The 113928-nt window shown below is 60.1% G+C and carries 110 protein-coding genes and 1 pseudogene; 40 read left to right on the top strand and 71 right to left on the bottom strand.

Annotation, left to right across the window (positions count from 1 at the left end; all coding sequences use genetic code 11):
• Positions 1-17 precede the first annotated feature (17 nt).
• The 3 genes from DSCA_RS20945 (at position 18) to DSCA_RS20955 (ending at position 3106) form a co-directional block, all read left to right on the top strand.
• Entirely contained in the window at positions 18-479 is a 462-nt protein-coding gene (locus DSCA_RS20945; RefSeq protein ID WP_155318284.1) for a PaaI family thioesterase, read from the top strand.
• A gap of 221 nt (positions 480-700) precedes the next feature.
• A complete protein-coding gene (locus DSCA_RS20950) occupies positions 701-1201 on the top strand; it encodes an FHA domain-containing protein (protein WP_155318285.1) in 501 nt (166 codons plus the stop codon).
• 180 nt (positions 1202-1381) lie between these two features.
• Entirely contained in the window at positions 1382-3106 is a 1725-nt protein-coding gene (locus tag DSCA_RS20955; protein ID WP_155318286.1) for a cation:proton antiporter, read from the top strand.
• Between the two features lie 21 nt (positions 3107-3127).
• On the opposite strand, the gene DSCA_RS20960 is transcribed toward DSCA_RS20955, so the two are convergent.
• From DSCA_RS20960 to DSCA_RS20970, 3 genes are all read right to left on the bottom strand, one after another.
• Entirely contained in the window at positions 3128-3643 is a 516-nt protein-coding gene (locus tag DSCA_RS20960; protein ID WP_155318287.1) for a methylated-DNA--[protein]-cysteine S-methyltransferase, read from the bottom strand.
• Positions 3640-5109, bottom strand: a complete 1470-nt coding sequence (locus tag DSCA_RS20965; protein WP_155320505.1) for a DNA-3-methyladenine glycosylase 2 family protein — start codon at positions 5107-5109, stop codon at positions 3640-3642. Before DSCA_RS20965 ends, DSCA_RS20960 begins: the two co-directional genes overlap by 4 nt.
• 114 nt (positions 5110-5223) lie before the next feature.
• Positions 5224-5481, bottom strand: a complete 258-nt coding sequence (locus tag DSCA_RS20970) for a YgaP family membrane protein (RefSeq protein WP_155318288.1) — start codon at positions 5479-5481, stop codon at positions 5224-5226.
• A 274-nt stretch (positions 5482-5755) separates the two neighbouring features.
• Here DSCA_RS20970 and corA point away from each other — a divergent pair, with 274 nt between their 5' ends.
• A complete protein-coding gene (gene corA / locus DSCA_RS20975; protein ID WP_155318289.1) occupies positions 5756-6820 on the top strand; it encodes a magnesium/cobalt transporter CorA in 1065 nt (354 codons plus the stop codon).
• Here corA and DSCA_RS20980 read toward each other — a convergent pair.
• From DSCA_RS20980 to DSCA_RS21000, 5 genes are all read right to left on the bottom strand, one after another.
• Positions 6798-8126: an MFS transporter gene (locus tag DSCA_RS20980; RefSeq protein WP_155318290.1), complete on the bottom strand. Its 1329-nt coding sequence runs from the start codon at positions 8124-8126 to the stop codon at positions 6798-6800. The genes corA and DSCA_RS20980 overlap by 23 nt on opposite strands.
• 103 nt (positions 8127-8229) lie before the next feature.
• Complete coding sequence (locus DSCA_RS20985; protein WP_155318291.1) at positions 8230-9297, bottom strand: mandelate racemase/muconate lactonizing enzyme family protein; 1068 nt, start codon at positions 9295-9297, stop codon at positions 8230-8232.
• Between the two features lie 6 nt (positions 9298-9303).
• Entirely contained in the window at positions 9304-11661 is a 2358-nt protein-coding gene (locus DSCA_RS20990) for a creatininase family protein (RefSeq protein ID WP_155318292.1), read from the bottom strand.
• A gap of 17 nt (positions 11662-11678) precedes the next feature.
• Positions 11679-12797 carry a DUF1611 domain-containing protein gene (locus DSCA_RS20995; RefSeq protein ID WP_155318293.1) on the bottom strand — a complete coding sequence of 373 codons (1119 nt, stop codon included), beginning with the start codon at positions 12795-12797 and terminating at the stop codon, positions 11679-11681.
• Positions 12794-13891 (bottom strand): pyridoxal-phosphate dependent enzyme, encoded by a 1098-nt coding sequence (locus tag DSCA_RS21000; protein WP_155318294.1) that lies wholly within the window; start codon positions 13889-13891, stop codon positions 12794-12796. The genes DSCA_RS20995 and DSCA_RS21000 overlap by 4 nt, the downstream gene beginning before the upstream one ends.
• A 605-nt stretch (positions 13892-14496) precedes the next feature.
• Between DSCA_RS21000 and DSCA_RS21005 the strand changes: the two genes are divergently transcribed.
• The 11 genes from DSCA_RS21005 (at position 14497) to DSCA_RS21055 (ending at position 23596) form a co-directional block, all read left to right on the top strand.
• Entirely contained in the window at positions 14497-14787 is a 291-nt protein-coding gene (locus DSCA_RS21005) for a hypothetical protein (RefSeq protein ID WP_155318295.1), read from the top strand.
• A 56-nt stretch (positions 14788-14843) separates the two neighbouring features.
• Complete coding sequence (locus tag DSCA_RS21010) at positions 14844-15107, top strand: hypothetical protein (protein ID WP_155318296.1); 264 nt, start codon at positions 14844-14846, stop codon at positions 15105-15107.
• 221 nt (positions 15108-15328) lie between these two features.
• Complete coding sequence (locus tag DSCA_RS21015) at positions 15329-15694, top strand: TraR/DksA family transcriptional regulator (protein WP_155318297.1); 366 nt, start codon at positions 15329-15331, stop codon at positions 15692-15694.
• Between the two features lie 330 nt (positions 15695-16024).
• Positions 16025-17434, top strand: a complete 1410-nt coding sequence (locus DSCA_RS21020) for a sigma-54-dependent transcriptional regulator (protein ID WP_167527888.1) — start codon at positions 16025-16027, stop codon at positions 17432-17434.
• A 502-nt stretch (positions 17435-17936) separates the two neighbouring features.
• Positions 17937-18269: a hypothetical protein gene (locus tag DSCA_RS21025; RefSeq protein WP_155318299.1), complete on the top strand. Its 333-nt coding sequence runs from the start codon at positions 17937-17939 to the stop codon at positions 18267-18269.
• Between the two features lie 396 nt (positions 18270-18665).
• Positions 18666-18953, top strand: a complete 288-nt coding sequence (groES, locus tag DSCA_RS21030) for a co-chaperone GroES (RefSeq protein ID WP_155318300.1) — start codon at positions 18666-18668, stop codon at positions 18951-18953.
• A 16-nt stretch (positions 18954-18969) separates the two neighbouring features.
• Positions 18970-20589, top strand: coding sequence for a chaperonin GroEL (gene groL / locus DSCA_RS21035; protein WP_155318301.1), 1620 nt, complete (start codon positions 18970-18972; stop codon positions 20587-20589).
• An 81-nt stretch (positions 20590-20670) separates the two neighbouring features.
• Positions 20671-21534, top strand: a complete 864-nt coding sequence (locus tag DSCA_RS21040; protein ID WP_155318302.1) for a mechanosensitive ion channel family protein — start codon at positions 20671-20673, stop codon at positions 21532-21534.
• Between the two features lie 345 nt (positions 21535-21879).
• Positions 21880-22248 (top strand): hypothetical protein, encoded by a 369-nt coding sequence (locus DSCA_RS21045; protein WP_155318303.1) that lies wholly within the window; start codon positions 21880-21882, stop codon positions 22246-22248.
• Between the two features lie 33 nt (positions 22249-22281).
• On the top strand, positions 22282-22770 hold the full coding sequence (locus DSCA_RS21050; protein WP_155318304.1) for a universal stress protein: 489 nt from the start codon (positions 22282-22284) through the stop codon (positions 22768-22770).
• A 268-nt stretch (positions 22771-23038) separates the two neighbouring features.
• On the top strand, positions 23039-23596 hold the full coding sequence (locus DSCA_RS21055) for a protein-tyrosine phosphatase family protein (protein ID WP_167527889.1): 558 nt from the start codon (positions 23039-23041) through the stop codon (positions 23594-23596).
• Positions 23597-23802: 206 nt separating this feature from the next.
• Here the strand turns inward: DSCA_RS21055 and DSCA_RS21060 are convergent, their stop codons facing one another.
• From DSCA_RS21060 to DSCA_RS21080, 5 genes are all read right to left on the bottom strand, one after another.
• The gene (locus DSCA_RS21060) at positions 23803-24003 is read right to left on the bottom strand and encodes a cold-shock protein (RefSeq protein ID WP_155318306.1); all 201 of its coding nucleotides are present in this window, start codon (positions 24001-24003) and stop codon (positions 23803-23805) included.
• A 163-nt stretch (positions 24004-24166) separates the two neighbouring features.
• Positions 24167-25600 carry a dihydrolipoyl dehydrogenase gene (gene lpdA, locus DSCA_RS21065; RefSeq protein ID WP_155318307.1) on the bottom strand — a complete coding sequence of 478 codons (1434 nt, stop codon included), beginning with the start codon at positions 25598-25600 and terminating at the stop codon, positions 24167-24169.
• A 47-nt stretch (positions 25601-25647) separates the two neighbouring features.
• The gene (locus tag DSCA_RS21070; RefSeq protein WP_155318308.1) at positions 25648-26937 is read right to left on the bottom strand and encodes a 2-oxo acid dehydrogenase subunit E2; all 1290 of its coding nucleotides are present in this window, start codon (positions 26935-26937) and stop codon (positions 25648-25650) included.
• 15 nt (positions 26938-26952) lie between these two features.
• Entirely contained in the window at positions 26953-29631 is a 2679-nt protein-coding gene (gene aceE / locus DSCA_RS21075) for a pyruvate dehydrogenase (acetyl-transferring), homodimeric type (protein WP_155318309.1), read from the bottom strand.
• A gap of 547 nt (positions 29632-30178) precedes the next feature.
• Entirely contained in the window at positions 30179-30478 is a 300-nt protein-coding gene (locus tag DSCA_RS21080) for an AF1514 family protein (protein ID WP_155318310.1), read from the bottom strand.
• 166 nt (positions 30479-30644) lie between these two features.
• On the opposite strand from DSCA_RS21080, the gene DSCA_RS21085 reads away from it, so the two are divergent.
• Positions 30645-31472, top strand: coding sequence for an NYN domain-containing protein (locus DSCA_RS21085; protein ID WP_155318311.1), 828 nt, complete (start codon positions 30645-30647; stop codon positions 31470-31472).
• Positions 31473-31500: 28 nt separating this feature from the next.
• Here DSCA_RS21085 and DSCA_RS32025 read toward each other — a convergent pair whose 3' ends face one another.
• Together DSCA_RS32025 and DSCA_RS21095 are read right to left on the bottom strand one after the other, a co-directional pair.
• On the bottom strand, positions 31501-31914 hold the full coding sequence (locus tag DSCA_RS32025) for a GIY-YIG nuclease family protein (protein ID WP_167527890.1): 414 nt from the start codon (positions 31912-31914) through the stop codon (positions 31501-31503).
• Positions 31824-33158 (bottom strand): MATE family efflux transporter, encoded by a 1335-nt coding sequence (locus tag DSCA_RS21095; protein ID WP_155318313.1) that lies wholly within the window; start codon positions 33156-33158, stop codon positions 31824-31826. Before DSCA_RS21095 ends, DSCA_RS32025 begins: the two co-directional genes overlap by 91 nt.
• Positions 33159-33443: 285 nt before the next feature.
• Here DSCA_RS21095 and DSCA_RS21100 point away from each other — a divergent pair, with 285 nt between their 5' ends.
• Complete coding sequence (locus DSCA_RS21100; protein ID WP_155318314.1) at positions 33444-34787, top strand: sulfite oxidase; 1344 nt, start codon at positions 33444-33446, stop codon at positions 34785-34787.
• A gap of 37 nt (positions 34788-34824) precedes the next feature.
• Here the strand turns inward: DSCA_RS21100 and DSCA_RS21105 are convergent, their stop codons facing one another.
• Both DSCA_RS21105 and DSCA_RS21110 read right to left on the bottom strand, forming a co-directional pair.
• Positions 34825-35280, bottom strand: a complete 456-nt coding sequence (locus tag DSCA_RS21105; protein WP_167527891.1) for a MaoC family dehydratase — start codon at positions 35278-35280, stop codon at positions 34825-34827.
• Between the two features lie 26 nt (positions 35281-35306).
• On the bottom strand, positions 35307-35894 hold the full coding sequence (locus DSCA_RS21110) for a peptide-methionine (S)-S-oxide reductase (RefSeq protein WP_269434684.1): 588 nt from the start codon (positions 35892-35894) through the stop codon (positions 35307-35309).
• A gap of 526 nt (positions 35895-36420) precedes the next feature.
• On the opposite strand from DSCA_RS21110, the gene DSCA_RS21115 reads away from it, so the two are divergent.
• A complete protein-coding gene (locus DSCA_RS21115; protein WP_155318317.1) occupies positions 36421-36861 on the top strand; it encodes an alanyl-tRNA editing protein in 441 nt (146 codons plus the stop codon).
• Positions 36862-37008: 147 nt separating this feature from the next.
• On the opposite strand, the gene cfa is transcribed toward DSCA_RS21115, so the two are convergent.
• Positions 37009-38130, bottom strand: a complete 1122-nt coding sequence (gene cfa, locus DSCA_RS21120) for a cyclopropane fatty acyl phospholipid synthase (protein ID WP_155318318.1) — start codon at positions 38128-38130, stop codon at positions 37009-37011.
• 241 nt (positions 38131-38371) lie between these two features.
• Positions 38372-39289, bottom strand: coding sequence for a ketopantoate reductase family protein (locus DSCA_RS21125; protein WP_155318319.1), 918 nt, complete (start codon positions 39287-39289; stop codon positions 38372-38374).
• Positions 39290-39651: 362 nt separating this feature from the next.
• Here DSCA_RS21125 and DSCA_RS21130 point away from each other — a divergent pair, with 362 nt between their 5' ends.
• Positions 39652-39813 carry a hypothetical protein gene (locus DSCA_RS21130; RefSeq protein WP_155318320.1) on the top strand — a complete coding sequence of 54 codons (162 nt, stop codon included), beginning with the start codon at positions 39652-39654 and terminating at the stop codon, positions 39811-39813.
• A 39-nt stretch (positions 39814-39852) separates the two neighbouring features.
• On the opposite strand, the gene DSCA_RS21135 is transcribed toward DSCA_RS21130, so the two are convergent.
• Positions 39853-41259, bottom strand: coding sequence for an amidase (locus DSCA_RS21135; protein ID WP_155318321.1), 1407 nt, complete (start codon positions 41257-41259; stop codon positions 39853-39855).
• Between the two features lie 503 nt (positions 41260-41762).
• Here DSCA_RS21135 and DSCA_RS21140 point away from each other — a divergent pair.
• The 4 genes from DSCA_RS21140 to DSCA_RS21155 all read left to right on the top strand — a co-directional run bounded on the left by DSCA_RS21140 (position 41763) and on the right by DSCA_RS21155 (position 46965).
• Positions 41763-42320, top strand: a complete 558-nt coding sequence (locus DSCA_RS21140) for a helix-turn-helix domain-containing protein (protein ID WP_155318322.1) — start codon at positions 41763-41765, stop codon at positions 42318-42320.
• A gap of 157 nt (positions 42321-42477) precedes the next feature.
• Positions 42478-43416 carry a BKACE family enzyme gene (locus tag DSCA_RS21145; RefSeq protein ID WP_155318323.1) on the top strand — a complete coding sequence of 313 codons (939 nt, stop codon included), beginning with the start codon at positions 42478-42480 and terminating at the stop codon, positions 43414-43416.
• 68 nt (positions 43417-43484) lie between these two features.
• A complete protein-coding gene (locus DSCA_RS21150; protein WP_155318324.1) occupies positions 43485-45446 on the top strand; it encodes an acetoacetate--CoA ligase in 1962 nt (653 codons plus the stop codon).
• Positions 45447-45561: 115 nt separating this feature from the next.
• The gene (locus DSCA_RS21155; protein ID WP_167527892.1) at positions 45562-46965 is read left to right on the top strand and encodes a short-chain fatty acid transporter; all 1404 of its coding nucleotides are present in this window, start codon (positions 45562-45564) and stop codon (positions 46963-46965) included.
• Between the two features lie 240 nt (positions 46966-47205).
• On the opposite strand, the gene DSCA_RS21160 is transcribed toward DSCA_RS21155, so the two are convergent.
• Positions 47206-47643, bottom strand: coding sequence for a DMT family transporter (locus tag DSCA_RS21160; RefSeq protein ID WP_155318326.1), 438 nt, complete (start codon positions 47641-47643; stop codon positions 47206-47208).
• Between the two features lie 77 nt (positions 47644-47720).
• On the bottom strand, positions 47721-47957 hold the full coding sequence (locus DSCA_RS21165; protein WP_155318327.1) for a DUF3820 family protein: 237 nt from the start codon (positions 47955-47957) through the stop codon (positions 47721-47723).
• A gap of 291 nt (positions 47958-48248) precedes the next feature.
• Here DSCA_RS21165 and DSCA_RS21170 point away from each other — a divergent pair, with 291 nt between their 5' ends.
• The 4 genes from DSCA_RS21170 (at position 48249) to DSCA_RS21185 (ending at position 53103) form a co-directional block, all read left to right on the top strand.
• A complete protein-coding gene (locus DSCA_RS21170) occupies positions 48249-48914 on the top strand; it encodes an ABC transporter ATP-binding protein (protein ID WP_155318328.1) in 666 nt (221 codons plus the stop codon).
• A 6-nt stretch (positions 48915-48920) separates the two neighbouring features.
• On the top strand, positions 48921-51416 hold the full coding sequence (locus DSCA_RS21175; RefSeq protein ID WP_155318329.1) for an ABC transporter permease: 2496 nt from the start codon (positions 48921-48923) through the stop codon (positions 51414-51416).
• Between the two features lie 213 nt (positions 51417-51629).
• On the top strand, positions 51630-52304 hold the full coding sequence (locus DSCA_RS21180) for an arylesterase (protein ID WP_231716235.1): 675 nt from the start codon (positions 51630-51632) through the stop codon (positions 52302-52304).
• A 127-nt stretch (positions 52305-52431) separates the two neighbouring features.
• On the top strand, positions 52432-53103 hold the full coding sequence (locus DSCA_RS21185; protein WP_155318330.1) for a hypothetical protein: 672 nt from the start codon (positions 52432-52434) through the stop codon (positions 53101-53103).
• Between the two features lie 19 nt (positions 53104-53122).
• Here the strand turns inward: DSCA_RS21185 and eutC are convergent, their stop codons facing one another.
• From eutC to DSCA_RS21225, 8 genes are all read right to left on the bottom strand, one after another.
• On the bottom strand, positions 53123-53920 hold the full coding sequence (eutC, locus tag DSCA_RS21190; RefSeq protein WP_155318331.1) for an ethanolamine ammonia-lyase subunit EutC: 798 nt from the start codon (positions 53918-53920) through the stop codon (positions 53123-53125).
• A 4-nt stretch (positions 53921-53924) separates the two neighbouring features.
• Entirely contained in the window at positions 53925-55319 is a 1395-nt protein-coding gene (locus tag DSCA_RS21195) for an ethanolamine ammonia-lyase subunit EutB (protein ID WP_155318332.1), read from the bottom strand.
• The gene (gene solA / locus DSCA_RS21200) at positions 55316-56515 is read right to left on the bottom strand and encodes an N-methyl-L-tryptophan oxidase (RefSeq protein WP_155318333.1); all 1200 of its coding nucleotides are present in this window, start codon (positions 56513-56515) and stop codon (positions 55316-55318) included. The genes DSCA_RS21195 and solA overlap by 4 nt, the downstream gene beginning before the upstream one ends.
• Before the next feature lie 30 nt (positions 56516-56545).
• On the bottom strand, positions 56546-58081 hold the full coding sequence (locus DSCA_RS21205; protein ID WP_197904643.1) for an SDR family oxidoreductase: 1536 nt from the start codon (positions 58079-58081) through the stop codon (positions 56546-56548).
• Between the two features lie 102 nt (positions 58082-58183).
• The gene (locus tag DSCA_RS21210; protein WP_155318334.1) at positions 58184-59209 is read right to left on the bottom strand and encodes a dihydroorotate dehydrogenase-like protein; all 1026 of its coding nucleotides are present in this window, start codon (positions 59207-59209) and stop codon (positions 58184-58186) included.
• Positions 59210-59651: 442 nt separating this feature from the next.
• The gene (locus DSCA_RS21215) at positions 59652-62243 is read right to left on the bottom strand and encodes a 7TM diverse intracellular signaling domain-containing protein (protein WP_155318335.1); all 2592 of its coding nucleotides are present in this window, start codon (positions 62241-62243) and stop codon (positions 59652-59654) included.
• 116 nt (positions 62244-62359) lie between these two features.
• Positions 62360-62590: an FAD-dependent oxidoreductase gene (locus DSCA_RS21220; protein WP_155318336.1), complete on the bottom strand. Its 231-nt coding sequence runs from the start codon at positions 62588-62590 to the stop codon at positions 62360-62362.
• A 64-nt stretch (positions 62591-62654) separates the two neighbouring features.
• Positions 62655-63968 (bottom strand): saccharopine dehydrogenase C-terminal domain-containing protein, encoded by a 1314-nt coding sequence (locus DSCA_RS21225; protein WP_155318337.1) that lies wholly within the window; start codon positions 63966-63968, stop codon positions 62655-62657.
• A 411-nt stretch (positions 63969-64379) separates the two neighbouring features.
• Here DSCA_RS21225 and DSCA_RS21230 point away from each other — a divergent pair, with 411 nt between their 5' ends.
• Complete coding sequence (locus DSCA_RS21230) at positions 64380-66872, top strand: ATP-binding response regulator (protein WP_155318338.1); 2493 nt, start codon at positions 64380-64382, stop codon at positions 66870-66872.
• Positions 66873-66893: 21 nt separating this feature from the next.
• Here DSCA_RS21230 and DSCA_RS21235 read toward each other — a convergent pair whose 3' ends face one another.
• Positions 66894-67343 carry a universal stress protein gene (locus DSCA_RS21235; protein WP_155318339.1) on the bottom strand — a complete coding sequence of 150 codons (450 nt, stop codon included), beginning with the start codon at positions 67341-67343 and terminating at the stop codon, positions 66894-66896.
• A 31-nt stretch (positions 67344-67374) separates the two neighbouring features.
• On the opposite strand from DSCA_RS21235, the gene DSCA_RS21240 reads away from it, so the two are divergent.
• From DSCA_RS21240 to DSCA_RS21250, 3 genes are all read left to right on the top strand, one after another.
• Entirely contained in the window at positions 67375-67554 is a 180-nt protein-coding gene (locus DSCA_RS21240; protein WP_155318340.1) for a hypothetical protein, read from the top strand.
• Positions 67555-67692: 138 nt separating this feature from the next.
• A complete protein-coding gene (locus DSCA_RS21245; RefSeq protein ID WP_155318341.1) occupies positions 67693-67953 on the top strand; it encodes a histidine phosphatase family protein in 261 nt (86 codons plus the stop codon).
• Positions 67954-68009: 56 nt separating this feature from the next.
• Positions 68010-68270: a histidine phosphatase family protein gene (locus DSCA_RS21250; RefSeq protein ID WP_155318342.1), complete on the top strand. Its 261-nt coding sequence runs from the start codon at positions 68010-68012 to the stop codon at positions 68268-68270.
• 54 nt (positions 68271-68324) lie between these two features.
• On the opposite strand, the pseudogene DSCA_RS21255 reads toward DSCA_RS21250, so the two are convergent.
• The 7 genes and pseudogenes from DSCA_RS21255 to DSCA_RS21280 all read right to left on the bottom strand — a co-directional run.
• A pseudogene (locus DSCA_RS21255) lies at positions 68325-68726 on the bottom strand (AhpC/TSA family protein); the annotation flags it as partial.
• Between the two features lie 12 nt (positions 68727-68738).
• Complete coding sequence (locus DSCA_RS32990) at positions 68739-68864, bottom strand: hypothetical protein (protein ID WP_269434610.1); 126 nt, start codon at positions 68862-68864, stop codon at positions 68739-68741.
• A 195-nt stretch (positions 68865-69059) separates the two neighbouring features.
• Positions 69060-69722 (bottom strand): PAQR family membrane homeostasis protein TrhA, encoded by a 663-nt coding sequence (gene trhA / locus DSCA_RS21260; protein ID WP_155318344.1) that lies wholly within the window; start codon positions 69720-69722, stop codon positions 69060-69062.
• 365 nt (positions 69723-70087) lie between these two features.
• Positions 70088-70912, bottom strand: coding sequence for a mechanosensitive ion channel family protein (locus DSCA_RS21265; RefSeq protein WP_155318345.1), 825 nt, complete (start codon positions 70910-70912; stop codon positions 70088-70090).
• Between the two features lie 86 nt (positions 70913-70998).
• A complete protein-coding gene (locus tag DSCA_RS21270; protein ID WP_155318346.1) occupies positions 70999-71397 on the bottom strand; it encodes a DUF2780 domain-containing protein in 399 nt (132 codons plus the stop codon).
• A 61-nt stretch (positions 71398-71458) separates the two neighbouring features.
• Complete coding sequence (locus DSCA_RS21275; protein WP_155318347.1) at positions 71459-71638, bottom strand: YegP family protein; 180 nt, start codon at positions 71636-71638, stop codon at positions 71459-71461.
• 56 nt (positions 71639-71694) lie between these two features.
• Positions 71695-72966: an OmpA family protein gene (locus DSCA_RS21280; protein WP_167527894.1), complete on the bottom strand. Its 1272-nt coding sequence runs from the start codon at positions 72964-72966 to the stop codon at positions 71695-71697.
• Positions 72967-73417: 451 nt separating this feature from the next.
• On the opposite strand from DSCA_RS21280, the gene DSCA_RS32030 reads away from it, so the two are divergent.
• Complete coding sequence (locus DSCA_RS32030) at positions 73418-74047, top strand: mechanosensitive ion channel family protein (protein ID WP_167527895.1); 630 nt, start codon at positions 73418-73420, stop codon at positions 74045-74047.
• 46 nt (positions 74048-74093) lie between these two features.
• Here the strand turns inward: DSCA_RS32030 and DSCA_RS21290 are convergent, their stop codons facing one another.
• Complete coding sequence (locus DSCA_RS21290) at positions 74094-76007, bottom strand: OmpA family protein (RefSeq protein ID WP_155318350.1); 1914 nt, start codon at positions 76005-76007, stop codon at positions 74094-74096.
• Positions 76008-76035: 28 nt separating this feature from the next.
• Complete coding sequence (locus DSCA_RS21295) at positions 76036-76647, bottom strand: hypothetical protein (RefSeq protein WP_155318351.1); 612 nt, start codon at positions 76645-76647, stop codon at positions 76036-76038.
• 312 nt (positions 76648-76959) lie between these two features.
• Here DSCA_RS21295 and DSCA_RS21300 point away from each other — a divergent pair, with 312 nt between their 5' ends.
• Both DSCA_RS21300 and DSCA_RS21305 read left to right on the top strand, forming a co-directional pair.
• Positions 76960-78330 (top strand): sigma-54 interaction domain-containing protein, encoded by a 1371-nt coding sequence (locus DSCA_RS21300; protein ID WP_167527896.1) that lies wholly within the window; start codon positions 76960-76962, stop codon positions 78328-78330.
• A 183-nt stretch (positions 78331-78513) separates the two neighbouring features.
• Positions 78514-79026 carry an OmpP1/FadL family transporter gene (locus DSCA_RS21305; RefSeq protein ID WP_269434685.1) on the top strand — a complete coding sequence of 171 codons (513 nt, stop codon included), beginning with the start codon at positions 78514-78516 and terminating at the stop codon, positions 79024-79026.
• A gap of 122 nt (positions 79027-79148) precedes the next feature.
• On the opposite strand, the gene DSCA_RS21310 is transcribed toward DSCA_RS21305, so the two are convergent.
• The 3 genes from DSCA_RS21310 to DSCA_RS21320 all read right to left on the bottom strand — a co-directional run bounded on the left by DSCA_RS21310 (position 79149) and on the right by DSCA_RS21320 (position 81853).
• Positions 79149-79997: an HD domain-containing phosphohydrolase gene (locus DSCA_RS21310; protein ID WP_167527897.1), complete on the bottom strand. Its 849-nt coding sequence runs from the start codon at positions 79995-79997 to the stop codon at positions 79149-79151.
• 255 nt (positions 79998-80252) lie between these two features.
• On the bottom strand, positions 80253-80909 hold the full coding sequence (locus tag DSCA_RS21315; protein WP_155318355.1) for a helix-turn-helix domain-containing protein: 657 nt from the start codon (positions 80907-80909) through the stop codon (positions 80253-80255).
• On the bottom strand, positions 80906-81853 hold the full coding sequence (locus DSCA_RS21320; protein ID WP_155318356.1) for a nucleotide-binding protein: 948 nt from the start codon (positions 81851-81853) through the stop codon (positions 80906-80908). Before DSCA_RS21320 ends, DSCA_RS21315 begins: the two co-directional genes overlap by 4 nt.
• A gap of 242 nt (positions 81854-82095) precedes the next feature.
• Between DSCA_RS21320 and DSCA_RS21325 the strand changes: the two genes are divergently transcribed.
• From DSCA_RS21325 to DSCA_RS21335, 3 genes are all read left to right on the top strand, one after another.
• A complete protein-coding gene (locus DSCA_RS21325) occupies positions 82096-82575 on the top strand; it encodes a Fur family transcriptional regulator (RefSeq protein WP_155318357.1) in 480 nt (159 codons plus the stop codon).
• Entirely contained in the window at positions 82572-83093 is a 522-nt protein-coding gene (locus DSCA_RS21330) for a rubrerythrin family protein (protein ID WP_155318358.1), read from the top strand. Before DSCA_RS21325 ends, DSCA_RS21330 begins: the two co-directional genes overlap by 4 nt.
• 275 nt (positions 83094-83368) lie before the next feature.
• A complete protein-coding gene (locus DSCA_RS21335; protein WP_155318359.1) occupies positions 83369-83563 on the top strand; it encodes a hypothetical protein in 195 nt (64 codons plus the stop codon).
• A 36-nt stretch (positions 83564-83599) separates the two neighbouring features.
• Here the strand turns inward: DSCA_RS21335 and DSCA_RS21340 are convergent, their stop codons facing one another.
• On the bottom strand, positions 83600-84028 hold the full coding sequence (locus DSCA_RS21340; RefSeq protein WP_155318360.1) for a hypothetical protein: 429 nt from the start codon (positions 84026-84028) through the stop codon (positions 83600-83602).
• Positions 84029-85396: 1368 nt separating this feature from the next.
• Between DSCA_RS21340 and DSCA_RS21345 the strand changes: the two genes are divergently transcribed.
• Complete coding sequence (locus DSCA_RS21345; RefSeq protein ID WP_167527898.1) at positions 85397-86095, top strand: DUF4412 domain-containing protein; 699 nt, start codon at positions 85397-85399, stop codon at positions 86093-86095.
• Positions 86096-86205: 110 nt separating this feature from the next.
• Here the strand turns inward: DSCA_RS21345 and DSCA_RS21350 are convergent, their stop codons facing one another.
• From DSCA_RS21350 to DSCA_RS21360, 3 genes are all read right to left on the bottom strand, one after another.
• Positions 86206-87657, bottom strand: coding sequence for an MltF family protein (locus DSCA_RS21350; protein ID WP_167527899.1), 1452 nt, complete (start codon positions 87655-87657; stop codon positions 86206-86208).
• Positions 87658-87727: 70 nt separating this feature from the next.
• Positions 87728-88516 carry a CheR family methyltransferase gene (locus DSCA_RS21355; RefSeq protein ID WP_155318363.1) on the bottom strand — a complete coding sequence of 263 codons (789 nt, stop codon included), beginning with the start codon at positions 88514-88516 and terminating at the stop codon, positions 87728-87730.
• Between the two features lie 65 nt (positions 88517-88581).
• The gene (locus tag DSCA_RS21360) at positions 88582-90237 is read right to left on the bottom strand and encodes an acyl-CoA synthetase (RefSeq protein ID WP_155318364.1); all 1656 of its coding nucleotides are present in this window, start codon (positions 90235-90237) and stop codon (positions 88582-88584) included.
• A gap of 321 nt (positions 90238-90558) precedes the next feature.
• Between DSCA_RS21360 and DSCA_RS21365 the strand changes: the two genes are divergently transcribed.
• On the top strand, positions 90559-90960 hold the full coding sequence (locus DSCA_RS21365) for a hypothetical protein (protein WP_155318365.1): 402 nt from the start codon (positions 90559-90561) through the stop codon (positions 90958-90960).
• Between the two features lie 132 nt (positions 90961-91092).
• Here the strand turns inward: DSCA_RS21365 and DSCA_RS21370 are convergent, their stop codons facing one another.
• From DSCA_RS21370 to DSCA_RS21470, 21 genes are all read right to left on the bottom strand, one after another.
• A complete protein-coding gene (locus DSCA_RS21370; RefSeq protein WP_155318366.1) occupies positions 91093-91590 on the bottom strand; it encodes an aminoacyl-tRNA deacylase in 498 nt (165 codons plus the stop codon).
• A 74-nt stretch (positions 91591-91664) separates the two neighbouring features.
• Positions 91665-92138: a phenylpyruvate tautomerase MIF-related protein gene (locus tag DSCA_RS21375; protein WP_155318367.1), complete on the bottom strand. Its 474-nt coding sequence runs from the start codon at positions 92136-92138 to the stop codon at positions 91665-91667.
• Positions 92129-92323, bottom strand: coding sequence for a YebG family protein (locus DSCA_RS21380; RefSeq protein ID WP_155318368.1), 195 nt, complete (start codon positions 92321-92323; stop codon positions 92129-92131). Before DSCA_RS21380 ends, DSCA_RS21375 begins: the two co-directional genes overlap by 10 nt.
• 8 nt (positions 92324-92331) lie before the next feature.
• On the bottom strand, positions 92332-92676 hold the full coding sequence (locus DSCA_RS21385) for a YebG family protein (RefSeq protein WP_155318369.1): 345 nt from the start codon (positions 92674-92676) through the stop codon (positions 92332-92334).
• A gap of 118 nt (positions 92677-92794) precedes the next feature.
• A complete protein-coding gene (locus tag DSCA_RS21390; RefSeq protein WP_155318370.1) occupies positions 92795-93151 on the bottom strand; it encodes a hypothetical protein in 357 nt (118 codons plus the stop codon).
• Between the two features lie 77 nt (positions 93152-93228).
• Positions 93229-93951 carry a flagellar brake protein gene (locus DSCA_RS21395; RefSeq protein ID WP_155318371.1) on the bottom strand — a complete coding sequence of 241 codons (723 nt, stop codon included), beginning with the start codon at positions 93949-93951 and terminating at the stop codon, positions 93229-93231.
• A gap of 152 nt (positions 93952-94103) precedes the next feature.
• The gene (locus tag DSCA_RS21400) at positions 94104-94340 is read right to left on the bottom strand and encodes a hypothetical protein (RefSeq protein ID WP_155318372.1); all 237 of its coding nucleotides are present in this window, start codon (positions 94338-94340) and stop codon (positions 94104-94106) included.
• Between the two features lie 9 nt (positions 94341-94349).
• Entirely contained in the window at positions 94350-94991 is a 642-nt protein-coding gene (locus DSCA_RS21405) for a YceH family protein (RefSeq protein ID WP_155318373.1), read from the bottom strand.
• 158 nt (positions 94992-95149) lie between these two features.
• Positions 95150-95311 (bottom strand): hypothetical protein, encoded by a 162-nt coding sequence (locus DSCA_RS21410; protein WP_155318374.1) that lies wholly within the window; start codon positions 95309-95311, stop codon positions 95150-95152.
• 24 nt (positions 95312-95335) lie between these two features.
• A complete protein-coding gene (gene panB / locus DSCA_RS21415) occupies positions 95336-96190 on the bottom strand; it encodes a 3-methyl-2-oxobutanoate hydroxymethyltransferase (protein ID WP_155318375.1) in 855 nt (284 codons plus the stop codon).
• A gap of 98 nt (positions 96191-96288) precedes the next feature.
• A complete protein-coding gene (locus tag DSCA_RS21420) occupies positions 96289-97200 on the bottom strand; it encodes a ketopantoate reductase family protein (protein WP_155318376.1) in 912 nt (303 codons plus the stop codon).
• Positions 97197-98195, bottom strand: a complete 999-nt coding sequence (locus DSCA_RS21425; protein WP_155318377.1) for an ABC transporter ATP-binding protein — start codon at positions 98193-98195, stop codon at positions 97197-97199. The genes DSCA_RS21420 and DSCA_RS21425 overlap by 4 nt, the downstream gene beginning before the upstream one ends.
• 189 nt (positions 98196-98384) lie before the next feature.
• A complete protein-coding gene (locus DSCA_RS21430) occupies positions 98385-99356 on the bottom strand; it encodes an ABC transporter ATP-binding protein (RefSeq protein ID WP_155318378.1) in 972 nt (323 codons plus the stop codon).
• Positions 99353-100636: a M20 family metallopeptidase gene (locus tag DSCA_RS21435; protein WP_155318379.1), complete on the bottom strand. Its 1284-nt coding sequence runs from the start codon at positions 100634-100636 to the stop codon at positions 99353-99355. The genes DSCA_RS21430 and DSCA_RS21435 overlap by 4 nt, the downstream gene beginning before the upstream one ends.
• A gap of 58 nt (positions 100637-100694) precedes the next feature.
• The gene (locus DSCA_RS21440; RefSeq protein WP_155318380.1) at positions 100695-101510 is read right to left on the bottom strand and encodes an ABC transporter permease; all 816 of its coding nucleotides are present in this window, start codon (positions 101508-101510) and stop codon (positions 100695-100697) included.
• 5 nt (positions 101511-101515) lie between these two features.
• Entirely contained in the window at positions 101516-102463 is a 948-nt protein-coding gene (locus DSCA_RS21445) for an ABC transporter permease (protein ID WP_155318381.1), read from the bottom strand.
• A 19-nt stretch (positions 102464-102482) separates the two neighbouring features.
• Complete coding sequence (locus DSCA_RS21450) at positions 102483-103982, bottom strand: ABC transporter substrate-binding protein (protein WP_155318382.1); 1500 nt, start codon at positions 103980-103982, stop codon at positions 102483-102485.
• Between the two features lie 62 nt (positions 103983-104044).
• Positions 104045-104407: a winged helix-turn-helix domain-containing protein gene (locus DSCA_RS21455; protein ID WP_155318383.1), complete on the bottom strand. Its 363-nt coding sequence runs from the start codon at positions 104405-104407 to the stop codon at positions 104045-104047.
• Between the two features lie 207 nt (positions 104408-104614).
• Positions 104615-106153, bottom strand: coding sequence for an L-piperidine-6-carboxylate dehydrogenase (gene amaB, locus DSCA_RS21460; protein ID WP_155318384.1), 1539 nt, complete (start codon positions 106151-106153; stop codon positions 104615-104617).
• A 31-nt stretch (positions 106154-106184) separates the two neighbouring features.
• Positions 106185-107816, bottom strand: a complete 1632-nt coding sequence (gene pruA / locus DSCA_RS21465; RefSeq protein WP_155318385.1) for an L-glutamate gamma-semialdehyde dehydrogenase — start codon at positions 107814-107816, stop codon at positions 106185-106187.
• 432 nt (positions 107817-108248) lie between these two features.
• A complete protein-coding gene (locus tag DSCA_RS21470; protein ID WP_155318386.1) occupies positions 108249-108533 on the bottom strand; it encodes a DUF5818 domain-containing protein in 285 nt (94 codons plus the stop codon).
• Between the two features lie 341 nt (positions 108534-108874).
• Here DSCA_RS21470 and DSCA_RS21475 point away from each other — a divergent pair, with 341 nt between their 5' ends.
• Complete coding sequence (locus DSCA_RS21475; RefSeq protein WP_155318387.1) at positions 108875-109984, top strand: hypothetical protein; 1110 nt, start codon at positions 108875-108877, stop codon at positions 109982-109984.
• Positions 109985-110183: 199 nt separating this feature from the next.
• Here the strand turns inward: DSCA_RS21475 and DSCA_RS21480 are convergent, their stop codons facing one another.
• From DSCA_RS21480 to DSCA_RS21490, 3 genes are all read right to left on the bottom strand, one after another.
• Positions 110184-110411 carry a histidine kinase gene (locus DSCA_RS21480; RefSeq protein WP_155318388.1) on the bottom strand — a complete coding sequence of 76 codons (228 nt, stop codon included), beginning with the start codon at positions 110409-110411 and terminating at the stop codon, positions 110184-110186.
• 313 nt (positions 110412-110724) lie between these two features.
• On the bottom strand, positions 110725-112143 hold the full coding sequence (locus DSCA_RS21485; protein ID WP_155318389.1) for a sigma-54-dependent transcriptional regulator: 1419 nt from the start codon (positions 112141-112143) through the stop codon (positions 110725-110727).
• Positions 112140-113660, bottom strand: a complete 1521-nt coding sequence (locus DSCA_RS21490; RefSeq protein WP_167527900.1) for a cache domain-containing protein — start codon at positions 113658-113660, stop codon at positions 112140-112142. Before DSCA_RS21490 ends, DSCA_RS21485 begins: the two co-directional genes overlap by 4 nt.
• Between the last annotated feature and the right edge of the window lie 268 nt (positions 113661-113928).

Raw genomic sequence — 113928 nt, forward strand, 5'->3', positions numbered from 1 at the left:
TTAGAGTGGAGATTACCATGCCCAGTCCCAATCCGGCCTATATCGATGCCCTGATCCGCGTGATCAACGCCAGTCCTTTTCCTTCGCATATGTCGATGCGACTCGAATCCATCGCATTCGACCAGGCGATGGTTTCCCTGGAAACCGGACCCTGCCATCTTCAGGCCTACGGAATCGCTCACGGCGGCGTACTGGCGACGCTCATCGACACAGCCACCTTCTGGGCCGTCTTCCTGAGGCTCCCGCAAGGAGACGGGTTGGTCAATGTGGATCTGAAACTCAACTACCTGAAGCCGGTGACCGAGGGGGTGCTGACCGCAGCCGGGAGATGCATCCGTGCCGGCCGATCCCTGAGTTATGCCGAGGCCGGGGTGACGGATGCCGACGGGACGTTGGTGGCCCATGGCACGTCGACCCTGATGACCCTGCCGGGAAAAGGGCTGAGTCTCAATGAGCCCAAATTCCTGACGGCCGGCTGAAACATCCGCCACCAGTATGAAGCCCAGCCCGGGTGATCCGCCGCCGCCGTGTCCGGTTCGTTAAAAAGTCTTGATTGTTGACCGGATTTGCGATGAAATATGGCGGTTCAGCGATCACCCGGGAAATCGTCTGGCCCTGATTGACGCCCTGTGTCCATAAGGAATCGTGTTGTTCACACCCTGACGGGCAGGCATGCTCCTGAATCTACGGATAGCCGGTCATGATCATTTATTGTGAGGAGTGCGGTTTTAAAAATACGATTGACGAGACACGCATCAAAGGTCCCGACCCTCAGATTCCATGCGAGAAATGCGGGGACTTTCTGCGTTTTTACGGGCTGAAGGCCAAAGCCATCCAATCGTCTCCGCGCAGCCACAAGGCGATGGTGCGATCCTGCCTGGTATTGAAATATGGCAAGGTGGTGGTCCTGGTAAACGAAACCAACGCCCGCGTGGAAATCGGCCGCCAGAAGAGCAACGACATCCAGGTGGTTAAAAACCGGGTATCACGGACCCACGCCTTGATCGAGTATAAAAACGGAAAATATTATCTCACCGACCAGAGCTCCAACGGCACCTATCTTATCATGGAGGGCCGCAAAGGCGTCACCGTTAAAAAAGAAGAAGTCCTGCTGACCGCTAAAGGTGTTATCGGCCCGGGTTATAAAGTCGATTTAAAATCCCCCGAGGGCATCCATTTTTTTTTCGAGCAGACCCCCTGATCCCGGCGTTCCGTTGCTGCTTCGGGGGTGAACCGATAAGGGGGGGGCTCAGCCGGCGAATACTTTGCCTGTTGCCGTGCGCAGACGCAAGGTGCATGGACCCCCCAACCCTGACTGCTGCGCCGCCTCGCCATTGCCCCAGCCACCATTCATCCCCCTGGATGTAAGGAGATTCCGATCATGTGGCCCGTTTTGATGAAACTGTTTTTCCTGATTTTCGCGGCCTATGCCGCCGGTATCCTGGCCCAGCATTTTCGCCAGAGCGCCATCATCGGATACCTGCTGGCCGGCAGCATCGTCGGCGCCCTGTTGTTCAACTACGCCACAATCGCTGCGGTGGCGGAACTGGGTGTGGCGTTGCTGCTCTTTTCCATCGGATTGGAATTCTCCTTCCGGCAGCTCAAAGCCCTGGGAAAGGTGGTGCTTGCCGGCGGCATCCTTCAGGTCCTACTGACGCTGGTTGCCTTTGCCTCACTGCTGACGCTCCTCATCCCCGCCTCCCAGGCCGTGATCATCGGTTCCGCGTTTACCCTGAGTTCCACGGCGATTGTGCTGAGGGTGCTTCTGGACACGGCGCAGATGGATTCCAACCGGGGGCGAATGGCACTGGGTATTCTCCTTGTCCAGGATCTGGCCGTGGTGCCGCTGGTGATCCTGGTTTCCATGATGGGCGAGGCCGGTTCGGCCATGTCGGTGGTGATGAAAATCGGCAAAACCATCGCCGCAGCCGGAGGCATGGTGCTGGTCTTTTACCTGATGTTCTATCGGATCATACCCTGGCTTTTGAAAAAAGAAGGCCTTTTTGCGAACCGGGAATTGACCATCCTGCTGGCCATCCTTTCGGCCATGGGCGCCATTGCCGGGGCCCATGCGGTCGGTCTTTCACCGGCCCTGGGCGCTTTTCTGGCAGGCATGCTGCTCGCCGAATCCCCGTTCGCCACGCAGATCCGTTCGGACATCGATGCCATCCGCACCCTATTTGTGGTGCTTTTTTTCACCTCGATCGGCATGTTGCTGGACCTGCGCTGGCTGGCGGTCCACATCCATCTCGTCCTGCCGGCGATGGTGCTCGTCTTCATCATCAAGACGGCTGTCACGGCGTCAATTCTCAAAATGATGCGAGTGGACATCCAGGTGGCCCTGGGGACGGGCTTCTCCCTGGGGCAGGTCGGGGAGTTTGCCTTCGTTCTGGTGGTGGCCGGCCGGGACAGCGGCATGGTGGGGCCCGATCTGTTTGCCGGTGTGGTGTCGGTCACCCTGCTTTCCATGTTTCTGGCCCCATACATGGTCGGATACGCCGAACCCATGGCCGAAAAGCTGTGCTCCCGGCTGTTCAACCGGCCGGCGTCCCCTATGCCGGCCGGTGACGCCGTCGGATGCCCAAAGACGCTGATCATCGGCTTTGGACCGGCCGGAGTCAAGGTCGCCAAGAGATTGCAGGAGGAGGGGGTGCCTGTCGAATTCATCGAACTGAACCCGGCCGCACTCGATAACGCTGACCGACAGGGCCTGGTCATGCATCTGGGAGACGCGACCAAGGCCGACGTGCTCGACCATGCCGGTCTCCATGACGCGGCCGTGGTGGTGGTCACCGTTCCGGACAGCCGAACCGCCGCGCGAATGATTCGTGCCATTCGCGGACTCTCGCCGGCGGTGAAGATCATCGCCCGGGGCCGTTATCATCGCCACCTGTCGATGCTGGCGGCGGCCGGTGCATCCCGGGTTGTGGATGAGGAGCAGATGATCGGCGATCATCTGGCGGAGGCCACGATGGCTCAGCTGGCTGAAACGGATTTTTACACCATGGCCTGCCGTATCATTGGAAAAACGCCGCAATCGGAATCCACCGCCGCTGCCGCATCCATGCCCGAAGACAAGCCGGAAAAAAGCGGGTCGGTCCATTGAGAAAAGGAGTCAGGAGGCGGATTACCGGCCGGAAAACGGCAGGGGCGCCTGAGCGGTCAACGGCGTCTCCGGATTTTCCAGCCGGATCAGCCGCCGCTTGGCATCGAGCCCGCCGCCGTAGCCGGTCAGGCTGCCGTTTTTTCCGATGACCCGATGGCAGGGGATGATGATGGAGATGGGATTGCGGCCGTTGGCGGCGCCCACGGCCCGTTCGGCCCCGGGACTGCCGATGCGCCGTGCGATCCACTGGTAGGAGACGACACGGCCATACGGGATGTCCCGCAGCGCCGCCCACACCTTCATCTGAAACGGCGTTCCTTCCGGTGCGAGATCCACATCGAACGATCTGCGCTCGCCCGAAAAATATTCGGCCAGTTGGGTTTTCACCGCCGCCAACCCCTCCGGGGCCCGTCGCCACCCGGCCGCAATGGCAATGGGGTGCCGCCCGTTGATAAAGTTCAGGTGGCGCAGTCCCCGTTCGTCCGCGGCCAGAATCAGGGCGCCGGCCACTTCGGTTTCAAGGGTGTCATAAATCATTTTTCCTCCTGCCCCATCCACAGGTAGATCGCTGCGTATGCGCGCCAGGGACGCCATGCCTCGGCACGCTCCCCGGCTTCCTTCTCCGTCGGCCGGCGTTGCCCTTCCTGCAGCGCTTTCAGGAGCCCCAGGTCCGCCGCCGGAAAGGCGTCGGGCTCTCCCAGGGCACGCATGGCCACATAGTGGGCTGTCCAGTCGCCGATTCCGGGTATGGCGGTCAGCGCAACCACAAAGCGGGGTAAATCCATGACGCTCTCCAGCCGCAGCGCCCCCGAAGCAACGCGCTGCGCCAATTGCCGCAGGGTCTCTTTTCTTTTCCGGGGCATGCCGATGGCTGCCATATCCGCTGCCGCCAGGTCTTCAGCCCGCGGAAACAGCCGTGTTAAATGGGGCTCGCCTTCCTCTTGATACGGCGTTCCCGCCAGGCGGGCGATGCGGCCCAGCTGGGTGACGGCCCCTTTTACCGACACCTGCTGGCCCACCACCGCCCGTACCGCCGTTTCAAAGGGATCCCATGACCCGGGAAGCCTCAGCCCCGGCAGCCTGCCCACCCGTTCGGCCAGCAGAGGGTCCCGGTTCAGGGTCCGGTGGATGGCCTGGGGATTGGCGTCCAGGTCGAACATGCGGCGAACCCGCGCCACAACGGTCATCAACTGGCGGTTGTCCGGCAGGTCAACCGCCAGTTCCAGGGCATGGCCCTTCGGGGCATGTCTTACGGCGATGGCTCCCCGGGCGGCAGACGGGCGGATCGTCCGCCGATAGACCTTGCCATCCGCCCATTCAACCCCGGGGATGGCCCGTGCGCGGAAAAAGGCCAGCATCCGCTCCCAATCATAGGGCGGCCGGTAAGTCAGGGTCAGGATGCAGCTGGATGCGGACCCGGTGACACGGCGTGCCTGGGGGCGACGGCCGCGAAGCTGCGACGGCGACCGGCCGAGCCGTTGGCGAAAGGCGGCATTGAAGCGCCGGATGCTGCCGTATCCGGCGGCAAGGGCCGCCTGGGTGATGGGCATATCCGTCTCCACGACCAGCCGTTTGGCGAACAGAAGGCGCTGGTTGTCGGCGATGGCCTTGGGGGTGGCCCCGATGTGCCGGCGGAAAAGCCGATCCAGGTGCCGTGTGCCGATGCCCAACCGAACGGCCAGATCCTTCACCGACCCGCCGTCCAGAGCTCCCTGGCGAATCAGATGCATGGCCCGGGCGACGGTGGCCGATGTGCCGTTCCAGGCGGGGGTGCCCGGGGCAGTCTCGGGACGGCACCTCAGGCACGGGCGCAGACCGGCGGCGGCAGCGGCGGCGGCCGTGGGATAATAGACGATGTTTTCCGGACGGGGTGAAGGGGCCGGGCAGATGGGGCGGCAGTAGATGCCCGTGCTTTTGACGCCGGTGAAAAAGAGGCCGTCAAAGCGCGGGTCCCGGGCCCGTCTGGCGCGGTCGCAGGCGGCGCGATCCATGAGTTTGTCCATGTTCAATCAATGGTCCTTTTTCGGTCGGTACGGTACGGCCCTTGAGTGCGTTTACCGGCATGCTCACCGCCATAGTGTGCTATTTCCCATCGGCTGACAAGTCGTTTTCGGACATCATTTGAAGCGGCGCTCCCGGATTCGCCGGTCCTTGTCCGTGCTCACCGTGTTCGCCGGAATGGCTTCCTGCTCGGTTTCCCTGCAGGTAGAGATTCCCAGTGCGGCGGACACGGGACACCAGGCAATGATTGCCGTCAAGAAGATAACGACGCCCACCACGTAGAACCCGTTCCAGATGCCGGCGCCCAGAGCCAGGCATACCAGGCCGGCAACGATGCGGAGTATGCGTTCGGTTTTGCCTAAATTGCATTTCATAGCCAGCTCCTTTCAGGATTGGTTGCACTTATCCACAGAGATACAGCAAGAGAAATACCAACGCGGTGCCGGAAACTTTATAATTGGTTCAATTGGTTATGGAAACGATATGACCGGTATGCCGCTCCGGGTGTCAGCTTTTTTTACCCGCTGACAAGCCCGGATGCACCTGTATCCAATCACGGCGGCCGGCAAATTTACAAAGCATGTCATTTGCGTTACACTTAGAGCATCTATCCTGAGTCCGGTATTCCGCTTTTTCAAAGGATCACCCATGCTCCGATTCACAAGGACGTCATCGAAGACGGCCGGCAGTTCTCCCGGCACACTGGTTCATGTGGGAGAGAAGAAAACCGAAACCATCCGCCTGGGCATGCTGCACTATGACCCGGACACGCTGCTGGAGAGGTCCCTGGAACGGGTTGAAGACGCATTGCCCCTGCTGAAACCCGCCACCACGACCTGGATCAATGTCGATGGTGTCCATGACACCGCTTTCATTGCGCATATCGGCCGGCAGTACGGCCTTCATCCGCTGACCCTGGAGGACGTGCTCAATACTCACCAGCGGCCCAAGGCCGAGGCGTTCGATGATTATCTTTATGTCGTGATGAAAATGCTTCGCTACGATGCAGACCAGGATCGCATCCGCCCGGAGCAGATCAGCCTGATACTGGGAAAAGAGGTCCTGATTTCTTTCCAGGAGGCGGCCGGCGACGTCTTCGAACCGGTCCGGGAGCGGATTCGGAAAGGAAAGGGGCGGATTCGCAAGGGAGGGTGCGATTACCTGGCCTACGCGCTCGTCGACGCCATCGTGGACAATTATTTTGTGATTCTGGACCGGCTGGGTGAACGGCTGGAGGTCCTGGAAGAGACCCTCGATGACCATCCCGATGCCGGCATCTTAGAGGAAATCCATACCATTCGGCGGGAGTTGATTTACTTGAGAAAACAGGTCTGGCCGTTGCGGGAAATGATCACCCATTTCCTTAAGGCCGACACCCCCTTCATCGGTGAGGACACCGGCCTGTTCATGCGCGATGTCTACGATCACACCATCCAGACCATCGATACCATCGAATCCTTCCGGGATATCCTCTCCGGCATGCAGGACCTCTACCTGTCCATGATCAGCAACCGCATGAACGAGGTGATGAAGGTGCTCACGATCATCGCCACCATCTTCATTCCCATCACATTTGTCGCCGGCATCTACGGCATGAACTTTACCCACATGCCCGAACTGACCTGGCGCTGGGGCTACCTGTGCGTGTGGCTGGTCATACTTGCCATCGTCATCGGCATGGTGGCTTTCTTCAGGAACAAGAAGTGGTTGTGAGGCGGGTCGATGGGTCGTGCTGCAATGCCGACTCCCGACTGCCTGACGACGCATAAGCCGTTTGCGTGTCCTGAATCTCCCTGCGCGGGTCCATGGCCATGACCACCGGGGAGGTGCTTTTCATGGGGACGAAGGCCACCTGGTCGGCTACAGGCACAGTTTCCATTTTTTCATACTTTCTCAAATAGACGGCGATTGCGGCGAAGGCGCCGTTGACCAGGCACCAGAACGCGAAAAGCCCAAAGGGGGTGTGCAGCAGGGTCATCATCCCTGATGCCAACACAGGGCTGACGCTGGCACCGATGCTGTAGGCGAAAAGCAGGCCGGCACTGACCGCGATCGTATCCTGTCCGCCGAATATATCGTGGGCCCGGGCCACGGATAGCGGGTAGACGGCAAACACCAGGGCCCCAATAACGCCCATTGCTGCAGCCAGAGGCCAGAACGACGCTGCCGCGCTGATGAAGATGACGCCGCTGACTGCGGCAATGGTGGTTGCGATCACGGTGAGGACGACGGTGCGGTCCAATCGATCCGACAGCTGGCCGACCACCATCTGGGCGGCCAGGCCGGAGAAAACCGTGATGGACATGATCCAGGAGAGCTGGCGAAGCGTCAGGCCGATGCCGTTGCAGACCACCGGGGTCATGGCATAAAAGGCGCTGTTGGTCAGGCCTGCGGCCATGCTGCCCAACATGCCCAACGGTGATTTACGGAAGATGGCGATGAAACTGAAGGCCTTTCGCTCGGGCATTCGCGGATGAACCCCTTCGGTTGCCGATACCGGCACCAGGCCCAGCGCAAAGATGATGCCCACGATGATAAAGAGCTCGTGTCCCGTGACGTCTCCGACGTTCAATAATTGCTGGCCAATGCCGATGCCCAGGTAGCTGAGGGTCATGTAGATCGAAAAAACCGTCCCCCGGTTGCGAGATTCGGTGCATTCGTTGAGCCAGCTTTCGATGACCATGAACATGCCGAACGTCGCAATACCGCACAAAAACCGCAGGGCGCCCCAGAACAGGGGTGACAAGTACAGCCCGTGAAGGAGGGCGGCGGCGGTCGTAACGGCCACAAAGATGGTGAAGGCCCGGATATGGCCGACGCGCTGGATCAGGTGATGGCACAGAAAGGAGCCCGACAGCAGGCCCGTGAAATAGCAGGACAGGACGATACCGGTGGCGGCGGTTGAAAACCCTTCCACGGCCATCCGCGTACTGAGCAGGGTGTTGAGCAGACCGTTGCCGGTCAGACAGATAAAGACGGCGACAAACAACGCCCCGAAGGCACCCACGGCGTTAACCATTTTTGATTTTTCCTTAATTCATTGGCCGGAGGGCGCAGGCCGACCGGTCAGCTTGAAATTTGAATCGTCCCTCAACGGGCATCCAAGAGGGATACACCTGCCTTCAATGCGACGGATCCCATCCGATACCGGGCTGGCCGGTGGGTCGCAGAATGCCCTTATCCAAAAGAACCGCCCCGGATGCGGGGTCACCATTCAGGTCCAGATGGCCGTCCAGGTCAGCATATTTCACGTTGGGGCGTGCCAGTGCAAAGTGAAGGCCGGCAGCGATGCCCAGGGCCGACTCGTCCATGCACCCGACCATTACCTCCAGGTCGGCGGCGCGGGACACGGCATTGATCTTCAAGGCTTCATCGATGCCCCCGACCTTCATGAGCTTGATGTTGATCATGTCCACCAGGTCATTCCTGGCCAGCCGGAAGGCGTCCTTCAGGTTCATCAGGCTTTCATCGGCCATGATGGGCAGGGCAACCTGCCGGGTGACCCGTCCCAGCAGGCGGTCCTGTGTCCGTGGGGTGGGCTGCTCGATGAGTTCCAGTCGCGCCGGCCGCACCCCCGCTACCAGCCGCATGACGTCCGCCTCGGCATAGCCCTGATTGGCATCGAAGCGCAGGTCGATTTTCCTGCCCACCGCCTCCCGGACCCTGAGCAGGCGTTCGATATCGGCGTCCACATCCGTACCCCCCTTTATTTTCAGGGCGCGAAATCCCTGGGCGGTCCGTTCAACGGCGCGTTCGACGGTTTCTCCGACAGGAAGAATGCCGATGGTGATGCTGGTGCGCATGCGATCCCGGAATCCGCCGAGAAGTTTGTACAGCGGTAAACCGGCCGCCTTGCCCAGAATATCGAACAGGGCCATGTCGGCCATGGCCATGGCCGATGGTTGCGCCTTCAGGTCCGGGCGGATGCGTTCCATGAGCATGACCGGCCGCAGGGGATCCGACCCCTTGAAGGCGGGAACGATGATAGTGGTCAGGGCGTCCATAACACCCGCTGCGGTTTCGCCGGTCACTTCCCGGTCCGGTGCCGCGCAGCCATAGCCGATGATGCCCGTCGAGGTTTCCATGCGCAGGAAGACATTGGTGACCCTGCTGACGGATTCGTAGGCAATGGTATACGGCTCGGTCAGCCGCATGGTGACCGGCCAGGCGTCCATGTGTGTAATTTTCATCGGCTGCTAATACTTTCTCTGATAGATTTCCTTGAGGGTCATGGTTTTCAGCTGGTCCACGAAGCCCACCAGATTGGCGATCATGACCGCCCACATCTTCTCACCTTTTTGGGCGCTGGCCTTGGTCGGATCTCCCATGACTCCGCTGGCCGATATCTTGTGGGTGTGGGCATACCAGGAAACCCCCCGTTTGGACGTAAAATCAAGATAGCGGCTGGTGAATGCCGGCACCTCCATCTGCAGGCGGTCCAGGCGCACCAGATGGGGCCGAATGGCCAGGCTGGTGCTCGTCTCGATCTCGCCGGCATGGACATCGTTGGGGGTTTCGATGAGGCGGTCCACGTCCACGTCGCTGGTCTCCCCGGTATCCACGCAGACGAAAATGCGGGCATCCTGGTTGATGCGCTGGGCGGCAAAATTCAATGACGGCGCATTGCCGCCGTGCCCGTTGATGATCACCAGTTTTTTGATGCCGTTTTTGGCCACGCTGATACCCACGTCGTAGACCAGGTTGGCCAGGGTGTCATTGTTGATGCTGATGGTGCCCTTGAAGGCTTCATGGTGGTAGGAGACCCCGTAGGCGATCAGCGGCAGCACCAGCGGCTTGGGGGCGCTGCAGCCGTCGGCGACGCGCCGGGCCAGGTAATCGGCATCGAAGGCATCCGTGTCCAGGGGCAGGTGGGGGCCGTGCTGCTCGATGGCGCCCACCGGCAGCAGGGCAGTATCCACGATGCCGAGCCGGTCCATGGCATCCGGCCAGCAGAGGTCTCCCCAGAAGAAGGTCGCCGGCGGCGTATCGGCGGCCATCGTTTCCACGGCTGCCGATTGTCCCGGTTCGAAGGCCCGGGGCCTGTTCAAGTCCGGGTGGGAAAACGGATCCACCGGCTGCCATCCCGATCGATCAGGCGCAACCGCGCCGGCCGCGTATTCCATGCAGATGCGGTAAAGGTCCACCCGCAAGTCTTCCGGGATGCCATCGATGGGCGATACCATGGGGTCGAACCGCAGCCGCATAACCTCCGGATAAGGACGGACCGCCCGGGCCTCTGCAGGGGGCACCGTGATGGCACCCCGTTGGGAAAGCATATGGAGCAGGTGCGCCGCTTCGGCTGTTGGCTGGGAGTAAAGCCCCTTGTCCAGCAGGGCTGTCAGACAGGTTTTGATCTGAGCCCTCGTGTAGCCGCAGCGGGTGGGGTCTGCTTCCAGGGCGGTGAGCATGGCCACGATGCGGCGGCACTTCTCGCACTTGCCGCAGGGCTTGACCCGGTCGCCTGCCTTGTGGGTGGCGTGGCAGGACATCTGATGCTCCTGGAGATGGGGATAGCGCTCGACCAGTATTTTTTCGATCAACAGTTCGGACAGGGGGCGCAGCATCGAAAACTGGTTCACCGCCCACCCCTTGCCGTTGAAATAGGCTGACAGGGCGCGGTCGAACCAGATGCTCTGGTCGTAAAGGCCGTCGTAGTGGCGGATCCCCCGGGTGGTGACGCGCCGGGAGGTATCGAACTCGTCCCCGATGATCAGCCGGCCCATGCCCCGTTTCTGCATCAGCGGCAGGGCGCCGAAGAGAAATACCGCCACCGTCCACAGGCGGATGGGGTACTGGTCCGAGCGCACGCCGGCAAAATCTTTTCGGATGAAGGGCATCCGGCGAAGCATCCAGGAGAAAAAGCGGTCCGCGTTGACCCATACCCGTGCCGTGTTGGGGATGCTGTCCCTGAAGTGGCGATAGGCGTTCAAGGCCGTAAACCAGTGCCGGCCCGACTCGTTGACGAAAATGGGGTGCACCTCCCTGCCCATATCTTCGAGCAGACCGAAACCCAGCAGGCTGTCCTTGCCGCCGCTGGAGAGAATGCAGTGGCGGTTCGGGTCGGTCTTCCAGGGACGCAGGCCCTCAACCCGAACCCCGCGGGGGAAGATCAGCCGCGCCTGCAGGTAGGTTTCGGCTTTCACTGCCGGCAGGCTGGCCGCATCACCCACCAGGAAGGGATTGGGAACCAGGAACTTGTTGACGAAAATTTCCCGGGCGGTGTTTTTCGCCATCTCCCTGAGAAAACGGCGGTCGGTTTTGTCGAACAGGCCGTTGAAGACGATATCACGGCAGAACAGGCCGTAATTCAGGGCCACCTGGGCGGCGATCATGTCGGCCAGATTCCGGGATTCGGGTGAACGGGGATCGAAAACATCCTCCTCGTATGTGTAAATCAGTTCGGTCTGCTCAGCCTCTCCGGCAACCGTCAGGCGATAGGGCGCCACCAGCCGTTTGGGTTCCAGCCTTACCGGTCCCACTTCCAGCCGATCGAAAACCACGAGAGGGGCCAGGGCATCTTCATGGTTCAATACAGGCGTATTTGCTTCTGGCATGGATTCTGACTCCCTGATTAACGAGGGGCGCCGTCAGCGCCTGGTTTTATGCTGTCCGGTGGCTGTTTGCGCTTCACGTGCGGCAGCAGTGTCGCAACCAGCCGGTCTCCCTGATCCCGGAGCACATCGAATGCCGGCAGGCCGACCACCATTTCGATGGCCTCGCAGGTTGCCGGGACCCGATCCGCGACGATGCCTTCGTGGTTGATCGTAATGGCAACAACCGGTTTGCCCGACAGGGATTCAACGGCCTGGATCTGCCGGGACAGGGGCTGGATCGGGTAGCCGGGAAAACCGTCATAATCCTTTCTGGCGGGGGCGTGCTGCAGGACCACCAGATCCGGCCGGCCCGCCGCCAGAATTTCGAAGCCGCCCGGGTAGGCCGGGTTCATCAGGCTGCCCTGGCCTTCGATGATGATCACATCCGGGTGCTGTTCGTTCCAGGCCTGCCACACGGCGTGTTCGATTTCACCGGACACGAAATCGTTGACCAGCGAATCCATGATCATGCTGTAGCGTGCGCCCTGCATCCAGGCGGTCTGGCCGGTCCCGATCATTTCGGTCCGGTATCCCAGCCGCTCAAATGCCTGCACCATCAGCCAGGCGGTGGTCCGTTTACCCACGGCCGAGTCGGTGCCCAGCACAGCGATTTTCAATGCTTCCACCGCTTCGATTTTCCCTGAGAAAAAATGCAGTTGGCTTCGATCTGGCGGTTTGCGGATGTCGCGGAGGACCACGCCATGTGAAGCGGCCAGCCGTCTGAGTTCCTCATCTTCTGACAGGAAATCGTGAAGGCCGCAGTCAATGTTGAGCTTACGCGCAATGGCTGCGATAACATCCTGGCGGGCCTTTTCTCCCAGGCGCCCCCCGTCAGGGGCAATACCGATCACCAGGTGTGTGGCCGGCAGGCCTGTTTTTTCGGCAACCTGCATGGCGGCATCAATGGAACCCAACACCGGTGTGCCGCTGGTTTGGCCATCAATCACCTCACCGGCATCCCGGCCGGCATAACGGGAATCCACAACGGCGACAACATGATACCGGCGGCAGAACCGCACCAGGCCATGGGCCGTTTTGCCGTTGAGCGTGTTAAACGCACCTTCACAATAGACGATTGCTTTTCCTTCGGGCTTCATGATTTTCTTCCTGTCAGGACGACCACATATCGATCGTTGGGCAGTGGGTTTAGCCGGTGGCGGTCGATCAGGGCAATCAGCCCGGCGGTGGACGCCGGCAGCACGTCCAGGCCTTCTCGCTCACGGATCAGACGTGAGTACAGGCGCATATTCCTGTCCGAGGCATCGCCGGCCCAGCCGCCGGTTTCACGGATGGCCCTGAGGGCGGCGTTGCCGTCGATGGCATGCCAGTTGATCAGCGGTTCATTGATTCGGGTCTCCCTGATTTTTTCCGGAACCAGGTCTTCACAGATGGGCCTGTTTTTCAGAGCGGCCTGGACGATGGGGTTCTTCCGAAAGGAGGAGCCGGCCACCATCCGAGGCATGCGCGAGGTCTTGCCCCGTCGGTGCAGGCTGGCAAATCCTTTGAACACGCCGGCGAATGTCGTTCCGTTGGAAACCGGCAAGGCTACTGCCGCCGGTGCATCCCCCAGTTCATCGTAAATTTCGTAGGAGATCCCACCATAGGCGGTCAGTTGCATCATCGTGTTACTGCCGCCCGGGTTGGCGTCGTACCATTCCGATTTCTCGGCCTGCTCGCTGGAGGTGGCCACCGCCCCTTCATAGTCGCCCGGCACGCGAACGATTTCCGCTCCCAGCGCCTCCATCTCCCGAATCCGGGGGGTATGGTAGTTCCCCGGGAGGTAGATCACGCAGTGAATGCCGGCCAGGGAGGCCGCCAGCGCCTGGGCCACACCGAAGTTGCCGCAGGTGGCCACTGTAACGGTGTCGAAGCCTCGCCGCATGGCATCCATGGCCTGGGCAAAGGCGACACGGTCCTTCTGGGTGCCGGTGGGGTTGCCTCCTTCGAACTTCAGGAAAATCTGGCGCAGCCCGGTTTCCCGTTCGATGTTGCGGGCGCGGATGAAAGCGGTGTCGCCCACCTCGGAGTCGATGATGTCCTCATAGGCTTCGAGACGCTCTTCAAGCGTCCGTGACAGATCGGCGGTAATTTCCCGCTGGCGGTTCACATCTTGCTGTATCTGTCGGAATTCTCCGGATGCACCGTCCATCAGCTCGAAAGGTTGGTTGAGGCGGCTGTTTTCACGCGTCATTTTCTGTTCCCTCACTCAGGCGCAATACCTGTTTCCCATCGACGGAAAACGACGTTGGCCAAAGCAAATTTCATGACAATTTTTTTAAACGGCCAATTATTTTTTCGTGGAATTCTTTCTCAGACGCATCGGGTCCTGGCGTCTCTATGAAATTAGAAACATTCCGGTAGGTTAAAAAACCCTTGTGCACAACGTTCCTATTCGTGCCGGCGTCACTTGTGCCGACGGCCCCCACATGCACCCCTGGCTTTCGTGGTGGTGACAGCTTTTTTCTCCGTGAATTTCCAGCCAACCCGCCAGGGGCGGAACGGATGATTCCGGTTTTTCGAAAATCGGAATCCTGTTTTCTTTTTATTTTTTAGTAAATATGCCGGGGTGTTAAACAGGTTTCTGCAACGTTTGAATGTTCCCCGGTGCCGAACGGTGTGTGGATGATCGGACCTGTCAGTTCTGATTTTAGACATGGCCTGCAAATTTTATAATAAAAACAAATATATAAAATTTTGGCCCGATCATTGCTGAAGGTGATGCGTCAGGATTTTATAGCCCTCTGGCGAAGGTTATTGGGGACACGTGGTCCTTTATGAAACAAAAGGAGAGAAACGATGAAAAAGGGAAAAATGAACATGTGGCTGGTGTTGACGATGCTGGCGGTGATCACCCTTCTTCCGCTGCTCGCAATGGCATCGGAGCCGGTGACCATCGAAGGCGAGGTGAATGACAATTTTCAGATTGTCGATGCCGACGGTCAGGTTTTTGAGATCGCGGACACCGTTCAGGGCACCGATCTGGTCGAGAACCACATCGGTGAAAAAGCCAAGGTGGTGGGGACACTCGAGCAGGATCAGGACGTAAACATAATTACTGTCACCACTTTCGAAATTCTGGCCGAATAAGCCTTCAAGGGCCCGCCCGCCGGTGGGGGCGGGCCCTTTCCAAAACAGGAGTGGCCATGAAAAAAAAGCCTAACGCATCCATGCAGACCCTGGTCGGGATCGTCACTCCGTTCGCCTGGGATGAGTGCGATCGGGTTTCTGAAGTCTCGCTGTCAGCTACCGACGATGAAGAATACATCATTGAAAACAGTGCACGATTTATCGACCTGCTCCAAAAACCGATCCGTGCCGTAGGACTTGTCAGGAGCGGCAAGAAGATTCACCGGGCGATCAACATCAAAAAATTCGAGCTGTTGGAAAGCGTTTCGTTTGCTGAATAGGTCTTTGCCGACCACCCAAAGAGCCCGCCGGCCCGGGAGCAATCCGGTTTGTGGGGCCGTCATGTGGAAGTCTGGACGCATGCCGATCCGGTCTCCCCCGGCCTTCATCGGTGCCGGGAGGACGCCGACAACCGGCGTCCATCTTCTCGGCCGCCGCCGGGACCGTTTCCACACCTCGGTGCCGGCCGACTCAACCCCATCAACGACTGCAGGGGGAACCCATGAAGGAAAAAGATCTGGACTATTTTCGTCAACTGCTGGAAAGAGAACTGGATCGGCTGATCGATAAAGCCGAAGATACGGTTTGGGAACTCACCGGTTCCACTTCGGACAATGAAGCAGACCCGCTGGACCGTGCGACCCTGGAGCTTTCCCGGAGCAATGTTTTTCGCATTCGAAGCCGGGAGAGCCGACTGATCAGAAAAATAAAAGAGCGTCTTCAGGCCATTGAAGAGGGCACCTACGGCATCTGTGAGGACTGCGAGGAACCCATTGCCATGAAGCGGCTGTTGGCCAGGCCGGTCACCAGTTACTGCATTACCTGCAAAAACCACCGTGAGACGCTTGAAAAAGTCATCGGGTACTGAACCCTTGCCCTGATGGAACGCCGGCGCTTGTCTGGCTGTTTCCCCCGCCTGCTGTCCCTGTTTTTTCTCTCAATTTATGACCCTTCCGCTACCGGATAGCCTCAACCGGGGCTTTTCGGTGGTCAAGGATGTTCGCGGCGGCCTGACGGCTTTCCGGGATGATTGCCTGCCTCCCCCTCCCGAATGCATCCGGTGTGGCAGTTTGAACTTGTTTTTAGCTGCTTTTTATGGGAAATCCGAGCTCATAAGATAGGTGTTTTGGCAACACATATCCTTAAAGCCCTGTCCCCATACACCCGTGGGGCATGGGGACGCCCCGCGCGCAGGCCTATGGATACCATTCTCATCGCCACACAAGAACCGCGAACCAATGCGGCCATCCGCAGTATTTTATCCGGTGGCGGCCGGTGTGCCATTGCCGATCAACCGGACCGGATCCGGCAGCAGGTCAAGACCATCGCCTGTGATTGCCTTTTTATCGACCTGCCGCTGATGGAAGCCTTGTCTGGCGGGCCGGACCGGGCCGTGGATCCGAAGGCGGGGATTCAGCATCTGAAGGATATGCGACCCACGATGGCCATTGTTATGGTTGTCGGAAAAGGCGACGTTCGAAACGCCGTGCGGTATGTGAAAAACGGTGCCAGCAACTATATTACCGCACCTGTCGATGCCGATGAGCTGCACCTGGTGATTGATGAAATTTCAAGGGAACGCCACCGGCAGTCAGAGCTTGCCTATTTGCGGGAGCGGATATGGAAGGATGATTCCCTCGATATTGTCCAGACGCTGAGCCCCAAAATGAAAAAAGTCTACCACAATGTCCTTTCCGTCAGCCCCACCAAGACCACGGTGCTGTTATTGGGTGAGACCGGAACGGGAAAAACGTTTACGGCCAAACTCATTCACCGGCACAGCAATCGAAAAGACGGTCCCTTTATCAGCGTTCATTGCGGGGCCATACCGGACACCCTGATCGAAAGCGAGCTTTTCGGTCACGAAAAAGGGGCCTTTACCGGTGCTCACCGGCGTAAGCTGGGCAAGTTCGAAGTGGCCTCGGGAGGCACCATTTTCCTGGATGAAATCGGCACCATCGCCAAATCAGCGCAGGTTAAACTGCTGACGGTTCTCCAGGAAGGAAACTATCAGCGTGTGGGCGGCGAACAGACCCTCAAGGCCAACGTTCGCGTAATTGCCGCCTCCAATGCCGATCTCAAACAGATGTGCGATGAGGGCCTGTTCAGAAAAGACCTATACTACCGCCTCAACGTTTTTCCCATCACGATCCCTCAGGTCAACGAGCGTAGAGAAGATATTCCCCTGTTCGTCAATGCCTTTCGCGAAAAATTCAACCAGTTCAATGCCAAGGACATCCAGGGTGTTCATCCCGATGTCATGCATGCCCTGATGCATTACGACTGGCCGGGCAACATCCGGGAAATAGAGAATCTGGTGGAACGGGCGCACATCCTCGAGACGACATCCGAACTGACGCCCGAAAGTTTCCCGGCCGAACTCTTCGATACCGTCGAGCCAACCACCGAAGTGGCCATCGACACCACCCAAACGCTGGCAGCGGTGAGGAAAAAGGGGCTGACGGAAATTGAACGCCGCTACCTGAAAGACGTTCTTTCCCGGAACAAGGGCAGGATCAACACCTCGGCATCAGAGGCCGGCGTAAGTACCCGGCAGTTGAACAAGCTGATGCACAAGTATGGCCTGGACAAAGGCCTCTTTAAATAGGGTTTTTTCACACGGGCCCCCTTCAGTATTTCCCGGAGGGGCAACACCTCCGGATCGGGATACTGCACCCGCGGGCCATGCCTTCACTCCTGCGGGGCGGCAGACCCAATCCTGCCGCTCTGATAGGAAGCATGCCGCGCCATTCCCCGATGGACGTCCACGTGCGTTGCCAGACGCTTGCAGAACCCTCATTTCCGATTCTACGGAAAATCGGAACTTCTGGTTCTGAACCCAGCTGTTCCTCCCTTGACCCCTCAACGGCGCGGCATCGTTATCTGTTCGCGGGTTGCGGTCGCTGATTGCCTCTAACCGGTGCCTGAACGACCGGAACGGGCCTTTCCTCGCCGGACCGGTATTCGTTTTACGCCTCACCCTGTCGAGTCGATATAAGTTGGTATGCTTTTTGGTAGCACGATTCTGCACCGCTGAAAGTGCCTTCCAGCCGGGAGGGCATGGTCGATGCGGAGAACCAAAATCGACAAGCATGAAAGGATACTCTTCGATGAACTGGAAATTCTGGAAAAAAGAGGCCCGGGACACCGCTGTTGCCGTAAAGAGACCCAAACTTCCCAGGCCCAGAGACCTCCCGGAAGAGGTCGGTCGCAAGATGGTCGTGGCAATGAAGCTGGATCCGGATCTGGTATGGTCCCTCAAATATGTGAGCCGGCCCATGGAATTGCATCGAAGTGCCAGTGAATTCAGAATATATGATCCTGCAACGGCCCATCACAAAGGGCTTGTGGTAAAAAACTGGATCTCCCTTGACGATTTTCCGGACATGGTTCTTTACACGGGCAATTACGACAAAAGCACCAGCACCGTCGACATTCATTAATTTCAATGGCGGTGGGCTGGAGGATACCCGTCACCCCTCTGTCGGGTCGACATCGGACACGCGAAAAATGCCTGCCCGGATGCGGGTCAGGCATTTGGCTTCGGTGGCAGGCTTGTTTGCAGCCCCTTTTACGAGTCACATCACCGATGCATGCCGGCCGAAGATGAAATTTTTGCAACATATTGTTTGTATTGAGTAAAAAATTGTTTTTTCCGGTCTTGACAACAAGTCTTTTCGCTTTAATGTTGAGAACATCCATAACAGGCATTGTCCTGATTTCGACAATTACAAACTGATGTACGGACATGGCCGCGGATACCGGCGGCAACGCCACCGGTGCGAGTGGCGCAGGTTCCCGTCAGGCAAGTTTCTGGAATCCCAAAAAAGGAGAAAAAAATGAAGGTCAGGCCATTGAATGACAGGGTGCTGGTGGTTCGCGTCGAAGAAGAACAAAAAACCAAAGGCGGGATCATTATTCCGGATACCGCCAAGGAAAAACCCATGGAAGGCAGAGTTGTTGCCGCCGGACCCGGAAAACTGGATGAACGGGGAGCGCGGGTGCCCATGGAATTGAAAACGGACGATCGGGTGCTCTTCTCCAAATACGCGGGCACCGAGATTAAGATCGACGGCGTCGAACACCTGTTCATGCGGGAAGACGATATTCTTGGGGTGATCCAATAATCGGGAGGAAAGACAGATGGCTGCAAAAAAGATTGTTTATGGCTCGCGGGCCCGAGAGTCCATGCTCAAAGGGGTCAATGCACTGGCCGATGCGGTGAAGGTGACGCTTGGCCCCAAGGGCAACAACGTGGTGTTGAACAAAGCCTTTGGGTCGCCCCTGGTCACCAAGGACGGTGTGACGGTAGCCAAAGAGATCGAACTGACGGACAAGTTTGAAAACATGGGGGCTCAGATGGTCAGGGAGGTGGCCAGCAAGACCAGCGATATGGCCGGCGACGGCACCACCACCGCAACGGTGCTGGCCCGGGCCATCTACACGGAGGGCCAGCGGCTGGTGGCGGCCGGAGCCAATCCCATGGCCATCAAACGGGGTATCGATCTGGGCGTTACCGTCGTGGTCGACGCCTTGAAAAAGATGTCCAAGCCCACCAAGGACCGCAAGGAAATCGAGCAGGTGGGTGCCATCTCCGCCAACAATGACCAGGCCGTGGGCATGATGATCTCCGAGGCCATGGAAAAAGTGGGTAAAGAGGGCGTCATCACCGTCGAAGAGGCCAAGGGCATGGAAACGACCCTGGACGTCGTCGAAGGGATGCAGTTCGATCGGGGGTATCTCTCCCCGTATTTCGTTACCGACTCCGAGAAGATGGTCGTCGAACTGGAGGATCCGTATATTCTGCTCCATGAAAAGAAAATTTCGAACATGAAGGACCTGGTGCCCCTGCTGGAATCGGTTTCTCAGGCCGGCAGGCCCCTGCTGATGGTTGCCGAAGATGTGGACGGAGAAGCCCTGGCGACCCTGATCGTCAACAAGCTTCGCGGCACCCTGAAGGTGGCCGCGGTCAAGGCGCCCGGATTCGGTGACCGCCGAAAGGCCATGCTGGAGGATATCGCCGTTCTCACCGGCGGCCAGGTGGTCTCCGAAGACCTGGGCATCAAACTGGAAAACCTCACCGTGGCGGATCTGGGAAAGTGCCGCACGGCGAAGATTGACAAGGACAACACCACCCTCGTTGACGGGGCCGGCAACAAATCTGCCATCGAAGGGAGGGTGAGCCAGATACGTGCCCAGACCGAAGCGACCACCTCCGATTACGATCGCGAGAAGCTTCAGGAACGGCTGGCCAAACTGATCGGCGGCGTGGCGGTGATCAACATCGGTGCGGCCACGGAAACCGAAATGAAAGAGAAAAAAGCACGCCTGGAAGACGCCCTGAACGCCACCCGGGCGGCGGTCGAAGAGGGCGTCGTTCCCGGTGGCGGTGTGGCCCTGATCCGATGCATGGCGGCCCTGGAGGGTGTTGACGCAAAGGGCGATGAAAAAAATGGCCTGGCCATATTGAAGCGCGCCCTTCAGGAGCCGTTGCGCCAGATTGTCTGCAACGCCGGTCTGGAAGGCTCCGTGGTCGTCAACAAGGTCCTGGAAGGAAAAGACGATTATGGCTTCAATGCCGCTGCCGACGAATACGAAAACCTGCTGGTATCCGGGGTCATCGACCCCACCAAGGTGGTACGCTTCGCCCTGCAGAACGCCGCATCCGTTGCCGGTCTCATGCTGACCACCGAAGCCATGATTGCCGACAAGCCGGAGAAGAAGAAAACACCGGCCGCGCCGATGGGCGATGACGTGTACTGATCGGATAAACGCTCCAGCATAAACACCATACCTGTCCCTTGTCTGGACAGGTATGGCTTTTTTTGAAGGAAAGAAAACCGGATGAACCTGCAATCGTTTTGGGTCGGTTCTTTCGCGACGAAGCTGGTAAGTACGACGGTTCTTATCATTATCGTCTTGATCATCAGAAAATACATTGTTCATTGGATCAAAAACAAGGAGACGTTTCCTCCGACATTCAAACGACAATGGGTCGTTCGGGTCCGCAACATTACCATCTTTCTGATATTCGGTATTCTGGTTGTGGTCTGGCTCGAGCAGCTGCGCACCATTGCGGCATCCATTGTGGTGATAGCAGCGGCTATCGTAATCGCCACCAAGGAGTTTCTGTTGAATGTGGTCGGTTTCTTTTATCGAACCACGACAAAGTTCGTGACCGTAGGCGATCGCATCGAAGTAAACGATATCCGTGGAGATGTGATCGATCAGAATCTGATGGGCATGACGTTGCTGGAGATCGGTCCGGGAGACAAGACCCATCAGTATACCGGGCTCACCATCTACCTGCCCAACAGTCTGTTTCTGTCGGCAACCGTAAAAAATGAGACGTTTTTGTGGAGCGACTACGTCTTTCACCTGATGACCATCCCGATTAACGCCGACGGTCAATGGGAAAACGCCGAAAAGGCGTTGCTGCAGGCCGCCAGGGATGTGAGCATTCCATATATTGACAAAGCGGGTAAGGTCATGAAGGCCCAGGCGCTTCACCAGAACCTCGAGGAGCCGAGCATCGAACCACGCGTTCAGATACAGATTGCCGAGCCCGAAAGATATAATATGGTATTGCGGGTCACGGTTCCGGCGCGCAAACGTGCACGCCTGGAGCAGGATATTACCCGGCGCTATCTGCAGATCATGCAAAACGCCAGCGAAACGTTTCACCAAGTCAAGGCAACCGAAAAATAGACCCCTTCCAGTTGTATTTCAGTCCGCGGGAACAGCCGGCACCCATTTATCCCAAACCGCTCCACGGTTGTCATTCCTCACGGTTTTCATCCGGATTGGGCGGGCTTTTGGAACCGGTCCCCGAGCGGCCCGGCTTCCGCCGGCCCGCTGGCCCGAGAAAGGCCCCTCCAATGACCGGTAGCAAGCAGCGGTTCGGTTCGCCCTGTTGTGTCGAGCGCAAAACCGGTCGGGGGGTTTCCGTTTCCCCATAAAACCGGATATGAGGTTTCCCAGAAGATGAACGTTCCGCGACAGGCCAAGCCGATCGGGTCCTTGTCATCTATCTTTTAAAAGGGAGGATGAGATATGTTTGATCTGATGCATAACCGCAAACGGCCGGGTAGGAATCTCGTGGGCTTCAAAAGCGAAATCGACAATTTGTTCAACCGTTTTGTCAATCTTGATTTTCCGCTTTCCCGTGAAATCCTGAAAGAGGGGCACTGGTCGCCCCGCGTGGATGTCAGTGAGCGTGAGAGAGATATTACCATTGGGGCAAGTTATTTTTCTTCGGTTGGTTTGCGCAAAGGGGAAATTATAACCTTGAGGAGAAATGATGCCGCCTGGGCTGACGCGCCCTTTCAGATGGTGACATCTGAAGTCATCAGATGCGAAGATGTATTGAATGGCATTTTCAATTACAAGGTGGGCGTCAGGCATCTATTGACCTATTTTTAGCTGGACGATTGTCGTTCAACCGAGGAGAAATGTATGCAACGCAATGTTAAGATAATGATCGCCTGCGACCTGTCTGCCCATGCCCTTGAAGCCCTGCGCTGTGGCGTTTCGCTGGCATTGGATCTGAACGCTGAACTGCTGATTGTCAACGTGATCAACCAGCGCGACATTTCGGCCATGGAAATCGCCCTGAAAAGAATAAAAGCCGAAATAGACAATTTTCCAGCTACCATCGGTGGATACACGAAGGGGATCAAGGAGGAACGCACCGACGCGATATCGGCCATGGTAAAGCAGGCCGCCGGCAGCCAAATCCCTTATCGGAGCGTCATCGCCACGGGCGTACCCTTCAAGCGCCTGATCGAAATTGCCAGGGAAGAACGCCCCCGTCTGATTGTCATCGGCACCAAAGGGCGAAGCAATCTGGCCGATGTCATGCTCGGCTCAACTGCCGAAAAAATGTTCCGGCACAGCCCGTTTCCGCTGCTCAGCGTTCGCCCGGAAAAGGGTGAGGGCCGGTAAACGCACGGGGGGACTTAAAAGATAGGCGGGATTTTCATGGATTTGGGGTATGTTTGGACCTTGGCGGGCTGATGCGGGGCATTATCGATAGCACCCGGGAAAACGATACGGCCGGAATTATGGGTGATCACCGGTCATAGGCCCTTATTTGACCGACGACAGCTGCGGTGCCTGGCGCCGGCAGGCCCATGCAGGTATCCATGCCCAGGAGGGCACGGATCGCAAGAGGCGACTGGCGAAGACCCATGCGATGGACAGGAGGCAGACCATGACCCCGAAAGCAACCACCACTTACCCGCTTAAATGGATTACACCAGACATGGCCGTCGGTTATGCCCCCCACTCCCGGGCGGATATCGAGGCCCTTAAGGCCTGTGGCATTGAGGCGGTCCTGAATTTATGCGCCGAATGCTATGACCTGAATGAAATAGAGGCCGCAGAGGGTTTGGAGGTCCACTGGCTGCCCGTTGCCGACGAAGATGCCCCTGATTCTGATCTGGCGCAACAGGCAATCCAATGGCTAAATGGGATCCTGGCGCAACACAAAAAAGTGTTGGTGCATTGCCGATTTGGAATTGGGCGCACCGGCACGATGGTCACCGCATGGCTGCTCGACCAGGGGTATACTCTGGAAGATGCACAGGACATGCTGGGCCATACGCCGGCCAAACCCAACAGCAGGCGGCAATGGGATTTTCTGGATGCTTACAGCAGGTCGATCGGCAAACCGGCGGTCAAAAGGCCGCCTGATCTGGAACAACGGCGTTCCCGCCTGGGAAGGTTTTTTCGAAAATATGCTCGGATGAATGATTGGTGGACCCGATAGCTTCAATCGGTCCCGATTTTCCCATCAGACGGCGGCAGGGATGAAGCGCCCTTCATCCGTTGGCCTCAAGGGGGCCGGGGGGCGTCAGTTTTTTGGGAAAGAATGACCGTTGTCTGATGAACGCCGCGACCGGTTTACTGCGAGGAAAAAAGAAAAGGGCCTTCCGAAAAAACGGAGTGCCCTTAAAAAAACCGAAAAACGAAGTGTTAGACCACGGTCACGTTTGCTGCGGCGGGACCTTTGGGACCCTGCTCGATTTCAAAGGTAACCCGATCACCTTCGTTGAGAGATCTGAACCCGCTGGAATTGATTGCCGAATGATGAACAAATACATCCGGTCCGTCTTCCTGCTCGATAAAACCAAACCCCTTGCTGTCGTTAAACCACTTCACGATACCATTTGCCATTCTAACTTCCTCCTACGAATAAAAAAAAATAAAATCATTGCTTCAAACTTCAGGGGCCACTTTGACAAATGGATCGTTCCCTCAGAAAGAAACCGGCCTGTCAACAACGGCAGGCCTTTTATGATTTCCAACCATATCACCCGGTAAAAGAAAAGCAAGAAAATTATTCATTTTTTTTCTTTCGTTTGGGGCGGTAATAATGCGTGGCCGTGCCGTGGAAGATGTCGGCGGCTTCCTTGAGGGTTTCGGCAAGCGTCGGGTGCGGATGGATGGTCAACCCCAAATCGGTGGCGTTGGCGCCCATCTCAATGGCCAGGGTTGCCTCGGCAATCAATTCTCCGGCGCCGGGCCCCACGATGCCTGCGCCCAACAGTCTTTCGGACGCTGGATCGATGACCAGTTTGGTGAGCCCGTCGCTGCGGCCCAGGCTGACGGCGCGGCCGGATGCCGCCCAGGGGAAGCGGGTCACTTCGACCGCCGTCCCCCCGGTTTTGGCCGCGCTCTCGGTAAGGCCCGTCCAGGCCACCTCCGGATCGGTGAAGACCACCGCCGGGATGGCGGCAGGATCGGCGATGACATTTTTTCCGGCAATCGTCTCCACGGCGATGCGTGCTTCGTAGGCAGCCTTATGGGCCAGCATGGGCTGTCCGGCCACGTCGCCGATGGCGAAAATATGCTGGGCCGCGGTTCGGCAGTGAGCATCGATTTTGACAAAGCCGCCCTCATCCAGCGTCACTCCGGCCGTTTCCAGGCCGAGGCCGGCCGACCGGGGCCGGCGGCCCACGGCCACGAGCACCCGCTGGAAAAGCCGGGTAAGGGGCTTGTCATCCTGGCCCCCGAAGGTCACCTTGACGCCGTTTTTCTGGACCTTGGCCGCCGCCACCGTGGTGCCGAGGAGGATGGCTTTAAACCGGTCCGTCAGCCGTCTGGCGAGGAAGCGAACCAGATCCCGGTCCGCACCGGCCAACAGGTGGGGCAGCATTTCCACCACGGTTACGTCCGACCCCAGGGCCGCATAGACGCTGCCCAGTTCCAGGCCGATATAACCGCCGCCCACCACCAGCAGGGTTGTGGGCACCGTTTCCAGATCCAGGGCTTTTTTCGAGTTCCAGATCCGATCCGAATCGGCCGGGAACAGCGGTATGTCCACGGCAGCCGAGCCAGTGGCCAGGACGGCATGGGCAAAGCCCAGGGTGCTTGTTTTTCCTTCCATGTCTGCCAGCGACAGGGTGTGGTCGTCCATAAACCGGGCGGTGGCCCGGACGTGATTGATCTTTCGCTGGGCCACCAGACGTCCCAGCCCGCCGGTGAGGCCGTCGATGATTTCCGATTTCCAGGCCCGCATCCGCTGGATGTCGATTTTCGGTTTGCCGAAGGAGACACCCCAGTCCGCAGCATGAGACGCTTCGTCGATCAGCCGGGACACGTGTAAAAGGGCCTTGGAGGGAATGCACCCGCGGTAAAGGCATACTCCCCCGGGATTTTCCGCCGGGTCGATGAGGGTGACGGCCATGCCCATGTCAGCCGCCAGAAATGCCGCCGCATAACCGCCGGGACCGGCGCCGATGACCGCCACTTGTGTGTTGTTGTCCTCCATGAATCCAGCTCGCTTTCTTCGCTAGGTTGTCGGGTGATGCCCGTCGGTTATTCAAGAAACAGGCTTAAGGGCTGTTCCAGTCCCGCGCCGATCCAGCGCAGGAAGCGCGCTGCATCGGCCCCGTCAATGATGCGGTGATCGTAGGACAGGGACAGGGGCAGGATGGTCCGCGGCTCAAAGCGGTCCTTCACAAACACCGGCTTGATGGTGGACCGGCTTACCCCGAGGATGGCCACCTGGGGCCACAGGACAATGGGGGTGAACCCCACTCCGCCGATGCCACCCTGGTTGGAGATGGTAAAGGTGCCGCCTTCCATTTCATCGGATTTGATTTTTTTACTGCGGGCCCGTGACGACAGATCCCCGATGACCAGGGCCAGGTCGACCAGGCTGCTTTTGTCGGCATCGCGAATCACCGGCACCAGCAGGCCCCGGGAGGTGTCGGCGGCGATGCCGATATGAACGTATCGTTTGAGGATGACCCGCTGGTTGGCCATGTCGATACTGGCGTTGAATCGTGGGAACCGTTTCAGCGCTTCTGCGCACACCCGGGTGATGACAGCCGTTATGGTGAGTTTGGCTCCGGCCTTTTCCACTTTGGCCGCATTTTTCTGGATGAATGCGTTCACCGTGCTGATGTCGGCTTCATCGAACTGGGTGACGTGGGGTATGGCCGTCCAGGAGCCTGCCGTACTCTGAGCCGTCAACCGCCGGACCGTGTCCATCGCTTCGACGTCGATCGGGCCCCATCGGCTGAAATCGGGCAGCGCCGGCGCTTCGCCGGTGCTTCCCGGAGCGGCAGTCTGCCGGTGCCGCACATGGGTTTTGATGTCCGCTTCGGTTATCCGGCCGCCGGGGCCACTTCCTCTGACCGCGGCAATGTCGACCCCCAACTCCCGGGCCAGGCGCCGGATCGAGGGCGATGCCGGCACCAGCGGACGGCCGCGCCCCGCCTGGCGCTGCTCCGGGGGCGGTTCAGCCTCCTCCGCCGCTGGCGCCGGCGGCAAGGGGATCGCAACGGCTTCTTCGACCCTGCCTGCGGTTTCGGTTGCCGGGACGGCCGTCTCCGTGGGCTTTTCCGCCTCTTTGGCCGGCGATGCATCGGTTTCCACCCGGGCGATCACATCGCCAACGTTCATCTGGGCCCCCTCCCTGGCCAGCACTTCGGTCACCCGGCCGCTGAAGGGGGACGGAATTTCCACCAGGGCCTTGTCCGTTTCCAGTTCGATCACGGTGTCGTCCACCGCCAGCGTATCCCCGGCCTTGACGTGGACGGCCACGACAACGCCCGATTCGACATTCTCACCAATTTCCGGTACCTTGACTTCCTGTAGCATGGGGGGCTCCTTCTTCTATGCGAATAAAGGATTGACACGTTCGGGGTCTATTTGGAACGATTTGCGGGCCTTTTTCACCGCGGTCATGGGAACGGCCTTTTCCCGGGCCAGGGCGGCCAGGGCCGAAAAGGCGATGTGACGGGCATCCACTTCGAAAAAGTCCCTCAGGGCGTCGCGGGTTTCGCTGCGGCCGTACCCGTCGGTCCCCAGGACCACCACCGGCCCGGGCAACTGGCGGGCAATGCTTTCCGGCAGGGCCTTGAGGTAGTCGCAGGCAGCCACGAAAACCCCGGATTCACCGTCGGTCTGCTGTTGCAGAAAGGAACGGCGGGGCTTTTTCTCCGGGTTGAGCCGGTTGGTGCGTTCGGTATCCTGGGCATCCCAGTAGAGATTTTTGTAGCTGGTGACGCTCCAGACATCGGTTGCAACGCCGAAGTCCGCCTCCAGCAGGTCCCGGGCCTTGAGGCACTCGTTGAGAATGGCACCGCTGCCCAGCAGGTGTGCCCTGGCTTTGGATTTTTTAAGAGACGACTGCGAGAATTTGTAGATGCCCTTGAGGATTCCCGTTTCCGCACCGGCGGGCATGGCGGGCATGGGGTAGAATTCGTTGGTGATGGTCAGGTAGTAAACCAGGTTCTCGCCTTCTTCGAGCATCCGTCGAAGCCCCTCGCGCACGATGACGGCGATTTCGAAGGCGAAGGCCGGGTCGTAGGCCAGCAGCGACGGGTTGGGAAGCGCCAGGATATGGCTGTTGCCGTCCTGGTGCTGAAGGCCCTCGCCGGCCAGGGTGGTGCGCCCGGCCGTGGCCCCCAGTAAAAATCCCCGGGCCTGGACGTCGCCGGCGGCCCAGATCATGTCGCCGATGCGCTGGAAGCCGAACATGGAGTAAAAGAAAAAGAAGGGCACCATGTTGATGTCGAAGGTGGAATAAGCCGTTCCGGCGGCGATGAACGAGGCCATGGACCCGGCCTCGGTGATGCCTTCCTCCAGAATCTGGCCGTCGGTGGCCTCTTTGTAGTAAAGCAGGCTGCTGCGATCCACCGGCTCATAGTTCTGTCCCACGTGGGAGTAAATGCCGATCTTGCGAAACAGGCTCTCCATGCCGAATGTTCGGGCTTCGTCGGGCACGATGGGCACGATATAGCGCCCGATTTTTTCATCCGCCAGCAGTTTGGCCAGCAGGGTCACCATGGCCATGGTGGTGGCCACCTCGCGGCCGCCTGATCCTTTCAGAAAATCGGTGTACAGGGTTTTTGCCGGCGGCCGGAAGATGGGTACCGAGACGCTGCGTGCCGGCAGGTAGCCGCCCAGCGCACGCCGCCTTTCCTTCAGGTAGCGGATTTCCTCGCTGTTTTCCCCGGGCCGGTAAAAGGGAGCCTCCTGGATCTGGTCGTCGGGGATGGGGATGCCGAAACGGCTTCTGAAATGGCGCAATTCCTGTTCGTTGAGTTTTTTCTGCTGGTGGGTGACGTTGCGTCCCTCGCCCGCCTCTCCCAGGCCATAGCCCTTGATGGTCTTGGCCAGGATGACCGTCGGCCCCTCACTGTGCTCGACGGCCGACTGGTACGCCGCATAGATTTTCTGGGGGTCGTGGCCGCCCCGGCGCAGTTTCTGCAATTGTTCGTCGGTATAGCCGTCTACCATGCGGGCCAATTGGGGGTAGCGCCCGAAAAAATCCTTGCGGATATAGTCGCCGCCGGCCACCGAGTACATCTGGTACTGGCCGTCGGGCACCTCCTCCATGCGCCTGGCCAGCAGTCCCTGGTCATCCTGGGCCAGCAGCGGATCCCAGTCGTCCCCCCAGATCACCTTGATGGCGTTCCAGCCGGCCCCGCGAAAGGCCGCTTCCAGTTCCTGGATGATCTTGCCGTTGCCGCGAACGGGGCCGTCCAGGCGCTGGAGGTTGCAGTTGATCACGAAAACCAGGTTGTCCAGCCGCTCCCGGGCCGCCAGGGTGATGGCCCCCAGCGTTTCCGGTTCGTCGGTCTCGCCGTCACCCAAAAAAGCCCACACCCGCCGGTCGTCGGGGGGTTTGATGCCCCGGTCTTCCATATAGCGGTTGAAGCGGGCCTGGTAGATGGCCATGATCGGCGACAGCCCCATGGATACGGTGGGAAATTGCCAGAAGTCGGGCATGAGGTAGGGATGGGGGTAGGAACTCAGGCCCCCGCCCTCGGCGAGTTCCCGGCGGAAATTCTCCATCTGCGTTTCGGTGATGCGCCCCTCCAGAAAGGCCCGTGCATAGATCCCCGGCGCCGCGTGGCCCTGAAAAAAAACCATGTCGCCGGGGTGGCCGGCGCTTTTGGCCCGGAAGAAATGGTTGAAGCCCACCTCATAGAGGGTGGCGCTGGAGGCAAAGGTGGAGATGTGTCCGCCGATGCCTGCGTGCTGGCGGTTGGCCCGCACCACCATGGCCATGGCATTCCAGCGGATGATGCTCTTGATGCGCCGCTCGATTTCCCGGCTGCCCGGAAAGGCCGGCTGGCGGGTCACCCCAATGGTGTTGATATAAGGCGTATTGGCGGAAAAGTGGACCTGAACGCCGCGCTGCTGGGCCCTTACCTGAAGGTGTCGCAGCAGTTCTAAAACCCGTGCGGGCCCCTGGCTTTCGTATACATAGTCCAGGCTTTCGATCCACTCCCGGTTTTCGGCCACGACCTCACCGGCAATGGCGTCGGCATCTTCATGGCGCATGGGCACATTCCTTTCATAGACTACACGTGGCTGGAGGCGGTCGCCGGGTGTCCGGGAAACGCCCGCCGGAAGCATTGCAGGACACATGGCAACACAGGGTTGCCGGACATCTGGAATGTTACCTCGTGTCCGTCCAGAAATAAGGGATTTCGGTCGAGATCAAGGCGTGCGAAAAATTTATCCGGAGGCATATCGTTGATATTCCGGGGATAAAACTTTTCGTACAACGCAGCGATCGGGCAAAATAACCATTTATGGATGGGCATCACCCATTATCGGGCCGAACCCGAACGCGTGTCAATAGGCGTGACGTGAACGGGCGTTTTTGGAACGTCCGACGTGGATGGTGGTGGCACGGACGCCTGCGGTACGGCGGCGCCCACGATTATAACGGGGCTGGCCGACAGGCTCCTGCGCCGGGCGGTTGCCTGTCGGCTGTGAAAATGGATTGCGTTGGTACCGAAAGGACGTTTTTCCAGCCACCGGGGAAAGGCCGCCCCGCCAGGACGGTTCAAGGCGAATGGTCCGGCAGGCTGGCCCGTAGCCCCTAAAAGCGCAGATAGAAAAACTCATAATCCCCGTTGTTGATATCGATTTTCAGGTTGTAGCCCCTGGATTCGGCAAACACGAGCCATGGCGGCCGCCCACTGCCGCCGCATTCGTAATTGGGCCAGAATTCGCCGGTTTTGCCGCTGTGGTAGGACAGCATCATGGCATTGCTGTCCATGTCCCGAGCCTTGGCTTTGGCCATGGCCCTGGCTTCATTCAGGTCCAGCGTCGCGTCTTCAACGGTCATCTTTACGGTATCGCGGGTATACTCGGTGGATGTGGTTTGAAGTTCAGCCATTGGTGTTTTCCTTTCTTGGAAACGTGGTTGCATTCCGAAAAATAAGTCGCTTTCGGCCTTTGTAAATCAAGGCCGGGTGAGGGCGCATCATCAGCGTTTCTTTTTTTGACCAATCGGGGTATGCTTGATTCCTGATCAATTGAAATGAAAATCCGGAAAGGAAACTATGAGCAAGACCCTGGAAGCGACCAATCTGGCCGTGTTCTGCGATTTTGAAAATGTGGCCCTTGGTGTGCGCGATGCTCGCTTCGCCCAGTTTGATATCAGCAAAGTGCTCGAGCGGCTGCTGCTCAAGGGCAGCATCGTGGTCAAGAAAGCCTACTGCGACTGGGAGCGGTACAAGGAATTCAAAGCGGCCATGCACGAAGCGGCCTTCGAACTGATCGAGATCCCCCACGTGCGCCAGTCGGGAAAGAATTCCGCAGACATCCGCATGGTGGTCGATGCCCTGGACCTGTGCTACACCAAATCCCATGTGGATACCTTCGTGATTGTCAGCGGAGATTCGGATTTTTCGCCATTGGTCAGCAAATTGCGGGAGAACAACAAAAACGTCATCGGTGTGGGCGTGAAGAACTCCAGTTCCGATCTGCTGATCGCCAACTGTGACGAATTCATCTATTACGACGACCTGGTCCGAAAGAAGAAAAAGGCCAGAAAACCGGCCCGCAAACCGGCGGCCAAAGGCCCGAAAGCACCGGCTGCCGGGGCCGCGACCAAAGAAGATGCCGAAACGCTGACCCAGGAGGCCCTGGACCTGGTGATGGAGACCCTGGAGGCCCTGGCCGAAGAGCGCGGGTCGGAAGATAAAATCTGGGGCTCCATGGTCAAGCAGACCCTCAAGCGCCGCCGCCCGGGGTTCAACGAATCCTACTACGGATTCCGCTCCTTCAAACGCCTGCTCGACGAGGCTGCCAGCCGGGGCCTCATGGAACTGGAGCCGGACGAAAAATCCGGGGGGTACATCATCCGCAGCTTCCATGCGGAGGAGTGATTCGCCGCCGGCGCCATCGAAGGCCCGATCACGCCTCTATCCGGAGATACGCCAACAGTTTCGCAAGGGAGACGTTTTCCGAAACCACCATGATTTTCTTTTCCCGGGGCAGCTTTTTGATGCCGTATTCAACCCGGTAGGCCAGGCGTTTGGCGCCTACCCGGCAGCTGTATACCAGCTCCACGGGGGAGAAGGCCCGGGTGAAGCGGGCACAACGCCGGCCCTGGTCCGCATGTTCGCGAACCCGCCGCGGCACGTCCGTGGTGACGCCGGTATACAGCGCGCCGTTGCCGCAGCGCAGGATGTACACGAACCAGTCGTTGTTGGCGTCGTCGCTGATGGGGGTCTCCGTCAGCCCTTCAAGGGACTTTTTCCAATTGCCGGCCAGATACGAAGCAGGCCGAAGCAGGTCCGGATCGAGATCCAGGCGCCGGTGACCCACCAGATGCCCGTCAACAGGTCGGGCGATCCCCCGCCCAGCATCCAGATGCCCAGTGCGCCGCAGGCGGTGGCCAGGACCACCACATTTCTCAGGTAGCGAAAGTCTCCCGTTCCCCAGTGGATGCCATCGGTAACAAAGGCCAGTGCGCCGATGGGCTGGGTCAGGGCAGCGGCCATCCAGGCAGGGAAGAACAGGGCCCGGGCCGAGGGCGGCACGAGGGTGTCGGCGATGAGGTGGCGCCCCCCAAGCATGGCCGCCGCCAGCATCGTCCCCACCATGGTGCTCCATAAACAGACGAACCCGGCCACCTTGCGTGCTTCGGCAACCTGTCCGGAGCCGACAAACCAACCGATCAGGCTCTGGGCGGTAATGGCCGACGCATCCAGGAAAAGCGCCGTAAACACCCACACCTGGCGGATGGCCTGGTGCGCCGCGCCCGCCTCGGGCCCCAGCCGTGTGGCCGCGCGGGTCGCCAGCAGCAGGAAGACCGTCAGCATGCCCGTGCGAACGAACATGTCCGCTCCCACCCGCAGCAGCCGCCTGACATCGATGATCTGTATCCGCCGCGTAAACCCGAGTCGCCGGTAAACCCGGTATGCGGCCCAGCCGGCACCGATCCACTGGCTGAGGGCGCTGGCCGCCGCGGCACCGGCGATGCCCATGGCCGGCACGGGACCCCAACCGAATATCAGGATCCCGTCGAGGAGGATGTTCATGGCGTTGACCCCCACGGCAATCCACAGGGGCAGGCGCATCTCCTGAAGGCCGTACAGGATCCCGAAGGCGGTGAGGGTCAGCAGGACCGCAGGGGCGCCGACGGCCCGCCACTGAATATACACCACGGCCTGCCGATGAACCGCCCCGGCCGCCCCCATGGCCGTGGCCACCGGTGCGGCGAAAACCCATGCCAGCAGCGTCAGGGCCAGTCCGGCGCACAGGGCCAGGAACATGGCCAGGGAACCCATGCGCACTCCGCGCGCCATATCCCGGCGCCCCAGGGCCTGGGACACTTCCGTCTGGCTGCCCACACTCAGGAAATTGAAGATCCAGAACACGCTGGACAATACCATGGTGCCCACGCCCAGCGACGCCAGTGAATCGGCTCCCAGGCGGGCCACGAAGGCCGTGTCAACCAGGCCGGTCACCGGCTCGGCAACCAGGGAGAATAACACCGGCACCCAGAGTGAGAAAAAGGTTCGCAGGGGCGATTTGAGGAATCGGGCGGTATGGGCGTCTGCGGGCATTGCCGGCCTTTCGTGCACAGGTGTCGGATCGGTCACCGTGGACCGACGATTCTTATGACGTCATTGCCGGCCGTTTTCAATGAAAAAAGCGGACCTTCGCCTGTCAACGCAACGGGCGCTTCAGGATTAATTGTTTTTCGATGGATGCGGGCCGAATTTCTGGATACCCGAACTCCGGGCCCGGACCGCCAAAAAAGGCATCGCCTGCAAGGACCGGCCGGCGTATGAGACGGCATTCCATCGGGCGGCGATGGTGAAAGCGCCACGGTGGCTTTCTGCCGGCCCATGGGTGACCCTCGAATTCCAATCGACCCGGTGGTTGGGCAGGAGGTGCACCGGCCATTGACGCCGGGCGGATACTGCCGCTATACTGATTTGAGGACCATTCCCGTCTGCTCCGGTGAGCATGCCGCCACCCGGTCGCGTCCGTGCTTCAACCGCTTGCTCCACCTGTCGCTGCTTTGCCCCGGCCCATGGGTAAAAGAACCTGCGGACCAACCGAATTCGTGCCCTGAACGGACACCTGATGGCGGATACGGCAACTGCCCGGAGCACGATAACCCATCAGAAAAGGGGACCGGAGCGATGACCACGTCCATGCGTATCATGACCGACAATCCGTTGAACGCCGAAACCCCGGCAGCGCGGCTGCGATCCTGGATTACCCCCAATGCGGTTTTTTTCGACCGCAACCAGGGCCAGATCCCCGATGCGCCGGCTGATTTGGACACCTGGCGGCTGACCATCGATGGTGACGTCAACCAATCATTGAAACTGGACCTGGACCGGATCCAGAGCCTCCCCAAAGCCATCGTTGCCAATACCCTGGAGTGTTCGGGCAACAGCCGGTCGCTGCTTGAAAAAAGGGCCCCCGGGAACCCATGGACCATCGGCGGTGTCGGCAATGCGGTGTGGGGCGGTATCTGGCTTCGCGATTTGCTGAACAAATCCGGCCTGGCGGACCGGGCCGCCCATGTCGCTTTCGAAGGCATGGACACCCCGCTTGGCAAGTCCCGGATCAAATTCGTCCGCAGCATACCTATCGAAAAGGCGATGTCATCCACCCTGCTGGCCTATGAAATGAACGGGGACCCACTGCCCCTGAAGCATGGCTATCCCCTGCGGGCCCTGGCCTTGGGATGGACGGGCGCCAACTGCGTGAAATGGCTCAATCGAATTACGGTCCTGGAAAGGCCGTTCAAGGGGTTTTTCATGGACCAGGTCTACCGGGTGTTTCAAAAAGGCCAGATGCCCGCGTCCGGGGAGGTGGTCACCGCCATCCGTCTCAACTCCATCATCACCCGCCCGCTGGCCGGTGAGCGGTTGAAGAAAGGCGATGTGGTGGTTCTCGGCGCCGCCTATGCCGGTGAAGGTCGCGTGGCGCAGGTCGACGTGTCCACCGACCACGGCGCCTCGTGGCAACCGGCCGAATTCATTGGCCCTGATGAACCTTATGCCTGGCGGCAATGGCAGTATGTCTGGCGTCCTGACCGGGGGGGGGACCACACACTTTGGTCACGGGCCGTCGACGACCAGGGCGGGCAGCAGCCCATGTCTGCAACCTGGAATTTCCTCGGCTACGGCAACAACGGCGTCGATGAACACGCCGTGAGGGTCGTCGTCACGTAAATGCGAGTTCCCGCAATACCCGGCGCCGGCGGAAAGCCTATCGGGGTTTGCGCCTGATCATGCGCCTGATGGTATAGGCCATGACGGTTTCATCGTCCTGATTGCTCACCTGATGAGAAAACCACACGATGCCCCGATCGGTTTTTTGGGTTTCCCGTCGATCCACCACCTCGATGGCCACCCTGATCGTGTCGCCGACAAAGACCGGTCGGACCACCGTCAGATCGACTCCCAGAAACGCGATGCCCGTTTCGTGCAGGATGCCCGAAAGGATCGTCAGGCCCTCGGCCATGGAGAACGTCAGCGCCCCGGGAACGACGGGCTTTTCGTAGGGCGTTTCGCGTTTGACATAGTCCCGGTCCATGAACAGGGGCTCGAAAAAGCCGAAGGCGGTGGTAAAGTTGAGATGGTCCGCTTCGGTGACCGTGCGGCGGTCGGTGCTGTACCGCCGGCCCGCCGAGAACTCCTCATAATAAATTCCGCGCCGGCCCATGGCTTCCATTTCCTTTCACGGCGGACTTACTGACGATCATAATTCCACTGGCGGTCGGTCATCGCCACCACGGCTTTCCGGCCCGCCTCCGTCAGGCCCAGGCGGTCGATCTCGCGGGCCAGTTGATCCCTGCTGCCGTGCCCGGCCGCGTAGCCGTTGAGGCGGGCAGCAGCGGTCGAGTCGATCAAATCACGATGAACCGGATAAATCCGGGACATCTCGGCCCTCAGGTTATCGTGCTGTTTGAGAATATACTTCTGGTGGTAGTCTTCTGCAAGGGTAAACGTGCGCAGGGGCGCCACCTCGGTCTTGACCTGCCGGCCGAGTTTTTTCTCAACGGCCGACCGGGATACCGTCGCCAGCGTCCGTTGCCGGTCGTCGTGGTAAAATATCGCGTTCATGTACTGCCGGGACCACGCACGCCCGGTGGGTTTGTGGCTGCGCCAGAAGATGTCCAGCAGTCCGTCGTAGGAGATGCGCTGCGGATCATAATCCACCTGCACCGTTTCCGTATGGTCACCGATATGGCCGTAGTCCGGATTATCCTGCCGGCCGCCGGCGTACCCTACGCGGGTTCGAATGACGCCCTCGATCATCCCGAACCGGGATTCGATGCCCCAGAATCAACCCAGGCCGAAGGAGGCGGTTTCGAAAACCGCCGGTGCCGACATATCGATGGGTGGGATTGAAGGGGATGGGGCCTCGATTTCATGTGCCAGGTTCATGGCCGCCTCCGTTGGTTCCGATTCATGGTTTGCCTGCGAGTCCATCGCCGGGGAGCAGCTCCACAGCAAGAACAGCACGCCCAAATAAACTAAACACGACAGGTGGCTGATGCAGCATCTTTTTTTCATTGCAAGGGTCCTCTTTTGGGCAGCCCGTTTTCATCCTCGGGCGATACATGTCAATTGATCCTGTCCAACACGCCCCGTTCCTTATCAGTGTTCTGTAAAGATTCGATAAAGAGGGGCCGACAGGAGGGCAACGACAGACGGTGGACCCCCGCGACTGAATACCGCTTTGGCGCAAAACACGTTGCCGGACGGTTTTTTGGGGTTGACGATGAGGTCTGGTCTGCATGACATATTCAACACATTGATTTTTATGCGGGCGTTGCCGACGCATCGTCGAAGGAGGAAAATGAAAAAGCAGGTCGATCCACGCATGCACAGCGCCGAGCATCTCCTTAACCAGGCCATGGTACGCCGGTTTGATTGCGGCCGATGCTTCAGCGCCCATATCGAGCGTAAAAAATCCAAATGCGACTATCGATTCGACAGACCGCTGACCGACGAGGAGGTGGCGTCACTGGAAGAGGACGTCAATGGGGTGATCGAGGCGAACCAGGCGGTTACGGAACGGTTCGTTCCCATCGATGACGCCCGCAGCGCCTATAACCTGTCGCGGTTGCCCGACCATGCGGGGGACCGAATCCGTATCGTGAGCATCGGCGATTACGACCACTGCCCGTGCATCGGCCCCCATGTGTCCGCGACCGGAGACATCGGGCGATTTCGGATCACGTCGTCCGGGCATGAAAACGGGGTCCTGCGCATTCGCTTCAAGCTGACGCGTCCTTGAGAAGGCCCAGATGTCGGTGGTCCATCCGCCCATGGTCGTTCGGTTAGCGATTTCGCCGTCGGCGACGGCCAGGCTTTCCTGAGCGAGGCCGGGGAGCCCTATGGGCGGGAGATAAAACCGCTGGCGCACCCAGCGAGTCAGGGGCGGTTATCTCACGCTTCGATACCCCGGGCGCAGTCCCTCTTTCGAAAAGACGATCTGCCACAGCTGGTTTCTGCGGGCGCGGAAGGATCCGGCGCAGGCCAGCAGGTAGTAGGTCCACATGCGAAAAAAGCGGCCGTCATAGGCCTGCTTGATGCGGTTCCAGTTTGCAATGAAGTTGTGATGCCAGGCCAGCAGCGTCGGATCATAATCCGGCCCGAAGCTGTGCCAGTCCTCCATCACCAGCAGTTTTTCCGCCGCCGAGGCAATCTGCCGGCCGGAGGGCAGCATGGAGTTGGGGAAGATATACTTGGATATCCAGGGATCGCAGAAGCGGACCGACCGGTTGCCGGCGATGGTGTGCAGTAAAAACAGTCCCTCGGGCGCCAGGCAGCCTCGAATCCTTCGCATGAAGGTGCGGTAGCGGCCCGCCCCCACGTGCTCGAACATGCCCACCGAAACGATTCGATCGAAGGTGCCGTTCAACCGGCGGTAATCCTTTTTTTCGATGGTTACCGGCAGCCCCCGGCAGCGTTTCCGGGCCAGTTTGGCCTGCTCCCTGGAAACCGTGATGCCCGTCACCTCGACGCCGTATCGTTTGGCCGCATAGGCGGCCAGGCCGCCCCATCCGCACCCCACATCCAGGAGCCGCATGCCGGGTTGAAGTTGCAGTTTGCGGCAGATCAGGTCCATTTTAGACCGCTGGGCCTCGTCGAGATTCCCGGCATCCCGCCAGTAGGCGCAGGAGTAGTTCATCCATTTGTCCAGCATCAGTGTAAACAGATCGTTGCCGATGTCATAGTGGCGCCTGCCGATGGCAAAAGCACGGAAACGGCCCGGCGAGCATGTCGCTGCGGATCGGATGCCGGACCACAACAACTTGATGGATCGGGCTGCCTGTTGATCCAGGCGGAATCGCAGGATCCGGTAGAAGAGCTGGTCCAGGGCCTCGCAGTCCCACCAGCTGTCCATATAGCTCTCCCCCAGGGCAAGGGAGCCGCCAGCCACCAGCCGATTGTAAAAAGCAGGGTTGTGCACCTGGATATCCCAGGGTCGGGTGCCGTTGATAACGATATCGGCAGATCCGAACAACTCCGGAACCAGGCGTTGGGGTGATGTTTTTTTCATGATCCGCTCCCCTGTTTTCGTTCACGGTCGTTGCCGATTTTCCGGTCAACGCCTTCCAGGAAAAGGACGGTTCGGAAACGGGAGATCGAAAGCGCTTCCGGGGGCGCCTCAGGGAGGGGATGGGGTGTCCTAAAACCGGGAACTCAGATGGTGCGGAAACGCAGTCGGATCGCCGGGTCCTTTCCCGACGAATACTCATAAATACCATAGCGCGCTGCGGCGCCGGGGGGCAAGTGGAATTTCAATTTCTGTGTTCGATCACCTTTATGATCTGCTGCATGGTTTCGTTTACCGGCGTGGGGATCCGATAGGCTTGTCCCATGGCGACCACCTTGCCGGCAAAAATTTCCACTTCGGTTTTTCTGCCGGCCTCCACATCCTGAAGCATGGATGTTTTTCCTGCCGGAGACAGCTTCATCAATATTTGTTCCCACGCATCGATATCTTTTTCGGTCAGGTCGATGCCGGCTTCTCCGGCCAGTTCCACCACTTCCCTCATCAGCGACCGCATCAGCGACCGGGCTTCGGCAGAGGATTGAAAGACGCCGTAGGGGGCGCGCAGAACGGCTGACGCCTGGTTGATGCCCACATTGATCATGAATTTCCACCACATGGCCCGCATGATGTCCGCCGGCACCTCGCAGGCAATTCCCGCCCGGTTTAATGCTTCCCCGATGCGCGCCAACCGTGGCCCGCTGTCGTCATTCGCCATGGGACCGAAAATGATTTTGCCGGGATTGGCATAGGAGAAACGTTGGTCTGCACGCAGGGCGTCGATGCCAACGGCAATGGCGTAGACCAGCTTGTCCCTGCCGCAGGCCGCCCCGATGGTTGCCTCGCTTTCCAGGCCGTTCATCACCGAAAGGACGGTCGTCTCCTCGCCAGTCAGGGCGGCGATGTCGCCGACAGCGCCGTCCAGATGATGGTGTTTCAAGGCCACCAGAACGAGATCCGCTGGTTCGGGACGCAGGTCCGGGTGAACCACGGGGACATGATACAGCCGGTCGTTTACGGTCAGGGTTTGGTTTTTGAGACGCTCGTAACGCTCACCCCGAGCCACGAAGGAGACGGAAAAACCGACTGCATCGGTAAACATGGCTGCATAGGCTGCGCCCATGGCGCCGGCGCCCACGATGGCTACCGTTCGAATCTCCTTCATGCTCAATGCTCCTTCTTTCCCATTGTCCGCCCGGACCGCTTAAGGCCCCGGCAGCATCCAGGGTAACGAATCCGGCCGAAATCGGCGCAATGACATCCGCCGCCCGCCATGATCGGCAGTCAAGGCCCTGGACCTCGGGATTTACAACCTGTCAAAAAAATTTCCAATACAAGATTTACCCTTATCCTAAAAACGATGTGTTTTCAACGGGTTGTTTCTGGCACCCATTTTGTATTCTTCCAGATGGTAGCCGGTGCCGATGTTGCCGTTAATCGATGGGCACTTAAAATGATAAAGGAGGTCCCATGATTCAGTCACCGTGTCTCAATTGTCCGAATCGGTACAAGGATAAACGCCTTTGCATGGATACCTGCGTTCTGTTGCATCGCGTGCAGACATTACAGGCCGGGCGCCTGGAGCGGTCATTGTTTACTGCCGTGGACGCTGCGGATGAAGATCGCTATCAGTTGATGACCGCCCGTGACAGCCGCCAATCCGTTATGGACGGCCTGCGCCTCTATTGAGCGGCCAACCCGTGGCCGACCGTTGCCGGGCCCCGGTCCCTATCGGCCGGGCCAGCGGTCATTCCAGGGTCTTATCCTTTCATAGGCCCGGGCCGCCTGAAGGACGCGATCATCCCGATGCCGGGGCGCGACGATCTGAAGTCCTGCCGGCAGTCCGTTTGCCGTCAGTCCTGCCGGCACAGAGGCGGCCGGGTGTCCGGAAAGATTAAAGGGATAGGTAAAGGCCACGGCCCCCAGCAGGGGGATGGGCTGCCCGTCAATTTCAGCTGGCGGCGGTCCGCCGGCGGCGAACGCCTCGGTGGGCATGGTGGGGGTGAGCAGAATGTCGAATTTTTCGAAGAGCGCCTGCAACTCCCGGTTCAACCGGGCCCGCAGCTGTTGAAAGGCGGTGAGTTCCGCCACCGTAAGACGCCGGGTCCGGTCTACCACGGCGGCCAGGGTTCTTCCGATGTCCCCCCGGTCGGTTTCCAGCACACCGGCGAGCTGGGCGTAAATATCCGTGCCGATCAGGGGCGTCCAGACCTCGGCCGTATCCGGCAGGCGCCCGGTCCACCGTTCCACCCGATGGCCCATCTCCCCGAAGGCGTGCACCGCCTGTTCCACACACGATAACACATCATTTTGAACCCTGGCGTATCCCAGATCCGGGCTGAAGGCGATTTTCAGCCGGTCCGGAAGGTCGTCGATACCGGCCAGATAGGGCCTTGGCGGCTTGGGCAGGGAATAGGGGTCTGCCGGGTGATACCCTGCCACGCAGTCCATGTAGAGGGCGGCATCCCTTACCGTCCGGGTCAGTGGCCCCATCACGGTCATGGCGCTGTAGCTCAAGACCGGCGACGGCCCCACCGGAATCCGGCCGAAGGAGGGTTTGAGCCCGAAACAACCCGAATAGGAGGCGGGGATGCGAATGGACCCCCCGGCATCGGATCCCGTGCACAGCGGCACCAGGCCTCCGGCAATGGCTGCCGCCGCCCCTCCGCTGGAGCCGCCCGGAGTCCGCTCCCGATTCCACGGATTGCGGGTCATGCCGTGGAGCCTGTTTTTGGTGAAACCGGTAAATCCGAACTCCGGCACATTGGTTTTCCCCACCACAATGGCGCCCGCCGCCCTGAGCCGCGCCACCTGAACCGAATCGCCCTGCACCCGATTGTCCTTAAAGGGGATGGAGCCATAGCTGGTCACCATGCCGGCGGCATCCTCCAGGTCCTTGACGCCCAGGGGCAGGCCGGCCAGGGGCCCGACGGGTTTTCCTGCCGCTATTTTCTCGGTCATGGCCCGCGCCTCGGCCATGGCCGCTTCCGGCCGCAGCGAGACGAAGGCATTCAGGCCGGGATTGACCCGGTCCATCCGGTCGAGGGTGTCGCGCATGACTTCCAGCGGGGTAATTTCTCTTCTGGCGATGCGGGCGGCCAGCCGCCAGGCGGATTCGTGGCTGATTGGCTTCATCAAAGCTCCTTACAGGAGGTGAAAGACGAAGGCGCGGTCTGCGCCATGGTGCATTGGATTACATGATCCGCTGATGCCCGTCAATTCGGTTGTGTTTAATTCAACGCCGGCCTATCCGCAGGGCGTGCTTCGCTTCAGCCCGGCCGGCGGCTGGATTATTTACGGAATCCGATTCAGCAACTGTTGCGCATAAGGAAACAGAACCGCAATAAAAAATTGCTTGACATATGCTCGCCAGCGCAATAAGTTTCCAATCCGGAAACACTTCTTTAGTTCTATTTATATAAATATTACTTATAGTTGAAATTGATTGGCGTTGCATGAAATTTCAATCATGAAACTTGACGGCCCGGAACGGAGCCCTTTCGGTCGTCAGGTTCGAGCCATGGCCCCATACGGTCCGCATCGCCTTACCGCATCTCCGGCCGGGATCGACGTTGAAAAGGGAACCGCTGTCCCGGCAGTTGCCGGCCACAAGTTTACTGAACCAGTGGGAGGTGTGAATGATTCCGGAATCCCAGATCGGAAAAAACATCAAGGCCCTTCGCCTTTCCCGAAAATTCACCCTGGAGACCCTGGCCGGAAAAGCCGGTCTCACCAAAGGCTATCTGTCCAAAGTCGAGAATTCCAAAAAATCACCGCCCGTATCCACCCTGATCGTCATTGCCAAGGCGCTTGGCGTGACCCTCTCCCAGATCTTCGGAGAAGAGAAGAAGGCTGTCCGCTGTTCCGTTGTCAAGAAGGGCGAGCGTCAATTCATGGCCAAGACCGGTGCCGGCTTCGGTTACTCATACGAAACCCTGGCGCATAAATATCCCGATAAAAAGATGGAACCGTCCATTTTGACGATTCCGGCCGACTCCAAAAAAAGCCTGGTTTTCCAGCATGACGGTGAGGAGATGGTGCTGGTGCTCGAAGGCGCCATGCGGTTTTTCCATGGCGGGGACGAGTACCTTCTGGAAGCCGGTGACTGTGTTTATTACGACTCCAGCGTCCCCCATTATGCCCTTCCGGCCGATCATCGGGATGTGAAATGCGTGGACGTCATTTACGTTCCTTGAGCACATTCGGGAGAAACGGCAGGTCCGAGGGAAAAATGAAAGATGTCGGCATCCGGATTCCTGCCCGGCTGAACCTGTTTTCGCATCAAGCGGTCAATCCGGCTGTTTTTTTGAACTGAATCGATTCAGAACCGAAAAGGGAAAGGGGAAGCAACGAATGGGAAGCCCAACGCCACCGAAAGCGATCATCACCGCCGCCGTAACCGGCGCCATCCACACCCCGACCATGTCTCCGTATTTACCACTCACGCCGGAGCAATTGATCGATGACATCATGAGCGTTTACGACGCCGGGGGCGCCGTGGCACACCTGCACGTTCGCGACCCGGAAACCGGTCAGCCTAAAGCGGATCAGGAAATATTCCGGGAAGTGGCCGCCGAAGTCAAACGCCGCTGCGACATCGTCCTGTGCACCACCACCGGCGGCAGCCTCGGCGACACGGTGGAAAACCGGGCCAAGGTGGTTTCCAGCCTGGAGCCGGAACTGGCCTCCCTGAATGCCGGCTCCCTGAATTTTGCCCTGTTTCACGTGGTTCCCAAATATGAAGGCCTTTGGAAACACGAATGGGAAAAACAATATCTGGCCGGCACCGATGATTTCATTTTCCCCAACACGTTCTACACCATAGGCGAATTCACCGAACTGATGAGCCGGTACGGGACCAAGCCGGAATTCGAGATATACGACGTGGGCATGATCAACAACCTTGCCTACCTGATCAACTCCGGACAGATTCAGACGCCCGTTTATCTGCAATTCGTGCTGGGCATCCTGGGCGGCATTCCGGCCACCGTGGAAAATCTGGTCTACCTGGTCCAGACCGCCCGTCAGCAGATCGGCGATTTTGAATGGTCGGTGTGTGCAGCCGGCCGGGCCCAGTTTGCCATGACCACCCATGCCCTGCTCATGGGCGGCCATGCCCGTGTGGGGCTGGAGGACAACCTCTATCTTGAAAAGGGGGTCCTGGCCAAGAGCAGCGGCGAGCAGGTGGCCAAACTCAAACGCATTGCCGGCGAACTGGGTGTGGAGACCGCCACGCCAGCAGAGGCCCGCCGGATATTGGGGCTGAAAGGACTGGACAAGGTCAATTTCTAGTCCCCGGCCAGAAACGGCATCTGCAATCCAACCTTTCTGGACGACCACTTTATCGAAAAGGAGGCAGCATGAACGATCCCAAAATGCTCTGGCAGCCCTCGGCCGCCTTTGTCGAGAATTCCAACATGGTGCGCTTCATGAACGAGGTCAACCGGCGCCATGATCTCTCCCTGTCCAGCTACCGGGAACTCTGGCAGTGGTCCGTCGACCACATCGCCGATTTCTGGGGGCTGTTCTGGGAATTTGCCGGCATCATCGCCAGCCGGCCCTATGACCAGGTGGTGGACGACCCCGGAAAAATGCCCGGGGCCCGCTGGTTTGCCGGTGCCGAGCTGAACTTTGCCGAGAATCTGCTGCGCCACAGGGACGACCGGACCGCCCTGATTTTCCAGGGAGAAGGTCAGCCGCAGCAGTCCTGTACCTACAAGCAGCTTTACGAGGACGTCAGCCGCATGGCCCAGGCCCTCAAGGCCGCCGGGGTGACCCGGGGCGACCGGGTGGCCGGGTTCATGCCCAACATGCCCCAGGCCATCATCGCCATGCTGGCTGCGGTGAGCCTGGGGGCCATATGGTCCTCCTCCTCACCCGATTTCGGCATCAAGGGGGTGCTGGACCGCTTCGGCCAGATCGAACCCAAAGTGCTCTTCACCGCAGACGGCTATTTCTACAACGGAAAAACGTTTGACAGCCTCGAAAAGGTGGGGGGCATCCTGCAGCAGCTGCCCATGGTGGAAAAAGTGGTCGTGGTGGGCTATACCGCCGCCGAACCGGATCTGGCCAAGGTGCCCAACGCGGTCTCCTGGGACTCCTTCGTGGCCCCCTATTCTCCGGCCGAAATCGACTTTGTTCAGGTGCCGGCCGAGCACCCGCTTTATGTCATGTACAGTTCCGGGACCACGGGCAAGCCCAAGTGCATGGTCCAGAGCCATGCCGGCATTCTCACCAACCAGCTCAAGGAGCATCTGCTGCACTGCGACCTGCGCCGCGAGGACGTGCTGTTCTACTTCACCACCTGCGGCTGGATGATGTGGAACTGGCTGGTCTGCGGGCTGGGCGTGGGCGCCACACTGGTGCTCTACGACGGTTCCCCCTTCCACCCCGGTCCGGACGTCCTGTGGAAGCTGGCCGAAAGGGTGGGCATGACCATATTCGGCACCAGCGCCAAGTACATTTCGGCCCTGGACGAGGCGGGCTACCACCCCGGCAGCGACTGCAACCTGCAGCGGCTGCGCATGGTCTGCTCCACCGGATCCCCCCTGGCCGTTTCGAGCTTCGCGTATGCCTACCGGGAGATCAAGGCCGACATGCAGCTGGCCTCCATCAGCGGCGGCACCGACCTCAACGGCTGCTTTGCCCTGGGCAACCCCATGCTGCCCGTCCACGCCGGCGAACTGCAGGGCCCCGGGCTGGGGCTCAAGGTGCACGCCTTCAACGACGCCGGCCAGCCGGTCACCGACGAGACCGGGGAACTGGTATGCGCGGCGGCTTTTCCCAGCATGCCCGTCTATTTCTGGAACGATCCGGACGGCCAGCGCTACCACAAGGCGTATTTTACCAAATATCCGGGGGTGTGGACCCACGGCGACTTCATCAGTATCAGCGGCAAGACCGGCGGCATCACCATTTACGGGCGCAGCGACGCCACCCTCAACCCGGGCGGGGTGCGCATCGGCACCGCCGATATCTATACCGCCCTGGAATCGCTGGAAGCGGTGACGGACAGCGTGGTGGTCGGCCAGAAGTGGAACGACGACGTGCGGGTGGTGCTGTTCGTCACCCTGGCCAAGGGCATCGATCTGGACGACGCCCTGGTCAAACAGATCAAGACCACCATCCGCACCGCCTGCAGCCCGCGCCATGTGCCGGCCAAGGTGATCCAGGTGCAGGAGATTCCCTACACCATCAACATGAAAAAAGTCGAACTGGCCGTGCGCAACGTCATTCACGGCCAGCCGGTGACCAATCGCGACGCCCTGGCCAATCCCCATTGCCTGGAGGAGTACGACGGCCTGGACGAATTGAACCGATAGCCCTGCCCGCAGGGCCTGGATGGATCATCGGCCCGGGCGACCCCCCGGGCCCCGGTTTCCATTCGGTGCCGGAACTCGTGCGGCGCCGTCCAATGTCAATCTAAAGGAGGAGCACATGTTAAGTGGTATCGGAACGTTTTTTGCTGAGCGGTTTAGACGATGGTTGCCGGATTCCTTCATTTTTGCCCTGATCCTCACGCTCATCGCGGCGGTCTGGGCCTTGTTCGCCGTGGATGCAGGGCCGGTGAAAATCGCCGAGGCCTGGTACAAAGGCTTCTGGATCCTGTTGAAATTCGCCATGCAGATGGTGCTGATCCTGGTCACCGGCTACGCGATTGCCATCAGCCCCGTTGCCAGCCGGTTCATCGACTGGCTGGCCGGCCGGATCAACCGGCCGCTGTGGGTATACGCCAGCGTGGTTTTTGTCGGCCAAATTTTTACACTGATCTCGTGGGGGTGGATCGTACTCGTGGCCGTACTGGCACGGGAATTGTCCATGCGGGTCAAAGGCGTCGATTATCGGCTGGCTGCAGCCGCGGTGTATGCCTCCTTTCTGCCCTGGCACGGCGGCCTGTCCGGCTCCATCCCGCTGGTGCTCAATACCCCAGAGAATTTTCTGATCAAGGCCGGGGTGCTTTCCGGAATCATCCCCACGACGCTGACCCTGGGCAGCCCGATGAACATTGTGATCAGCCTGGGGCTGCTCTTCACGCTGCCCCTGCTGTTCATGCTGATGCGCCCGCAAAAGGAAAACGTGCAGACCTTCGATGATCTGCGAGCGGGTGATGCGCCCGTCAAACCGCTGAGTGTCGAAGAGGAGGCCAACAGCCTGTGCCTGTCGCAGAAATGCATCAGCGATACACTCAATTCCTCATGGATTATCAGCGTGTTGATCATTCTCATGGGCCTGTACATTATCGTCTCCCACTTCTGGGCCAAGGGATTTGACATCAACCTCAACATCATGAACTTTCTGTTCATCATCCTGGGCATGATGGCCCACAAGACGCCTATCCGCTACGTCGTGGCCATGAAGCGGGCCTGCTCCAATGTGTCCGGCATTATCATGCAGTTTCCCTTTTACGCCGGCATCATGGGCATCATGATCTACACGGGCCTGGGCAAACAGGTGGCCACCTCCCTGGCGGCCTCCACCTCACCGGGAAGCTTTCCCCTGGTGGCTTTTCTCACCGGCGGCCTGCTCAACATCTTCGTGCCCTCTGGCGGGGGTGAATGGGCCGTCGTGGGCCAGCCCATCGTCGAAGCGGCCAAGACCGTTGCCGCCAGCGCCGGCATGACCGTCGAGGCCACCCAGGCCTTCATCGCCAAATCTTCCATGGCCGTGGGCTACGGCGACAGCTGGACGAACATGATCCAGCCGTTCTGGACCCTGGCCTTCTTCCCCATCGTGGCCGCCGGCAGCAGCCTGCAGGCCCGTGACATCATGGGGTACACCTTCGTGGCCTTGCTGTGGTCCTTTGTTATCTTCGCGCTGGGGGTCACCTTCCTGCCCATGTAGCGTCGATCGATCTGACCGGGGGGGGCGTCTATGCCCCCTCGTTCTTCTCGAGCGTCCAACCGACGGCCCCCCGCTGGCATCCATGCAATTCAACAACGGGCAGGATCCTGCAGGCGGACGCATGCGTATCGGTTTCATTACCTTCCGCTTCCCCATTCCATAACGGCGCAGTCATCCTCAATGGCACAGCGCGCTCGGATGCCGATCCGCTTGCCTTACGGGCCGGTCATGCGTCGACGATCATCGAACCACCAGCCAGGTTCCCAGCAGCATCAGTCCCATGCCGGACAGGCGCGTCAGGTCGATGGGCCGCAGGTCGGCGCCCAGTATGCCGAAATGATCGAGGATGGCGCCGGTGATAAACTGGGCGGCGACGATGACGGTCATGGCGGTCACCAATCCCAGTCGTGCCGTGCCGTATCCGATGGCGCCGACGATCACCAGCCCCAGTACCCCGGCGGACAGTGCATACCAGGGCACCATCGGCCAGGCCGCCAGGTTCCCGCCCCGGTTGATCAGCATGGCCAGTCCGACCAGCAGTCCCCCGCTGCCATAGGTGATGAACATGCTTTCCAGCGTGCCGATCTGTTTGTCCATCAGGCCCATGAACTGGGCCTGGATCGCCACGGCGATGCCGCCGATGGCAGCGACGATGATCAGTGGATTGGATGCGCCCAATTCGGGATTCCTTTCTTCTGGGGGTCAGTGATGGCATTATGTGGGGGGCCGGCTGCAGGGGAATGAAAAACTGTCGCCTACAACCGCCGAAGCGGCGTGAAGAGATATTCCAGCCCGTTGACTTTGATTTCATAGACCATGCGAAGCATGTCGCCCAACTGCCCGGACGGAAAGCCCTTGTTGGACAGCCATATGACGTAGGCCTCCGGCAGGTCGATCAGCCGGCGGTCCCTGTACCTGCCGAAAGGCATGCGCATGCCGGCCAGCTTGAGCAGCACATCCGGATCCGGTTGACATTCCGTGTCATTCCCCATGGGGCTCCTTTCCTCAACGGGTAAACGAATTGAAGTGATTATCCGCACCACTGAAAAATGGCAAGCCCCATGTTCCCTTTTCCCATGCACGATTCGAGTGCATGCCGGCCTGGTCCTCCGATTGACCGGTTTCAGGCCAGTGTTTTCCCGATGGCCTGTCATGCTGAGTTTGAAAACCCGGATCGAGGCCTTATGTTTTCCCAACGTGCGTTCAACCTTATCCTGTCATCCGGTGTCCGGTTCTGATTGAATGCCAAATGTTCGATTTGCCTGCTGAGAGGAACGACAACCATGGCCCTGCTTGAAGCGCGCCACATCACCAAAACCTACACCGTGGACCACCGCACCATCACCGTACTGGAGGATGTGTCCCTGGCGGTGGACCCGGGGGAGTTCATTGTCATCGCCGGCAGCAGCGGCAGCGGCAAAACCACCCTGCTGACCCTGCTGTCCGGGCTGGACCATCCCACGTCGGGCCAGGTATGCATCGATGGCCGGGACATCACCGACGCCACCGAAGAGCAGCTGGCGCCGCTGCGCAACCGCACCATCGGCTTCGTGTTCCAGTCTTTCCACCTGGTGCCGTCCATGACCGCCAGGGAGAACATCATGTTTCCGGCCGAGTTGACCGGGGATACCGAAGCCCGTGTGCGTGCCGGGCAGCTGCTGTCCCGGGTGGGTCTGTCGGCGCGGGCGGACAACCTGCCCAGCCAGCTGTCCGGGGGGGAAAAGCAGCGCATCGCTCTGTGCCGAGCCCTGATCAACCGGCCCAAGCTGCTTTTTGCCGACGAGCCCACCGGCAACCTGGATTCGGAGAATGGCGCGACCGTTCTGGCCCAGCTGATCGATCTGAAAAACGAACACGGGGCCACCCTGGTGCTGGTCACCCACAATCCGGAGATCGCCGGTGCCGCCGACCGTGTGCTGACCCTCAAAGACGGACACCTGACAGGATAGCCGCCCATGCGTCACATGCCAACCATCCTCCGCCAGGTGCGGCGCTCCTCCCGACAGGCCGGACTGTTCGTGCTCTGCGTGGCCCTTTCCCTGAGCACCCTGACCGCTTTTTCCGGGTTTTCCAGGAGTGTGGGCCGGGCCCTGTTGAATGACGCGCGCAGCCTGCATGCCGCCGACATCGTTATCCGCTCCTACGATCCCATCTCGGCGGCCCTCTCCCGGGCCATCGACCGCCTGGCGGACCAGGGGCGGGTTGAGCGGGTCGACGTTCACGAATTTTACACGGTGGTGCGGGCGGCCGACGAATCGGCGTCCGTGCTGTCCAGCCTGAAAGTGGTCCAGCCGGGCTACCCCTTCTACGGCCGGGTGACCCTGAAATCGGATCGGCCGTTCGGCCAGGTTCTGGCACCGGGCACGTGCATCGTTGAACAGACCCTTCTGGATCGAACCGTGCTCCGGGTGGGGGGGCGGTTAAAAGTGGGCTACGCCGTGCTGACGATTGCCGACGTGGTGGTTGCCGAACCGGACCGGCCCCTGGACCTGTTCGCCTTCGGCCCGCGGGTATTCCTTCACAGTGCCGACCTGGACGCCCTGGGGCTGATGGCCACCGGCAGCCGCATCCAGCGCGTGGTGCTGCTCAAGGTTCCTGACCCGGTTCAGGTGGAATCCATTGCCGCACGCCTGAAACAGGCCGCACCCGAGGGCGGGGAGCGCATCGACACCTACCTGACGGCCCGGTCGGCCGTGAAGCGTTTTCTGGACAGTCTGCTCTTCTTCCTCAAACTGGTGGGGCTGTTCATCCTGATCGTGTCCGGGCTGGGTATCCAAAGCACCCTCATGGCCCTGTTCAATGAAAAACAGCCCACCATCGCCGTGATGAAAACCGTCGGCGCCGGCAGCCGGTTCATCACCGTCCATTTCATGCTCATGGTGTTTGTGCTGGGCGCCGCGGGTACCGCTGCCGGTATCCTGGCCGGTGCGGCCGTCCAGGCGGGTCTGGCCTGGATGATGGCCCCGCTGCTGCCCGGGCGCCTGGGCCTGTCCATATCCTGGGGCGGGGTGGCGGAGGCCCTCATGCTGGGGTTTGCCGTCGTCGTCCTGTTTTCGTTTCTGCCCCTGTACCGGCTCCGGCAGATGCGCCCCGTGGCCATTTTCAACCGCCGGCCGTCCGCCGGGATCAGGCGCTGGCCCTATTACCTGTCCGGCGTCCTGATCCTGCTCTTTTTTCTGGCCCTGGTGCTGTGGCATATGCGCGACATCCGTTTCGGCTTGTATTTCGCGGGCGCCGTGGCCGCCATGATCCTGGTGGCGGCCCTTCTGGCCCAGGTCCTGCTGGGGGCCGTCAAACGCCTGCCGGTACGCCACCTGGCGCTGCGACAGGCCATCAAGGGACTGTTTCGACAGGGCAACGCCTCCCGGGCCATCATGATCACCCTGACCGTCTCCCTGACCGTGATTTTCGGCGATTATCTTATCGAACGAAACCTGACCGCCACCTTTGTGCAGTCTTTTCCCGCCGACGCCCCCAACGCCTTTTTCGTGGACATTCAACCCGGCCAGACCGGCGCGTTTGCCGCCGCCATCGGAGGCCCGGTGACGTTTTACCCCATCGTGCGGGCGCGCATCACGGCGGTGAACGACCAGGCGATCGACCGGCGCCGGGAGGGCAAAAAGCGCCGTGACAACCTGTCACGGGTGTTCAACCTGACCTACCGGGAAACCTTGCTGGACGATGAGACCCTGGTCGACGGCGACGCGCTTTTTCGAAGCGACTGGACCGGGCCCCAGGTGTCGGTCATGGACACCGTGGTGGCCATGCGCGAGATGAAAATCGGTGACCGCATCCGCTTCAAGATACAGGGCGTTCCCCTGACGGCACGCATTTCCAGCATCCGTACGCGCGACAACCGGTCCCTGAGCCCGTTTTTCTATTTTGTGTTTCCGGAGGCGGTGCTGGCCCAGGCCCCGCAGACCCTGTTTGCCGCCCTGAGGGTGGATGCCGGCGGGCTGGGACCGCTGCAGACCCGAATCGTCGCCCGGTTTCCCAACATCAGCGTCATCGACATGTCCCAGACCATCACTGTTTTTGCCCGGCTGATGGCCAGGTTGTCACGGATCGTCCGCGTTTTCAGCTCGTTCAGCATCCTGGCCGGCATCCTGATCCTGGTCAGCGCCGTGTTCGCCACCCGCGCCGAACGGGTGATGGAGGCGGTCTACTACAAAATTCTGGGTGCCGGCAGGCGCTTCGTCCTTACCGTATTTGCGCTGGAAAACCTGATGCTCGGCATGCTCAGCAGCCTGCTGGCCCTGGCCATGGCACAGGCGGGCGCGTACTGGGTCTGTGCGTTTAAATTCGACATCGGCTACCGGCCTTTTCCAATGGTGTCGCTGGCCATGATCGGGCTCACCGTTCTGCTGACCGTCACCGTGGGCCTGGTCGCTTCGCGGTCGATCATGACCCAAAAACCGGTTTCTTACCTCAGGAATCAGCAAAATGAATAAAAACGGATCACAAAAAGGTCTTTTGGCCCAATCTCTGTGTTGGGTATGCGTTTTAAATCCTCGACATACTGCAGTATGCCTGCGGCTTGAAACACATCCCCGCCTTGACCTTGGACCAAAATCCTCTTTTTGAGACAGTTTTTTATCTGAAGGAGGATGATGATAAAAAACGGAATAACGGTTCTGGCATCACATCTACAACGTTGGCCAAGAGTGAGTGCAGGGGTTGCCCTGCTGGTGATCGGCCTGATTTTGTCCGGCTGCAGCCAGGAGCAGGCGGTTGAGGAAGCTGCCGTGGCGTCCCAACCGCCCGAAGCGACTTATGCCGGCACCATCGTGGCCATGGGGGACAGCCTGACCGCCGGACTGGGTGTGGACGAAGAGCTGGCTTATCCGGCCCAGCTGGCCCGCCGGCTGCAGGCAGACGGTTACAACTACCGGGTGATCAATGCCGGGGTCAGCGGTGAAACCAGCAGCGGGGCCGTGTCGCGGATTCAATGGGTGACCGCCAGCCTGTCCCCGGACATCGTCATCCTGGAAACCGGGGCCAACGACGGGCTTCGGGGACTGGATCCCGGCCTGCTGGAAGCCAACCTGGACCGGCTTGTGGGTCTGTTGCGGGCCGAGGACATCCAGGTGATCCTGGCCGGCATGCTTATGCTGCCCAACCTCGGCCCCGGCTACACCCGGGCATTCGCCGAGATTTACCCGCGGGTTGCCGCCAGACACGGGGTGCTTTTCGTCCCTTTTTTTCTCGAGGGGGTGGCGGGAGAGGCCAGGCTCAACCAGGACGACCGGCTGCACCCCACGGCCGAAGGCTATGCCCGCATCGTGGAGACGGTCTACCCCGTTGTCGTCACGGCCATCCAACGGCACGGGGCCCGGTAATCCCCTTTGGTCAGGACCCTTTTCGGATGGTGGCAATCGTGAATTCAAATATGCACCGATATGTGATAGAAAACCAACCGTTCATGGATTGAACGGTCGTTTCTCATCCAAAGGAGATCCAGCAACCGTGTCGTGGCATATGATCCGATCTTTTGGCGCGTCCGACTACCCGGCGGTCATGCGGTACCGGGATCCGGACACGGGGCAGTTCCGGTTCCGATCCTCGACCAGCCGACGGTTAACGCGGGAGATGCGCCGGAAAGACCGCTGGTATGTCGCCGGATGGAAGCTTCATCTGTCCATCTATCCGGCCGACTATGCCAGGGCCCTGCCGGCCCTCAGGCTGTTTGAAGACCGCGTGGCGCCGACCGGCCTGGTTTATAAATATGCGGCCTCCAAACGAATCTATGAAAGCTTCGTCGGCGAGGTGAGGGGTAAATTCGCCACGATATACTGCAGGGCGCCGTCGGAGATCCCAACGGCCATCTATCTGCTGAACCAGCTGTTCACCCAGGAGGGCATCACGCCCGTCGATCGGCGCACCATCGATTCCCTGGACGGACTGAAGGTCGAACTGCCCCTGCTCGGCGGGTACGGCTTCGTCCGCTACGGGGCCTTTTGCTACACCAACGGGATCCTGGACCCCACCGATGCCAGCCGGGAACCCATGCAGGACAGCCGGCAATGCCCGTTTCCCCGATTCAGGGACCCGATCCGGCTGGCGGAGGACATTGCCGTGTTCAGGGATCTTCTCCAGCCCGGTTTCCCGCCGGCGGGGCCAGAGGCGGGGGCGGGGTGAACCCATGGCCCGCCTGTCGCTAGTCCGGCAGGACATCGGCCGCCGGCCCCTGGAGCGGCACATCCTGCGGCGACGCATCCTTTAAGGCAACCCCGGACACCCCCCGTCGATCCGCTTCCGTCACCAGATAAATCAGCCTGGCCGCGGCCTGTTCACAGGAAAGCCCCCGGCCATGGATGTTCGAGATACAATTGCGATCGGCATCGGTGCATCCCGAATGGGGGGCATAGGTGACGTAAATACCCATGCTGTCCGGGCTGCTCAGGCCGGGACGTTCACCGATCAGGATCACCGCCAGGCGGCAGCCCATGGCTTCGGCCACCGGGTCGGCCACGGCCACACGGCCCTGTCGCACCAGCGCGACGGGTGAGCAGGTATAGCCCCGTCGCGCCGACAGGGGCATGAAGGCCTTCAAAAAAGGGACCGCGTGCCGCTGGATGGCGATGGACGAGAGGCCGTCGGCAACCACCAGGGCGATGTCGGCGGCGGTTCCCGCAACCGCTGCCTGGAGCAGCGCCCTGCTCCGGGGGGCCAGCTGCCGCCCCCGATCCGGGTACTGCAGATACTCGCTGCGGCTGCCCGCCAGGGTGTCCAGGCGCAAGGTCGCCACACCCGTTTCCTGCAGGCGCGCTTCCAGGGCATCCATGTCCAGCGGCCGCCGGACGGCATCCTTGGCCCGGGCATGGGCCAGCTGAAAATCGAGATGGGCCCGGGTGGGCAGGCTGCTGCCGGCCCGACCCAGGGCGATGCGCGCACCCGTAAAGCTGCGCAGCCGGGTCCACGAATCCCGCTGCAGGCCATCGGTGGGTTGATCCATGGGGCTACTCCTGGTGTGTTTTCAGTTGACGCATCTCCAGCAGGGGGGCGCGCGCCGGCGGGGGCAGCAGCCGGTTGTCGCCTGAGAAGATGCCGTTTTCGATCAGCCAGGCTTCGAACTCCGGTGCGGGCCGCATCCCGAGAACCCTGCGGATATACAGGGCATCGTGGAAAGAGGTCGCCTGGTAGTTGAGCATCACGTCATCCGACCCGGGAACGCCCATGATAAAGGTGCCCCCGGCAACGGCAAACTGGGTCAGCAGCATATCCATGTCATCCTGGTCCGCCTCGGCATGGTTGGTGTAGCAGACGTCGCAGCCCATGGGCAGGCCCAGCAGCTTTCCGCAGAAGTGATCTTCCAGGCCGGCGCGGATGATCTGCTTGCCGTTGTAGAGGTATTCCGGCCCGATGAAGCCCACCACCGTGTTGACCAAAAGGGGCGAGAATTTGCGGGCCACCGCGTAGGCCCGCGCCTCACAGGTCTGCTGGTCCACCCCGTGGTGCCCCCCCGAAGAAAGGGCGCTGCCCTGGCCGGTTTCAAAGTACATGACGTTCTGGCCCAGCGATCCCCGCTGGAGCGACAAGCCGGCCTCATAGCCTTCCTGCAGCAAGGCCAGGGAGACGCCGAATCCCTCGTTGGCCTTCTGGGTGCCGGCGATGGATTGAAACACCAGGTCCACCGGCGCACCCTGTTCGATGGCCTTGATGGTGGTGGTGATATGGGCCAGGACACACGACTGGGTGGGGATGGCGTATTTTCTGATGATCCGGTCGAGCATGGAGATGAGCTTGACGGCAGCGGACACATTGTCCGAGACCGGGTTGATGCCGATGACGGCATCGCCGTTGCCGTAGAGCAGGCCGTCCACGATGCTGGCCGCGACGCCGGACGGGCAATCGGTGGGATGGTTGGGCTGCAGCCGGGTGGACAGGCGACCGGCCAGGCCGATTGTATTCCTGAAGCGGGTGGCCACCCGGCATTTGGCCGCCACCAGTATCAGATCCTGGATGCGCATGATTTTGGAGACCGCCGCCGCCATTTCGGGCGTGATCCCCATTTTCAATGCCGCCAGCGCTTCGGCGTCGGCCGCATCGGACAGGAGCCAGTCGCGAAACCCGCCCACGCTCAGGTGCCGGATGGGTGCAAACGCCCGGCGGTCGAACCCGTCGACAATCAGACGGGTCACTTCGTCGACCTCGTAGGGAATCAGCAGTTCTTCCAGAAAACGATCCAGGGGAACATCGGCCAGCACCATCTGGGCCGCCACCCGTTCCAGGTCGTCGTCCGCGGCGATGCCGGCCAGGCGGTCCCCGGATCGTTCGGGGGAGGCCTTGCCCATCACGGCTTTCAGATCGCTGAAGTTGAAGTGGCGCCCGTCAATACGAATCGCATACGTCATTGGGTCCCCTGAGCCGTTGTCTGTCGATTGTCAAAAGACGGTTTGCCCGGTCTTCGTGGAGAGAAAAAGGAGACGTCAACCGCAGGCGAACGGCCCTGGACCAAATCGGCCAGGATCTCGCCCAGCACCGGTGCGAATTTAAAGCCATGACCGGCCAGTGCAACGGCAAAGACATTGTCGTTACCGGGAATGGCCCCCATCAAAAAGTGGTGGTCCGGGGTCAGTGTGTACATGCATGTATCGGATGTGATCGGCTGCCCGGACAGCGGCGGGAGGAACCGGGCCAGTGTCCTCCGGATGGCCGCCACCTCCCCGGCGGATGCCGGCGGGGCCGGGTGGTGCGGGTCGCCGTCGGCCAGGCCGTTGTGGAACGCCGCCTTGACCCGTCCGCCTGGCCCGATGGCCGGCAGGGCGTAAAACTCGCGATGAGGGGCATGGGGGTCGTCGGTCCCCTCCGTGGGGACCTGCCAGAAATTGACGGGAAAGGTTCCCAATGCATAGCCGGCCGCATCCGGTGGTTCAATCCAGTGGACAGGCACCCGTTTGGGCGACAGCATGGCGCCGGTGTCGCCCAGCAGCCGGCCGCTTCTGGCGCCGGCGGCGATCAGGACCCGCCCGGCGGAATAACTGCCCAGCGACGTGTGCACCTTGATGGCCTCGCCCTCGATCGTCCACCCGGCTACCCGTTCATCCGTGTGCAGTGTGGCCCCCGAGGCTTCGGCCATGCGCAGAAATACGCGGATGCATGTTTCCGGAAAAACGATCCCGGCCTCTTTTTCCAGGCCGCCGGCAAGGTCGTCGGAGGGCGCCAACGGGGGCCACCGCTTGCGGATTTGAGCGGCGGAGAGGCATTCATGGGGGATGCCGCCCGTTCGGGCGCTGGCCAGGAATCCGGTCAGCGCCGGTCCGTCCGGCGGTCCGATGGTCAGGTTGCCCGTGGTGACCAGCAGACGTTCCCCGGAATCGGTTTCCAAGCGCCGCCACAGGTCCCACGCCCGACGCGCCATGGGAAGGTACACGGAGCCTTCCAGATAGGCACGCCTCACGCTTCGGGATCGACCATGATGGCTTCCCATGGTATGCGGGGGACGGAACATATCCACCCCCAGAACCGACACCCCTCTTCGGGCCAGTGTCATGCAGGCGGCCGAACCGGCGGTGCCCAGACCGACGACGATAACGTCATAGCTACGCATTCCATCCGCCTTTCGGTTTGCCCGGCGGGTTCACTCCCCCGCCGTGACCATTTCGGGGCCAATCAGTACGCGCGCCCGGCATTGTCGGGCGATTCCCTTGAGCATCTTGCGGAACACCCATTGGTGGGCCGGGTACAGGCCGTACCAGTAACCCATGCCGAAAAGGCCCCTGGACAGGAAAAGAGACTGCAGCACCAGCTCCGTGTGGTCTGAGCGGGAGGTCAGCTGAAACACCATCAGTGCCCCGCCGGGGGCTTTCATTTTGGATTCGAGCACCAGGCGGCGCGGTGGCGTCACTTCCGCCACCCGCCAGAAATGAAAGGTTTCATCGGGACGCAGCCGGTCGCCGGGTTTCCTTTTCTTTTTCAGCCCGGGCCCGCCGATGAAGGCGTCCAGCGCCCCCCGTGCCATCCACAGCCAGCGGTTGCCGTAATACCCTTTTTTCCCGCCGATGGCCTCGACGACCTGCCAGACGGCTTCGATCTCCGCGGTCAGTGCGATCCGAAAGCCCATCGTCAGCGTGGTTCCCCCGGCGTAGTCCGCATCACCGCAGGCTTCCCATTCCGGGGGGGGAAGGGTGTCGGGGGGCAGGTCGCAGGCATCCTGCCCGGCCTGCGGTTCCCGGTTCAGGGCGATTCGCATTGTTTCCCTGCAGTCCTGCAGATCAACTGGAGCGACAGCTTGAATCCGTTTGTCGCGGCAGACCACGGGAATGCTCAACCCTTCTGCCAGTGGCCTGGCGATGACCGAGGGCACCGGCGTGACCAGGTGGATCCACAGGGAACTCAATCTGGGGGTCAGCACCGGCACGGGGAAGATGATGCGCGGCATCAGCCCGGCCGCTTCGGTGTAGACGTGGATGAGCTGGCGATATGTGAGCACTTCCGGCCCACCGATGTCGAAGGTCCCGCCGGTGGTTTCGGGCACTTCCAGGCACCGTTTGAGGTATTCCAGGACGTTGCTGATCGAGATGGGCTGGCACGGCGTGTTGACCCACCGGGGGGTGACCATGACCGGCAACCGGTCGGCCAGGTAGCGGAGCATTTCAAAGGAAGCGCTTCCGGATCCCAGGATCATGGCAGCCCGCAGGCAGGTAACCGGCACCGCACCGTCCCTGAAGATCTCCTCCACTTCATGACGGGAGCGCAGGTGCCTGCTCAGGTCCGGGTGATCCGTGTCGCCCAGTCCGCCCAGATAAATGATCCGGCGGACACCCCGGGCCGATGCGACCGCCGCCATGTTCAATGCTGCCGTGCGGTCCGCATCGGCGAACCCGCCCTTGCCGGCAATCATGGAATGGATCAGGTAGAAGACGACGCCGCAGCCGGTTACCGCCTCGGTCACCGCCCCCAGGTCCAGGGCATCCATGGCCACGGTCTCCACATTGGGGTGCCCGCTCCAGGGCCGTTTTTCCAGGCGCCGCGGATCCCGCGCACAGGCCCTGACCCGGTAACCAGCAGCCAGCAGCAGCGGAACCAGCCGGCCGCCCACATACCCGGTCGCACCGGTGACCAGGACGGGTTGGGAAGATTCGGCCATCGCCTGGGAGTTCGCATCCGGTTTCATTGTTTCTCCTGGAGGGGGGCCCTTGCAGAGGCGGCCGCCGTGATGGCGGTTGCGGACGTCTCGTTGCTCCGGCTGGGAACGCGCCGGAGGCGGCGGCTCCGGTCAGACCGCCACATTTTTCCTGCCGCCGTAGTACTTCATGAACTGCACCCGTTCGTATACGGACGGGTCCGTGCTTTTCGCCTGGCTCATTTTGCCTTTGAAGCTGTTAATTCCCATGAACCGGTTTTCCGTCATCCAGCGCTCCAGACCGCCCAGCATCTCCTCCAGGTAGGCCAGGCCGTTTTTGTACAGGCACGACGCCACCTGGACGGCGCTTGCTCCGGCCAGCAGCTGCTTGATCACCGCCGCCCCATCGTGGATCCCGGTGGAGGCCACCAGGTCGCAGTCGACCTTTTCCGCCATGATGGCGATCCATCGCAGGGACATGGCCAGGTCCGACGGGGTGCTGAAAACGAAACCGTTGGTGACCTCAAGCCGGTCGATATCGATGTCCGGGCTGAAATAGCGGTTGAACAGCACCAGGCCGCCGATGCCGGTCCGGGACAGGCGCTGGATCATCGGCCCGAGGTCGGTAAAATAATGGCTGATTTTCAACGCGGTGGGAATCGAAAGGTTTTTGGTCACTTCTTCGGTGACTTTAAAGTAGATGCTTTCCTTGTCGGCCCGGGTTTTCGTGAAATCCGTGGGGGGAAAGAACATGTTCAGTTCCAGTGCATCGGCACCGGCGGCCTCCAGATGCCTGGCATAGGACATCCATTCAACCGAGCCGAGAAAGCAGTTGATGCTGGCCATCACCGGGATGGAAACCGCTTTCTTGCTTGCTTCGATCAGGGATACGTATTTTTTGAGGTTTTCTTCCCGGATGACGTAGTCGTAGTACTCGATGGGGCTTCGGCGCCCGTCGTAATCGAAATACGGGGTCTCGCCGGCAACGGATTTGGCCGTTTTCATGAACTCGGCGTAGGCCAGGGCCACCTCCTCTTCGAAAATGGACTTGAGGACCACCGCACCGGCGCCGTGATGCTCGGCCTGTATGACCTTTTCGACCGAACCGGTCAATCCTGAACTGCCCACGATAATCGGATTTTTCAACTCGAGACCCAAATAGTGTGTGGATAGATCCATTTTCCCTCCTCAACCACGCTTCGTGTTGAACAGCCATCAGTCATGCAGCCCTGACGTGGCGGCGGCATGGGTATCGTAAAACCGAAAAGGGCAGGCGCCTGCTGTGAGGGCCTGCCCTTTGCCAATCGACCAACCAGTTATGATGAACATGAACGGTTTTCGTGTCCATACATGCCACCTAGTTTCTCATCACTGCCGGTTGCAGTAGGATCTGCCGTTTTTGTCAAAACAGCAGTTGTTGATGAAGTATTGCATCAAGGCCATCGTCTGTTCCAATCCGGTCATGGTGCATCCTCCTTTTATCTGATCCGAAGCGTCGCGCATCGGTTATTTTATGGCTGCAGTATACAATACTCGAAGAAAAATGCAATGTGAGCCGGTTGACTGCATGGTGGTAGGTTGAAGCTACAATGGCCGGGGGGGCGCCCGACGGCCCGCGGGATCATTTCGCCAGCGTCGCACGGATCGCTTTGGCAAGCGATTCGAGTTCATAGGGCTTTTTCAGGTAGGTTGCAAAGCCGATCCGCTGGGCCTCCCGGATGCGTGCGGTCTCGGCGTAGCCGCTGGCAATCACGGCCCTCTGGCCGGGGGTTGATTCGAGAATGCGCTGGTAGGTTTCCAGCCCATCGATACCCGGATCCATGATCATGTCCAGAAGCAGCAGTTCCACCGGCCGCCGGGCGACATGGTCAACCGCCGCTTCACCGCTGCTGACGGCCTCGGCCCGATAGCCGAGCTTGGTGAGCATCGCCGAGGCAAGATCACGCTGTTCCGCCACATCGTCCACGACCAGTACCGTCTCCCCTTTCCCCCGATGATTTCCGAGGCACCATCGGGCCGGTGCTTTTGCGGGCCTTTCGCACGTGGCCGGGAAATAGAGGGTGAAGGTGCTGCCGGCCCCCTCGCGGCTGCCCGAGTCGATGAATCCGTTGTGGTCCTTTACCGTTCCCCATACCACGGCCATCCCCAGACCCGTACCGCTGTTTCCCATGATTTTTTTGGTGTAGAACGGCTCGAAAATCCGCTCCATGTCGTCTTGGGAGATGCCGATGCCATTGTCCTTTATGGTCAGGGCGATGTGGGCCCCTGTCCTGGCAGCATCATCGTCGTCCGGAGGGCGGTCCACAAGGCGGCTTTCTGTCTGGATGCGGATGACCCCGCCCTCGGGCATGGCCTCTGCGGCATTGCTGACCAGGTTCATGACGGTCTTGAACAGATGGACCGGCGAGCCTTTTACATACATCGGGGTGGCCGCCAGACGGGTCTTTACCGATACCGCCGGATGGAACTGGATCAATTTTTCAAACTCGGGGCTGTTCAGGTAATCGGTCACGATTCGGTTGAGATCGAGTACCTTGAAGTCGGCGACACCGCGCCGGGCCAGGGTCAACAGGTCCTGGACGATGGCCGCCGCCTTCCGGCCCGATTGCCGGATGGTCAGCATCGGGTTGCGCAGCGGGCTGTCCGACGGCAGATCCTGGAGCAGCAGGTCAGGGTAGCCGACCACCCCCGAAAGAATGTTGTTGAGGTCGTGGGCGACGCCACCGGCCAGGGTGCCCAATGCTTCCATTTTTTTGGCGCGCTGCAGGCGCTCCTGAAGGCTGGACTTCTCCATTTCGGCGGTTTTCCGGTCGTCGAGTTCCTGTTGAAGCCGGCGGTTGGCCAGGGCCAGCGCGTCGGTGCGTTTTTTTACCAGATCCTCCAGGCGGTCCCGGTAGGCCTTGACCTCGGCCTCGGCGCGTTTTCTTTCCCTGATCTCCAGTTCATGGGCGACATTGGTGGCCTCCAGGCGTCGATGGGCGGAGGCCGAGCGCCTCGCCAGGATCATGGCCTGGGAAAAGACAAACAGGAGCATGCCATAGGGGATATAATGGCCGGTGTGAATCACTTCGTTGGCATACAGGACATCGTTGACCACGGCGGCAATGACCAGCACCAGGTTGAGCAGCATCGGCAATGCGCCGGAACGCCCCCGCAGGGTCGCCACCAGCAGCACCCAGGAACAATAGGCCAGCATCAGGACGATCAGGGGGCTGATCAAGGGGAACATGCCGGTAAACACCATCGGGGGGGCCAGCAGGGTCATCAATGCCAGGATCACCGCGACTGCCAGGCCTCCCCGGCAGATCCTGAAATTGCACTCACTGGGGAAACAGGCATGGACAAAGGCTACGGCAAGCGGGCCGCCGAGATAGACACACAGCCATTCCAGCCGGACGGTTATCCGCCATTCCAGGTCGGGGAACAGGACGAGCAGGAAGACCTCGCCGGTCAGCGATGCACGCATGCTGAAGAAGAAGCAGCAAAGGGCGAAATAGAGGTTGAAGCGGTCCGATCGTCGAAAGGCGAACATGGCCAGGTGGTAAATACCCATGATGAGCAGGCAGCCGAACACCATGACGTCCTTGACCAGCGCCCGATGCATGATTCCGGGTGCCTGGGAGGCGGCGACCAGCCGAATGGGGTCACGCATGCCCCCTTTGGCGTGCATGAAATTGGAGATCTGGAGGGTCAGGTCGACCGCCCCGTCAGTCTGTGTGTCGATGAAGACGACCCTGGAGCGGTACCCCGGCACCATGTGGTCGGCGCTGGTGCCCACCCGGCCCACGGCCACCGCCGGCTGGTCGTCGACCCACAGCCGGTAGGCGGTAAAGGCATAGGGGATGATCAGGGCCTGGCGCCCCTGCCGGGGGTCGATACGCAGGCGCAGCCGGAAGGTGGCAACGCCGACCCCGTCCAGTTGACGGCCGTCCACGGAAATACCGTTCCACACCGCCGGCATATTGAACCAGCCGGTCTTTTCAGGCGCGGCACCGGAACGGAAATCAACGGGTGAGAGCAGCGCCCCCCAGTAGAATTCCCATTGGCCGGCCAGCCGAAGGGGGCCGTCCCGGGCCGTCTGCCACCGGTCAAGGTCGAGCACGCCGCCAACGGCTGCCGGTGGAACGGGGCGCTGTTCCGCAGCGACGGGAAACGGACGTGCCAGCAGGCATGCACCGATAACGAAAGCAATGGGTAGAATCGATTTTTTCATAGGCGTTGGCAAAGGGTACCGACGCGGTGGCGCCGATGATCCCTGTCGATTACAGACTATCGGTTCATCGGCATTTTTCTTTATGGATAAAAATTGGACGGAAAAGGGGCGTTGATCTATTCCCGGCCGGCCATGAGCGCAGCCACATGGCGGCCGATGGCAGGGCTGGCGGTGGGTCCGGGGGATTCGATGCCGGCGTGAATCATCTCACTGTTGCGGCTGGCGGTCTCCTGTCCCCTCCCCGGATTCCGCTCCAGTAGCATTATCCCTTTGCGGATTGGGGACAGCTGCGCGGCAACGGCAAGCCCGACCACGCCAGCGCCGATAAGGGTCGTCGTGATTTCCATCCGGACTCCCTGGCCTTCCCGGTGGGGTTCAGTTTGCCGTTCGCCGAGACGGTTGCACCTTTGTTCAGCTGGTTTCCTCTACCATTCTGATCCCCAGTTTTTCAATTCCCTTGAGCACGGGATCATAGATCTCTTTTTTGATGGGAATCTGTACCCCGGTCAGGTCGATCCTGTTTTCAGCCATGAGCGTGACGGCGACGGCCAGGGGCAGGCTGACGGTGCGGGCCATGGAGGAGTCGCCATGGGGGATGCCATAGTCGATCAGCGTGGACGTCATCGTTTTCCTGGTGCTGTCCCTGTTTTCCACCTCGAACCGGTGACGAAGAATCAGCATGTCTTTTTCACCGTCCCGGTATTTCAGTTTTTCCAGAAGCCGTGCGCTCAGGATGTCCAGCCTGCTTTCGGCCTCGGGCAGGCGGTCGGAACTGAACAGACCCAGCCATTCAAGGTTTTGAACCACAAAATGGTCTCTGGTCAGGCCGATTTTGCTGGCAGCCAGGGTGACCACATCATCGTTTTCGCCGCAACCGATCAGGTCTGCCATCATTTTCCTGTAAGAGGTGCCCCCGGCGTAGGACACCGGCGATTCATCCACAAGCCCCAAGTCGATCATTTTTTTAAACGTATCGCACCAGCCGACATTGCGGTAGGTGCCGCGCATCACGGTCCGGGCGTCTCCGAGACCGTATATCTCCTTGTAGGGGATCGAGTCCCGGTTCGGATAGACTTCGAATTCACCCAGGGGGTCGACGGTTTCCAGTCGTTTGTTAAGGAAGAGGTCTTCTCCCCTGACCTGGACCACCCGGCCATTTTCCAGGAACCGGGCCGGGTTCCGCGACGCCAGGACCACACCTCGTGGACTCCAGGAAAATTTGTATCCGAAGGGGTTGTCGTTATTCTCCGGAGCCGGCAGACCGCCGCAGAAGGAGTAGAAGTGACGTATTTTACCGCCCTTTGCATGAACGGCATCGATGATCCGCATGGCGGACATATGGTCCACGCCCGGATCGATTCCGATTTCATTCAGAAAAAGCAGATTTTTTCTCCGCACGTCCGCATCGAGTCTGCGCATGTCGTCACTGACATAGGAGGTCGTTGCCATGGGTTTGTTGAATTTAAGGCAGGCCTGTGCAACTTTCAGGTGGTGAATCCAGGGAAGCAGACTGACGATGATATCGTTTTTCCGGACCAGCGATTCCAGGGTCTCCTTTTCTTCCACCAATAGATGCAAGGCCATTCCGTTTTCGTGACCGTGAACGATTTTTTCTGCCTTTTCAACTGTCCGTGAGGCCACCGTCACTGTAAATCCGACCTTCAACAAGTACTCAACCCCCGGTTTGCAGACAAGCCCCGCGCCCAACACCAGAATTTTTTTCATGACCATTCCTTTTAAATGTCCTGTTACCGGTTTCCGCCTGACCATCGCTGGCAACATGCGCCGCGGGCCCGACGCGCCACTGTATCGGCCCGTTGCGCCTATAGTTCAGACCGCCAAAAACTTCAAACAGTAATCATGGATCAAGTCCCTTATTCCCCGTCCGGTTTTTCAATCTCCGGTCCGTCTCCTGTTGACCGACCGGTAAGGCCGATCCGGCGCGGCTGCGACCTCGGCGCAGCGGCCTGAATCGGCCGCAGACCGACCGCAGGTGCCCTGATTGTCCCGGTGGAATGCCGGTATCAAGCGCTGATCCAATCGATCGCCCCGCAAAGTTGGCGCTTAATGTTTTTAACCGGTGACCGATAGCCTTCATGAAGGGCGGTAAGACCTTATGAAAAGGATCCACGTCAAATGAAAAGCCTGGCCGGTAAACTGACCGTTTCCATCGGAGTGGTAACCCTCCTGTTGGCAACCTACTTGTTTTACGCAACCTACCGCATGACCGATCAAAAACACAAGGAAGTGATCGTCCGGCAGGCCGAAATGGCCCTGCAGTATAATCTGGCTGTGCGCAAATACATCGCCGAAAAGGTTCGCCCGATGATGTATGACCTTCTGGGCAAAGATGAGTTTATTCCGGAAACCATGTCCACCTCTTTTGTGGCCCGGCGCATATTCGAAGACGTTCGCAAGGACTTTCCGGATTACATCATCAAGTTTTCATCTGACAATCCACGCAACCCCGCCAACCTGGCCGGACCTGAAGAACGGAAGGTCATCGACTATTTCAATGCGAATCCGGAGGTCAAGCGGTGGACCGGGCAGATAACGATCAACGGACGGGCCTATCTGGCCAAGTTCAGCGCCCGCCGAATGGCGCCCTCTTGCCTCAAATGCCATGGGGACCCTGCGGATGCGCCCCAGTCCATGATCGACCGATACGGCGACAAGGCCGGTTTCCATCGCCCCCTCGGGGACGTCATCGGTACGGATACGGTGGCCATTCCCGTTTCCAAAATGGCCGAAGCACTGTGGTCCGAATCCATCGACACGTTTTTGTTGATCGGTTTTTTCATTGCGATGTTCTTTTTGATGGTCACCGTCATGATCCGGCTTCAGGTCACCGGACCATTGTCTAAAATCAGGCGGCACATCTGCGCCGCCTCTTCCCGTGACAGCTATAAGTACATCGACCAGATAGACGTTCCATCACGGGACGAGATCGGCGACGTGGCCGTCAGCTTTAACGCCCTGTTTTCCAAATTACAGGATTATTATAGTTCGCTGGAGGAAAAGGTCGCCGAGCGCACTGCCGACCTGGAGCAGGCCAACCGGGAACTGATCCGCGAAATGGAGGCCCGGCGGGAAACCGAGCAATCCCTGAAGCTGACCCGGTTCGTCATCGATTTCCTCTCGGATCCCATCTTCTTCATCCAGCCGGATGCCCGTTTTTTGTTTGCCAACAAGGCCGCCAGCAAAAGGCTGGGCTACTCACATGCGGAACTGATGCACATGGGGATTCACGATATCGATCCCGGTGTCCCCCAAAGCGCCTGGCCTGCCATGTGGCAGGAACTCAGGCGGCAGGGATCCCTCTTAATGGAATCTCACCATGAAACCAAGTCCGGTGAACTGTTTCCGGTCGAAATCAGATCCAGATATTACAAGCACCACGACACGGAGTATAATTTTGCCATCGTGCGTGATCTCTCGGACTATAGAAAAGCCCAGATCGAAAAGAATATCCTTGAAAAGCGGCTTCGCCGGGCGCTGAAGATGGAGGCCATCGGGACCCTGGCCGGTGGTGTGGCCCACGACCTGAACAATGTCCTGTCCGGAGTGGTCTCCTATCCCGACATCATCCTGATGACGCTTCCCGACGACCATGAACTCCGGGGGCCCATCGAAACCATTCGCCGGTCCGGGCGCAAAGCCGCCGATATCGTCCAGGAGCTGCTGACCCTGGCCAGAAGAGGCGTTTCCCAGTTCAAACCGCTGCAGATGAATACCATCGTCGCCGACTACATCAACAGCGCCGAGTTTGAAAAAGTGAAGGAAGCGCACCCGGATTGCCGCATCAGTACGAATCTTGACCCGGCGTTGCTCAACGTCATGGGGTCCGAAGTCCATCTTGCCAAAACCGTCATGAACCTGGCCACCAATGGCCTGGAAGCCATGCCCGATGGCGGCGAATTAACGATTTCAACCCAGAACCGATATGTGGACCAGACCCTTCAGGATTACGACGATGTTGAAGAGGGGGATTATGTTCTGGTAAAGGTGGCGGATACGGGCAACGGTATATCAGAAGAGGACCGCGAGAGAATTTTTGAACCGTTTTACACCAAGAAGGTCATGGGCAGAAGCGGCACCGGGCTGGGCATGACCGTGGTGTGGGCTGCCGTCAAGGATCACCAGGGATTCATCGGCATCCAGAGCGCCGTCGGATCCGGTACGGCCTTCACGCTTTTCTTTCCGGCAACCCGGAAGCACATCGATGATCAGGATCCCCTGTTCGTGCTTGCGGACCACCAGGGCGCCGGTCAGACCATTCTGGTTGTCGATGATGTCCTGGAGCAGCGACAGATTGCCGCCGCCATCCTGGAACGGCTCGGGTACCGGGTCGTTGCCGTGGCCGGTGGCGAGGACGCCGTGGCCCACCTGAAGGACCACCCCGCCGATCTGGTCGTCCTGGATATGATCATGGATCCGGGAATCGATGGCCTGGAGACCTACCGGCGAATCGTTGACATGCGGCCGGGCCAGAAAGCGATCATCGTGAGCGGATTTTCCGAAAGCGCCCGCGTCAAGGCGCTTCAACGGTTGGGCGCCGGGCAGTACGTCCGCAAGCCGTACACCCTCGAGAAACTGGCTGAAACCGTGAAGCAGGCCCTGGACAGCTGACGTCGGTTCCGGGCGCGGCTGTCAATGGCCCGGATCGACGGGAATGATGGTCACCGGCACCGCTGAATGCTTCAGGACCTTTTCCGCTACGCTGCCAAAGCGAAAATTGCCTTTCTCGCCATGGCTGGCCATGACCACCACGTCCACCTTCTCTCTTTCCGCCAGCGAGAGGATTTCTTTGGCGGCATCACCCACCGCGACGTGCTTGATGTAGAGCGGGCAGCCGTCGAGATACTTGTCGCAGATCTGGCCCAGGCGCCTGGTTGCCGTTTTATTGGCGTGCGCCATGAGTTCTTCGACACGTTTTTCCTCAAAGGCGCCATACCAGCCGTCGTGGTGGGCGATATCCTCGATCACGTAGAGAACATGGATCTCTGCGCCGTATTTCTCGGTGAGCGATCTGACGTGCGGCAAGGCGCTTTCGGATATTGCTGAAAAGTCCGTGGGCCACAGAATCTTTTTTACGTCCATGAGTGAACCTCCTTGGGGTGTCTGGCGGTATTTGCCATGTCGTCGATTTGTCCTCTCCAGCATAGCGGGTAAACGCATGACCGTGGTCCTGCAACGCGTGGTCGCCGCCTCTTACCGGTATCGGGTGCGCAGGGTCGCCGGCAACAGCGGCATCGGCAATGTCAAGGTGGATCTTCTGGAGACGCGGGAAGTAAGCAGCGTTACCTTATGACGGAAACTATAGGGTCCGATGGAATGCTTCGTCAAGCGATTCATTTCGGTTCGGACACTGAAGATAACTGCGCAGGGGCCGTTTTTCACTTGAGGTGAACCCGGCATTTTCTGCGAGCCGCGTGACGGAGGTTGAAATATGATGCTGAAAGCAATAATTTTTACTGCTGTCCTGGGGGTGACGCTTTCTTTCGTCACCGCCGATGCCGCCGCGTCTGACCGGTTGTTGGAGAAAATCGGCGGCGGTGGTCATGTGATGATGATTCGCCATGCCAATGCCCCGGGAACCGGGGACCCTGACCATTTCCGGATCGGGGACTGCTCGACGCAGCGGAATCTGGACGACAGGGGACGCGCTCAGGCCCGGCGGATCGCCAATGGCTGCGAAGCCGGGGGATAGATTCGGCCCGGATTTACGCCAGCCAGTGGTGCCGCTGCCTCGAGACCGCCGCGCTCATGGAAATCGGCCCCGTTGCCGAGCTGCCGGCCCTGAACTCCTTTTTCGAACGACCCAGGGATCGCGAGCCCAACCTGGCCGCCCTGCGGGCATTCCTGGCCGGACAACCCGCGGACGGGCCGCTGATTGTGCTGGTGACCCATTTCGTGACCATATCGGCGATCACCGGCGAGGCCGTCTCCCCTGGAGAGGGCGTGGTGGCACGGTTAACGGGCGGTGGCGGTGTTGCGGTGCTCGGCCGGTTGGATTTCGATTTCTGACGTTTTTGGGGAAGGCAGGGTCGGTCTTCGCCGGCCGTCCTGCCGAGGGATCGTTCAGCCGTCATCCCGGAGAGCCGCCAGGAGAACCTCCGGCTCGGGATGGTCGGCGGGGTCCCGTGCAAAATGACTGAATCGGATGCGGCCGCCGGAATCGATGATAAACACTCCGGGGAGCTGGCGCACATCTCCTTTGGGAAGGCCCATGCCGTGGCCCCTGACAACGGCCGACACCCCCTTTGCGGCCATGCCGACGGACAACAGCCCGCCCAGTGAGGCCCGCTTGAGATGGAAGGCCGCGAAAAGCCGCTTCTGCGGATCGGCAATCATGTCAAAGGGAACCTTGAACCGCGCTTTGAACGCCGCGGTTTCCTCGGGGGTTCCCAGCCCGACGAGCACCACACGGGTGCCAAGCCGGTCAAACTGATTTTTTTCCCGGCGCAACTGCGCCACCTGGTCCCGGCAGAACGGTCACCCGTAGTGGCGCAGGAAAACCAGCACCAGTTTCCCGTGCTCCCAGAACCGGCTGAGGCGGGTAACGGTATGGTCCCACAACACCACGTCCCGATCCTGGACGCCATTGGCTTTTTCAGGCATTGTGCACCCCTCCTTGCTTGTGGATAACTATAATCAAAATAAGCACCGGGCGCCTGAAATCAAGGATCCGGAAACGCTTCTTCTCCCGCACAGGCATCTTCTGGGTCAGCCCTGATATCGCCTTCCCGGTTCCGATGAATCATCTTAAAATCAGAAAAGGTGCATTTTCCGGCAACGTATGCGCCTTACAGGCTCTCAGAAACCGGCAACGGGAATGACATAGAAAAGGATGGCAAAAAAGTGAAGGGCGCTGCCGGCCAGTACGAAAAGATGCCAGATGGCATGATGGAAACGAAGTTTGCGCAATCCATAAAAACTGATGCCGACGGTATATGACAGCCCGCCGGCGAGCAGTAATATCAGGCCGGCGGGGGCGATGCCAGCCAGCATGGGTTTGATGGCGGCGAGCAGGGCCCATCCCATGCCCAGGTACAATCCAATCGACACCGCGCGATATCGGCGCAGGGCGGTCAGCTCCAAAACGATTCCCAGGATGGCGAGCCCCCATATCACGCCGAACAGGGACCATCCCCAGGGGCCGTGGAGGGTCACCAGCGTAAAGGGGGTATAGGTCCCTGCGATCAGCAAAAATATGGCACAATGGTCAAGGACCTGAAGGATGGCTTTGGCATGGGGATCCCGGACGCTGTGGTAGAGGGTCGATGCCGTATACATGAGAATCAGCATGCCCCCGAATATACTGACGCTGACCATGTGCCAGGCATTTCCATAGATGCCGGCAAAAGCGGTCAGCACCCCCAGGCCCGCGATGGCCAGGATGATACCGATACCATGGGTGATGCTGTTGGCGATTTCTTCGCCGGGATTGGATCGTCTGGAGGTGGGTGTCTCAATCATCGGCACCTTGCGTCTCGTTTTTTTCCATTCTCATGGTCTATCGCAAGTGGCATGTCTGCTGTGAGGTTGAGTAAAAACAGATGCAAAGTCAAACCATTTTTCCTGCCGGGACCGTGCTTACATTTGTTTTACAAAATGGACTCACCCGATTGCAGGAGGGACCGGCACACAGTGGCAAGTTTTGCTTCAGAGATAAGGTCCGGTGCGGATACGGGGAAAAAGGGTGTGTGGGGTGATCGGTGAGAAATGACCGGCATGTAACAGCGGTGAAGCAGACCTCGCCCGACTGCCGGGCGAGGTCCGAAACAGGAGGGCGTGCATTGCATGGGCAATACCGGCCCCCCTGACAAGGAGTAAAGGGTATTCTAATCGGCCTGGGTGTGCTGGTAGAGGTGTACATCCCTTTGGGGGTAGGGAATGCTGATGCCTTCGGCATCGAACGCTTTTTTGATCGCTTCGTGAACGGCCATGTGAACGGCCCAATAGTCCGATGCCTTGACCCAGGGCCGAACCACGAAATTGACGCTGCTGTCGGCCAGCTCCACCATGGCAATCTGGGGTGCCGGTTCGGTCAGGATGCGCGGGTCCCGGGCCAGCACGTCGGCCATGATCTGCTTGGCCTTGTCGATGTCATCGTCGTAGCCGATGCCCATCACCATATCGACACGCCGGGTACCCTTCACCGTCCAGTTGACGATATTGTCGCTGGTCATGGCGGCATTGGGAACGATGACGGTTTTGTTGTCCGGCGTGGTCAAGGTGGTGGTGAAAATCGCAATCTCTTCAACCGTGCCGGCCGTGCCGGCCCCTTCGATAAAGTCGCCCACACGAATGGGGCGGAAAAGAATCATCAGAAAACCGGCGGCAAAATTCGAAAGGGACCCCTGCAGCGCCAGACCCACGGCCAGGCCGGCGGCACCCAGTACGGCGATGAAGCTCGTGGTCTGGATACCCAGCTGGCTCAATGCGGCCAGCACGACGAAAACCAGCAGGGCGATATAGGTCATATTGGCGACAAACTTCCGCAGGGTCTGGTCCACATCGGCCTTGCGCATCATTTTGCGGACCATGTTGCTGATGAACCTGGCGATCCAGCGACCCACCACGAAAATGACAATGGCGGCAATTACTTTGAGACCGTAAATGGTCACCAACTCCCATACTTTTTCCAACATCTGATTAATATCCATTTTTCTCAATTCCTCTCTCACGATCATGGCAATGCCGATCATGTGTTCTTTATGTGGTGGGCCTGTTCTTCCGTTTCAACATGGCTTCAGCTCAGGGCCCTGGAAAGCATCCCCTTGAGGGCCTCTCCTCCCTTTGCCTGGACAAAGGAAAGGAGAACGGGAACGAATTTGCCGATCATGCCGGAATCCATTCCCAGCTTGGAAAACCCGCCGGCAAGCCCGGCCAGGTTGCCCAGGCCCGCATTGCCGCCGCCAAGACCGGACGCCAGGCCCTTGAGCGCCGACCCCAGCATGCCGGATTCCGGTGCCGATTCGACCATGGCGTCGATGCCGGGAACCTGTTGGGCGATCTGCCCAAAGTCCTCGGGCCCCAATTTATCCTTGGCCAGTTGGAAAAGCAGTCCGGCCCCGCCCTGGGCCTGGTCCTGGCTGACCCCCAGTTTTTCGGTGAGCAGTTTGATCAATTCCATCGTATATTCCTCCATCGGGTGTTGACTTTCGCCCGGACATCACGCCGGATGCCCGGGCGAAGACCTATATTGGCCATCAGGTCTGGTCATCGATTGTCGCGTCCGGCGAATTCTTTTTAATCGATTCAATGGCAGAAACGGCGGACCGCTTCTGTTTGTATCCCTGGCTGGCGAACATGTTTTCGCCGTTGGAGGCTTTGAACCGGAACCTGAACTCGCCGGCATTGTCCCTGTAAACTTCGAATGTATAAGCCATTATCATTTTCCTTTTGGTTTGATTGTCTCGTTTCAGTCTTGACCCGATTAGGATCGCTACTGGATGGGTTTGAATTCTACCCGCCGGTTGCGGGCCCGGCCTTCCTGGGTCGCATTGCTGTCGATGGGGCGATCCGGACCGAACCCTTTGGTGCTCATCCGGGCGGCGTCGATTCCCCGGGATTCCAGATAGGCCTTGACCGATGCGGCCCGCTTCCGGGAGAGGTCCAGATTGTAGGCCCGGGCGCCGCTGCCGTCGGTATGGCCATGGATTTCCACGTTCAGTTCCGGATGGGCCTGCATGGCGGCCGTAATTTCATTCAAGATGGGGTACGCACTTGCTTTTAAAACGGCTTTGTTGTTTTCGAACTGGATGTCCTCGTAGCGCCAGGTGCCGGCAGCGGTCAGCTCACCAGGCGTGGCCTCAGCCCGGGGCATCGGGCATCCCTGGGCATCAACCGGGGTGCCCACCGGTGTGTCCGGGCACGCATCAGTGGTGTCCAGGACGCCATCCTTGTCACTGTCCAGGGGGCATCCGTCGGCGTCCACCCCAATGCCGCGGGGGGTGTCGGGACAGCGGTCGATGGCGTCCGCCACCCCGTCGCCATCACTGTCACTCCTGACGGTCAGCAGGACCTTGTGGACAAATGCATTCATGGCCGCTCCTGACTCGAGCCCCTGTGCCGTCACGCCCTCTCCGCAACCGGATATCCGGGCGAGCCGGTCCAGCAGGTCCGCGCCCTCGGCTGAGTCCCCCACTTGCACGGTATAGATGCACAGCCGGTCTCCGTGATCGGCTGCCAACGCTTCAGCGGCGGCACGGGTACCCGTTTTCATATCCTTGCCATCACTGATGATGACCATGGCAATCCGGCCTTTCTCGGGTTCGAGGGCCGTTCTTGCGTCGTCAAGGGCGCGGGCCAAAGGACTGATCCCGCCGGCTTCAGTCACTTTTTCAACCGCAGATGACAGTGCATCGCGGGAGTAGGGCTGTGCAGGCAGCATGATCGCGGAGGATGCCGTGGATACCGAGGGGGCATGACCGAAACTGTGCAGCGCCACGTCCACGTCCAGGTCGGGCATGGTGTGGTTGAAGTTATTGATTACGCCCCGGGCGACGTCCAGCTTCAGATACCCCCGGTGGGCCTCCGCCATGGAACTGGAAGCGTCCAGGACAAAGACCAGATGTTCGGTTTTTCTCTCATAGGTTCCCGGATCGACCGGATGGGCATCAAAATCGGGAAGCGGATGGCGAGGGGTCGCGCATGCAGAGATGAACGCAGCGGCCAGAAGAGATACGAACAGGTGTCGAACAGTGAATTTCATCATGAGTTTCTCCTTCTCCAGTTTAATGTCTTGCTCAGTGGTTGCGTTTTTATTCCTACCGCCATGTCGATGGCACCATGATGCGTTGCTCATCTTCCCTGGCGCGATGGCCTCTATGGATAGCAATCGCCTTGCCATTAGCTCCGGGATAAACCAAAAAGCACACAAACCTCTAAATTCATTGTTAAAATTTAGTTGTTTCGTCCGGATGCCCGTGAAGGCCCGAGTGAGAACTGCGGTAAATCCGCAAAGCCGTGCGCGATATCACGCACGCGCAGGTCGCCGGGTTTCGGCAAGGGAGACAGGGGTGCATCCATTCTTAGGAAAAACTGTACGTTATGGGGAAGAAGCTCGAGCCATCACGGTTTGGCGGGATCTTTGCTTACGGAAGACACAGGCGATCGGCGATGGCAGGCGATTTCCGGAACGGCCACCACAGAAAGGAGGTGCAGGCATGAGGATAGAATTGTTTTCTTCCGCCGGCAATGAACTGATTGCCGTGTTGGGCACCAGTGTCATACTGGCCATGATCATTTTCGCCGCCGGCCTGCTCGTCGGGTCTTTGCTCAGGAGCGGGCCCGGTCGTCTGGTGGCCGGCATCATGCTCAAAGCCGCCAGGCCCTTTCGTCTGGGCGACATCATTTCAGGGGGCGGGGTGACCGGAACCGTATCGTCCATCAGCTGGTTCAATACCGTGTTGGTCATGCCGGACAATGCCACCTTGCTGGTTCCCAACGTCAACCTGATGGAAGGCACCATTGTCAACCACACTGCCAAAGGGACGCGTCGCATCGACATCATGTTTGGCATCGAGCATGGCGGTGATATCGATGCGGCCATGGATATTATCGAAGAGGTGTTGTCCAAGGATCCCCGGGTTCTCGACATACCGCCTCCGCGCGTCGCCGTCACCGAGTACTGCACCTGTGGCGTGGTGCTGGTCGCGCAGCCCTGGGTGTCGGCCGGCGACTGCTGGCAGGTCCGTTCCGAAACCACCGCATCCATCCACAAGCTGTTTGATGCCGAAGGCGTTCATATGCATTGCCCCCGTGAAGACGCCCGCAAGTGCCGCCATGACGGCTGACACGGTCTCGGGTGTGCCGGATCAGGGAACGGGCATGGCGTTACAATCAGTTGGCGGTGGGGTTGACCTTGAAAACGACCCGTCGGTTGGTGGCATGAGTGGCGCGGTCGACATCCGGCGCGGGCTCCCCGGAGCCTGCGGCATGAACGGTGAGAACCGTCGGGTCGATTCCCGAGGCGATTAATGCATCCGCAACGGCCTGGGCCCGCTTGCGACTGATGGCGATGTTGAACATTTCATTGCCGGTATTATCCGCGTGCCCGATGACATCGATGCGCAGGGGCCGATTCAGCAATCGCGACAAGGCGGCCAGCCGCCTGACTGCCCCGGCAACGGCCTGCAGATGCTTATCCTGGCCCGCGGCCAGCTGGTTGTGTCCGGCCTCGAAATAAAAAACGGACTGGACGATGGTCCGGGTCACGGCATCCCATGCCTGTTCGTCGGCATCAACCAGGCGGGAATCGTCGTACGCCTCGATCCCCGGCAGGTCGGCGGTCTGCGTCCGGGCCCGTGCAATCCAGCGGTGGGAGGCGCTGCCGCCGGCGCGCAGGGTTTTGCCGTCCAGTGCCAATGTCACCGTGGGCGGCCTGTCCAGGTGCTCGTCGATGTCGACCACCTGCAGGTCCGAAAAGTGATCGATCCAGGGAACCATGAGGGCCAGGCGGCGGGCATCTTCAATCCACGGATGAAAGGCGGATCCCGACGCCTGCAGCAGGCCCTTGTCGAAGTCCAGGACGATGGTTGCCGGCGGATCGAAAAGGGTGGTGATCCGGCGCTGCGCAAACGCCGGGTGGGCGGACTGGTAAGGCTCCCAGTGAAAGACCACGGACTCCGGAGAGAGCCCCGCCGGAGCCACGAGTGCCGCCGGATCCGGTGCGTAGGGGTCTTTCAACCCATAAATGTGGCGGCGGCCATCCGTTTCTTCCATCCGGGTCACCACAATTCCGGGCTGGGCGTGCAGGCGCTTGGCAAAGTGTCCCCACCGGCCCGCATCGGCCATTTGCAGGAATATCACCCAGCCGATCAGGGCAAGGGCCACGGCAGCCGCAATCCATGGTCGATAGGAGGACTGCTGCTGCCTGTTGAACTGAATCTGCAACAGTCCGTCGAGGATGGGCCGGCAGACTTCAAACGGCTCGCCGTCTCCGTCGAAAGAAGCGAGCGCGTCGGATTGCTTCAGATGAATCTCGTCCAGTGCATCGCGCATCATCAGCCGAAGATCGACCGGCGGATTGCCTTGCAGGACCAGGGCCAGCATGGCATACGCGCCATGCTCGATCCAGATTTTGCGTTCGCCGACCTGAAAGGTCTCCAGCGTATCCGTCTGGGCCGCACCGAAGGAGTCTTGAACGAAATCCTTGATGGCCGTCAGCATTCCCGAGACCAGGTCCGGGTTCTGGGCGACGGCCGTTTTGGCAACCACATGCGCGACCAGCAGACCGGAGTCCCGGTGAATCAGGAACACCTGCTCCACCTGATACACCAGGGTGTTGAGCAAAACGACTTCGGCAAAAGGCCGCCGGGTGCGCAGCGCCTCCAGCCGCCAGCGCAGCCCCCTGATAGAGACACTGTGTTCCAGAAGCTGGTTGAAATTCTGAATCAACCCCTGAATGGTGCTGGCAATCGCCTTGCGAATGGCGGGGCCCATGACAGGAAAAAGGGCGTCCACCAGGATGCGCCGATCCTTTTTTATGGATGCGCGGATGGCGTTTTCCATGATCGGTTCCAGGGCGACGGCCAACCGGTTGTTTTCGGATGCACCCAGGGTCACGGCCCGGGGAAGCACGCGGCTGATGTCCTGTGCACGCTGTTCCGGATTGTCCAGGGCCCGGGCCACGCCGTCCAGCCGATGATCGGTTGGACCGACGATCAGGCTGCGCAGCGTCTCCAGCGGTTTGCCCGGGATTTCCTCATGCTGGCCGCCGGGGCTGCCCCGGCTATGGGATGATGACTCGCTCATAGGTCAGTTTGGCGCGTATGATGGCGGTTTACTTCGTTGCATCTGTCAGCCGGCCGGCCATTTCCACCAGCATCTGTGACAGGGCTTTACGGGCCAGCTTGGCATCGTCGAGTTCCCGGACGGCCTGTTCAAGATTGTCGGCGGCCTCCTTTTGCTGGATGTAGAGCCCGTCCGAGAGTTCCTGGGACAGTGCCGATAACTGCTCGCCCAGTGACTGCGTGTCCTGCGCCTGCTGGGCGGACAGGGCATCGATGGTCTTCGACAGGGTTTTCTCCGCTCTGGTAAGTTCCATGGAAAGCGATTTTCCCTCCTGCCCGCGTTTGGACTCCTCATCTTTCAGGCGTTCGGTGAGCAGCTCGTTCTGCTTTTGAAGCAGGTCTTTCATGCCCTTGAGCCCCTCGTCCGTTTCCTGGCGCAACCTCTCGATCTGGGACGCGATCCGGTTCTCCAAATCTTTGAAACGGGCATCGTAATCCGCCATCTGCTGGCCAAAAAGAATATCGCGGATTTTGTTGATGTGCCCCGCTTCCGTATCCATGGCGGCCATGGTGGAAGGATTGTCTTTTTCAACGGTTTCCAAGGGTTTTTCGGATGCCCGGTCAGGCGCTTTGGCCCTGGCGCTCTTGCGTGCTTTCGTCACTTTTTGCCCCCCCTGTTTGCACCTTTGGAATACTGACTTGAGGTGGATGATCGGTTAGATTGGTAAAGTTTAGTTTTTCATGCTATTTAAGTCAAATCCAAATTCAGTTCGTGAGACAGTATGACAATTGTCAGGCCGTTGGATATCTGGTGAGGCGTATCCTTGTTCCGGCCGGATGGCCGATGCCATTGATCCATCGGCTGACTGATGAAAATAGACTATGCGCCCATGGCCGGATCCAGCTGCGGCGGATCGTCGTCGTCCGGATCTGGCGGGGAGCCCCTCCAATCGTCTGCAAAAAAGAGATGTCCGATGGCTGATCCGCTGAACCTACTGCTGGCGCAAAAAGGCTTTGGCGCCCTTTTTTTCGACGGCCGGCTGCGATTGATCGAGGCCACTTCCGCGGCACAGCGGCTGCTGGCCCCGGCAGCCCCCATGGTGTCGCAGGCCCTGATCACCGATATCCTGCCGGAGCTGGCGGGGATCGAGGTGCAGCTGGCGCTGATTGTCGCCAAGCAGGAGTCCGCCTATCGCCTCGATCATGTCAACCGCATCGATGAACAGGGCCATGTACGCTTCCTGAACCTGCTGGTGCTGGCATGCCCCGAGAAAGATCGCGCCATGGTCGTCGTGGAAGATGCCACCGACACCGCCCTGGCCCTGCAGGCCGACAACCAGCAGCGATATGACCTTTACCTTTACCGAACCAGCATCGAGCATCGCAGAAACCAGATCGGCCGTTCGATCCTGGGCCAATCGGCTGCCATTGAACAGGTGGTCCAGACCGTTCAGCAGTTGAGTCATATCCCGTCGGCTACGGTACTGCTCATGGGTGAGACCGGAACCGGCAAAAATCTCACCGCCCGGATCATTCATGAAAGTGCCATGACGGATGACGCGCCTTTCGTGGAGATCAACTGTGCCGCACTGCCCGAGCAGTTGATCGAGGCCGAGTTGTTCGGCTACGAGAAGGGCGCCTTCACCCACGCCGTATCCGCCAAGCCGGGCCTGCTGGAAGCGGCTCACGGCGGCACCCTTTTCCTGGATGAAATCGGCGAACTGCCCCTCAATATGCAGGCCAAGCTGCTCTCCACCATCGAGTCGAAAACTTTTCGGCGTCTGGGCAGTACCCGCCAGCGCCAGGTCAACCTGCGCATCATTGCCGCCACCAATCGTGACCTTAGAATGGAAATTGCCGCAAAAACCTTCCGCGAAGATCTCTTCTATCGCCTCAATGTGGTGTCGATCACCCTGCCGCCGCTCAGAGACCTCAAAGAGGACATCATACTGATTGGCGAGCGTTTTGTGGACCTGCTGAACATCCAGTTCAAAAAAAAGGTCAAGGGCTTTTCCCCGGCCGCCCGCAACGTCCTTTTGGCCCACCACTGGCCGGGCAACGTCAGGGAATTGAGCAACTGCATCGAAAGGGCCATGATCTTCATCAAAGGCGATCAGATCGATATCCATGATCTGGTTTTGATGACACCCGCTGCCGATGCGGTCGAATCCGGCCAGCAGTGTTGGACGGTGCCTTCCTCGGGAATAAAACTGGAAGAAGTGGAGCGCAGCCTGATTCTTTCGGCCCTTGAACAGGCCGATAACAACAAGAGCAAAGCCGCACGGCTGCTGGGACTCACCCGCCATACCCTGCGATACCGCATGGAAAAGCACGGCCTCGAATAGGCGGCGGTGCGATACCCGTTGTCCCGCATTCGAGCACCGTTTAAAACGTTTCATCCTGACGCTCAAGCCTGAAGGCCGGCTATCCGGCCCCGCAAACATCTGCTGGCGGCCAGACGCCGGCAACAGGCAGGGTGCTGGCGTTGGGGATAAAAAAAGATTGCCAAGCCCCGTTGAATCGTCAACATCAATCCCTCGGTCGGCTATCGCATCAACGACCGGTGGTCGCTGGGTGTGGGTGTCAGCATCGAGTGGGCCGATGCCGAGCTGACCAGCGCAATCGATTGGGGAACCGCCCTCACGGCAAACGGCATTTCCGGTTTTACGCCGCAAGGCATTGACGGCAAGGCCAAGATTGAAGGCGACGACTGGGGCTTCGGGGCCAATGTGGGCCTGATCTTCGAACCGCTGGCAGGCACGCGTCTGGGGCTCCACTATCGTTCAAAGATCGACCACACCCTCGAGGGCGATGCCACCTTCAACACACCGGCCGCCGTCCTCGCTACCGGCGTACCCCAGGCCAGCGGTCGGGTCGACACCAGCGTCAAGGCCGACTTTGCCTATGGCCATCTGTTTGTGGACGACCCCGAGATCGACAAGGATGTCACCGAACTGGAGAATCGGCTGCGCGGCGCCCTGGTGGGCGAATATGACGCCAGTGTGGACATTATCAGTGCATCGGTGTCGTTCCGGTTTTAACGGTGTGCTCAACCCTCTTGCCGTGGAAGGGCAAGATGCGGATCGGGGCCGGGGAGAACCGGCTTCCAGGCGGCGGCCCGGACGCCTTGGACCGGTGACCGCCGCTCCTGCACGAAGCGCCGCTACACGTCGACCCACCCGGGTGCCCGGGCGATGAAGGCATTGATTGAATCTGTTTCGGGGTGTGGCTTGAGGTCCTCTGCGGTGCCCTCTGCTCCGGTCGGTTCCACCACAAAGGTATCGCCCTTCCGGTGCAGGCGGTGCCTGGCTCCGCAGATGCGGCAATAGGCGATGTCGCCGTCCCTGGCATTCCGGGAAACGGAAATCACCGGGCCGCATGATGGGCATACGACCATGGCCACGCCACGCTCACTGTGGCCGACGATTTCCTCTATCGCGTCCCCTTGGGCCATCTGGACGAAGACCTCCAGCAGGCGGGCATCGAATTGGGTGTCATGTTCAGTCTTCAGTGCCGCCACCGCGGGGAGAGCGGCCACCCCCCGGCGATAGGGACGGGTGCTCGTGAGGGCGTCAAAGGCGTCGGCAATGCTGACGATACGTGCAAAGATGGAGATCTGGTCGCCGTGGAGGCGCTCCGGGTAGCCCCCGCCGTTGACCCACTCATGGTGCTGATGGACGGCTGCGAGGGCCAGGTCGCCCAGGGGATGCTCCCGGATCAATGCGGCGCCGATTCCAGGATGGGTTTTGACCACGTCATACTCCGGTTCGGTAAGGCGGCCCCGTTTGCCCAGGATGCCATCGGGAATACTGACCTTGCCGATGTCGTGCAAAAAGCCGCCCAACCGGGACAGGAAAACCATTTCACCCGGCAGGCCGGCCGCCTCGGCCAGGCCCTGGCAATACTGGGAAACACGCCACAGATGCCCGCCGGTATAGGCATCCCGGGCTTCGATCATCGATGCCATCAGGGTCAGGGACTTGAGCAGTGGTTTTTCGATCTGTATTTTCATCGAGCACCCTCCCTTTTCCATATAAGCATGGCACCAGTTTCCCACAGGCTGAACCTCGGCGTCAATCCATAAGAATCGGAACCCCTGTCCATCCAATACGGGATTTGGGGCCGGGATAACGGCCGGATGATGCTTTTTCCCCGGGCTGCATCGACTATCCATGGGTGAGATGTCGGGCTCATTCCAGGACCCGTAAAAAAACCGTTTGGGGAAGGGTGCGGATTGGATTCATCCGGCCGTCGACCGGTACGACGATCAACGGTCCGATGGGGCCCGGGTCATCCTTTTCAGATAACTGTCGACCACATGCCGGGGGTCGATGTGAAGCAATTCGGCATAGGTTTTCAGAAACTGTTTGACGTAGATCTCGGCCGGCAGGTCCTCGTATTGGTCGGCCTCGATGCGTTTCAGGGTGGCGCTGCTGATTTTGGTGATGGCGTAGATTTCGTGGCGTTCGATGCCGTAAGCTTCTCTGAGTTGTTTCAGGTCTATACCGGAGAGGCGCTCCCGGGACAGGATGGCTTCGATGCGCTGCCTGATTTCCGGCTCACTGGCTTTTTTGTGCACCCATTGGCTGAGGCTCGTTTCCCTGGATGTACCTGGGGGGGCTGAGCCGGCCGCCATCTTTCTTTGGACCTGTCTGGAGAAAATGGCCGCATCCACCTGCCCGGTGTCGATGAGCATCTGGTTGTAATCGACCCTTTTCTTCTCGTTGCTCAGGGTGTCAAAAGCCGATTCAATGGCCTGCAGCAGGGCCTCGCGTTGTTCCGTTGAAAAGAGCGAGTAGGTGGCCACGCTGTTTTCTTCGTAGATGGCCACTGCCTCCCGGAAGGCGTGCCTGATTTCATCGGCGCCCGCATTGGGGCTCACCTGCAGGATCTGGTAGTAGTTTTCACCGTCAAAGGTTTTCATCGCGCCGGTTGCCGTAAGGATGGGGCCGGCTGCGTATGGGTGAGCAAGTCGGCAATTTGTTTCAATTCGAGGACGGTGGGGGTGGCCGGGCAGGTCTGGACATACAGTTTTCTGGCGTATATGGAATCCATGACGCGCTCGTCAAAATCAACCTGGCCCAAAAAATCAAAAGGAGAGTAAAAGTGGCGGTTGCACACGGTCTTTATTTTCTCACCCAGACGGATGTCCGCGTTTTTGCGAAACTGATTCAAGATCATTTTGAATTGAAACCTGCCGATGCGTGCTTTGAGAAAACTTTCTTTTTCAGGATCGTTTTTTAAAACGATATCAATGATGTCTCTGGATTTCAAGGTGTTGGCGCCCGTGTCCAGAATCGCCGCTTTTACCCGCCTGTTGAAATCGTGCCGTTTGACGAGCTGTTTTAATCGTCTCAGGTAAACCGCCTTGATGAAACGAAAGGCATTTTCAATGGCGGTGGGGTCGGGCGTGCAGACAAAAATCCCCTTGCTGGCGGTCAGGAAAAAATCGAGGGTATTGAAATGGGTCCCTGCGCCCAGGTCGATGAGCACGACATCGTAGGGCAGTTTTCTGATGGCGTTGATCAGCTTGATCTTCTGGGCATAAAACAGGTTGGCAATCTCCATGGAGCAGTTGCAGGAGCTGATGAAAAAGAGATTGGTGATCCGGGTGGCGACCGCCGCACTTTCAAGAGACCGTACGGTTTTATCGAGAAAACGGTTCAGCCCGTTTTCCGGTGCCGGCATTCCTAGAAACGTATGCAGATTAGAGCCCCCCAGGTCCAGATCGATGAGTGCAACCGTCTTGCCCTGTCCGGCAATTAAAGTGCCCAGGCTGGCGGCAACAAAGCTTTTGCCAACGCCGCCCTTGCCGCCTCCGATCGGATAGATCTCCGGACCCGGTTCGGTATTTCCGGAGGTCAGCATGTCAACCTTGATTCCCGGATGAGGACCAGACGGTTTTCGATGCCGGGGCCGGCCTTATGGGATGGTGCGTCTATGCGGAGTGGGGAGAGCATCACCCGCACCGTAGTCGACATGCATTAATCAGTCAAGTTGATAAGTTAAGGCCCCTTGCCGTCTTCCCGGCTGCCATCTGCCGGCACCCCAGCCTGAAACAGCGGGACCCCGGGGTTGACAAATAGGATTGATTCCTATTTAAGAGACATATGCAAAACACACGGACGGACCTGCGTGTGCGGCGTTTTTTAGAGACCTGCCGCCGCCATCAGTTGAAAATTACCCCCCAGCGTGTCGCCATATTCCGAATGCTCATTCAGTCGAAGCAGCACCCCTCGGCGGAGGTGTTGTTCAGGTCGGTTAAAAAAGAATTCCCGAATATTTCATTCGATACGGTCAACCGGACTTTGCTGACCTTCGCCGATATCGGGGTGGTGGCGGTGGTGGAGGTGTTCGGCGGCCCCAGGCGCTTCGACCCCGACATCACGGCCCACCACCACCTGCACTGCATGGCCTGTGGCAGGATCATCGATTTCGAGTACGCCGGCTTCGCCCGCCTCGACGTGCCGGAATCGATCACCGGAGGCTTCACGGTGACCAGCAAACGGGTGGTCCTCAAAGGCCTTTGTGACCGCTGTAACCTAAAGCGTAATGAACCCATAAACCAGCCAACAAGGAGAAAAAAATGAGCAAGACCACCGAGAATCTGAAAGCCGCCTTCGCCGGTGAATCCCAGGCCCGCAACAAGTACACCTTTTTTGCCAAGGTGGCCCGGAAAGAAGGCTACCATTACATTGCCAAGATTTTTGAAGAGACGGCCTTTAACGAAATGCAGCATGCCAAGGACCACCTGAAACTGCTGGGCGGGATCGGCGACACCCTGGCCAACCTGAAGGAGGCCATGGGCGGCGAAGACTACGAGGTGGAAAGCATGTACCCGCAATTCGCCAGGGAGGCGGAAGAAGAAGGGCAGACCCGGGCCAAAATCGCATTCGAACAGGTGGCCAAGATCGAGGCCCACCATCGTGCACGGTACGAACGGATCATCAAGATGGTTGAAGCCGGGACCGTGTACAAGCGCGAGCAGCCGATCAAATGGAAGTGCGGCGTATGCGGCTATATTGTCGAAGGCACTGAACCGCCTCCCGTCTGCCCGTCCTGCAAGCATCCCAGGGAACATTACGAACCGGCCAACATGGACATCTAAACCGGTGTCGACCTTTTAGGCAGGGCATGGCCGGATCGCCGCGGCCTGCCCTGCGCCGGTTGCATTTTTCAGGACAATCGTGACCCACCGGCGTCGTCGGCACACGGTTGCCCGTCGGCGCCCGGTATTACCGTGTGCGCTGCAACGGAAGAAACTGCCGCCCGAACCAACCCCATTCAGAACGGTCCTTTCCCGGGCGTTAGCCTGCTTGCCTTGGTCTGCAACCTCATTTATGATGACCGAAGATGGAAACACGCGTCGCAAGGAGGGCGGTCATGGCATACTATTTTGGAACGATTCTTTCCTTTGTCATATGGATCGGCGGCTGGACGATGCTGGGCCGGTGGGGCAGGCGCAAGGGCAGCCATAACATGGAGACGCTGGCATGGTTGATGGGCGGCATCTCCGCATTGATGGGCATCTTTGCCCTCCTCAACATGGAGCTTCGTTATCTGGAATACCTTAAATGACGGTTTCGTGAAAAAGACCCATTCGGGGTGTCCCGGTTATTCCGCGGGGACTACCGTCATGATCTCGATGACCTGACCGCCGTCCACCTCGGCAACCGCGCCGGTGACTTTGACCGTTTGGCCGATCATATCCGACAGGTCCCGACCGGTCACCACATAGGCCTGCGTGTCGGTGACGACCGCCAGGCCTTTTTGGGTCTGCATCAAGGTGCCGTCGATTTCGGCGGTTTCCGTCGAAGACGACGCCGCTTCCTGAGACAGCCCCTGCGTTTCCGATTTTTCGACCTGGGCTGCCGGGGCCGGCCGGTCTCCCGAATCGCCGGGTTTCGCCATGGCCACGGGGGTTGGGTTCTGGCCCGCATCGGTCTGATCGGCCTGTCCGATGGTGGCGGGTTGCTTCTCTGTGCAGGCCATGACGAGCAGGCATGCGAGGCCCAGAGCCGTCAACATCTTAAAAATTTTCATTGTTTCCTCCTTTTTTGGCAGAGATGGTGAACCCCTCCTGAGAATAAGAACCGGGGGCAGGGCATGGGAGGCCGCCATGGACCCCTGGCCTGTTATTGAAGGGGTTCCGGTTTATGCCGCGACGCCCAGGGCCTTTCGAGAACAGGACGCTGAATGATGGGAGGACCTGCCAAGAGCCGGGCAACAGGATGTGCCGATAGGGCCGGATTGGGTGCTGCTATGGTAAAAGCAATTTCGGTACCATTTTTTTAACCATTGAAACCATTATCAATATAACGGACCGGCCCCCAGTCCGGTATCGCCCGGTTACCAAAATTGCGCACGGGTTGGAAATAGAACCGGTAACAATTTTCGCCGGCCTTTGGTGCCGTGCGGCCTCGAAAATGGGGAGCCCCGGGTGCGTCAGTGCCGCCAGGGCCGGGGTGACGCCGCCTATTACCGCGAGGCTTTTTCAGTAAAGATGCCGAAGCGCCCGGACCGCACCGGGTCAGGACGGCCGGGCGCTTTTCCCGCTGCAATGGCGCACTTTTTCTCTTGGGCCACGGGCAGCGCGCGCCAGATACCCGCCGTGGTCCAGTTGGCGTTCACACGATCACCGTACGGGTGGCGGTTTCCTCATCATCGTCCACGTCAGTCACCCATATTTTTTGAGCGCCATCCAGCCGGTCTGGAGCGAGACGGTCCCCCCCTCCCCTGCCATGGGCGCTTCAGATTCTTCTTTTATTGACAGGCCTTGAGGCCTATCATTATCAGGCTGAAGGCCACGGCGATTGTCATCAGAATAATTTTTTGTTTAAAGTCGTAGGCTGTTTTCATCTCCATCTCCCTGCATGGGTCCACTGGATTCTTACTTGTGGTGCGCCTGACACTGCTGGCTACCGATTCACAATTAAAGCAAGCCGCCTGCCAATCTCCTTAAATCAGGGTTGATTGGCATATCCTGCAGCAATTACAGGCCTGCACCGGCGTCCCATTGCCGCCGCCCCCGCCATGATGGTCGTGACGTGCGGCAAACCGGCAAAAGGGTGCGCGATATCACGCCAACGCACCTGCCACGAAAGCCATTGCCCGCGAAGTAAACAAACGGTATCGTCGGCGGTGTTTCCGGTGGAGAAGGTGTTTCCCCTTGATGACGTCATCATTTTCAGGATATGACATGGCCCATGGTCGGTTTTGAGCCATCACTTTTTCAACACCCATCCGGACTTCCGGTTGAGCCCTTATCGTTTCCGTCTCGGGATTCACGGCTCACCGTTCAACGGTTCACGGTTTCATCATTAAGGTGAACGTGATTTTTCAGGGGCCATGCGCACTTTCAGCGTTCAGGCACCCATAAGAACCGGATGGCTATCCAATGGAGGGCATCCGATGAAACGACAACAACCGATTATAACGGCAGTGTACGCAGCGATCATCCTGTCGCTGGCAGTCCCTTCCGGTGCCGTGGAAAAATTCCCCTATCCGACAGTGGAATTCTCAGCCGACCTGACAATGACCATTCAGCAGGCGGGCGGGGACCAGCCCCATGTTCTCCGGGGCAAGATATACTCCATCCGAGGAAAGGAGCGGCGGGATATTGCCAGTTTCGGCCGCAGGACGGCCATCATCAATGACCGTGAAAACGATCGGATGTGGACCCTGATGCCCGATCAAAAGATGTACATGCGCAATCCGGATTCGGGGGCCGGGAAGGACCCGGAGCGCATGATCCGGGATGGGGAGCTCAAAATGACAGAAATGGGCACAGAGACGGTCAACGGCCGGAAAGCCACCAAATATAAACTCGAGTCCACCGGCAACGGCAGCGATGCGTTTTCCGGGTATGCCTGGTTAAACGAACAGAACATTCCCCTGCGTTTCGAAGGAACGGCCAGTGGAAGCGGCATGCGTCAGGATATCAAGATCGAGTACACCAATATTGTTGTTGCCCGGCAGGATCCGCAGTTGTTTGTCGTGCCGTCCGATTACCGCCCGATGAACGCCGGCATGGGGGCTTCCGGCCAGAGCGTGACCCCTGAAAAGATCAAGGAGCTGATGAAAAAGCTCAAGCAGCAAGAAGCCCAGTAGCCCCCCTTGGGATGGGTGGAAAATACGGTCCGTCGTTCAGGCGCCGGCCTGATTTTCATTGGGCCGGCGCCGAGAACCCGCATCGCCGCTCTGCGCGAATCCCCTGGCCGCTATGGCCTGACCTCCTCGATGGCCGCTTCGCGTTTCTCGACCCGCTCGAGGGCATTGTGGTAAATAACGTAGTATTTGTTGATGTTGCTGACGTAGCGAACCGTCTCCTGCCCGACGATTTTCAGCATGGCGATTTCCACATTGCGAAACCAGCGGTTGGGGTCCAGCTGCATCTCCCGGGTCATTTTACGGGCCCGGCGGATCCTGACCGGGCCGGCATTGTAGGCGGCCAGGCTGAAGCGAACCCGGTCCCGCGGGCGGATGGCGGCATCGTCAAAGTAGTGGCTGCGCAGGAAACCCAGGTATTTGACCGAGGCGTGGACGTTGTTTTCCGCCGAGCTGACGTCGGGGATGCCGATCTTGGGGTCGGCAGCGGTTTGGGGGCGGATCTGCATGATGCCCACCGCGCCCCGCGGGCTCACCTTGCGCTGGTCAAATCCGGATTCCTGGTAGGCCATGGCGCCGATCAGCCGCCAGTCGAATCCATAGCGTTCGGCGAACTTCTTGAACAGCGGCGCGTATGCGGCCAGGCGCTTGCCCGCGCTTCCCTCCAGGGGATTTTGGATCCAGGTCGTGTTCTCGTAGTAGCGGGTGAAATAGATGTTGCCCAGGCGGGTGCCTTTGCCGTGGCTCTTGACGAACCCGTCCAGGCTCGCCTTGAGTGCCGGGCTGGATTTGCGTATGGCCCAGGCGATATGGGCGCCCAGGCGAACGGTCACCGCTTGGTGCACCCGGATGTCGGGCAGGATTTTGGCCCACGCGCCGGCAATGTGGCTGTCACATACCGTGCGGGCGATGGCCCCGGAATTGACCAGTTCAAGGATGTCTTCGGTTTCCAGGTTTTCATCTGCACGGACGATTTCCACCGGCTGCTTTCCTTGTGCCAGCAGGCTTCGGTTAAGGGCCAGCAGGCTCTCATGATAGCTGCTGCTCGGGCGAACGAAGACGCTGGCGCCGGCGAGGTCGGCAACATCCCGGATGCCGGCAACCGACTTGTGGGTGACCAGCACCTCATCGATGCCGGTCAAATAGGGATTGCTGAAATCGACCTGTTTCTGGCGTCCCGGGGTCACCGTCAGGCCCGCAGCGGCGATGTCGCCGTAACCGGCGACCAGGTCGGGAATCAGTCGGTCCCGGGAAACGGGTATGAACTCGAAGACGATCCGGATCTCTTTGCGGGTGATGCCCCTGTTCAGGGTTTTCTGGTACTCCTTGAGCAGGGCATATTCGAAACCCCGGGGTTTTCCACGGGCCAAAAAGAAATTGGTGCGGTTATAGCAGGTCAGCACGCGGATGTATTTCCGCTCCAGCAGGGCCTCCAGGTCGCCGGTGTAACTTTCGGCCAGGTGGGCATCGAGGGGATGGCTTTCGCCGGCCCCCCACGCCCGGTCCGGAGTGAAGGCGTCCGGCCACAGCAGCAGCGCGATTGCGGCGGCAAGGATTCGGGTCATGGGCGGTCGTCTCCGTTTCATGGTTTCATCTGAAGGATTGGCCGGTGCATTCCGTCGGCCCGGGATCTTTTCACAGTCGGTATATCCACGGGCACCCTTCGTCGCGGTCAAGGCGGCATGCGCTGACGGGCAGCCGTTCATGGGCACCGGTCACCAGACATCCGCCGGGGACCAGCGCCGCCATGATCCGCGTCAAGGCGGCCTGAAGGCAGCGGCCCCGGTAGTAAGTCAGCAGATTGTTGCGCAGCAGGATCAGGTGAAAGGGATCGCCTTCGGGCGGCGGGTCCAGCAAATCATGCTGACGCCATCGGATGGGCGTCAGCCGGCCCGACCGGATCAAGCACTGCCGGCCGCCTTTTCGGGAATCAAAGTACCGATCCCGCAACCCGTCCGGCACCCGTTTGAGGCTGCTCGGGTTGTAAACGCCCGCCCGGGCGCGGGCCAGGCAGGCGCCGCCGGCATCGGTGGCCAGCAGGTCCAGCCGGGCCGGACGGCCCAGTTCCTCCCACACCATGGCCAGACTGTAGGGCTCTTCACCGCAGGCACAGCCGGCCGACCAGATGCGGATGGGGGCCGGAAACCGGTCGATCAGGCCGGGCAGGACCCGTGATTCCAGAGCCTGCCACAGCTCTCGATCCCTGAAAAATCGGCTGATGGTCACCCGGAGGCCCTGCTCACAGACCGCCCGGGCGTCCGGCCGCTGCGCCAGTTCCCAAAGGTAGGCGTCGACGGTTGAACAGCCCAGGCCGGCCATGTGGCGGCGAATGCGTTTCTTGACCCCTTTGCGAACCTTGCGGTAGCCGGCCCAGGGTCGGTCCAGGTGATGGAGCAGCTGGCGGAATTCGGTGTCGCTGAGCATGGTCGGCACCGCTTGATGGTGTTGTCATCGATCGTCGATGCGGCTTTTCCCCGGGCGCCCGGTCATCAGTCCGAATACAAACCGCTATAGGTGTCCCGCATGTCCCGCTTGAGGATCTTGCCGGTGGGGGTCTTGGGCAGGGCATCCACGAAGACCACCGACTTGGGCACCTTGAACCCCGCCAGTTCCTTTTTGCACAGGTCGATGATTTCCGCCTCGGTAATGGTTTCGCCCGCGCGGGGCACCACCACCGCCGTGACCGCCTCCACCCACTTGGGGTGCGGGGTGCCGATGACGGCCACCTCTTCCACGCGCTTGTCCAGATAGACCACCTCTTCCACCTCGCGGGTGGAGACATTTTCGCCGCCGGTTTTGATCATGTCTTTCTTGCGGTCGACCACCGAGATGTAGCGGTCGCCGTCCAATACGCCGATGTCGCCGGAATGGAACCAGCCGCCGGCCATGGCGGCTTCGGTCTTTTCCGGTTCCTTGAAATACATGATCATGGCGTGAGGGCCCTTGCCGCAGATTTCACCGGGGATGCCGGGCACATCGATGGGGCTGCCGTCCTCGTCCTCCAGCCGGGTTTCCATGTTCAGTCCTGCCATGCCCGCCGAGCCCAGTTTGTCAAGGGCGTCTTCAGCCTTGAGAATGGTGTGGTAGGGGGCCAGCTCGGTCTGACCGTAATAATTGTAGACCTTGCAGCCGGGCAGCCGCGCCATGAGTTCCCTGAGCACCTCCACGGGCATGATGGACGCCCCGTAGTAGCACTTGGTGAGGCATGAGAGGTCGTAGCGGTCAAAATCCGGGTGGCGCAGGATGCCGATCCAAACGGTGGGCGGGGCGAAAAACATGTTGGCCCGATAGCGGTCGATGGTCTTCAATATGGCGCCGATGTCCGGGGCCATGAGAATATTGGTGCCGCCTGCCCAGAAAACGGGATTGAGGAACACGTCCCGCTGGGCGCAGTGATAGATGGGCAGGGCGTTGACATTGATGTCTCCGCTGCTGTAGCCGCCGTCGATGATGGCCCCCATGTACTGGGCCATGAGGGCCTGGTTGCTGATGATCACCCCCTTGGGCAGGGACTCGGTGCCGCTGGTGTAGGTCATCTGGCAGGGATCCTCAATGTGCAGGATCACCTCGGGCTCTGTCGCCGGGGCGGCTTCCATCCAGCTGTCGAAGGCCAGGAAGCGTTGATTTGCCGGCGGCTGGCCGGCCCCCTGATCGGACCAGATCAGGTTTTCGACCGTGGGCATCTCCTCCAGCACGTCTTCCACCAGCGGGAAAAGGGCGTCCTCGACGATGAAGACCCGGCTCTCCGAATGGTTGATGCAATAGGTGATGTCCGGGCCGCGCAGCAGGTAGTTGATGGCCAGGTACACCGCGCCGATCTTGCAGCAGCCCAGCCAGACCAGCACGTGGTGGAGGGTGTTGTGGGCCAGGATGGCCACCCGGTCGTACTTGCCGACCCCCAGGCCGTCAAGGGCATTGGCCGTCCGGTTGGCGGCCGCCTCCAGTTCAGCATAGGTGAGCGAATGGTCGCCGAAGATGAGGGCCGTTTTGTCCGGGTGGTGGTAGGCGGTGCGCCGGATCATGTCTGCGATGACCCATCGGTTGACCCGGTTGTAGCGGTCCATGAGAAAATCGAGATTTTCCTTGTTCAGCTTGTTGAAACGGGCCTTTTGGGCTGCGGTCATGGCGGTGTCGCGTGGCGTCATTCCAAATCCTCCTAGTTGATGGTTATCCGGGCAGACGGTCAAATCGTCATTTCCCGCCGGTGGGCGCGGGATGGCAACGCATGATCCGGCCTTCTACCGGAAAGCGAACCCGCAGGCGCGGACAGAAACGATGCGGGTGGTGATGGATACGGACCGGAACTGAGAACAATTTGAACGGAAACGAAAAAATGCCCATAAAACGCCCCCGATGTCAATCCCGAAAGAGGACCGGGGCGGGAGAGGCCGTGGTTGATTGGCGGCGTGATTTGTGGTTTGATGGATGCCGCTGATGTCAACTGACGCCAACCGAGGGGCCCCGTAATGAAACATCTGAGCTTTGCCATCGTGCTTTTCTGCTTCCTGCCGCTGGGCTGTGCGGCCATTTCGGAGCAGGCCAGACTGGAGGAATACGGACGGACCATGGACTCCTATGAAACCGCCATGCGGCTGTCGGATTTCAACGCCGCCTGCCAGTATGTCGATCCATCCGCAATGTCCCGCAGCGATTGCCTGAACCGCTATGACAACCTGAAGATGGTCAGTTATGAGGTGCTCAGGATGAACCTGTCGAAGGACAATCGGGAGGTGACCCAGACCGTGGATGTGGAATACTATTTTCTCGACCGCTACATCGCCAAAAAACTGCAGTACGAACAGTCGTGGCGCTACCAGGAAGAAGAGAAAACCTGGGTGTTGAACACCGGCCCGCCGCTCTTTAAATAGCCTGCCGGCCAGACCGTTTTCGGATCCAGCCGGCGCCTCCGGTTTCGGCGGACTGCCGGCGGCGGCCGTCTCCAGAATGGGGGCGCCCCCTCGGGATGGCTGTTTCACGCCTCAAAAGAAACGTAAATGTATTCAACCGCCGTGGGGAACGGGTTCTGAAATATCGGCGACCTCGGCGCGGGAGACCCTGATCAGCTCCGCTGGAGACAGCCGCATCATGGCGTCGACGTCCCCGCCACCCCCGTATACCGTTTCCAGTCCGGCGGTGGCGGTGTCCACCAATGTGCGCAGCCGTTCCCGATGGCCAAACGGCGGCATGCTGCCCACCACATAGCCGGTGACCGCCAGGGCCTGACCGGCGGTGGCGAATTTTACCCGTTTGCGGTTCATGCCCAGACAGGCGGCCAGTTTTTTACGGTCCACCCGGGCCAGTCCGTTGTTGACGACCAGGATCGGCTCGGCCCCGGCCATGAATACCAGGGACTTGATGATGCGGTCGGCGTCTACCCCCAGGGCCGCGGCCGCCTCTCCTACCGTGGCGGTGTGCGCGTCCATGGGCATGATGACGGCACTCAACTGGTGGTTGTCAATGAAGGTCTTCAGATCGGTGCGGGTTAACGGGGTCGGCATGGTAATCTTCTCATCGGGGTCACCGGTTCAAATCCGGGCCCGGGTCCGTTTTGGCGCGCGGGCCGCTTTGATGGCTACGCGAAGGTTTTTCCGTTCCAGGCGAACCGGCTGGGCGGCAGGTCCGTGAAATCGATGAAGACCCGGTTCGGGTCAATTCCCAGTTGCAGGTGAATGAAGGCGCTGATCTTCTCGGCAAAAGCGCTGCAATGCGCCTCGGCGAGGCCGATGCTCCTGACTTCGATGAAGGCCGCCGGCTCATGGCTGCCGGCAAATGTCATGGCCGAGCCCGGTTGCAGGGACGTCATCACATAGGATTCGGGCTTTCCAAGGAGTTCGGCGGCAAAGGCCGACGCTTTTCGGGTCAAGGCAGTTACGGCTGAGGCCTCAAGCGTTTGACTGGTCCGAATCGAGAAGTAAGGCATGGTCTCCTCCTTTTCTGTTTTCTGGTCCGTGGCAAGGATCTGCCGATCCCGGTTTTGGCCGTGGACGCAGCACCCGGCAACCGGCAATCCGAAGCGGCCTGAGGCGCCGCGGAGGGTTACGGCCATGTCCGCTTCAGGTGCCTGAGCATGCTGCGCACAGCATGGCCGTGCGTGGCCAGAAAGATCGTCAGTTCCTCCAGATCGTACTCGCCGATCTCGAGTTCACTGGATTCGATCAGGTCAGCCAGTTCCGCGGCGGCATCGAGCGCGCGGTCCCATGCGTCGGCTTCTTTTTTGGAGATGGCGGCCATGGGGAGCGTTATTTGCCCCTGGGTTTCGCTTTGGCCGCAGGGGCTTTCTTTCTGGCCGCTGCGGCCGGAGGCTCCTTTTTTACCCCATCAGGCGCATGGGCGGGCGGCGCAAGGGGCTTCAGGCCCTTGAGTATCCGGGTGACCTCGGGGCCGTTTTTGGCCAGAAAGACGGAAATGGCGTCGATGGTTCTGTTGTCGAGGTCGATTTCCAGCCCGGCATCCTTGATGAACGCGGCCAGGTTGTCGGCGGCATCGAGCATCCTGTCGTAGGCCTCAGCCTCTTTTTTAACCAGAAACTCCTTGTCCAGTTCCTTTCCATTTCGAACCACCACATACTTGGTAATGACGGCCATCGTGAACGCTCCTTTGGTTAGCCGATTGTTCAGGATTTCATTTCAAAACGCCCGAAACGCCTTATATCGTCGGTGCTGATCGGCGCCGAGCGGCCGGTTCGTTTCAGGCTCCCCGGATTTAGGGTTGATGGTAGCCATTGGGCCAGCGATGGCCGAAACCCCAGCGCCAGGGGGTGGGCAGCCAGCCGTGGCCGCCGAGGCGAACGCCCCAGAACACCACGTGAGCGAGCACCGGACGCCCTTTGGCCGCGATGCATCGCCGTAACTGGTCATCGGCCGCCCGGCGCTGTTCGGGGGAACCTCCCTGCCAGTAGACCCGGTCGTGATCCACACAGCAATCGGCATAATCCAGGTCGGGAAAGCAGGAGCACCCGTCGCTGTGGAAAGGCTTTTCGGGAGGCGGCAACGATCCGGGAGCGCGATGGCACCCGGAGGTAATGATCGCCAGCAGACCCAGCAGAAGAATCCATTTCATTGCTGTCCCGAAACGTGACGTGATGGTTCTGGAAAGTTGCAAGGCCGGGGGATCTGGCGCTGCCACCGGGGCGGCGGTTATTTTCGGCGTCGGAGGTACCGGCGCTGAAGGTCATAGATGACCTGGGTGAGCCGGCGCCGCTCTTCTTTTTCCAGTTCCTTGAAAACGAAGGCGTAGCGGTAAAAACCGCGTTCCTGATCATGTTCGACCCGTTTGACTTCGGCCCGCTTAACGGTAACGGTTTCCTCCGGCGTATCCTTATCGCCCGGAAAGACCATGCTGACATTATAGACCTGCTGGTCCATTCTCAGCACCGGCCCCCGCATGAATTTAAAATTGCTTTTGATCAGCACCCCGTAGGCGCCCCCGAGACTGACATTGATCAGGTCGATGATCCCCTGGATTTTTTTCAGGGTGAAGTGCATCTGGGTGCCGGTTTCGGTGTTGACCCGAAAATTCCGGCGACGCTGCAATCGCTCCACATGCTCGGGAAAGGGGATTTTCAGGCCCTGCTCGCTGAATCGGCCGCCGCGGGTACTGAAGATGTACTCCAGCTGATCCGGCCCGTTGAAATTGAAGCGCAGGTGCCACAGGTCTCTTACCTCTGCCGCCTCCCTGAAATCCTCCGGTGGGTCAACGAGCAGGTGGCTGCCGTCCGAATCCGTCGTCATCCCGGTGATACAGGTCAGCCGGTCAAACCCGGCCCCGACCACATTCATGGAGATGATTGTTTTCTTGACGATCAGTTCGTTGAACAGTTCAATGAGCTTGTCACCCTGGACCTTACCTGCTTCCCCCATAATGGACTACCCTTGATCCCAAAACCAGTCTTTTGCGGTGTTTTCCCTAATCTTTTTTCTATATTCGGCGATGTCCGCCGATTCTTTAGCACGAACCCGGGTGCCCGGGACAATGGTTTTTTTCATGGTCGGCCCACGGAAATCCAACCGGGTCATTCGTCGGCTTCGTCCAGCCGGCGATGCCGCTCCTTCTGCTGCGTGTTTATTTCGCCGATATCGTCCTTCATCTGCCGGTAGCGCTCCAGGTCTTTTTTCCCGGCCATCTCTTCCACGGTATCGTCCACCTGCTCCCGGGTGTCGGTGCCCTCGCACCCGCCGGTCGCGATCGACCCGCAAAGCAGGAAAACGAGCGCCAGGCGGTACAGGCGCCTGCGGTCGCCCTCGTTCATGGGAATCTCCTATTCAAATTGTTGGCGAAAGGATTCAAACGCAGCCCTGAGGTCCGCCAATTCTTTTTTTACGGACGCCATTTGCGCTTCCAGTTCGGTCAGCCGGTCGGCGCGCCCGGCCGCCGGAGGCGGGGTGGCGGACCCGGGCGCCCGGGTGTCGTCCTCCGGCGCTGCACCGAGCAGATGCAGGTACCGGGATTCTTTGCGGCCGGGAAGCCGTTCCAGGCGACGCACATGGCCCCATTCGCACAACCGGTCCAGGGTCTCCTGCAGGGCCTCCAGGCTGTCAAAGACATGCAGCCGGTCGCAGCGACTGCGGATGGCACCGGGCGTCTGGGGGCCGCGGAGCAACAGCACGCAAAGCACGGCGGCCTCTGACGGCACCATGTTGTTCCGCCGGGAGAAGGTTTCCTCGTATTTGGGCACGCGGCCCACCGTGCTCCGGTTGGCCAGATCTTTTTTTTCGAGGCCGTCGACCGCCTCCTGAACCGTCGACATGTCCCAGTCCACCACCGGATCCCGGTTGGATTTCTGGTTGCAGGCATTGGTCAGGGCATTGAGGGACAGCGGATAGTACTCCGGCGTGGCCATCGCTTTTTCCATGAGGCAGCCCAGCACCCGGGCCTCCTGCTGGTTGAGCAGTTGTTCCATCGTTATTCCTCCGAACCTTGTCTGGTTCCCCGGCATTCCGGTCAGTGGCTGCCCGCGCGATGCCGGTGTCCCCTTACTCGATCGGCATTGAGGCAGGGGTCGCCCCGGCGTGTGATACTGCCATTGGCCGTCACCGTGCTTCTGGCAGGGTGACAGGCCTACTCGATCCGGTCCACCATGTCTTCGGACTTGTGGACCATCTCTACCTTGCCGGACATAAAATCGGGAATCTCCAGGAACGGGACGTCCACGATTCGGAAAAATTCCAGGGCGAAAGCCGCAATAATGACGATCAGGGCATATATGACCATTTTTGCCATGGGCGTTATTCTCCGTTGCGTGCTTCAACTTTCCTTCAAGGACGCTTGCAGTGCCGCCAGGGCGTCGTCGGGCATGCCGAAACTGTGTTCGGGAGCCGGGAAGGCCGCCGTCCGGACATCTGCTGCGTAGGCTTTGATGGCATCGATGATCGCCGGCCGGGTCCGGGTATACTGCTTGACGAATTTGGGCACAAAGCGGTCGAACAGGCCCACCATATCATGGGTCACCAGCACCTGGCCATCCACTTCCACGCCGGCGCCGATACCGATGATCGGCACCTTTACCGCTTCGGCGAGCAGCCGGCCCAATGGCGCCGGGACCGCTTCGGCCACGATGGAAAAGGCACCGGCCGCCTCGAGGGCCCTGGCATCGTCGATAATCTTGCGGGCCGCCGCCGCATCCCTGCCCTGCATCTTGAAACCGCCCAGGGCGCTGGCCGTCTGGGGGGTTAGCCCCACATGCCCCTGGACGGGGATGCCTGCCTTGACAACGGCCTGGACGACCGGGGCGAAATCCACCCCGCCTTCCAGCTTGACGGCGTCGCATCCGCCCTCCTTCATCAGCCGCCCGGCATTGATAACGGCGTCCCGGATGCCGGTGTTGTAGGACATGAAGGGCATGTCTCCGACCACCATGGCCCGTTTGCAGCCGCGCACCACCGCCCGGATGTGGTGGATCATCATTTCCAGGGTTACCGGCACCGTACTGTCCAGCCCCAGGACCACCATCCCCAGCGAGTCCCCCACCAGGGCCATGTCCACGCCGGCCTCATCGGCCATCAGTCCGAAAGGGTAGTCGTAGGCCGTCACCATGACCAGTCGACGGCCCTCTTTTTTGGCCTGAATGATGTCAGCCACGCTCACCTTGCCTTCACTCATGAATCGCCTCCTTTGCATATTGTTGAAGCGGCCGCCTTGCGCGAAGCCGGCCCCTGCCAATGTTGCACATCCCGGATTACCGGCACCATGCGAGACCATCAATAGTGGGCCTGCAGGGTTTCCACCAGCGCCGCCAGCGTCCGGTTCACCGGCACCGGCACCCCGGCCGTCTCCGCCATCCTTACGATAAATCCGTTGATGGCTGAAATTTCCGTGGGCCGGCCGTTGTCCACGTCCTGGCCCATGGAAGACCGGTTGCGGCCGGTTGCCGCCGCCACCTGGAAAACCTTTTCCACCGGGTCGCCATCGATGGTGATGCCCTGGGTGCGGGCCACGGCCATGGCTTCCGCGACTGCTTCGCGGGAAATCTGCCGGGTTTGTTCAAGCTCCAGCAACTGGCCGTTGCTGATGCCCGTCAGGGCGGTGACGGCATTGATGCCCACGTTGATCAGCAGTTTGGCCCACAGCAGGCGGCGGACATCGGGTGCCACCCGGGTCGTGATGCCGGCCCGGCATAACACCTCGGCAACCCGCTCTGCGCCAGGCATTCCAGCCGTTGACCAGGGCCCGATGATCGTCTCCCCTTCCCCGGCATGGCGGATGGCACCCGGCTTTAGAAAGGTGGCGCCGTGGGAGGTGGTCCCGGCAATAACCCGATCCGCGGTCAGGGCATGGGCCAGCGCCTCTGCATTGCCCATGCCGTTTTGCAGGGTCAGCACGAGGCCCGTTGCTCCGGCCAGCCGTGCTGCGGTCTGCGCTGCCGCAGCGGTGTGGGTGGATTTAACAAATACGATGGACAGGTCCGCCGGTCCGACCGTGTCAACGCCGGTGGTCGCCTGAACATGAACGGTGCGCCGGACGCCCTCTTTTTCGATGGTCAGTCCCCCGGCGTTGACCGCATCCACATGATCCCTGCGAATGTCAAGCAGGGTCACCGTTTCTCCGGCTTCGGCCAACCGGCAGCCAAAAAGGCTGCCCATGGCACCGGCGCCGATTACGCTGATATTCATGATACACCTCCATTGAGTCCGTTACCATCATTGAGCCAGCAGGCAACCCGGTGGTCTCCGTCCACCCCGATCAGCGTCGGCCGCCGGTTGGTGCAGATGTCCAGCCGGTGGGGACACCGGGGGTGGTAGGGGCAGCCGGGCGGCAGGGCGGCCGGGTCCGGGGGTTCGCCTTCCACCGGCACCGGCGGCAGGGTCACCAGCGGGTCCGGGCGCGGTACGGCGGCCACCAGGGCACGGGTGTAGGGATGGCGGCAACGGTCATGAAACCCGTTGGCGACGGCGACTTCCACCAGCTGGCCGGCATACATCACGGCGACCCGGTCGCAGAAATGCGTCACTACGCCGATGTCGTGGGAAATGAACAGATAGGCCAGGCCAAACTGCTGCTGCAGATCCTTCATCAGGTTGAGGATCTGGGCCTGGATGGAAACATCCAGGGCGCTGACCGGTTCGTCGGCCACCACCAGTTCCGGTCGCACGCAAAGTGCCCGGGCGATGCCGATGCGCTGGCGTTGCCCCCCGGAGAATTCGTGGGGGTAGCGGTCCAGGTCAGCGCGTCGCAGGCCCACGGTCGCCAGCATCTCGGCCGCCAGCCGCCGGCGTTCACCCCTGAAGCGTCTGGCCCTGTTGAGCAGCGGTTCGGTGACACTGGTCCCCACGGTCATGCGGGGATCCAGGCTGGCATAGGGGTCCTGGAAGATGATCTGCATCCGTTTGCGCAATGGTCGCATTGCCTGGCGTCCCAGGCTGCCGATCTCCCGGTCGTCGAAGCGGATGCTACCGCTGGTGGGCCTGAGCAGCCGGACCACCAGTCGCGCCAGTGTGCTTTTTCCGCAGCCCGATTCTCCCACCAGCCCCAGGCTTTCTCCCCGGTCCACGGAGAAACTGACGTCATTGACCGCCTTGACCCTTCCCCCGGACGGGGAAAAAAAACCGCTGCCCGCGGGAAAGTGTTTGCTCAGGTTCGTGACTTCAAGCAGGGGAGGGACGGTCATGACGGCGTCTGTGTTCCTTTCGGGACGGTCTGCAATAAAATCGCGTTTGACGGCGGACGCGTATGGATTCCAACGGCCATTTTCTTAACGCTCCTGAACTTAACACGCAACACTGATCCGTCGACCCCTTTTAAATGGTGCCACCCTGTCAATCAGAGGCCTTCTGGGGCTTTCGGAGAAGCGCCCAGTCTATTTCCGGTAAAGCCAGCAACTGACCCGCCGCCCGGGCCGGACGGTTTCCAGCGCCGGCGCGTCCTGCCGGCACCGGTCGAAAGCCGACGGGCAGCGCCCGGCAAAGGGGCAGCCGCGGATCGATCGGGTGGCGGCGGGCACGGTGCCGGGGATTTCATGCAGTCGTCCACGGCCTGCACCCAGCTGCGGCATGGATTCGAGCAGGCCCCGGGTGTAGGGGTGCAGGGGGGCGGCAAACAGGGGCCGCACCTCGGCGGTCTCCACCACCCGGCCGGCATACATCACCACCACCCGGCCGGCGGTCTGGGCCACCACCCCCAGGTCGTGGGTGATCAGCAGCATGGCCGTGTCCAGCTCGGCCTTCAACCCGGCCATCAGCGACAGGATCTGGCGCTGGAGGGTGACGTCCAGGGCCGTCGTGGGTTCGTCGGCCACCAGCAGCCGGGGCCGGCAGATCATGGCCATGGCGATCATCACCCGCTGGCGCATCCCCCCGGACAACTCGTGGGGGTACGCCCGCAGCTGCTGTACCGCCGCCGGAATACGCACCCGGTCCAGCCAACGGCCCGCTTTTTTCAACGCCTCGGTCCGCGACAGGCCCAGGTGGGCGACCAGGGGCTCGGCCACCTGCCGGCCGATGGTCAGCACGGGGTTCAGGGCCGTCATCGGTTCCTGGAAAATCATGCCGATCTTCCGGCCCCGGATGCGACGCAGGCTCTCGGGGTCGATCCGCAGCAGGTCCTTGCCATCGAAGTGGATTTCACCTGCCGCAATGCGTCCCGGCGGTGATGGAACAAGGCCCATCACCGCCAGGGCGGTAACACTTTTCCCGCAGCCCGACTCCCCCACCAGCCCCAGGGTTTCCCCGGGGGCGATGGACAGGCTGACCGATTCCACGGCCCGGCCGATGCCCTCCGGTGTATGAAAGTGGACCGACAGGCCCCGGATCTCCAGCAGCGGAGCGTTCACCGGGAGTCACCGGGATAGAGGTAGTGCAGGGCGGTGAGGGCATAGATGCGGGCCGTTTCCACCAGCTGATCCAGGTCCACCCATTCGTCCACCTGGTGGGGCACCGTGCGGTCTCCCGCGCCCATGGTGACAATGGGGATGTTTTTCAATGCCCACAGGAACGTGCCGTCGGTGGCTCCGGGCACCCCGGCAATTTCAGCCGTCCGTCCGCTGGCCTCACGGCTGGCCCAAAGGGCCGATACGACGATCGGGGCGTCCGCTTCGGTGCGGGTGCAGGGCCGGTCGGAAAGAAACCGTGCCCCCACTTTCAGGGTCCAGGGACGCCGGATGCCGAAACGGTCGTCAACCTCCCGGCAGCGGTCGTTGACCCGAGTGGCGGACTGCCCGGCCAGCCGGGACAGGGCCTGCCGGATGGCCTCGTGCGCCTGGCCGGGGATGGTGCGCACATCCACCAGAATTTCGGCTTCTCCGGGCATCACGTTGAGCTGGGGCGGTCCCTGGGCGGGCGCCTGGACGACGGTTGGGGTGAAGCTGGGCCAGCCGAGCAGCGGGTCTTCGCCGAAAGCGTCCACGGCCTCGGCTTCCAGATCGGCCAGCCCGTCGATGATCCGGGCCACGGCCGGGGCCGGGTTCAGTCCGGTCAGGGGCATGGCACCGTGGCTCATGCGTCCATGAACGGTAAAGCGGGCCCGCAGCGCCCCTTTCTGGGCAATGCAGACCAGCCCGTCCTGGGGTTCGCAGACCACCGCGGCCGTTACCCGGTCGGCATGGCCCCGACGGATGAAATCCTGCACGCCGGTCATCATGCCCTCCTCATCACAGAGGACGCCGCCCACCAATGACCCGGCCAGGGGGATGCCCGAGGCTTTCAGGGCCGCCATGGCCACCAGCATGGCCGCCAGGTTCCCCTTGGTGTCGTTGGTGCCCCGGCCGAACATGCGTCCGTTTTCGATCTGCGCCCCGAAGGGATCGTGGCGCCACCGGCCCGGATCGCCGGGTGTGACCACATCCGTGTGCCCCTCGAACATCAGGGTGCGCCGGCCGGGGCCGCCTGTCCAGCGGACGATCACGTTGGGCCGGCCCGGGGCCACGGTCTCCTCGGTCACGTCAAAGCCCCTGTCCCGGGCCCACCCGGCGGCCAGCGCCGCCGCATCGGCCTCACTGGTGCCGGCCTGGGGGTCCCATACCGAGTTGCACCTGACCAGGCGGGCGGTCAGATCAATGACGTCGTCCGGGTGGATGGCATTCAGGACGCGGGAGACTGCCTGTTTCGGTATCATGGTCGATCCTTTTTTCTCTCCATCAGCAAAAGATTTGCGGACCCTGCCGCGACCGGGTTCACCTGAGCCGCGGGTCCAGTATATCCCGCAGCCCGTCGCCCAGCAGGTTGAATCCCAGCACCGCCCAGGCGATGGCCAGACCGGGAAAGACAGCCATCCAGGGGGCCAGTTCCATGAACGTCTGGGCCTCGTTGAGCATCCGTCCCCAGGAGGGGTGCGGCGGCTGGGTGCCCAGTCCCAGGTAGCTCAGGCCGGCCTCGGCCAGGATGGCTACGGCGAACTGGACCGTGGCCTGGATGATCAGCGGTGAGAGAATGTTGGGCAGTACGTGGCTCCGGATGATGGCCCCTTCGGTCCGGCCGGCGGCCCTGGCTGCGGCGATATAGTCCAGTTTCTTGATCGTCAGGGCCGAAGCCCGTGTGAGCCGGGCAAAGATCGGAATATAGAAGATGCCGATGGCCAGCATGGCATTGACGGCCGACGGCCCCATGATCGACGTGATCAAAATGGCCGACAGCACCGCCGGAAAACCGAACAGCAGGTCTGAAAAACGCATGATGGCTTCATCGGCAATGCGTCCGCCCCAGGCGCTGATCAACCCCAGGACGACCCCTGCGCCCATGCCGATGGCCACGGTCATCAGCCCGACGACGATGGAATTCACCGCTCCCACCATGACCCGGGAGAGCAGATCCCGGCCATACTGGTCCGTGCCCAGGGGGTGGGAGAGGGACGGGGCCTCCATGCGGTGCCGGGCGTCCATGGTGGTGGGGCCGTAGGGCGTCCAGAACAGGCTGGTCAGGGCCATGGCCACCACCACGGAAGAGAGCGCCACACCCAGCCAGAAATTCAGGTTCTTGAAACAACGTGCCATGGCCGTCACCGGTCCGCCCTGATGCGTGGATCCACGACCGCATAGGAGAGGTCCACGAGAAAGTTGACCACGACCACGGCGGCGGCCATGAAGAGCACCACCTCTCGCACCACGGGCAGGTCCCGCTGGCCGATGGCCAGGAACACCAGCCGGCCCAGCCCCGGCAGGGTGAAGACATTTTCGATGATGATGGCCCCGGCCAGCAGCTGGCCCATCTGCAGACCGAAGATGGTCAGCACCGGGATCAAGGCGTTTTTCAGGGCGTGGCCGACCACCACGGTGCGTTCCTTGAGTCCCTTGGCCCGGGCCGTGCGCACGTAGTCCTCCCGCAGCACCTCAAGCATGGCGGAGCGGGTCAGCCGGGTGAGGATCGCCCCCCGGATCAGCCCCAGGGCCAGGGCGGGCAGAAGCAGGGCCCGGAGGGACCCCCACGCGTCCGCCTGCCAGCCGGGAAACCCGCCGGCACTGAACATCCCCCAGTGAACGGAAAAGAGCAGCATCAGCAGGATGCCCAGCCAGAATTCGGGGATCGCCAGTCCCAGCTGGGTGCCGACCATCACGGCCGCATCGCCGGGGCGGTTCTGGTGGCGGGCGGCGAAAATTCCCAATGGCAGGGCCACGGCCACGGCGATGACCATGGCCATGAGGGCCAGGGGGCCGGTCACCGCCAGCCGGGAGCCGATCAGATCGGCCACGGGCATGTCATAGGTGATGGAGTGGCCGCCGGTGCCCCTCAACAGGCTGCCGACCCAGCTGGCGTACTGGATCAGAAAAGGCTGGTCCAGTCCCATCCTGGACCTCAGGGCTGCCAGGGTTTCCGGCGAGGCATTCATGCCCAGGATGATCTGGGCCGGGTCGCCGGGCAGCACGAACAGTACCGAGAAGACCGTGAGGGAGACCATGAAAAGCACGGCCGCCAGGGCGCCCGCCTTTTTTATCAGATAACCCGTCATCGATCGGTGCCGGCCATGTCTACGGCTTCACCCACACCGCGGTGCAATCCAGGGCGACGGTGGGATAGTTCTCCCACCATCCCATGACGCTGGCTTTCATCACCGGCAGGCTGGGGGCGGAAAAGAGAAATCCGTTGACCGCATCCTCGGCAATGATTTCCTGGCAGCGTCCGAACCATTCCGCCTTGGCCGCCTCGTCGGGCGCTTCCAGGGCCCGGGCATAGGCATCCCGGAATGCCTGCGAGTCATACTGGAAATAATAGTCCGGGCGGGCGTAGATGCCGATGTCCCAGGCTTCCACATGGCCGATCATGGTCAGCTGGTACTCCTTTTTCTTGAAGATACGGTCGATCCACTGGCCCCATTCCACGATTTCAATGGTCAGATCGATGCCCACCTTGCCGAGCATATCGGCGATCACCTCGCCGGCCCGCCTGGAGTAGGAATAGATGGCCGGCAGTTTGATGGTGGCCGAAAACCCATCCGGGTAGCCGGCTTCGGCCAGCAGGGCCCTGGCCTTGTCCGGATCGTAGGGGAAACGGCCGGTGAGGTCCCTGTAATAAGGGGTAGAGGGCGACCAGTGGGAGCCGATGGGGGTCCCGTAGCCGAACATCACCAGCTCCACCACCGCCCGGCGGTCGATGGCATGGGCCATGGCCCGGCGCACCAGCCGGTTGTCGAAGGGCGCGGCCCGGTTGTTGGTGGACATGATCACCTCTCCGGTGGTGGTGCCCGAATAGACCCTGAACCGATCGTCCTTTTCCAGCATCATGGCCGATTCGGGAGCGGCGACATAACCGATGACGTCGATGTCTCCGGCTTTGAGGGCGGCGATCTGGGCGGCCGGATCGCTGATGAAGCGGAACGTCAGCCGGTCCAGGTAGGGCAGAAAGGGGTTCCAGTATCCGTCGAAGCGGGCCATCTCCACCCGGTCGCCGCGCACCCACCGGACGAATTTGAAGGGGCCGGTGCCGATGGGACTGGACTTGGTCTGCCCGGCGGCCGTCATGGGCAGCATGATTGCATCTCCTTCGGCCAGGTGCGCGATGAACAGGGCGTCCACGGCCTTGAGCCGGATTACCAGGGTGTGGCTGTCCGGCGTTTCGATGGCCTCGATGCCATTAAAATATTCGGGGTGGGGGTTGCCGTTTTCCGGCAAGGCGGCCCGTTCCAGGTTCCATTTGGCCACGGCCGCATCGAAGGCTTCCCCGTTGTGAAAAACCACTCCTTTTCTCAAGTTGAAGGTGTAGATCCGTCCGTCTGCCGATACCCGCCATCCGTTGGCCAGGCCGGGGAGAAAACCGCCGCCGCTGTCCACCTTGACCAGTCCTTCGAAAATATTGGCGTAGACCACCCGGTCGACGGCCGCAGCGGTATTGGCCGTTGGGTCCAGTCCCGGGGGTTCCGCCGGCTGGCAGACCGTCAGGGTGCCGCCTTTTACCGGTTCCTGCGAAAATGCGGGGGATGCCATGACAACCAGGGTGAGAATCAGCCAAAGCGGGCGGACGGTGATTTTCATCTTTTCTCCTTTCTGGGTGGAAGCGCCGGACAAGCAGTGTCTGTCGTGCTGTCTGAAAATCGCTATCGCGGATCGAGGAAGCCGGATTCGAACAGGTCGTCGGCCTGGGTGTCGACAATACGGGACAGGGCCAGGTAGCGTTCCATGAGGGTGTGGGCATAGGGGGTCAGGGTGGATCCACCGCCGGCACTGCCGCCCTGGCTTTTGACCAGCAGGGGTTTGCCCAGGGCATCTTCGGTCACCTTTATCTTGCCCCAGACCGCCCGGTAACTCATTTTGAGATCCTTGGCCGCCGCGTTGAGGGAACCGCATTTTTGAATGGCTCTGAGGATCCGCATCCGGCCGAGGCCAAAAATAATCCTTCCCTGGCGGTCTTCCAGCCAGACTTTGGATTTAACGCGGACTTTTTTGGTTTTTGCGGCCATTTCTCCTCCTGACATCCGGGCAGGGTTTCAATGAAACACAAAGAGGATAGCAGGCAGGCGAATCGTCAGCAAGGGAAAAATCAACCCGTCATCAAAGCCGGCAACCCGGCCCTAAAGTCCCCACCGGAGCCGGTAACCACAGCTGAAAAACGAAGCGATCGGATCTCTTTGTCGGGTCCCTGGCGTCGGGCCGCCGGCATTCAGGCGTTAAATGTCGAAGCTGATCCCCTGGGCCAGGGGCAGGCTGCGGCCGTAGTTGATGGTGGTGGTCTGCCGTCGCATATAGCCCTTCCAGGCATCGGAACCGGACTCCCGACCGCCGCCGGTTTCCTTTTCTCCCCCAAAAGCCCCCCCGATTTCGGCACCCGAGGTGCCGATATTGACGTTGGCGATCCCGCAGTCCGATCCCGCGGCGGAGAGAAACCGCTCGGCTTCGCGCAGGTCGTTGGTGAAGATGGCTGATGACAGGCCCTGGGGGACGTCGTTCTGGAGGGTGATGGCATTGGAGACGTCGCCGCGATAACGGATCAGGTAGACAATGGGTGCAAACGTCTCATCCTGGACGATGGCAAGGTTGTTTTCCACCGCGCAAATGGTGGGCTGGACATAGCAGCCCGAGGCATACTCCGGGCCTTCCATGACCCCACCGCCACAAAGGACCTGCCCGCCCTGGGCGACCACTTGCGCCAGTGCCCGTTGGTAATCTGCCACCGCGGCGGTGTCGATGAGCGGTCCCATGTGGTTGTTTTCATCCAGGGGGTTTCCGATGCGCAGGCCTGCGTAGGCCCGGGTCAGGGAGGCGGCGACCCGGTCGTATATGTCCGCATGGACGATAACCCGCCGGGTGGAGGTGCAGCGCTGTCCGGCGGTGCCCACGGCACCGAAAACGATGGCGGATACCGCCATGGGCAGATCGGCGGCGGGGGTGACGATAATGGCGTTGTTGCCGCCCAGTTCCAGGATGGTCCGGCCGAAGCGGCCGGCGACCACCTGGGCGGCGTGGCGCCCGACCCGGGTGGAGCCGGTGACCGACACCAGGGGCACCCGCTCGTCTTCCAGCAGGCGCTGGCCCACGCTGCTTCCGCTGCCAATCACCAGCGAAAACAGGCCTTCGGGGACCACATCGTCATTTTCCCGCAACACATCGGCCAGGATATGCTGCACGGCGATGGCCGACAGGGGGGCCTTGGATGACGGCTTCCAGAGGCTGGCATTTCCGCATACCGCCGCCAGCATGGCATTCCAGGACCACACGGCCACCGGAAAATTGAAGGCGCTCACGATGCCCACCACGCCCAGGGGGTGGTAATGGTCATACATGCGATGCTCCGGTCGTTCCGAGGCCATGGTGTACCCATAAAGCTGACGGGATTGACCCACGGCAAAATCACAGATGTCGATCATCTCCTGGACTTCTCCCAGTCCTTCCTGGAGCGATTTTCCCATCTCGTAGGAGACCAGGGCGCCCAGCGGTTTCTTGTAGATCCGCAACTGCTGGCCGATGCGGCGGACGATGTCGCCCCGCCGGGGGGGCGGTACCTCGCGCCACCGTAAAAAAGCGCGGCGGGCGGCCGTTGCCGCCCGGTCGTACTCGGCCGGTGTCGCGGTAAATACCCCGGCGATGGCATGGCCGTCCACCGGAGAGACCACGTCGATCATCGGTCCCTTCCCGCCGCCCAGCCACGTTAACCCGGTGGAGACGCCTCGGTTCTCTTTTTCGATGCCCAGTGTCTGTAAAAATTGCATGCTTTCATCTGCTCCCGGTTGCGGATTGATCTCATTTGGCTTCCATGAACGGATAGCGGTAATCGGTGGCCGGCAGGAAGTTCTCTTTGATGGTCCGCGGGCTGACCCACCGGTACAGGTTGAGGATGCTGCCGGCCTTGTCGTTGGTTCCTGAGGCCCGGGCTCCGCCGAAGGGCTGGCGCCCCACCACGGCCCCGGTGGGTTTGTCGTTGATGTAAAAATTGCCGGCGGCGTTCACCAGCCGGCGCCGGGCTGTGCCCACCGCCGCCCGGTCCCGGGCGAAGATGGCACCGGTGAGGGCGTAGGGCGAGGTCCGGTCGCACAGGTCCAGGGTCTCCTCGAAGGCGTCGTCCGCATAGACATAGAGGGTCAGCACCGGTCCGAAGATCTCTTCCTCCATGGTTTTGAAGCGGGGGTCGGTGGTCAGGATCACCGTGGGTTCGATGAAGTAGCCGGAACTGCGGTCACAACCACCGCCGGCAATGATTTCGGCGGCCTCGTGTTGCCGGGCATGGTCGATGTAACCGCTGATCGTATCAAAGGCGGCCCTGTCGATAACGGCATTGACAAAATTCTCGAAGTTCTCCGGCGGCCCAACCTTGATGGTTCCCATGGCGGCGGTCAGTTTTTCCCTGATCTGCGGCCAGAGCGATTCTGGCAGGTAGGCCCGGGAGGCGGCCGAGCATTTCTGACCCTGGTATTCAAAGGCTCCCCGGATCAGGGCGGTGACCACTGCCTCGGTTTCGGCACTGGGGTGAACGAAGATAAAATCTTTGCCGCCGGTTTCTCCGACGATGCGGGGATAGGTCCGGTAGCGGCCCAGGTTCTCGGCGACGGTCTTCCACATGTTCTGGAATACCGTCGTGGAGCCGGTGAAGTGAATGCCGGCCAGTTGTGGGCTGGCCAATACGGGGTGGCCCACCTGGGCACCGGGTCCCGGGATGAAGTTGATCACCCCCGGCGGCAGCCCGGCTTCCATGAAGATTTCCATGAGCATCCACGCGGAAAAAACGGCACTGGAGGCCGGTTTCCACAAGACGGTGTTGCCCAGCATGGCCGGCGCCGACGGCAGGTTCCCGCCGATAGCGGTGAAGTTAAAGGGGCTGACTGCAAAAACGAAGCCTTCCAGGGGCCGGTATTCCAGGTGATTCCACTCGGCCGGACCGGACCGGGGCTGCTGCCGGTATATCTCGGTGGCGTAAAAGGCGTTGAAGCGCAGGAAGTCGACGATCTCGCAGGCCGCATCGATTTCCGCCTGGTAGACGTTTTTTCCCTGGCCGAGCATGGTGGCCGCAGCCAGGGTCATGCGCCGCGGGCCGGCGATCAGATCGGCCGCCCGGTTAAAAATCGCCAGCCGATCGCCCCAGTCCATGGCCGCCCATTTTCCGGCCGCAGACGCGGCGGCCTCGATGGCCATGGCCACCTCTTTCTCGCCGGCCTGGTGAAATACGGCCAGCTGGTGGCCATGGTCATGGGGAACGACGCATCGACCCAGGTTGCCGGTTTTTACCGGCCGTCCGCCGATGATCAGCGGAATCTCGAGGGGCGTGTTCCTGAGCCGCTGCAGTTCGTCTTGGATGCGTGCGCGCTCGTCGCTGCCGGGCCGGTATTCAAGAACCGGCTCATTGACCGGCGGGTCTATGGAAAAAATGGCATTGGCCATGGCCAACCTCCTTGTTGGATTCAATCTGAAATATTCCGCCGCCAGGCACGGGATACATTTTTCCGGGGGGTCGCGACGAGGGGCAACGTGTCCGCCTCGATACGCACTGCCTGTGTGTCAGATTTTTCTGAAAACAGCGGGCAACGGCTATCACAGGACAATTAATGTGTCAATGAAGGCATAACGTAACCTGCCGCCTTGTATCCCAATACGTCTGTTCAACGCTAAGGTAAGGCAAAAGATATAGACTGCAAGGAGGGGATGCCAGCCGTTCAAAAAAAAGGCAGGGAAAATCGCTTTCCAGCAATTTTCCCTGCCACGCTTCTTGACTCGGCCTGAACCCGCATCCGGTCGGGGTCCTTCCCGGATGCAGGCAACTGAAACTGGCGACCCAGGCGGAAAACCCGCCGAAGCTGCCGGTCATAAAAAATATTATTGGTCCTGGAGTTCTTTCATGGAAAGCACATTGATTACCTTGGCGTCTTCTTTTTCAGCAACGGTGCCGGTAACGGTTACCTTTTTGCCCACCATATCGGCGGTTACATCGCTGCCCTCCAAAACATAGCTGCCGTCGGCGGCATCGAGAACGAGAACTTCGCCCTTTTCCGTGATGGTTCCGGTTATACTGTCTTCCGCCATTGCCATCCCGGAGCCGGCAACAACCACGAGAAATGCGGTCACCATGGTGACAATGATGTTTTTCTTAAATGCGTTCATCGTTATTTCCTCCCTCTTCGTGTTTTAGGTTGACCCCTCTTTTGCCCGGAGAGACCTGCTGGCCTCCCTTTTTCAACACACCCATGCTGACCCTTCAGCATTTCGGAACCGACCGACGGTGCGTTGTTCTCATTTCTCAGCAATGGACATGCCAACAAGGCAACTGTTTGTTTTAATTCCGATTTTAAAAATTGCCGTCGGATTGGTGAGTAGACGAAGCGTTTCGCTAATTGCACCGGGATGACGAAAATTGCGCACGGGCAGGATTTCTCCGGTCCCTGAATCCGTCGCCTGCGAACAGGGGTGCTAAGGATCGGTGGAAAAATGCCGATAGCACGGGTATGAATTCATTGCGAAGGGAAAGGATCGAAACCCGGGGCCTGACCCGGCGCCGGTTGTTGTGCCTGGGGGTGCTGGGGCTGGCCGGTTGGATGGCGTCGCCCATCCGTAACGTTGCCGCGGCGGTTCAAAATGACCTGGCCCTCGTGGCGGCCATCCCCCGGAAGACCCCGCGGGAAGCGCCCCTGCTGGTATTCAGGGATTTTGCGACCGATCCGGATGTCGAGGTGATACGGCACATCCGGCACGAACTGGGTCAGCAAAAGGACATGCTGGCACGGATCAGGCAGACCATCGGGTTTGAAAAGCGGGTAAAATTCTCCATGGAGGAAATCCAGGTCCGCCTGATGTACGTGCCCCAGTTGCAGGACCGCCATGCAGACGCCTATTACCGATATTGTCTGGACGTTACCGAGGCGCTCTTTCAAATGACCGGGATGGACAATTTTTATGATGTCATCACCTGTCCGAGAACACGCTTTCCGGCGGTATCGACAACCGGTAAATCGGCCTTTCTGGTCCATCGTCTGGCCAAGGCGTATCGGGCGGTATGCCGCTTCACCGCAGAATCCGGACGAAGCGTGAAAACCACCCTCAGCGGTGCGATCTTTTCCAATCACCTGGGCGCGGTCGACCTGGAGATCCAACTGATGGCGCCGGGGGAATACAGATTGACGCGCAGGCCCTTTACCATCTGGCAGAACGATACCCGCAACCTTTCCACGCTGATGTCCATCCCGGTGGAAGAAACGCTCCATTTTTACATCGGGCAGGCAACGGATCGTGAGATTGCGAACGCCATGGCGCATCATCCGCCGACAGACCTGGCTGCCGCGCAGCGCCTGGCCCAATCGTGGATGGCCGTGGAAGAGGCGGTGGTGGGCGGACTGGTGAATTCCATGCTGGCTGGTTACTGCACCCGGCGCCACGTCACGCTGCCGGGCTTTTACACCGGTGAAACCCACCCGGCCGTGCCATCACTGCATCGGTACCGGTATCGGGATCAGGGCATCCGGCTGGTGCGGGACCTTGGCTTTAAGGACGCCGTGTCCCGTTACATGGACAACCCGTCGGCATTCAGGGCGCAATTGCTGCGCCGCCCGGATGCCTGAGGTGCGTGGTCGGCGGTTTTCTGATTCTGATCAGAAACCGACTAAAAAAAGGAAGATCGCCCAGGCCGGCCGGTTGCCGGAGCGATCTTCCTTCATGCTTATCTCGAAGGGGCATCTTTATCAGCGGTTTTGGATTTTCTTCATGTAACTTTGCGCTGCAGGGTTGGTGCTTTAGGGGGTAGGCGCGAAGCATATCACGTTAAAGCGTTGCGCTCGTATCCGATTCCAATTCCCGTCCTTCGATCAGGCGGACGAGCCGCTCGGTCTCATCCCGGAGGATGGCGGTGAAGCGGCACCGATCACCGGCGTCCAGGCCCGGGTATTCCACCAGCAGGTCGGCCAGGGACCTTACGGATGTCAGTGAATTGACAAATTCGTGGGTAAACCATTGGTTCGTGGGAAGCCGGACGGTCACTTCGGGCGCCATTGAATTCATCCTCACAGGCTGAAAGCTGTTGTAAATGACAGCTAAAATTTAAATAAAAAATATCGATTGAATATGATTTATTGACATATGTAATCCAAAACATGTGCCATGTGGTAGTATGCTTAATAACTATTTGATTTTATACATAAAAAATAAGTGAGGCAGGTTCGATTATGATTGCGATGTACAATAAAAGTTGTATCGGAGCGGGTCGAAAATCGGCTTTTTGTCCGACCTGGCAGGCTGTTGGGCCTGGTTGAAGGGAGCTACAATAAAAGTTGTAACTACAAAAAAAATTGTTGCCCGTCAGGCCTCATCCGGCTTTTTTTTTCAGTCGTTTACTCAACGCCTGCTGGGAGATACCCAGAATTTTGGCAGCCCTGGACTGGTTGCCGCCGGCGCGTTGCATGGCCTCTTCGACCAGCAGATCCGTGGCTTGCCTGATGGTCGGAAGCCGGTGGGAAAAGGTGATCGGCGGGCCGGCATCGGCATTGGGCAAGGCCGGTACCGTTCCATCGGCCGACTGTTCACGGGCGATGTGGGCTTGGATGGAGTGCAGGGAGAGGGTTCCGGACCGGTGACGGCTGACGGCGTCAAAAATCATGGATTCCAGCTCACGGATGTTTCCCGGGTAGGCATAGCCGGCCATCATCGGCAGCAGTTCGCGGGGGACGGGCGGTATCGGCTTGTTCAGCCGGGAAGCGGCGTCGGCCAGAAAGTGGTCGAGCAGTTGAGGAATGTCGTCCCGTCGATCCCTCAGGGGCGGAATATAGATCCGATGGGTCTGCAGGCGGTAGTTGAGATCCTTGCGAAAACGCCCCTCGTCCAGCATCACGGACAGACGCTGGTTGGTGGCGGCGATGATTCGGGCGTTTGCCCGGCAGGCGACATCGGCTCCCAGTGGAAAATACTCACCTTCCTGCAGCAGTCGCAGCAGTTTGACCTGGGACGCCTGGGGCAGGTCTCCGATTTCATCGAGGAACAGGGTCCCGCCGTCAGCCTGTTCGATCAATCCGCCGCGGGGGGTATCAGCACCGGTGAAGGCGCCCTTGACGTGACCGAACAGGGTGTCTGAAAAAACGGTGTCGTCCAGACCGGCGGCGTTAACGGCCACGAATGCGCCCTTCAGCCCGCTCAACCGGTGGATGGTCCGGGCAATCAGCTCTTTGCCGACACCGGTTTCCCCGCGGATGAGAACCGGTTGCGACGTGGTGGCGATGGATTCCACGTACTGAAAAATCGTCAGCATTTTCCGGTTCCCGGTGATGATCTGGCGAAAGGCCTCCGGGTGTTCCAGGTCGTCGCGCAGCATGTGGCGGCGAAGCGACCGGTTTTCCCGCTGGAGTTCCTGAAAAGAGACCGCCCGGTTGACGGCCGTGATCAGCCGGTCCGCTTCCACCGGTTTGACGATGTAGTCGAAGGCCCCGGCCTTGATGCAGCGGACGGCGGTTTCCACGTCCACGGCGCCGGTGACGATGATCACCGGTACATCCGGGTAGTCACGGCGCACGTCGTCCAGCAGGCGGTGGCCGTCCACGTTGGGCATGTTCAGGTCCAGCAGCATTGCTTCGACCGGGCTGTCCTCCAGCAGGTCCATCACCCGGCGGCTGTCCTGGCAGGTGATCGTGTTGTTGAGCCCGGCCATCTGAAGGGTCGTGTCGATGGCCAGCAGGATGGATGCTTCGTCATCCACGATCAGGATCGGTTTGGGTGGGTTCAGGGAAGTACTCATGCTCGGCTGTCCGTATCTCCTGTCGATGAGGTTGGGGGCGCCAGCGGCAAGGTCACGCGAACCGTGGTGCCTTTGCCGGGGGTCGACGCAAAGCGCATGCTGCCGCCATGGTCGCTGACGATGCGATCGGAAATGGCCAGGCCCAAACCGGTTCCTCCCCGCTCCCGCCGGGTGGTGAAAAAGGGGTCGGTGATCCGTTTGAGCGCTTCGGCACGGATGCCCTGGCCCTCATCCCTGACCTCTACAAAGACCAGATCGTTGTCCCTATCGGAACCGGTGCTTACGGTTACGGAGCAATTCTTGTCCGGCAGGGCCTGGCAGGCATTGACCACCAGGTTGATGACCACCTGTTCAATACGCTGGGCGTTTCCCGTAAGGGACGGCAGGCGCGGATGGCAAACCAGGTCAAAGTGGCGGGTTGATTTTTTTATCAGGTTGGCGGTGAGTCCGACCGCCTTGCGGACCACCTCGTTGAGGTCCACGTCATCTTTCATGTCCGAGGGATTGTCCCGGGCAAAGTCTTTCAGGTCGGCGACGATGTCCCGAACCCGCCGGGCATCCTCGGTGATACCGGTCAGTATCGGCGGAATCCGGTCTCGGATCCGGCTGAAGACCGTGGCGCCCACCGGAAAGTCACCGACCTGCGCATGGTGGCGGTCGAGAATGGGCAGCATGTCCTCCCACATCCGGGTCAGGTTGGGGGCGTTGAGCATGACCGAGGTGATCGGGTTGTTGATCTCGTGGGCAATGCCGGAAACCAGGGTTCCCAGGGACACCATCTTGGCGGCCTGAAAAAGCTGCTCCTGTTTGACCAGCGCGCTCTCTTCGGCCAGCTTTTTCTGGCGGGTCACGCTGACGCCGTGCCAGACGATATGGACGGACAGAAGGATGATCAGCAAAAGAATCCAGCTGCAGATAAAGGTGGTCTTGCGGGTGATGGCGGAAATCTGGGCGTGCACGTCCTCCACGTAGATGCCGGTGCCGATGATCCATCCCCACGGGGCGAAGCCCATGACGTAAGAAATCTTGGGGACGATGCGGGTGGGATCGTCCATCCACTGCCACTGGTAGTCCACATATCCGGCACCACCGGTTTGGACGATTTCCACGCAGGCCATGAAAAGACGCTTGCCCGCCGGGTCGGCAAACCTGGAGATGTCCTTGCCTTCCAGGTCGGACCGGTAGGGGTGCATGATCATGCGGGGCTGCATGTCATTGATCCAGAAATAGTCCTTGAGGTCATTTCCGTAGCGCAGCCCCCGGATGTGGGCGATGGCCAGCCGCTGGGCGTCTTCCCGTGACATCAGGCCCCGGCGTTCCTGCCGGGCGTATGCGTCCAGGCTGCTCCAGGCCGAGGCCACCAGTTCGCGGATGACCTCCCGTTTGCCTTCCAGGAGGCGTTCTTTCATCTCGGGCAGGATAATCAGAAAGATGGTCATGATGAACAGCAGCACCGTCAGCATCACCGGCAGGAAAATGCGTATGGGAATGCGCCTGAGCATATTGTTGATATGCATCGTCACCATGTGAGCCCATCAGGATCAAGCCGACATCGAACGGAGAGCCAATGAAAAAAGCGTGTAGAACCGGTCGTACCAAGTTGCACCATACTCGATTGAGGACGAAAATCAATCGCAAACTTCAGGTTGCGGCGGCCGGCGTCCATGGGCGCGTCCGGAAGGATGGGCTTGTCCCCCATGACCGCTGATGGTATGATTCCGGGACAGCAGGCACCTGAACAGGAAACCCGCCGGTTTCAAGAATGTCCCTCCCGGCCTTTAAGCA

This window comes from Desulfosarcina alkanivorans (assembly GCF_009688945.1).
Lineage (GTDB): Bacteria > Desulfobacterota > Desulfobacteria > Desulfobacterales > Desulfosarcinaceae > Desulfosarcina > Desulfosarcina alkanivorans.

Bases quoted from the DNA above. Each gene is read 5' to 3' on its own strand.
- DSCA_RS20945 (WP_155318284.1), top strand. From the start codon at position 18: ATGCCCAGTCCCAATCCGGCCTATATCGATGCCCTGATCCGCGTGATC.
- DSCA_RS20950 (WP_155318285.1), top strand. From the start codon at position 701: ATGATCATTTATTGTGAGGAGTGCGGTTTTAAAAATACGATTGACGAG.
- DSCA_RS20955 (WP_155318286.1), top strand. From the start codon at position 1,382: ATGTGGCCCGTTTTGATGAAACTGTTTTTCCTGATTTTCGCGGCCTAT.
- DSCA_RS20960 (WP_155318287.1), bottom strand. From the start codon at position 3,643: ATGATTTATGACACCCTTGAAACCGAAGTGGCCGGCGCCCTGATTCTG.
- DSCA_RS20965 (WP_155320505.1), bottom strand. From the start codon at position 5,109: ATGGACAAACTCATGGATCGCGCCGCCTGCGACCGCGCCAGACGGGCC.
- DSCA_RS20970 (WP_155318288.1), bottom strand. From the start codon at position 5,481: ATGAAATGCAATTTAGGCAAAACCGAACGCATACTCCGCATCGTTGCC.
- corA (WP_155318289.1), top strand. From the start codon at position 5,756: ATGCTCCGATTCACAAGGACGTCATCGAAGACGGCCGGCAGTTCTCCC.
- DSCA_RS20980 (WP_155318290.1), bottom strand. From the start codon at position 8,126: ATGGTTAACGCCGTGGGTGCCTTCGGGGCGTTGTTTGTCGCCGTCTTT.
- DSCA_RS20985 (WP_155318291.1), bottom strand. From the start codon at position 9,297: ATGAAAATTACACACATGGACGCCTGGCCGGTCACCATGCGGCTGACC.
- DSCA_RS20990 (WP_155318292.1), bottom strand. From the start codon at position 11,661: ATGCCAGAAGCAAATACGCCTGTATTGAACCATGAAGATGCCCTGGCC.
- DSCA_RS20995 (WP_155318293.1), bottom strand. From the start codon at position 12,797: ATGAAGCCCGAAGGAAAAGCAATCGTCTATTGTGAAGGTGCGTTTAAC.
- DSCA_RS21000 (WP_155318294.1), bottom strand. From the start codon at position 13,891: ATGACGCGTGAAAACAGCCGCCTCAACCAACCTTTCGAGCTGATGGAC.
- DSCA_RS21005 (WP_155318295.1), top strand. From the start codon at position 14,497: ATGAAAAAGGGAAAAATGAACATGTGGCTGGTGTTGACGATGCTGGCG.
- DSCA_RS21010 (WP_155318296.1), top strand. From the start codon at position 14,844: ATGAAAAAAAAGCCTAACGCATCCATGCAGACCCTGGTCGGGATCGTC.
- DSCA_RS21015 (WP_155318297.1), top strand. From the start codon at position 15,329: ATGAAGGAAAAAGATCTGGACTATTTTCGTCAACTGCTGGAAAGAGAA.
- DSCA_RS21020 (WP_167527888.1), top strand. From the start codon at position 16,025: ATGGATACCATTCTCATCGCCACACAAGAACCGCGAACCAATGCGGCC.
- DSCA_RS21025 (WP_155318299.1), top strand. From the start codon at position 17,937: ATGAACTGGAAATTCTGGAAAAAAGAGGCCCGGGACACCGCTGTTGCC.
- groES (WP_155318300.1), top strand. From the start codon at position 18,666: ATGAAGGTCAGGCCATTGAATGACAGGGTGCTGGTGGTTCGCGTCGAA.
- groL (WP_155318301.1), top strand. From the start codon at position 18,970: ATGGCTGCAAAAAAGATTGTTTATGGCTCGCGGGCCCGAGAGTCCATG.
- DSCA_RS21040 (WP_155318302.1), top strand. From the start codon at position 20,671: ATGAACCTGCAATCGTTTTGGGTCGGTTCTTTCGCGACGAAGCTGGTA.
- DSCA_RS21045 (WP_155318303.1), top strand. From the start codon at position 21,880: ATGTTTGATCTGATGCATAACCGCAAACGGCCGGGTAGGAATCTCGTG.
- DSCA_RS21050 (WP_155318304.1), top strand. From the start codon at position 22,282: ATGCAACGCAATGTTAAGATAATGATCGCCTGCGACCTGTCTGCCCAT.
- DSCA_RS21055 (WP_167527889.1), top strand. From the start codon at position 23,039: ATGACCCCGAAAGCAACCACCACTTACCCGCTTAAATGGATTACACCA.
- DSCA_RS21060 (WP_155318306.1), bottom strand. From the start codon at position 24,003: ATGGCAAATGGTATCGTGAAGTGGTTTAACGACAGCAAGGGGTTTGGT.
- lpdA (WP_155318307.1), bottom strand. From the start codon at position 25,600: ATGGAGGACAACAACACACAAGTGGCGGTCATCGGCGCCGGTCCCGGC.
- DSCA_RS21070 (WP_155318308.1), bottom strand. From the start codon at position 26,937: ATGCTACAGGAAGTCAAGGTACCGGAAATTGGTGAGAATGTCGAATCG.
- aceE (WP_155318309.1), bottom strand. From the start codon at position 29,631: ATGCGCCATGAAGATGCCGACGCCATTGCCGGTGAGGTCGTGGCCGAA.
- DSCA_RS21080 (WP_155318310.1), bottom strand. From the start codon at position 30,478: ATGGCTGAACTTCAAACCACATCCACCGAGTATACCCGCGATACCGTA.
- DSCA_RS21085 (WP_155318311.1), top strand. From the start codon at position 30,645: ATGAGCAAGACCCTGGAAGCGACCAATCTGGCCGTGTTCTGCGATTTT.
- DSCA_RS21095 (WP_155318313.1), bottom strand. From the start codon at position 33,158: ATGCCCGCAGACGCCCATACCGCCCGATTCCTCAAATCGCCCCTGCGA.
- DSCA_RS21100 (WP_155318314.1), top strand. From the start codon at position 33,444: ATGGGTGACCCTCGAATTCCAATCGACCCGGTGGTTGGGCAGGAGGTG.
- DSCA_RS21105 (WP_167527891.1), bottom strand. From the start codon at position 35,280: ATGGGCCGGCGCGGAATTTATTATGAGGAGTTCTCGGCGGGCCGGCGG.
- DSCA_RS21115 (WP_155318317.1), top strand. From the start codon at position 36,421: ATGAAAAAGCAGGTCGATCCACGCATGCACAGCGCCGAGCATCTCCTT.
- cfa (WP_155318318.1), bottom strand. From the start codon at position 38,130: ATGAAAAAAACATCACCCCAACGCCTGGTTCCGGAGTTGTTCGGATCT.
- DSCA_RS21125 (WP_155318319.1), bottom strand. From the start codon at position 39,289: ATGAAGGAGATTCGAACGGTAGCCATCGTGGGCGCCGGCGCCATGGGC.
- DSCA_RS21130 (WP_155318320.1), top strand. From the start codon at position 39,652: ATGGATACCTGCGTTCTGTTGCATCGCGTGCAGACATTACAGGCCGGG.
- DSCA_RS21135 (WP_155318321.1), bottom strand. From the start codon at position 41,259: ATGAAGCCAATCAGCCACGAATCCGCCTGGCGGCTGGCCGCCCGCATC.
- DSCA_RS21140 (WP_155318322.1), top strand. From the start codon at position 41,763: ATGATTCCGGAATCCCAGATCGGAAAAAACATCAAGGCCCTTCGCCTT.
- DSCA_RS21145 (WP_155318323.1), top strand. From the start codon at position 42,478: ATGGGAAGCCCAACGCCACCGAAAGCGATCATCACCGCCGCCGTAACC.
- DSCA_RS21150 (WP_155318324.1), top strand. From the start codon at position 43,485: ATGAACGATCCCAAAATGCTCTGGCAGCCCTCGGCCGCCTTTGTCGAG.
- DSCA_RS21155 (WP_167527892.1), top strand. From the start codon at position 45,562: ATGTTAAGTGGTATCGGAACGTTTTTTGCTGAGCGGTTTAGACGATGG.
- DSCA_RS21165 (WP_155318327.1), bottom strand. From the start codon at position 47,957: ATGGGGAATGACACGGAATGTCAACCGGATCCGGATGTGCTGCTCAAG.
- DSCA_RS21170 (WP_155318328.1), top strand. From the start codon at position 48,249: ATGGCCCTGCTTGAAGCGCGCCACATCACCAAAACCTACACCGTGGAC.
- DSCA_RS21175 (WP_155318329.1), top strand. From the start codon at position 48,921: ATGCGTCACATGCCAACCATCCTCCGCCAGGTGCGGCGCTCCTCCCGA.
- eutC (WP_155318331.1), bottom strand. From the start codon at position 53,920: ATGGATCAACCCACCGATGGCCTGCAGCGGGATTCGTGGACCCGGCTG.
- DSCA_RS21195 (WP_155318332.1), bottom strand. From the start codon at position 55,319: ATGACGTATGCGATTCGTATTGACGGGCGCCACTTCAACTTCAGCGAT.
- solA (WP_155318333.1), bottom strand. From the start codon at position 56,515: ATGCGTAGCTATGACGTTATCGTCGTCGGTCTGGGCACCGCCGGTTCG.
- DSCA_RS21205 (WP_197904643.1), bottom strand. From the start codon at position 58,081: ATGAAACCGGATGCGAACTCCCAGGCGATGGCCGAATCTTCCCAACCC.
- DSCA_RS21210 (WP_155318334.1), bottom strand. From the start codon at position 59,209: ATGGATCTATCCACACACTATTTGGGTCTCGAGTTGAAAAATCCGATT.
- DSCA_RS21215 (WP_155318335.1), bottom strand. From the start codon at position 62,243: ATGAAAAAATCGATTCTACCCATTGCTTTCGTTATCGGTGCATGCCTG.
- DSCA_RS21220 (WP_155318336.1), bottom strand. From the start codon at position 62,590: ATGGAAATCACGACGACCCTTATCGGCGCTGGCGTGGTCGGGCTTGCC.
- DSCA_RS21225 (WP_155318337.1), bottom strand. From the start codon at position 63,968: ATGAAAAAAATTCTGGTGTTGGGCGCGGGGCTTGTCTGCAAACCGGGG.
- DSCA_RS21230 (WP_155318338.1), top strand. From the start codon at position 64,380: ATGAAAAGCCTGGCCGGTAAACTGACCGTTTCCATCGGAGTGGTAACC.
- DSCA_RS21235 (WP_155318339.1), bottom strand. From the start codon at position 67,343: ATGGACGTAAAAAAGATTCTGTGGCCCACGGACTTTTCAGCAATATCC.
- DSCA_RS21245 (WP_155318341.1), top strand. From the start codon at position 67,693: ATGATGCTGAAAGCAATAATTTTTACTGCTGTCCTGGGGGTGACGCTT.
- DSCA_RS21250 (WP_155318342.1), top strand. From the start codon at position 68,010: ATGGAAATCGGCCCCGTTGCCGAGCTGCCGGCCCTGAACTCCTTTTTC.
- DSCA_RS32990 (WP_269434610.1), bottom strand. From the start codon at position 68,864: ATGCCTGAAAAAGCCAATGGCGTCCAGGATCGGGACGTGGTGTTGTGG.
- trhA (WP_155318344.1), bottom strand. From the start codon at position 69,722: ATGATTGAGACACCCACCTCCAGACGATCCAATCCCGGCGAAGAAATC.
- DSCA_RS21265 (WP_155318345.1), bottom strand. From the start codon at position 70,912: ATGGATATTAATCAGATGTTGGAAAAAGTATGGGAGTTGGTGACCATT.
- DSCA_RS21270 (WP_155318346.1), bottom strand. From the start codon at position 71,397: ATGGAGGAATATACGATGGAATTGATCAAACTGCTCACCGAAAAACTG.
- DSCA_RS21275 (WP_155318347.1), bottom strand. From the start codon at position 71,638: ATGGCTTATACATTCGAAGTTTACAGGGACAATGCCGGCGAGTTCAGG.
- DSCA_RS21280 (WP_167527894.1), bottom strand. From the start codon at position 72,966: ATGATGAAATTCACTGTTCGACACCTGTTCGTATCTCTTCTGGCCGCT.
- DSCA_RS32030 (WP_167527895.1), top strand. From the start codon at position 73,418: ATGAGGATAGAATTGTTTTCTTCCGCCGGCAATGAACTGATTGCCGTG.
- DSCA_RS21290 (WP_155318350.1), bottom strand. From the start codon at position 76,007: ATGAGCGAGTCATCATCCCATAGCCGGGGCAGCCCCGGCGGCCAGCAT.
- DSCA_RS21300 (WP_167527896.1), top strand. From the start codon at position 76,960: ATGGCTGATCCGCTGAACCTACTGCTGGCGCAAAAAGGCTTTGGCGCC.
- DSCA_RS21310 (WP_167527897.1), bottom strand. From the start codon at position 79,997: ATGAAAATACAGATCGAAAAACCACTGCTCAAGTCCCTGACCCTGATG.
- DSCA_RS21315 (WP_155318355.1), bottom strand. From the start codon at position 80,909: ATGAAAACCTTTGACGGTGAAAACTACTACCAGATCCTGCAGGTGAGC.
- DSCA_RS21320 (WP_155318356.1), bottom strand. From the start codon at position 81,853: ATGCTGACCTCCGGAAATACCGAACCGGGTCCGGAGATCTATCCGATC.
- DSCA_RS21325 (WP_155318357.1), top strand. From the start codon at position 82,096: ATGCAAAACACACGGACGGACCTGCGTGTGCGGCGTTTTTTAGAGACC.
- DSCA_RS21330 (WP_155318358.1), top strand. From the start codon at position 82,572: ATGAGCAAGACCACCGAGAATCTGAAAGCCGCCTTCGCCGGTGAATCC.
- DSCA_RS21335 (WP_155318359.1), top strand. From the start codon at position 83,369: ATGGCATACTATTTTGGAACGATTCTTTCCTTTGTCATATGGATCGGC.
- DSCA_RS21340 (WP_155318360.1), bottom strand. From the start codon at position 84,028: ATGAAAATTTTTAAGATGTTGACGGCTCTGGGCCTCGCATGCCTGCTC.
- DSCA_RS21345 (WP_167527898.1), top strand. From the start codon at position 85,397: ATGAAACGACAACAACCGATTATAACGGCAGTGTACGCAGCGATCATC.
- DSCA_RS21350 (WP_167527899.1), bottom strand. From the start codon at position 87,657: ATGACCCGAATCCTTGCCGCCGCAATCGCGCTGCTGCTGTGGCCGGAC.
- DSCA_RS21355 (WP_155318363.1), bottom strand. From the start codon at position 88,516: ATGCTCAGCGACACCGAATTCCGCCAGCTGCTCCATCACCTGGACCGA.
- DSCA_RS21360 (WP_155318364.1), bottom strand. From the start codon at position 90,237: ATGACGCCACGCGACACCGCCATGACCGCAGCCCAAAAGGCCCGTTTC.
- DSCA_RS21365 (WP_155318365.1), top strand. From the start codon at position 90,559: ATGAAACATCTGAGCTTTGCCATCGTGCTTTTCTGCTTCCTGCCGCTG.
- DSCA_RS21370 (WP_155318366.1), bottom strand. From the start codon at position 91,590: ATGCCGACCCCGTTAACCCGCACCGATCTGAAGACCTTCATTGACAAC.
- DSCA_RS21375 (WP_155318367.1), bottom strand. From the start codon at position 92,138: ATGGCCGTAACCCTCCGCGGCGCCTCAGGCCGCTTCGGATTGCCGGTT.
- DSCA_RS21380 (WP_155318368.1), bottom strand. From the start codon at position 92,323: ATGGCCGCCATCTCCAAAAAAGAAGCCGACGCATGGGACCGCGCGCTC.
- DSCA_RS21385 (WP_155318369.1), bottom strand. From the start codon at position 92,676: ATGGCCGTCATTACCAAGTATGTGGTGGTTCGAAATGGAAAGGAACTG.
- DSCA_RS21390 (WP_155318370.1), bottom strand. From the start codon at position 93,151: ATGAAATGGATTCTTCTGCTGGGTCTGCTGGCGATCATTACCTCCGGG.
- DSCA_RS21395 (WP_155318371.1), bottom strand. From the start codon at position 93,951: ATGGGGGAAGCAGGTAAGGTCCAGGGTGACAAGCTCATTGAACTGTTC.
- DSCA_RS21400 (WP_155318372.1), bottom strand. From the start codon at position 94,340: ATGAACGAGGGCGACCGCAGGCGCCTGTACCGCCTGGCGCTCGTTTTC.
- DSCA_RS21405 (WP_155318373.1), bottom strand. From the start codon at position 94,991: ATGGAACAACTGCTCAACCAGCAGGAGGCCCGGGTGCTGGGCTGCCTC.
- DSCA_RS21410 (WP_155318374.1), bottom strand. From the start codon at position 95,311: ATGGCAAAAATGGTCATATATGCCCTGATCGTCATTATTGCGGCTTTC.
- panB (WP_155318375.1), bottom strand. From the start codon at position 96,190: ATGAGTGAAGGCAAGGTGAGCGTGGCTGACATCATTCAGGCCAAAAAA.
- DSCA_RS21420 (WP_155318376.1), bottom strand. From the start codon at position 97,200: ATGAATATCAGCGTAATCGGCGCCGGTGCCATGGGCAGCCTTTTTGGC.
- DSCA_RS21425 (WP_155318377.1), bottom strand. From the start codon at position 98,195: ATGACCGTCCCTCCCCTGCTTGAAGTCACGAACCTGAGCAAACACTTT.
- DSCA_RS21435 (WP_155318379.1), bottom strand. From the start codon at position 100,636: ATGATACCGAAACAGGCAGTCTCCCGCGTCCTGAATGCCATCCACCCG.
- DSCA_RS21440 (WP_155318380.1), bottom strand. From the start codon at position 101,510: ATGGCACGTTGTTTCAAGAACCTGAATTTCTGGCTGGGTGTGGCGCTC.
- DSCA_RS21445 (WP_155318381.1), bottom strand. From the start codon at position 102,463: ATGACGGGTTATCTGATAAAAAAGGCGGGCGCCCTGGCGGCCGTGCTT.
- DSCA_RS21450 (WP_155318382.1), bottom strand. From the start codon at position 103,982: ATGAAAATCACCGTCCGCCCGCTTTGGCTGATTCTCACCCTGGTTGTC.
- DSCA_RS21455 (WP_155318383.1), bottom strand. From the start codon at position 104,407: ATGGCCGCAAAAACCAAAAAAGTCCGCGTTAAATCCAAAGTCTGGCTG.
- amaB (WP_155318384.1), bottom strand. From the start codon at position 106,153: ATGCAATTTTTACAGACACTGGGCATCGAAAAAGAGAACCGAGGCGTC.
- pruA (WP_155318385.1), bottom strand. From the start codon at position 107,816: ATGGCCAATGCCATTTTTTCCATAGACCCGCCGGTCAATGAGCCGGTT.
- DSCA_RS21470 (WP_155318386.1), bottom strand. From the start codon at position 108,533: ATGAACGCATTTAAGAAAAACATCATTGTCACCATGGTGACCGCATTT.
- DSCA_RS21475 (WP_155318387.1), top strand. From the start codon at position 108,875: ATGAATTCATTGCGAAGGGAAAGGATCGAAACCCGGGGCCTGACCCGG.
- DSCA_RS21480 (WP_155318388.1), bottom strand. From the start codon at position 110,411: ATGGCGCCCGAAGTGACCGTCCGGCTTCCCACGAACCAATGGTTTACC.
- DSCA_RS21485 (WP_155318389.1), bottom strand. From the start codon at position 112,143: ATGAGTACTTCCCTGAACCCACCCAAACCGATCCTGATCGTGGATGAC.
- DSCA_RS21490 (WP_167527900.1), bottom strand. From the start codon at position 113,660: ATGCATATCAACAATATGCTCAGGCGCATTCCCATACGCATTTTCCTG.